This is a genomic window from Mycolicibacterium iranicum (genome assembly GCF_002101705.1).
GTDB classification, from domain to species: Bacteria; Actinomycetota; Actinomycetes; order Mycobacteriales; family Mycobacteriaceae; genus Mycobacterium; species Mycobacterium iranicum.
In genome coordinates this window covers 57,672-173,014 of sequence record NZ_LQPC01000054.1, presented here as the reverse complement: position 1 = coordinate 173,014, position 115,343 = coordinate 57,672, and the positions used below count along the sequence as shown (strand labels likewise).

The window sequence follows — 115,343 nt, the reverse complement described above, 5'->3', positions numbered from 1 at the left end:
CTCGTACCGCGAGAAGTCGATGAAATCGCCCTTGCCGCAGCGTAATTGATCGTAGTAGGCGACCAGAACCGCCCATGCGGCCTGAACGGCGGCCGTCGCCGATGCCACACCGTCGGGCGGCAGTACCGGGGTGCCGGATGTCGGGCCGGTACGTGAGAGCGCCGAGGACAGCGCGTACAGCACGGCGTCGGTGGCGCGCCACGATGCCCGCGGACCCGCGCTCCCGAAATCGGTGACCGACAGCACGACCACGTGGTCGAACATCGCCGCGAGCTCCTGGCAGGACGTGCCGAACAGCGCTGCGCCACCGGGGTTTCCGGAATCCACGACGACATCGCAGGTCGCCGCCAGCTCGATAAGCCGCGCTCGATCGCCGGCCACGGCCGGGTCCAACTGCGCGCAGCGTTTGTTCGCGTTGTCCAGGGCGAACGGGATGCTGATCCCGGCGACCGTCGGCTTGTTGGCGCGCGATGGGGAGCCACCGGGCGGTTCGATCTTCAGGACGTCGGCACCCAGGTCGGCCAGTATCCGGCTCACGGCATCGCCCTCACCGGGCGAGAGATCCAGTACACGCAGGGACGTCAGCAACGCTCCCTCGGCCATCACGGGAGAAAGATTAACGTGCCCGCCATCGGGTACGAGTTGACCGCACCCCGAAGCGGAGTTGGATGGAGAGATGACCAGCACGACCACAGCCGAGGCCCCACCGACCACCGCGTGGAAGACCGTCGACCGCCGTGAGCTGGACGAGGCGGGCATCGAGCAGCTCGATCGATGGTGGCGGGCAGCCAACTACCTTTCCGTGGGCCAGATCTATCTGCTCAACAATCCGTTGCTGCGTACTCCTTTGACGCCGGAAGACGTCAAGCCGCGCCTGCTCGGCCACTGGGGCACCACGCCGGGGTTGAACTTCCTCTACGCCCACCTCAACCGGGCGATCAAACAGCGCGAGCAGTCGACGATCTACCTGACCGGCCCCGGTCACGGCGGACCAGGGCTCGTCGCCAACGCCTACCTCGACGGCACCTACAGCGAGATCTACTCCGACATCACCCAGGACACCGAGGGCATCCGACGCCTGTTTCGGCAGTTCTCGTTCCCCGGCGGAATCCCGTCCCACGTGGCGCCGGAAACCCCCGGTTCCATTCACGAGGGCGGCGAGCTCGGCTACGCACTGTCGCACGCCTACGGTGCGGCATTCGACAATCCGGATCTGCTGGTCGCGGCCGTCGTCGGCGACGGCGAGGCCGAAACCGGGCCACTGGCGACCAGCTGGCACTCGAACAAGTTGGTCAGCCCTGCCAAGGACGGGGTGGTGTTGCCGATCCTGCACCTCAACGGCTACAAGATCGCCAACCCGACGCTGCTCGCCCGCATCCCGACTGAGGAACTGCACGCGCTGATGGTCGGGTACGGCCACAAGCCCTACTTTTTCGAGGTTCCCGACGACCCATCCGCTGACCAGGACTCGCGTGTTGACGCACACCGCCGGTTCGCGACGCTGCTCGACGACGTCCTCGATGAGATCGCCGACATCAAGACCCGGGCCGCCGCGGCCGACGATTCGCGGCCCGCGTGGCCGATGATCGTCTTCCGTACGCCGAAAGGCTGGACTGGGCCGGACTACATCGACGGGAAGAAGACGACCGGCTCCTGGCGCGCCCATCAGGTGCCGTTGGCGAGCGCGCGCGACACGAGCGAGCACCTCGGGGTCCTCGCCGACTGGCTGTCGTCCTACCGCCCCGGCGAACTGTTCGACGAGGACGGCAAGCTGTGCTCCGACATCGCCGACCTGGCACCCGACGGGCAGCTGAGGATGAGCGACAACCCCCACGCCAACGGTGGGCTGTTGCTCAGGGACCTACGCTTGCCCGACTTCCGTGACTTCGCCGTCGACGTGCCCGCCCCCGGCGCCACCGTCGCCGAAGCGACGCGCGTGCTCGGACAATGGCTCACCGAGGTGATCCGGCTGAACCCCGACAACTTCCGCATATTCGGGCCCGACGAGACCGCGTCGAATCGTCTACAAGCCGTCTACGACGCCACCGGCAAACAATGGAACGCCGAATTCGTCGGCCCCGAGGTCGACGAGCACCTCGAGCGGGTCGGCAGGGTGGTGGAGATGCTGTCGGAGCATCAGTGCCAGGGCTGGTTGGAGGGCTACCTGCTCACGGGCCGGCACGGGCTCTTCAACTGTTACGAAGCCTTCATCCACATCGTCGACTCGATGCTGAACCAGCATGCGAAGTGGCTCAAGGTGACCAACCACATCCCGTGGCGGCGGCCCATCGCGAGCCTCAATTATCTTCTGTCCAGCCATGTCTGGCGACAGGACCACAACGGATTCTCCCACCAGGATCCCGGCTTCATCGACCACGTCGTCAACAAGAGCGCGAAGGTGGTGCGTGTCTACCTGCCGCCGGATGCCAACACTCTGCTGTCGACCTACGACCACTGCCTGCGATCACGCCAGTACGTCAACGTGGTCGTCTCCGGCAAGCAGCCGTCGCCGAACTTCCTGACGATGGACCAGGCCGTCGCCCACTGCACCCGTGGGCTGGGCATCTGGGAGTGGGCGGGTTCGGAGGTGCTCGGCACAGATCCCGACGTGGTCCTGGCCTCCGCGGGCGACATCCCGACGCTGGAGGCGCTGGCGGCCGCCGACATCCTGCGCCAGCACCTGCCCGACCTCAAGGTGCGGTTCGTCAACGTCGTCGATCTGATGCGTCTCCAGGACGACACCGAGCATCCGCACGGGCTGCCCGACCGCGATTTCGACATGATCTTCACCACCGACAAACCGGTGATCTTCGCCTACCACGGCTACCCCTGGTTGATCCACCGGCTCACGTACCGGCGCGCCGGCCACGACAACCTCCATGTGCGCGGCTATAAGGAGGAGGGCACCACGACCACGCCCTTCGACATGGTGATGCTCAACGATCTCGACCGCTACCACCTGGTCATGGACGTCATCGACCGCGTTCCCTCGTTGGGCTCGACCTGTGCGACGCTGCGGCAGCAGATGTCCGACAAGCGCATCGCGGCGCGCGAGTACACCCGCGAATTCGGCGACGACATCCCCGAGGTCAAGGACTGGGTCTGGCCCGCGGCCAGGGAGTCCGGCTTCGGCACGTCGGCCGCGGACTCCACCTCGGCCACCGGCGGCGACAACGAATAACTGACCGCACCGAATCAGCCGGTACCCTGGTGCGGTTATGTCTGAAGCCATCGCCGCGCCAGAAGAGGCCCACCCCGTGGTCGCTCAGTTGGCGGCGCTGCACCACTTCCGGATCTACGTCGACATTGCGATCGTGGTCGTGGTGCTGGCGTTGTCGAATCTGGTCGCGCACTTCACGACACCGTGGGCCAATGTGGCCGTCGTTCCCGCGGCCGCGGTGGGTCTGCTGATGCTGGTCCGTTCCCGGGGCCTCGGGTGGTCCGAACTCGGCCTCGGCCGCGAGCACTGGCGATCCGGAGCCGGCTACGCGCTGGGTGCCGTCGCGGTCGTCGGCACCGTCGTCGCGATCGGCGCCCTGCTGCCGTGGACGCGGCCCATGTTCCTCAACGACAACTATGCGACGCTGTCGGGCGCGCTACTCGCATCGATGATCATCATCCCGCTGCAGACCGTGATCCCCGAAGAGCTGGCGTTCCGCGGCGTGCTGCACGGAGCGCTGGACCGAGCCTGGGGCTGGCGTGGCGTGGCCGCCGCGGGCTCGCTGCTGTTCGGGCTGTGGCACATCGCGACGTCCCTGGGGCTGACGGCGAGCAACGTCGGGTTCACCGAGATCCTCGGCGGCGGGGTGTTCGGCATGGTCGCCGGGGTCGTCGGGGCCGTCATCGCCACGGCCGCGGCGGGTTTCGTCTTCACCTGGCTGCGCCGCCGCAGTGGCAGTCTGATCGCGCCCATCGCCCTGCACTGGTCGCTCAACGGGCTCGGCGCCCTGGCGGCCGCGCTGGTGTGGCATCTGAGCTGACTCGCTGGGCCGCGCTCTAGGACGGCTGGACGATCAAGACGGCCGCTCCCGAGATCCGGCCTGCACTCAGATCAGCAAGGGCGACATCGGCACGGTCGAGGGGGTACTGGGGGCTGGTGACCTCCAGGCGGTGACGGCTCGCGAAGTCGAGGAACGCGTGCGCGTCGGCGCGGGTGTTCGACGTCACCGAGCGCACCTGCCGCTCTTGGAAGAGATGGCGCTGGTAGTTCAGAGCGGGGATGTCACTGAGGTGGATCCCGGCGATCGATAGCGTGCCGCCGCGATCGAGGGCCTCCAGCGCAGGCAGGACGAGCTCGCCAACCGGAGCGAACAGGATCGCGGCATCGAGCGCAACCGGCGGCATATCCGTCGCGCCCTGCGCCGACGCGGCACCGAGGTCCAGCGCCAGTTCTCGAGCCTGCCGTCCGCGCGTCATGACATGTACTTCGGCCCCCTGGGCGATGGCCACCTGAGCGGTCAGGTGCGCGCTGCCGCCGAAGCCGTAAATGCCCAGTCGCCCCTTCTCGGGCAGGTCGGCGCGCAGCAGCGCGCGGTATCCGATGATGCCGGCGCACAGCAGCGGCGCGAGCGCTTCGTCGGCGTATCCCGTCGGCAGTGGCAGCGCGAAAGCGGCTGGCACCGTAGTGAATTCAGCGTAGCCGCCATCGGCATCCCAACCTGTGTAGAGGGATGCCGGGCACAGGTTCTCCTGGCCGCGCAAACAGAACCGGCACGACCCGCAGGTGTGGCGTAGCCATGCCACACCGACCCGTTCCCCCGGCGCGAACGCAGTGACGCCGTCTCCGATCCCGACGACCTCGCCGACCACCTCGTGCCCCGGCGTGACATTGGGCCGGTGTACGGGGAGGTCGCCTTCGGTGACGTGCAGGTCGGTACGACACACCCCGCAGGCGCGCACCGCCACCAACAGTTCGCCGGGGCCGGGTTCCGGAACCGGCACGGTGGCGAGGGTCAGCGGGGACGTCGACATCGCGCCTGGCCTGCGCACCTGCCACGCCCGCATCGCGGAAGCGGTCAGACGCGCGACCGGCCCTGCACTTTGCCGACGATCCACAGCAGGATCACGGATCCCAGGATGGCCGTGAACAGCGTGAACCACCACCCGCCGCCCGCGGTGTCCAGGAAGAAGCTCAGCAAGAAGCCGCCGATCAGCGCGCCGACGATCCCGATGACGATATTCATCAGGATGCCGGACCCCGATCCTTTGACGATCTTGCCCGCGATCCATCCCGCAATCGCGCCGATGATGATGTAACCGATCCAACCCACGCTGGTCAGCGTCGTCGAACGGGCCAAAATTTCTGTTGCAGCGAGCACGTCCATGGGGGTCTCCTGTCGCCAGCCGGCCCCGGTGCGGCCGCACCCGGGCCATCACCCAGGTATACCGATCCTAGGTAACGAAATGGCTGCACAAACGGGCGACGAAATCATCACGATCGCCCTGCCTCGCCGGCCTGGGGTCAGGCAGGCGGCAGCATTCCTGGCGCGGTGTTGGGATCGACCGGCACGGGGACGCCGACGGCGGGCCGCGGCGGCGGAGCGTTCGGGTCGGGCGGGGGCGCGTTGGGGTCCGGCGGCGGCGGAGGCGCGTTCGGGTCCGGCGGCGGCGGAGGCGGTGGTGGACTCCACGGCCTAATCGAGTTCGCCAGCGTGACGGCCTCGGCCTGCGGCACCGGGTTTGTCGCCGTGCCCAGCCACACCACGAACCACCGTTCCGGCGTGCGCTGGCCGCGTGGCGTACCAGGCGCGGTAGGCGCACCCACCACACCGGCCCAAATCTGGCCGTTCGGCTTGTTCGTATCGGTGAACTTCACCTCGTAGTACGACGCGACGCCCGTCATTCCGTTGGCGTCCAGCGGGACAGTCTGCTGGTTGATCCGCGTGCCCGGGAACGGCATGAAGAACTCACCCATGTCCGACGCGAGCCGCTGAGCCGCCTTCGTATTGTCGGTCTCCGCGCCGGCGAACAGCTTCAGGTCCAGCCGGCCCAGCAGCACGCTGGTGTCGTTCGGCGGCTGCGCATCAGGCGGCGAGCCCTCGGGCGGCAGTTTGGTCAGCAGCGCCTGACCGTACGAGATCTGGGTCGCATCCGAGATCTTCCATCCCGCGGGGACCACATAGCTGAATCCTCCGGCGGCGTTGTCGACGCGGCCGGGCTCGGGTGGCGGAGGCGCCGGAGCGTTGGGGTCAGCAGGCGGTGCCGGCGCGTTCGGGTCCACCGCCGGAGGTGGCGGCGCGTTCGGATCGGCCGGCGGCGGTGGCGGAGCGTTCGGATCGGCCGGCGGCGGCGGAGCCTGCGGAGCGTCGACTGCGGGCGGCGGTGGGGCTTGCGGTGCCTCGACCGCGGGCGGCGGCGGGGTCGGCGACGGGGGTGGCGCAGGCTGGGCGTATGCCACAGCAGGCAGCGTCAACACAGCCGCTAATGCGGCGGCGGCGCCTGTCAGTGCCGAGCGGCGAAACGGCGTCGGCGCGCCCGTGATGCGGTCAGGATGCACATCCGGCTGATCCATGGAGAAGAAACTACCGTGTTGCAGCCGTGACGCAAGTGTGGGGTGGTCAAAATGTGCTCAATTGTTATATTGCTGCAAGCGAAATAACAGCAGATCAGCAGATTTCCTAGTGTTAGCTGACGCACATCACCACCCACACGGGGTGCGGGTGGTGTCGAATATGCGGTTGGCTGATCGCGAAGTCCTAACCCTCTCATCGAACCGATGCGGTGCGCCGTTACGGGGGCGGGTGTCCCCATGAGACGTGGTTCGAGCTCAGTGTCGTCCTGGCAGCTCGTCTGGCTCGGCTGTCCGGCAGGCGGCTCGGACGCGCGGCGCGCCGGGTTTCTGATCTAGCTACTGTCCAGTAACATGGGCGGCGCTCGCTGGGTTCAGCGTCGAACACATGAGGAGGGTCGTCGATGGATGTGCTGATCACGGGATCTGACACCGATCTGGGACGCACGATCGCCGAGAGCTTCTGCGAAGCCGGACACAAGGTGTTCATCGGGGGCCGCCGCCGCGACGATCTCGAGGTTCTCGCCAAAGAGTTGGACGTGGACGCCCTGGTGTTCGACAACACCGACCCGGCTTCTGTCGCCGCGCTGCACGGCCAGGTGCCCGCCCATCTCGACACGATCATCAACGTCCCCGCGCCTTCGTGGCACGGCGGCGATCCGCGTACCTACACGCTCGACGACCACGCCGCCGAGTGGCGTGGCCTCTTCGACGCGAACCTGGTTGCGGCAATGCTGACCGTGCAGGTCCTCGGCGACCACATGCGCTCCGGCGGATCCATCATCACCGTGATTCCCGATCCTCCGCGCGAAGGCAGCGCCGCGAGCGCGATCAAGGCCGCAGTGTCTGACTGGACCGCCGGCCAGGCCAACCACTTCGGGATCCGGGGCATCACCGTCAACGCCGTCGCGGTCGGCCGCGGTAGCGAGCCGGGCTATGACGGCTTGGCCGCCACCCCGCCGTCGGTGAGCGCCGAGATCTCGCGGCTGTCGCTGTTCCTCACCACCCCGGCAGCTCGACACATCACCGGCCAGACGCTGCATGTCACTCACGGTGCGCTCGCTAACTTCGCGTAGCGCAACCTCGAGAAAACCTCCCAGTACGCCATTTTGTTCCGCGCTTCGCGTCGAGTGAAATAGCCGACGCGGCCACATCGCCCGTGCGTAGGGTCAACCCGTGACCATTCAACTCGGGCTTCAGATCAACAACTTCTCTTACGGGACGGGCGTTTCCGACCTCTTCCCCACCGTCGTCGCGCAGGCGAAAGAGGCTGACACGTCGGGCTTCGACTCCGTCTTCGTGATGGATCACTTCTATCAACTGCCCGGGATCGGAACTCCGGATCAGCCCATGCTGGAGGCCTACACGGCATTGGGCGCACTGGCCGCCTCGACCGAGAACGTTCAGCTGGGCACGCTCGTCACCGGAAACACCTACCGCAACCCGACGCTGCTGGCGAAAGCGATCACCACCCTGGACGTCATCAGTCAGGGCCGTTCCATTCTTGGTATCGGTACCGGCTGGTTCGAGCTCGAACACGATCAGCTCGGCTACGAATTCGGGACGTTCACCGACCGGTTCGAAAAACTCGGCGAGGCGCTGCAGATCATTCTGCCGATGCTCAAAGGCGAGCACCCGACATTCACCGGTAAGCACTACCGAGTGCAAGACGCCATGGCCAATCCTCGCTTCCGTGAGCACATTCCGCTGATGATCGGCGGCAGCGGCGAGAAGAAGACGATCCCGTTGGCGGCCCGGCACTTCGACCACCTCAACGTCATCGCCGGCTTCGACGAACTGGCGCGAAAGATCGACGTCGTCAAGCAGAAGTGCGAGGAAATCGATCGCGACCCGGCAACGCTGGAGACCAGCATGCTGATCGGCGCCCTCGTCGGCGAGGGTCTCAGCCTCGACATGGTCCCGGACGACTTCAAACAGCGGATGGTCGTCGGCAGCCCCGAACAGATCGCCGAGCAGATCAAGGCGAAGGTGCTCGACGCGGGTGTGGACGGTGTGATCCTGTTCGTGCCCACGCAGACCGTCGGCTATCAGCCCGGGCAGATCACGGCGCTCGGCGAAGCACTCAGGCCACTGGTCGCGGGCTGACGCCGCCGTCGAGGCGCCGCAGGATCCGCGGCTCGCCGCGGGTGGCGCATCTCACCGCGCCGCCCGGAAGGGCAGCGACTAAGGTTTTCGTTGTTCTGAATGGGTAAAGAAGGTATCCGAGGCAATTCAGCCACGGACTTCGACAAGGAGCAGCCATGAGCCATCCCGGAGCCAATCCGTCCGACCGCCACAAAGTGGTCATCATCGGATCGGGTTTCGGTGGGTTGACCGCAGCCAAGGCCCTCAAGAAGGCCGACGTCGACATCAAGATGATCGCCCGGACCACCCACCACCTGTTCCAGCCGCTTCTATACCAGGTCGCCACCGGCATCATCTCCGAGGGAGAGATCGCTCCCGCGACCCGCGTGATCCTGCGCAACCAGAAGAACGCGCAGGTGCTACTCGGGGACGTCACGCACATCGACCTGGCCACCAAAACCGTCCGGTCCGAACTGCTCGGTCACACCTACGTGACCCCGTTCGACAGCTTGATCGTGGCGGCCGGCGCGGGCCAGTCGTACTTCGGTAATGACCACTTCGCCGAGTGGGCGCCCGGCATGAAGTCGATCGACGATGCGCTTGAGTTGCGCGGTCGTATTCTCGGCGCCTTCGAACAAGCCGAACGTTCCAGCGACCCCGCCCGCCGGGAGAAGCTGCTGACCTTCGTCGTCGTCGGTGCAGGACCGACCGGTGTCGAAATGGCAGGGCAGATTGCGGAATTGGCCGACCACACCCTCAAAGGCGCCTTCCGCCACATCGATTCGACCAAGGCGCGGGTCATCCTGCTCGACGCGGCACCCGCCGTGCTGCCGCCGATGGGCGAGAAGCTTGGCAAGAAAGCCCAGGACCGCCTCGAGAAAATGGGCGTCGAGATCCAGCTCAACGCGATGGTCACCGACGTCGACCGCAACGGCATCACCGTCAAGGATCCCGACGGCACGATGCGCCGCATTGAAGCAGCGTGCAAGGTCTGGTCGGCCGGCGTATCAGCCAGCCCGCTGGGACGCGACCTGGCCAACCAGTCCGGTGTCGAACTCGATCGCGCAGGCCGCGTGAAAGTTCTTCCTGACCTGTCGATTCCAGGCCATCCGAACGTGTTCGTCGTCGGTGACATGGCCGCCGTCGAGAATGTTCCCGGCATGGCGCAGGGCGCGATCCAGGGCGGCAAGTACGCGGCCAAGACCATCGCCGCCGAACTCAAGGGCGCCGACCCCAGCCAACGGGAGCCGTTCAGCTACTTCGACAAAGGCTCGATGGCCACGGTGTCGCGCTTCAACGCTGTCGCCAAGATCGGCAAGCTCGAATTCGGTGGCTTCATCGCGTGGCTGGCATGGTTGCTCCTGCACCTCGTGTACCTGGTGGGGTTCAAGACCAAGATCGCCACGCTACTGTCGTGGACGGTCACATTCCTCGGGCGCAACCGCGGCCAGCTGACGATCACCGAACAGCAGGCCTACGCGCGAATACGCATCGAGGAACTCGAGGAGATCGCGGCGTCGGTGCAAGAGACGGAGAAAGCCGCAAGCTAGAGGCGGTCACCCTGCCAGGTGGCCAAACAGCCGCCTGCGGCAAGTGCAAGCGTCACCCCTGCGGCGTCGACATCGCCTCGGGGATAGTGCAATTCGCTGACGCACGCCCGAGGCGCGGAGATCTCGTCATTAGCCACCGAGCCGTTGCCCAACTCGACGCGATGACGCAGCAGCGGTTTCGAATCGACATCGGCGCACAGCGAGCCCGACCAGAAGCCCTGCCGCTCACCGGTTCTGCCGATCTGAACCCGCTCTCGCAGCCGCAGCGATCCGGCCTCGTGCAATGTCACTGTGGTCGCGCTGAAGTGACGGGACGTCGCCGCGACGATCGTCGGTTCCGGGTCCAGGTCGAGTTCCCCCGCAATCTCGAGGCACCAGGTCGCATGGGACTCCGTGGTGGTCGCGCCGGGGAGCGCGACCGTCGCTGCGACGGTGCGTACCGTCAGACGCGCACCTGCCTCGACCACCACACGCATCGAAATCGCGTCGCCGCCCAGCGGCGTCGCGACCGAAGACACCAGATGGACGGTGTCGATGTCGGTGAGACGCGCCGCGATCCCTCCGCTGCACTCGATGTGAGGTGAGCGCTTCGGTCGGGCGACGATGACGACGTCGGAACGCACCTAGACGGCCTGCGCAATCCGCAGTTGATCGCGGACCCAGCGCAGCACCGGGGTGGCCGCCGGGTCGGCGGTCAGCGAGATCAACTCGAACGGGCGGTCGCCGCGGACCGCAGCGGCGTCGCGGCGCATGACATCCAGGTCCGCCCCCACCAGAGGAGCCAGGTCGGTCTTGTTGATCACCAGGAGGTCCGAGAACGTGACACCAGGCCCACCCTTGCGGGGTACCTTGTCGCCGCCTGCGACGTCGATCACGAAGATCTGGACGTCCACCAGGCCCGAGGAGAACGTTGCCGTGAGGTTGTCCCCGCCGGATTCGACCAGGATCAGCTCCAGATTGTCGTGTCCGGCGAGCAGGTCGTCGATGGCGTCGAGGTTGGCGGTGATGTCGTCGCGGATCGCGGTGTGCGGACACCCACCGGTCTGCACCGCGGCGATGCGGTCGTCGGGAAGGACGGCGTTGCGGCGCAGGAAGTCCGCGTCCTCGGTGGTGTAGATGTCGTTGGTCAGCACTGCCAGCGACAGCTCGTCGCGCAGTTGTCTGCACAAAGCGGCAACTAGTGCCGTCTTCCCCGACCCGACAGGGCCGCCGACGCCGATCCGCAACGGCTCCCCCGGCTGACGGGTGCGGCGGGGTCGGTCGATGTGGCCGTGGGGCTGACCGTCGAGCAAGTGCGGAGGCATACCTGACCATTCTGTGAGACGGGGCGTAAAACTGATCGTCCCACAGCAATACTGGGCTGCTCTGGGCACGAAGCAGACACCTAGGACGCGAACAACGGACGGTCCCGCTCGACGTGACGCTGCGCGAGCAGGTCCAGCAGTGGATCGGACAGGTCGGCGACATCCTTGGCTGCATCGGCCGCGGCCTGTTCACACAACTCGGACAGCTCGAACGTCAGCGCCGCGACGTCACCGGGATCGAGGGCCAGCAGTCGCTGCGCCGCGGTGGCCGACCCGGTCATCGTGGTGTAAACGATCGACAACGCGGTGTGCTGATCGGTGAGGCGGCCCGCCCGTCCGACGGCTCCGGCAGCAACTGCTAGGTGCGGAGTCGGACCCAGCGCGTCCCACGTCTCGTCCGGCCACACCCGCCGGGCGAGCCGCACCAGGCCGCGACCCTGCGCCCGGGAAGCCTGCCGGGCAGCGGGAGACGGTGTGCGCGCATCAGTTTCGAGATCTCCGGACCCGCCCGCCACAGCGGAGAACGTACCGCGGTGTACCGCGGCAGCCAGGGATGCGGTGACGAGTCCCGTGGTCCGGATACGCCGCGTCAGATACGCGCGCAGCGACGCCAGGTCGACGACCAGACCGCTTGTCACCGCTTCCTCGATGCCGCCCGAATGGACATGCCCGCCTGTCGGCAGCCGAGAATCAGACAGCGCGAGCAACGTGACGAGGTTCGACATCGTGACCGGAAAATCGCCTAGAAGAGGAAGTATCGCTGCGCCATGGGCAGTTCCGCGGCGGGTTGTTCCTGCCACACCTCACCGTCGATGCGGACGGTGAACGTGTCCGGGTCGACCTGGATGTCCGGGGTGGCGTCGTTGAGCGGCATCTGCGCCTTCCCGACACCGCGAACGCTCGCGACGGGAACAAGCCGGCGATTGACGGCAATCCGCTCCGACAGATGTGCCTCGATTGCCTGTGGCGCAACGAAATGCAGCGACGTCTGGGCGGCCGCGGCAGGCGACGCGCCGAACATGGGCCGCGGCAGCACCGGCTGCGGAGTCGGGATGGACGCATTGGCGTCACCCATCGCGGCCCACGCGATCATCCCACCCTTGACCACTGCGTGCGGACGCACACCAAAGAACGCCGGCTCCCACAGCACCAGGTCCGCCAGCTTGCCCACCTCAACCGACCCGATCTCCCGGTCCATGCCGTGCGCCACTGCAGGACAGATCGTGTACTTCGCGACATAGCGGCGCGCCCGTATGTTGTCGGCGCCCACGTCGCCGGGCAGAAATCCGCGGCGGCGCTTCATCACGTGCGCGGTCTGCCAGGTCCGCATCACCACCTCGCCTATACGACCCATCGCCTGGGCGTCACTGCCGATCATCGAGATCGCGCCGATATCGTGCAGCAAGTCCTCGGCCGCAATCGTCGACGGGCGGATGCGGCTCTCGGCGAACGCAAGATCCTCGGGGACGCTGGGATTGAGGTGATGGCACACCATCAGCATGTCGAGGTGCTCATCGAGGGTGTTGACGGTGTGCGGTCGCGTCGGGTTTGTCGAACTCGGTAGCACGTTCGGTTTCCCTGCAACGGTGATGATGTCGGGTGCGTGACCGCCGCCGGCCCCTTCGGTGTGGTAGGCGTGGATCGAGCGGCCCTTGATCGCGGCGAGCGTGTCCTCGACGAATCCCGCCTCGTTGAGGGTGTCGGTGTGGATGTTGGCCTGAACGCCCGCCTCTTCGCACACCGTCAGGCACGCGTCGATGGCCGCAGGCGTGGTCCCCCAGTCCTCGTGAAGCTTGAAACCCGCTGCACCGCCGCGCAACTGCTCCCACATGGCCTCGGCGCTGACGGTGTTGCCCTTGCCCAGCAGCGCCACGTTGAGCGGCCATGTGTCGAGCGCCTCCAGCATGCGCGCCAGATGCCAGGAGCCGGGCGTGACCGTGGTGGCCTTGCTGCCTTCGGCCGGTCCGGTACCGCCGGCGACGATCGTCGTGATTCCGCCGCCGAGTGCCTCCTCCATGATCTGCGGGCAGATCAGATGAACGTGGCAGTCGATCGCACCCGCGGTGACGATGCGGCCGTTGCCCGCGATGATCTCCGTCGACGGGCCGACCACCAGGTCCGGGTGCACGCCCGTCATGATGTCCGGATTGCCGGCCTTGCCGATCGCGACGATGCGGCCGTCCCGAATGCCGATGTCGGCCTTGATGATCCCCCAGTAGTCCAGGATCACCGCGCCGGTGATCACGGTGTCGGGAGCCCCGTCGGCGCGCGTGACACGGGACTGACCCATCGACTCACGCAGCACCTTGCCGCCGCCGAAGACGGCCTCGTCGCCCGCCAGTCCGGGCCCGCCGCTGCGGTCCTCGGTGATCTCGATGAACAGGTCGGTGTCGGCGAGCCGGATGCGGTCACCGGCGGTGGGGCCGAACAGAGCCGCATAGCGAGGCCGCGACAGTCGGGTCATCGGGTCCGTCTCCTCTTCGCGCAGGCGCACATTAGGGCTGATCCAATCTGCCGGGCGGATCGAGCGTCAGACCCCACACCTCCCGGGTGCCGGCCAACGGGACAAGGCTGACCCGTTGCGCGACGCCGGGTTCGAAGCGGATCGCGGTGCCCGCCGGGATGTCGAACCGGTGACCGTGCGCCGCCGCACGGTCGAACTCCAGCGCACTGTTGGCCTGCGTCACGTGGACGTGGCTGCCGACCTGCACCGGCCGGTCACCGGTATTGACGATGTCGAGTTCCAAACGTGGTGCGCCGGGATTGATCTCGATGTCCCCCTCGGCGAAGACGATCTCCCCGGGGGTGACATATGCAGGCTCCTCGCTCACGCGGCCCTCCTAGGGAATCGGGTGGTGGACGGTGACGAGTTTGGTGCCGTCGGGAAACGTGGCTTCCACCTGAACGTCGTGGAGCATCTCCGGTACGCCGTCCATGACGTCGGACCGCGCGAGAACCTCACGGCCACTGACCATCAGCTCCGCGACGGAGCGGCCGTCACGGGCGCCTTCGAGGATGTGGTCGGTGATGACCGCGACCGCCTCGGGGTGGTTGAGCTTGAGGCCGCGCGCCTGACGGCGGCGGGCGAGTTCGGCCGCGTACGACAGCAGCAGCCGTTCCTGTTCATGCGGCGTCAAACGCATGGCCGCGATCCTGCCATGACAGAGGGCAGTCAGCAGCGCTCACGCGCGTTTGCTACGCATCGGTGCTGGATTCGACGCTACGCATCGGTGCTGGATTCGACGCTACGCATCGGTGCTGGATTCGACGCTACGCATCGGTGATGTTCTGGAGGCGCACCTGCCCCCGCGCCACCACTCGATCCGTCTCGTCGGTGATGGTGATCAACCACAATTGCTGACGCCGTCCCCGGTGGATCGGTGTCGACGTCGCCGTCACCGTTCCCGATCGGATCGCCCGAAGGAAGTCGGTGTTGTTGTTGACGCCGACGACCGTCCCTCCGCCGTTCTCGCTCAGCCAGACGTGGCCGGACACGCTGGCCATGCTCTCGATCACAGCGCAGTACACCCCACCGTGCACGATTCCCCATGGCTGCAACAGCTTCTCGGTGATCGTGAGCTGCGCGCGGCCACCGTCGGGCGTCATCTCCAGATACGTCAGCCCGAGCTCCTTGTCGAAACCGGCACCGAGGCTTTCGCGAAAGTCAGTCGTCACGGCTCGTGTCTACACCGTCGGGTCACGGAACGGGAAAAGAGGAAGCACAGCAATGCGGAAGGGCCCCACGCACATGGCGTAGGGCCCTTCCTTCGGTTGGACCGGGGGTCTCTGCAGCCCTCAGGACTCCGGCGCGGTCCGTTCGTTCCGAACGTCGGTGTTCAACCGACCTCCAAAGGATAGGCAAGGCTGCCCTAATTAAGCAAGACCTTCCCGGTGTTCATTCGTGACGTTCCGCGTACCGGCAGACCGAACCCGACAAGTGCGTCGAGGACCGCCTGTCCGCGGCGCATGCTGACGACCTCGCTGGAGCCCGCCAACAGCGGAACCTGAGTTGCCGCACTGACGACCGCACCTCCGACGATGTGCCACATCGCCGCCACGGGCATGGCGCCATCGCTGACGGCGGCAAGCCTGTTGAAGAGTGGACCAAGTGCGCGGTGGCTGCGATGAGCGATCCAGGTGGTCAGCGCCGCCTCGCTGGGAAGGGCGACGATCCCGGTCTGGCCTGTGCGTCCGGCCTGTGTCCGGCGATGGCGGAAGAACGGGTCGTCCTGGAGCGCGCGCACGGTCGGATCAACCACGCCGACCCAGTCGATGGCACCCTCCGAGTCCACATGCACCCAGAGGTTTTCCAGGCCGGTGTCCCAGGCGCGTGCCTCAAGGACCAGTAGCGGGATCACCCGGCCGATCACCACGTGTGCGAACGTCGCCGCGAGCTGCTGAGCAACGGCGGCGCGGCTGTCGGTCTCGGCGACACCGTCATCGAACATGTTGTCCAGTCGATCGGTTGTCAGGATCTCTTCGAGTGGCCACCAGCGTCGTCGCGAGAGGTCGCCCATCACTGCCACGCCGTAAACCCGAGGGCATTCGCGGTACAGCGCCCGGAGTCGACGGCTCGATTCGTGGATGGGCAGCGCTCGCTTAATCGTCATGCTCGCGATCAGCGGATCCTCGACAAGGACCGTCATGGAACCTCCACTTCGAATGGCCAGTTAGGTTAGCCTAACTGACACTTAGGTTAGCCTTACCACACTCGCGAACACAATGCGATCACCAGCGAAGGGGGATCTATGACGGGACTCACATGCCAGGACGGGCGCACAGGAAGGCCCCATGACGTTCCCCTGAGGAAGAGAACCTCCGGGGCCGACGGACCTGCGCGCGCAGCTGATACGACGCGCGGTAGTAAACCCGTAGTACCCTTTGACCTACTGCCTGTAGGAGATGGACGGAAGATGGCCAAGCTGACTCGGCTCGGAGAGCTGGAACGCTCCGTCATGGACCATTTGTGGTCGGCGGGCGAGCCGCAGACCGTGCGGCAGGTGCATGAGGCGCTCTCGGCGCACCGCGATCTTGCCTATACGACGATCATGACGGTGTTGCAGCGGCTGGCGAAGAAGAACCTCGTCGTGCAGCACCGTGATGATCGCGCGCATCGATATGCGCCCACGCACGGCCGCGACGAACTGGTCGCGGGTCTGATGGTCGACGCACTGGATCAGGCTGCCGACTCCGGAAGTCGTGAAGCCGCTCTCGTTCATTTCGTCGAGCGCGTCGGCGCCGACGAGGCGGCGGCTTTGCGCCGGGCGCTCGCCGAGCTGGAGGACAAGCACCAGGCCGAAAGACCCGCTGGCGGTCCGGGCACCGCCTGAGTCACACTGACAGTGTGTCCGCGCTGGCCTTCACCATCGTCGCCCTGATCCTGTCAGGGCCCGTGCCGGCGTTACTGGCCCGCGCCACATGGCCCCTGCGTGCACCACGCGCCGCAATCGTGTTGTGGCAGTCGATCGCGCTGGCCGCCGTTCTCTCCGCATTCTCCGCGGGTATCGCCATCGCCATCCGGCTTTTCGAGCCGGGACCTGACGGCCGGCCGACCGCGACCATCACCAGCGAGATCGCCGTGCTGGGCTGGCCGCTGTGGACGGCCTATGTGACGGTCTTTGTCCTCACGCTGGTGATCGGTGCACGGCTGATCGTCTCGGTGATCAACGTCGCGATCGCGACGCGACGCCGGCGGGCCCACCACCGAATGGTCGTCGACCTCGTCGGCGCCCACCGCTCCAGCCCGAGGGCGCGCAATGGGCTGCGCATCCTCGGTGTGGACCAGCCACTCGCCTACTGCCTCCCCGGCGTCCGAAGTCGCGTCGTGGTGAGCGAAGGCGCGCTGAAAACCTTGTCGGACAACGAGGTCAGCGCAATTCTTGAGCACGAGCGCGCACATCTGCGGGCCCGCCACGATCTGGTCCTCGAGATGTTCACCGCTGTGCACGCGGCATTTCCGCGACTCGTGCGCAGCGCGCACGCACTCAACGCCGTTCGCCTCCTAATCGAGTTGCTCGCCGACGACGCTGCCGTGCGAGCCGAAGGTCCGACCCCGCTGGCGCGCGCCCTCGTCGCCTGCGCATCCGCGCGCGCACCGCGCGGGGCTCTCGCAGCGGGCGGTCCCACCACGGTCGTGCGCGTGCGCCGGCTGGGCGGCAAGCCCAACAGCAGGATGCTTGCGGCGGGCGCCTACGCCGCCGCGGCGGCAGTGCTCGTGGTACCGACCGTCGCCTTCGCGGTGCCGTGGTTGAACGAACTGCACCGCCTGTTCGTCGCGTAGCCGGGACGCGCCCGGTGCTCCTCTGCGTTTCAGCTGCCAGAAGCGTTTCACCTGCCAGAAGCTGTGCCGACATCGGAAATCGAAGGGATTTCGTCTATGAGTTCGACCACGGGTACCGCCCAGATCGGCGTGACAGGCCTTGCCGTCATGGGGTCCAACCTCGCGCGGAACTTCGCCAGCCACGGATACACGGTGGCCCTGCACAATCGGTCGATCGCCAAGACCGACGCGCTGCTCGCCGAGCACGGTTCCGAGGGAAAGTTCGTGCGCAGTGAGACGATCGCCGAATTCCTCGACGCGCTGGAGAAGCCGCGTCGCGTCATCATCATGGTCAAAGCCGGTGACCCGACGGATGCGGTGATCGACGAGCTCGCCGACGCCATGGAAGAGGGCGACATCATCATCGACGGCGGCAACGCGCTCTACACCGACACCATCCGCCGGGAGAAGGCGATCCGCGAACGCGGCCTGCATTTCGTCGGCGCCGGCATCTCCGGCGGCGAAGAAGGTGCACTCAAAGGCCCATCCATCATGCCGGGCGGCCCTGCCGAGTCCTACGAATCGCTCGGCCCGCTGCTTGAAGAGATTTCGGCGCACGTCGACGGCGTGCCCTGCTGCACCCATATCGGCCCGGACGGCGCCGGGCACTTCGTGAAGATGGTGCACAACGGCATCGAGTACTCGGACATGCAGCTCATCGGCGAGGCCTACCAGCTGCTGCGCGACGGCCTCGGCAAGACCGCGCCCGAGATTGCCGACGTCTTCGCCGAGTGGAACAAAGGCGACCTCGACAGCTTCCTCATCGAGATCACCGCCGAGGTGCTGCGCCAGACCGACGCCAAGACCGGCAAGCCGCTCGTCGACCTGATTCTCGACGAGGCCGAGCAGAAGGGCACCGGCCGCTGGACCGTCAAATCTGCTCTGGATCTGGGCGTGCCCGTCACCGGCATCGCCGAGGCCGTGTTCGCCCGTGCCCTGTCGGGCTCGGTGGCTCAGCGCAAGGCCACGACCGGCCTGGCATCCGGTGATCTCGGCGAAAAGCCAAGCGATGCAGCGCAATTCACCGAAGACATTCGGCAGGCGCTGTATGCGTCGAAGATTATCGCGTATGCGCAGGGCTTCAACCAGATCCAGGCCGGTTCGAACGAGTACAGCTGGGACATCAAGCCCGGCGACATGGCGAGGATCTGGCGCGGGGGCTGCATCATCCGGGCGAAGTTCCTCAACCGGATCACCGAGGCGTTCGACAACAATCCGGACCTGCCGACGCTGATCGTAGACCCGTACTTCCGCGACGCCATCGAAGCGGCGATCGACAGCTGGCGCCGAGTCGTGGTCACGGCCACCGAGTTGGGCATCCCGATCCCCGGATTCTCCTCGGCGCTGTCCTACTACGACGGTCTGCGCACCGAGCGCCTGCCCGCGGCTCTGACGCAGGGTCTTCGAGACTTCTTCGGTGCCCACACCTACGGGCGAATCGACAGTGACCCCGCCAAGCGTTTCCACACCCTCTGGAGCGGCGACCGCAGCGAGGTCGAAGCGTAGCGACGCAGCGCGCGACAAGACGCAAACTCGCACGATTGAGTGCACGGGCATGCGAGTTTGTGTCTGCTCGGCGAAATTTCGGCGCCACTAGACTCGAGGCCGTGAAGTTTCTGAATGGCCACCGGCCGCCCTTCGATCTGACCTACAACGATGTGTTCATCGTGCCGGGGCGCTCCGACCTGCCGTCACGCTTCGACGTGAACTTGTCCACCGTCGACGGGTCGGGCACCACCATTCCGGTGGTCGTCGCCAACATGACCGCGGTGGCAGGCCGCCGAATGGCCGAGACAGTAGCCCGCCGCGGCGGAATCGTCGTTCTGCCGCAAGACCTTCCGCTGTCCGCAGTCCAGCACACGGTGGACTTCGTCAAGAGCCGCGACACCGTCGTCGACACCCCCGTCACCCTCTCCCCCGACGACTCGGTCTCCGACGCCACTGCGCTGATCCACAAACGCGCTCACGGTGCCGCGGTCGTCCTGTCTGACAATCGGCCCGTCGGCCTGGTCACCGAGGAGTCCTGCCGCGGAGTGGACCGCTTCACCAGGGTCCGTGACGTGGCGATCGCCGATTTCGTCACCGCGCCGGTCGGGACCGAACCCCGCAAGGTCTTCGATCTACTCGACCACGCCCCTAAAGACGGCGGTGCCATCGCCGTGCTCACCGAGGCCGACGGATCGCTAGCCGGGGTTCTGACGCGCACCGGCACCATCCGAGCGGGCATCTACACCCCGGCGGTCGACGCGAACGGGCGGCTGAGGATCGCGACGGCGGTCGGCATCAACGGCGACGTGGCGGCCAAGGCCCGCGACCTCGCCGAGGCAGGTGCCGACCTGCTCGTCATCGACACCGCGCACGGACATCAGCAGAAGATGCTCGACGCCATCGAGGCGGTTGCAGCGCTCGATCTCGGCCTTCCGCTGGCCGCGGGCAATGTGGTCTCGGCGCAAGGCACGCGCGATCTGATCAATGCCGGCGCCACCATCGTGAAGGTCGGCGTCGGCCCCGGCGCCATGTGTACCACGAGGATGATGACCGGAGTCGGCCGTCCGCAGTTCTCCGCCGTGGTCGAATGTTCAGCTGCGGCAAAGGAAGTCGGAGGGCATGTCTGGGCGGACGGCGGTGTCCGTCATCCGCGCGACGTGGCGTTGGCGCTCGCTGCGGGCGCGTCGAACGTGATGATCGGCTCGTGGTTTGCGGGCACCTACGAGTCCCCCGGTGATCTGATGCACGATCGGGACGGCCAGCCCTATAAGGAGAGCTACGGCATGGCGTCCAAACGCGCAGTCGCTGCGCGTACCGCCTCCGACAGCGCCTTCGACCGGGCCCGCAAGGGGCTTTTCGAGGAGGGCATCTCGACCTCGCGGATGGGGCTCGACCCCGTGCGTGGCGGTGTCGAGGATCTGATCGACCACATCACCTCCGGCGTCCGCAGCACATGCACCTACGTCGGCGCAGCCACATTGCCCGAACTGCACGAGAAGGTGGTGCTCGGGGTGCAGTCAGCCGCTGGCTTCGCCGAGGGGCACCCGCTGCCCACCGGTTGGTGACGGGTAGACCAGAACGCCCTCGTCGTCGCGGTCGTAGACCTCGACGGTGACCGACTGGCCCGCCACCAGATCCGTTCGGCCCGGGCTGCGCAGCTGCAGGGCCGTCCCGTCCTCCACTCGCACGTGCACGACCGTGTCGGCGCCGTAGAACCGGCAGGCCGTCACCAGCGCGGGCACCCCCGCTGATCCGAGCCGCAACTGCTCCGGTCGCAGCACCGCCACAGCGGGCCCGTCGGCGACCGGCAACCGGGCGCGAAGCGCTCCGAGCGCGGTGTGCACGATCCCGGATCTGGCGATTCCACCGAGCTCCACTGTGCTGCCGATGAATCGGGCATTGGTCAGGGTGGACGGGCAGTTGAAAAGATCTGCGGGAGCGGCATGCTGGGCGATGACGCCGCCGATCAGCAACGCCACAGAATCGGCAAGCGACAGCGCCTCGGACTGATCATGGGTGACCAGGATCGCGGTGGTGCCCGCCTCGCGCAAAATCGTGGCGATGTCCTCGCGGACGCGGGTGCGCAGCCCGGCATCGAGCGCGGCGAACGGCTCGTCGAGCAGGAGCACTCGCGGTCGGGCCGCGAGAGCGCGCGCCAGGGCGACCCGCTGTTGCTGGCCACCCGAGATCTCGTGCGGGCGCGCGTCGGCCAGACCGTCGAGTCCGACGACCTCCAGCCACTGCTTGACCTCGCCGTTGGGACTTCTCCGCGTGGTTCGATTCAGCCCGAAAGCCACGTTCTCCCCGACGCTCAGGTGCGGGAACAACGCCCCCTCCTGTGGCATCAACCCGACTCGGCGGCGATGCACCGGAACGGTGAGGCCGGATCCGGCCACCGTGTCACCGGCGATGGACACCGTTCCGGTGTCGGGGTCCTCGAATCCTGCCAGGATTCGCAGCAGCGTGGTCTTGCCACAGCCTGACGGCCCTAGCACCGCGGTGATCGACCCCGCAGGCACATCGAGGTCGATTCCGGAAAGGACCCGGCGCTCGCCGAATGACTTGCCGACACCGCGCGCGGCGACAGAGGCTGCGGGAAGCTCAATCACTGCGCACCTCAACAGAACTCGTGCTCCATATGCCGAGTACGGCGGTGGGCACCGCCGCGAACAACAGGAGTGCCACCGCGTATGGCGCTGATGCCGCATAGTCGCTGATCGAGCTGTACCCCCAGAGCCGGGTGGCGAGCGTGTCGGTGCCGGTGGGATGCAACAGCAGCGTCACCGGCAGCTCCTTCATGCACGTCAGCAGCACCAGCGCCGCGCCTGCCGCGATACCGGGAAGTGCCACGCGAGCGGTGACCGTCGCAAATGCGCGCACCGGAGCCCGCCCGAGAGACCGGGCCACCTCCTCGAGTCGGATGGGGGCGGATTCCACCGCGGCGCGGATCGAACCGATGGCCATGGGCACGAACAGCACCGTATAGGCCAGGATCAGCAGCGGCTCACGCTGGTAGATCGGCCGGAGCAGGAGCACTCCGAGAGACACCATGGAGATGGCGATGACGATGGCGGGCAGGCCGTGCGCCACATAGCTCGCCCCTTCCAAAGCCTTGGTGGCGCGATCGCGATGCCGGGCTGCCAGAACTCCCAGCGGCAGCGCCGCAGTTGTGGACGCCACCGCCGCAGCCGCCGACAACCAGAACGTGTTGCCCAGTGCGGCAAGCCATTCTGCGATATCCCAGCGCGGGCCGGCGGCAAGGAGCCAATCTGTGAGCTCGATGCCCGGCACAACCAGTGCGGCACCCAGCACAGTCGCCGGAGCCAGCAGCGCGGCCCAGCTCCACCGGCCGAGACGGTTGAGCGGTGCCGGCCGTGGCGAACCCGACCCGATTCGGGACGCGGCGGCCAGCCCACGGGCTCGATGCTCGGCCACCACCAACGCGACCGCGAACACCATCAGCACCAGCGACAGGACCGCGGCTCGCGACGGGTTGAATCCTGACCGGTACGCACCGTAGATCACCCACGTGAACGCCTCGTACCGCATGGCTGCCACCGCGCCGAAGTCACTGAGCACATACAGGGCAACCAGCAGCGCGCCGGCCGCGATCGCCGCGCGCGCCTGTCGCAGCGTCACCCGGAACAGCACAGCCCAGCCGCCGAGCCCCAGAGACCGGGCCACCTCTTCTTGGGCGGGATCCACGCGCGCCAGCGCCGCCATCGTCGTGAGCAGCACCAAGGGGTAGCTGACCAGTGTCAGGACCAGTGTGGCGCCCCAGAAGCCGGCGACCGCGGGGAAGGCCGAAACCCACAGGTAGGCCAGCAGATAGCTAGGCATGGCCAGCGGAAGCGTCAGTGCCACGGCGAGTCCGCGCCTACCTCTGAGCGTGGTGCGCGTACACAGGATCGCCAGCCCGACGCCCAGGACGACACAGGCGGCCGTGACGGTGGTGACGAGCACCAGCGAACGACCCACCAGCGCTGCGGTGCGCGGCTGAAAGATCTCGTCGACCACAAACGACCAGCCGCGTTCCAGTGCCCGTTCGGCCAGGTAGACCAGCGGCACCAGGGTGCACGCGGCGACCAGCACAGCCGGGAGCACAAGCAGTGCGGGCGGGCGTCGACGGGCCAGCCGGACGGCGCCGGTCACCGGGGTCAGTTGGTCAGCAGGCCGGTTTTGACCAGCAGTTCCTGGGTGGCCTCGATGTCGTCGAGCTGCGAGAGATCCACAGCAGGTGGCTGCAGGTCGGCCAGCGGCGGCATCTCCGCCGACGGCGCAACCCCCGCCGCGAGCGGATACTCGGCGGTCTCGGTCGCGAAGTACTTCTGTGCCGACTCTCCGACCAGGTACGCGGCGAACTGCTGAGCCTTCTCCGGGTCCGGCGCGGCCTTCAGTACGCCGACGCCGGCGACGTTGACCAGCCCGCCGGGATCCCCGGGCGCCATGAACTGGTTTCTTGCCACGACGGCGTCCGGCCCCTTCGAGTTGATCAATTCGTAGAGGTAGTAGTGGTTGACCAGGCCGAGCGGGATCTGGCCGGAGTCCACGGCGTCGCGAACCGCGACATTGTTCTCGAACGCCTTCGGATCCTGCGCCTTGAACGCGCGCAGCCATTGCTCGGCCCCGTCCTCCCCGCGCACCACCCGCAGACCGGTGACGAAGGATTGCCACGACGCGTTGCTGGGGGCGAAGCCGATCTTGCCCCTCCATTCCGGGGCCAGCAGGCCGTCGATCGTGTCGGGCGGGGTGGGCGCCAGCGTCGGGTTGTAGACGATGACGCGTGCCCGTCCGGACACGCCGACCCACGTGCCGTCGGCGGCCGAGTACTGCTCGGGAACCGCCGCGATGGTTTCGGCATCGATGGGTGCGAGCAGGCCCGCTTTCGAGACCGCGCCCAGCGCACCGGCGTCCTGCGACAGAAACACGTCCGCCGGAGACTTGTCACCTTCGGTCAGCAACTGGGCGGCCAGTTCACCCGACCCCGCATAGCGGGTCTCGACCTCGATGCCGGTCTCGGCGCTGAACTGCTCGATCAGCGGCTTGACCAGTTCCTCGCTGCGGCCCGAGTACACGACGAGCTTGTCCTCGCTGTCCGTCTGATTTTCCGACCCGCACGAGGTGAGGGCCAGCGCCGCGGCCACCGTCGCGAACGCTCCCGCCCACCGGGTGAACGACACCTTCATTAGGGCCCCCTTTCTTTGCCTGTGTTGCGCACGAAAGTACCACTCCGGCGAATTTGGTTAGGCTAAGCATTCGATTGGCGATCGAATGTTCGAATTCCGCTAGCATGTGTTGACAATCAAGAGGTTCCGCGCAGGGAAAACTGCGCGTGACGCCACTGTCGACGAAAGGGACCAGGTGCCTCAGGCACAGGATGGAGACCCATCCGAACCGGCCATCGCCGGTGAGCGGTCTGACCCCCAACCCTGCGAGGCAGAGCCGTCCCCTAGGTGGCCGGGCCCCCGACCCGGCTCCACCACGCGAGACGTCCTCCGGGTGGCAAACCCATGAGCGTCGGAATGTCATTGCTGTCGCTGCTGGCGATCGTCCTGCTCACCGCGGGCACCGCGGTGTTCGTCGCCGCCGAGTTCTCGCTGACCGCGCTGGAACGCAGCACGGTCGAATCCAACGTCCGCAACGGAGACCGCCGCGACGTCATGGTGCGGCGCGCCCATCGCACACTGTCGACACAGCTCTCCGGCGCGCAGGTCGGCATCTCGATCACGACGCTGGCCACCGGTTTCCTCGCCGAACCCGTCGTCGCACGTCTGATCCATCCCGGCCTGACGGCCCTGAAGATCCCCGAGCGTTTCGCCGGCGGTCTCTCGCTGGCCCTGGCGATACTGATCGCCACCTCCCTGTCCATGGTGTTCGGCGAGCTCGTACCGAAGAACTTGGCGGTCGCGCGGCCCGTGCCGACGGCGCGGTGGTCTGCCCCGCTGCAGCTGATGTTCTCGTTCGCGTTCAACCCGCTGATCAAATTCACCAACGGCACCGCCAACTGGATCCTGCGCAGGCTCGGCATCGAACCCGCGGAGGAACTGCGCTCGGCCCGGTCACCGCAGGAACTCGTGTCGCTCGTGCGCTCATCGGCAGAGAGCGGCTCGCTGGACCCCGTCACCGCCGTCCTGGTGGACAGGTCGCTGCAATTCGGTGACCGCACTGCCGAAGAATTGATGACGCCCCGCTCCAAGATCGACACCCTCGAAGCCGACGACACCGTCGTCGATCTCAGTGAAGCCGCGATCAGCACCGGCCACTCCCGGTTCCCCGTCATCCGCGGCGATCTCGATGAGACGATCGGAATGGTGCACGTCAAACAGGTTTTCGAGGTGCCCGCCGCCGCACGGGCGACGACCAGACTCGGGGACCTGGTGCAACCGGTGACGAAGGTGCCCTCGACGCTCGACGGCGACGCCGTGATGACCGAGGTGCGCGCCAACGGTCTGCAGACGGCGCTGGTCGTCGACGAATACGGCGGCACCGCGGGCATGGTCACCGTGGAAGACCTGATCGAGGAGATCGTCGGCGACGTGCGTGATGAGCACGACGTCGAACCGCCCGACGTCGTCGCGGCAGGTCAGGGCTGGCAGGTGTCCGGACTGCTGCGCATCGACGAAGTCGCCGAAGGCACCGAATTCCGGGCGCCCGAAGGCGATTACGAGACGATCGGGGGCCTAGTCCTGGAGAAGCTCGGACACATCCCCGAAGAAGGCGAGACGGTGGAGCTGACCGCGTTCGATCCCGACGGACCGATCGAGGACCCGGTGCGCTGGCTGGCGACCGTCGTCAAGATGGACGGCCGTCGCATCGATCAGCTGCGACTGACCGAACTGGGCCGCAAGGGTGACGAACCTCATGGGTGACATCTTCGGTTTTCTCCTCACGTTCGTCCTACTCGGGGCCAACGCGTTCTTCGTCGCCTCCGAGTTCGCGCTGATCTCCGCGCGCCGTGACCGCCTCGAAGCGCTGGCCGAACAGGGCAAGTCCAGCGCGGTCACCGTCATCCAGGCGGGCGAGAACCTGTCGCTGATGCTGGCCGGCTCCCAACTGGGCATCACGGTGTGCTCGATCCTGCTCGGACGTGTCGCCGAACCTGCGGTGGCGCATCTCCTCGAGAAGCCCTTCGACCTCGTCGGGATCCCCGACGCGCTCCTGCACACGGTGTCGTTCCTGGTGGCGCTGACCATCGTCGTGACGCTGCACGTGCTGCTCGGCGAGATGGTTCCCAAGAACATCGCCATCGCAGGGCCGGAATCGACGGCGATGCTGCTGATCCCCGTCTACCTGGTCTACATCCGGATCGCGCGCCCCTTCATCGCCTTCTACAACTGGTGCGCGAACGCGACGCTGCGGACGTTCGGCGTCCAACCCAAGGACGAACTCGATGTCACCGTGTCGACTGTCGAGTTGTCCGAGATGATCGCCGAATCGCTGTCAGAAGGCCTGCTCGACCCCGAAGAGCACACCCGGCTGACGCGGGCGCTGCAGATCCGCAACCGGGTCGTCGCCGACGTCGCGATGCCCCTGCGCCAGATCCGCGCCGTTCCGGTCGTCCACGACGGCGCCGGACCGACCGTCGCCGCGCTCGAAGAAGCGCTGCGGGAGACGGGTTACTCGCGTTTCCCGGTCGCGGACCAAAGTGGGACGTACATCGGTTACCTGCACATCAAGGATGTACTGCCGCTGGTCAACCGCGATTCCGGTAGCGACGCCGTCATCGAAACCTCCATGGTGCGGCCCCTGCCGCGGGTCCCGGCCTCACTGCCGCTGCCCGATGCCCTGACCCGGCTACGCCGCACCAACAGTCACCTTGCCCTGGTGACCGACGCAGACGGCACCGCGACCGCGATGGTCGCGCTCGAAGACCTCGTCGAGGACCTCGTGGGCACCGTCCGCGACAGCACGCACCGTGTGTGATTCGCGGCCCGCCGCGGTGTCTGATTCGCGGCCCGCCGCGGTGTCTGATTCGCGGCCCGCCGCGGTGCCCAATTCGCGGCCCGCCGCGGTGCCCAATTCGCGGCCCGCCGCGGTGTCTGAGCGGTGGGAGGCCCTCGCCCAAGCCCACCGCCGGCGCGCCGACGAACTCCTCGCGCCCCACGTCCAGCGCCGGCGGACAGGCGAACCCCACCCCGTCTTCGACTTCCTGTTCACCTACTACAGCCTGCGGCCGCGCCAGCTCCGCGTCTGGCACCCGGGGTGGGGCGTCACGCTCGGAGGGCCGGGCGCCGACGCCTACCTGCAGCGCACGGGATACGTACGAACCGCCGACGGCGTCACCGTGGGTGCGCAATATCTCGCCGCGCGGCTGGGCACTGTGATCTTCATCGCCGACCTGCTGAGCGCGACGGCGTCGAGACCGGCCCGCTACAACTGCTTCGGGCTGCACGAATGGGCGATGGTCTACCGCGCTCCCAGCGTGCGCCACACCCAGGTTCCCCTGCGCCTCGGACCTTCGGGCACCGACGCCGTGGTCGAGTCGATGCCGTTGCGCTGCAGCCACTTCGACGCCTACCGCTTCTTCACCCCCCCGGCCGCCGAGCGCAACTCGCAGTCGCTGACCCGGCAGACGCAGCAGAGCTCCGAACAACCCGGTTGCGTCCACGCCGGCATGGATCTCTACAAGTGGGCGTTCAAGCTGGGCCCGCTGATCGAATCGGGGTTGGTGCTGGACTGTCTCGAGCTGGCCGCTGACGCGCGCGTGCTCGACATGAGGGCCAGCCCGTACGATCTCAGCGACTACGGATTCAGTCCGATAGCTGTCGAAACGCCCGGTGGGAGGCGTGAATACGCACACGCCCAGGAAGTGATCAGCCGGCGCGCGGCTCCGCTTCGAGCCCGGCTCCTGGAACGGTGCGCAACGCTGCGGGACGCCGCCACCGGCGAATAGCAGCTGTTACCGGTGGGTAAGCTGAACCGTTGACAAGCAAGATCACGGCAACAGCATGGCGCGGGCGCGCGTGCGAGCGAGGGAGGAATCATGACTGATCGCGTGACGGTGGGTAACCTGCGCGTCGCCCCCGTGCTGTACGACTTCATCAACAACGAGGCGCTGCCCGGCACCGACATCGACCCCGACACCTTCTGGTCCGGCGTCGACAAGGTCGTCGCGGACCTGACCCCGAAGAACCAGGATCTGCTCCGCCGCCGCGACGACCTGCAGGCCCAGATCGACAAGTGGCATCGGGCCCGGGTGATCGGCGGGTTCGAACCGGCCGACTACAAGCAGTTCCTGGAAGACATCGGCTACCTCGAGCCCGAGCCCGGCGAATTCAGCGTCACCACCGCAGGTGTCGACGACGAGATCACCAGCACCGCCGGACCGCAGCTGGTCGTGCCCATCCTCAACGCGCGGTTCGCGCTCAACGCCGCCAACGCCCGCTGGGGTTCGCTCTACGACGCGCTCTACGGCACCGACGTCATCTCCGACGAAGGAGGCGCCGAGGCGGGCTCCTCGTACAACAAGGTTCGCGGCGACAAAGTCATCGCCTACGCCCGCGATTTCCTCGACGGTGCTGTCCCGCTGGCCGACGGTTCGTGGGCCGACATCGACGGAGTGAAAGTCGAAGACGGTGCGCTGGCGCCCGCACTGGCCGACCCCGCTCAGTTCGTGGGATACCTCGGTGAGCCCGACGCACCGACAGCGGTGCTGCTGGCCAACAACGGCCTGCACATCGAGATCCTGATCGACGCCGACTCCCCCATCGGTTCCACCGACAAGGCCGGCATCAAGGACGTCGTGCTCGAATCGGCGATCACCACGATCATGGATTTCGAGGATTCGGTCGCCGCGGTCGACGCCGACGACAAGGTGCTCGGTTACCGCAACTGGCTGGGTCTCAACCGCGGCGACCTGGCCGAAGAGGTCAGCAAGGGCGGCAAGACGTTCACCCGGGTGCTCTCGCAGGACCGCACCTACACCGGGCCCGACGGCGAGGCCGAGGTGACGCTGCCGGGCCGCAGCCTGCTGTTCGTCCGCAACGTCGGACACCTGATGACCAATGACGCGATCGTGTTCGACGCCGACGGCGAGGACGGCCCAGAAGTTCCCGAGGGCATCCAGGACGCACTGTTCACCAGCCTGATCGGCATCCACGGGCTGAAGTCCGACGGCGACGGTGACACCAAGAACGGTCCGCTGGTCAACAGCCGAACCGGCTCGATCTACATCGTGAAGCCCAAGATGCATGGCCCCGACGAGGTCGCATTCACCTGTGAGCTGTTCAGTCGGGTCGAGGACGTGCTGGGATTGCCGCAGAACACGATCAAGGTCGGCATCATGGACGAGGAGCGGCGCACCACGCTCAACCTCAAGGCCTGCATCAAGGCCGCCGCCGACCGCGTCGTGTTCATCAACACCGGCTTCCTCGACCGCACCGGCGACGAGATCCACACCTCGATCGAAGCCGGCCCGATGATCCGCAAGGGTGCGATGAAGTCCACCGACTGGATCACTGCCTACGAGAATCAGAACGTCGACATCGGTCTGGAGACCGGGCTGTCCGGTAAGGCGCAGATCGGCAAGGGCATGTGGGCGATGACCGACCTCATGGCCGACATGGTCGAGCAGAAGATCGGGCAGCCCAAGGCCGGCGCCACCACGGCGTGGGTGCCGTCGCCGACGGCTGCGACGCTGCATGCGATGCACTACCACCAGGTCGACGTCTTCGAGGTGCAGAAAGAACTCGCGGGCAAGCGTCGCTCCTCGGTGGACGACCTGCTCCACATCCCGCTGGCCAAGGAGCTGGCGTGGGCGCCGGAAGAGATCCGTGAGGAGGTCGACAACAACTGCCAGTCGATCCTCGGGTACGTGGTGCGCTGGATCGATGCCGGCGTGGGCTGTTCGAAGGTGCCCGACATCCACAACGTCGCCCTCATGGAAGACCGGGCGACGCTGCGGATCTCCAGCCAGCTGCTCGCCAACTGGCTGCGTCACGGTGTGATCACCGAAGAGGACGTGAAAGCCAGCCTGCGCCGGATGGCCGCGGTGGTCGACGAGCAGAACGCCAAGGACCCCGACTTCAGGCCGATGGCGCCGGACCCCGAGGGCAGCATCGCTTTCCAGGCGGCCCAGGAACTGATCCTCGACGGCGGTGCACAGCCCAACGGCTACACCGAGCCGATCCTGCACCGCCAGCGCCGGGAGTTCAAAGCGGCTAGTACCGTTGGCTGACGCACGAACAGCACTGACCGGTCAATCGAGCGAGGCTTAGAACGGCATGGGCAGACATAGCCTCCCGGATCCCGACGAGTCCAGCGAACGCAGGCCAGACGAACCACAAACCGAACGCATCGGGTTCGGCACGGATTCGGGCGATCAATTCGACGCGTCGACAAGTGATTTCGGCGATGACGAGAGCACAACCAAATTCTCGGTTGGCGGCCCCGGGCCGCGCACCGGCCCCCAACGCAGCTGGGACAACGGCGAGTGGACGGGCACTCACCGGGCGGTGACGCCGGGACGCCGCGGCGTCAGCGTGAGCATTGTCGTCGCGTTGGTGGCCGTCGTCGTCGTGGTCGCCGTCGTCATCCTGTGGCGGTTCATCGGCGACTCGTTGTCCAACCGGTCCGACGCAGCGGCCGCGCGTTGTGTCGACGGGGAGCTCGCCGTCGCCATCGTCGCCGATCCAGCCATCGCCGAGCCCATTTCCGCGCTCGCCGAGCAGTACAACCAGACCGCGGATCCCGTCGGCGACCGCTGCGTGAAGGTCGGTGTCAAACCTGCCGATTCCGACCGGGTGGTCAACGGCTTGAAAGACTCCTGGCCCACCGATCTCGGCGAACGACCCGCGCTGTGGATCCCGGCCAGTTCGGTGTCGGAAGCCCGCCTCGAAGCCGCCAAGGGTCCTGAATCCGTCAGCGACAGCCGATCCCTGGTTACCTCCCCTGTGGTACTCGCCGTGGCGCCCCAGCTCAAAGATGCTCTCGGCGAGCAGAATTGGGGCACTCTGCCCGAGTTGCAGACCGATCAGGCATCTCTGGACAATCTCGGACTGCAGGGCTGGGGCGGGCTGCGGCTGGCGCTGCCGCTCGACGGTGACAGCGACGCGTCCTACCTGGCCGCCGAAGCCGTCGCATCGGCGTCGGCTCCGCAGGGACAACCGGCGAATGCGGGACTGGGCGCAGTGAGCACGCTGATGTCCGGGATTCCGGAACTGCCCGACGCCGACGCGAACACCGCCCTCGACGCGCTCGTCGACGCCGCCAACCCCGCCGAAGCGCCCGTCCACGCCGTCGTCACGACCGAGCAGCGGGTCTTCCAGCGCGCCGCGTCGTCGCCCGACGTGAACGGCAAGCTGGCGGCGTGGCTGCCACCCGGGCCGACCGCGATGGCCGACTTCCCGACGGTGCTTCTGTCCGGCGACTGGCTCTCGCAGGAACAGGTCACCGCCGCAAGCGAATTCGCGCGAATCCTGCGCAAACCCGAGCATCTCGGCGAGCTCGCGAAGGCGGGCTTCCGGGTCGAGGGCGTCGAGCCGCCCGCCAGCGACGTGGTCGACTTCGCTCCCGTATCCGCCCCCCTCAATGTCGGCGACAACCGGGTCCGGACCACCATTGCCGATACGCTGACTGCCCCCGCCGAGAGCCCGACGGTGACCGTCATGCTCGACCAGTCGATGCCGGCAGACGAGGGTGGTGCCACCCGGCTGGCCAACGTCACCGATGCGCTCAAGGCGCGCATCCAGGTGTTGCCACCCGACGCCGGGGTGGGGCTGTGGACATTCGACGGCGTCGCGGGACGGTCAGAGGTGGCGGGCGGGCCGCTGTCCGAACCGGTCAACGGCACGCCGCGCAAAGACGCGCTGATCGCCGAACTCGACGGGCAGACAGCATCGAACGGAGGCGCCGTGTCCTTCACCACACTGCGGCTGGTCTACGGCGACGCCACGTCGAAATTCCGTGAGGGACAGAAGAACTCGGTGCTGGTGATCACCACGGGACCGCACACCGACCAGTCGCTGGGCGCAGCGGGTCTCCAGGACTACATCAGGGGCGCGTTCACAGCCGATCGGCCGGTGGCCGTCAACATCATCGACTTCGGTGACGATTCCGACCGCGCCACCTGGGAGTCCGTCGCGCAGATCACCGGCGGCAACTACCAGAACCTCGGAAGTTCCGCCTCGCCGGAACTCGCGGCGGCGATCGCGAAGATGTTGTCCTAAGAAAGTACGCTTCACCAGCGACAACAGTTCCTTGGGCGACGTATATTGACGCTCATGTACGGGGGGTATTGGCGGAAGAACGGCTTCAAGCGGGGCGTCCGGGTGCTGCTGACCACGCATGGCTCGTGGATCTGGCTTCTCCTGCGGCGGATACCGAAGGTGAACTCACGGGTCAACCGGTTCCTGATCAACACTTCGATCTACACGATGGAAACCCGTCCGCCCGCGCTGAGCACGAAAGCCTCATACACGAGCTGGGACACCCTCAACGATCGCACGTTCAGCGCCCGGCATCTCAGAGGCGACAACGACTTCGCGCCAGACACCAAGCCCGACATGGCCTGCGTCGAGGCGCTGTTCGGGAGACCGGAAGGTGCGCGGACGCTGTCCGACAGGTCGACACTGCTGTTTCCGTTCTTCGCCCAGTGGTTCGTGGACGGATTCCTGCGAACCGACCCCCGGGACCCGCGCAAGAACACCTCCACCCACGACATCGACCTCAGCCAGCTCTACGGTCAGAAGGACGTCGAGACGCAGGCGCTGCGAGCGGAATTCGGTCTGCTGAAGACGTCGATCGATGCCGACGGCCGCGAATTCCCGCCGCTGTACTACGACGACGACGGCAACGTCAAACAATGCTTCCGAGATCTGCCGATGGTTCTCGAGAGTCTCGACGACTCCAAGGCGAGGACCACGACGACGCTCCCCGACGCCACCAAACGCCGCCTCTTCGCGCTCGGACTCCCGCGCGGCAACATGCATTACGGCCTCGCCATGATGAGCACCGTCTTCATTCGTGAGCACAACCGCATCGCCAGGGAGATCCGCAGGCACAACAAGTGGGACAGCAATCGCATCTTCGAGACGACACGCAACACGATGATCGCGCTGCTCATCAAGATCGTGATCGAGGACTACATCAACCACATCACGCCCATCAAGTTCCCGCTGTACATGGAACCGGGGATCGGTGCGAGCGAGCGCTGGTACCGGCAGAACTGGATGTCGGTCGAGTTCAACCTGCTCTACCGCTGGCACAGCCTGGTGCCCTCGGTCGTCACGGTCGGCGGTGAAGCCAAACAGTTCGCCGGCCTGACATGGGACACCAGCCCGCTGACCACCCACGATGTGGCCTTCCTTTTCGACGAGGCCTCTACACAGCCTTGTGGCACCATCGATCTGCTCAACACCGACCCGTCGATGCTCGACATCGAGCAGACGTCGATGTACGTGGCTCGACGGACCCAGCTCGCGTCGTTCAACGCTTATCGCGAGAGATGCGGGCTACCGCGGCTCCGCAGCATCGACGACCTGACGTCGAAGCAACCGGTCCGTGACGCGCTCAAGGCCTGCTACGGCGACATCGACAACGTCGAGTTCTTCCCGGGACTCTTCGCCGAGGACGTCCGCACCGGCAGCACGCTGCCGCCGCTGATGACGACAATGGTCGCCGTGGATGCGTTCTCCCAGGCCCTCACCAACCCACTCCTGGCGACGGGCATCTACGGTCCTGCCACGTTCTCGCCTCAGGGGATGAAAGCGATCGACGAGACGAGATCTCTGGAAGACATCGTGCGGCGCAACACGACCGGCGAATCGGTGGTTCCCCGGGTCAGCCTGGCGTCCCGCTGATACGAAATCCGCACTTTGCTGCAGACTGGGCAACCGCAACGCCGTCTGAGGACGCCCTAATCGGGTCTGAGCAGCCGCCCAGCGCTGCTTGGCCGATCTTGAACTGGTCTGTCACGATTCGCGAGAAGTTCGCTCACACGATTGCCCGCGCCGTGCCTCAATGGTATGACGGCGTTACCATAAAGTCGCTTACGACTGCGATGATCGGGGGATCGTCGGGCCGAGAGGGGGAGACGTCGATTGATGCCGACTCTGCAGCGTGCCTTGAGGGGTGGCGGCCAGTCGCCTGAGGTCTCTCGGCCCTGGCGAGACAGAAAGCGCTACGTCTGGCTGCTCGGCCTGGTGGTGCCGACGCTGGTGCCCATGTCCGCCCTCTCGGCGGGGCTCACCGGCTGGAGCGTGTTCTGGTGGTCGGGTCCGGTGCTGATGTTCCTGGTGATCCCGGCGCTGGACTACCTCGTCGGCCCTGATTCGGATAACCCGCCCGACAGTGCACTCGCCTGGCTGGAGAACGATCGCTACTACCGTTGGGCGACCTACATCTACCTGCCCGCGCAGTATCTGTCGCTGGTGTTGGCCTGCTGGCTGTGGAGCGGCCGTAGCGGCATTCCGATGAGCGAACCCGACAAGCTCGGGCTCATGCTCACCGTCGGCGGCATCGCCGGCGTCGCCATCAACACCGCCCACGAACTGGGACATCAGCGCGCCCAGTCGGAGCGGTGGCTGAGCAAGGTCGCGCTCGCGCAAACCGGGTACGGGCATTTCTACGTCGAACACAATCGCGGCCACCACGCCCGCGTCGCCACCCCGGAGGACCCCGCGAGTTCACGGCTCGGGGAGAGCCTCTACGCCTTCCAGTTCCGTTCGTTTCTCGGAAGCCTCCGGTCGGCATGGCGAATCGAACGGCGGCGCCTGAGCTGCCATCACAAGCGGGTGTGGAGCCTGCACAACGACATCCTGAACTCCTGGTCGATGACCGCCGTTCTGTTCGCGGTGTTGCTGACGGCGTTCGGATGGGACATTCTGCCGTGGCTCATCGGGCAGGCCGTCGTCGGCATCTGCCTTCTGGAGTCCATCAATTACCTTGAGCACTACGGACTTCGGCGACAACGACGAGCCGACGGCAACTACGAACAGGTGCGTGCCTCGCACAGCTGGAACAGCAACTCCGTCATCTCCAACGTGTTCCTCTTCCACCTGCAGCGGCATTCGGATCACCACGCCAACCCGCAGCGGCGCTATCAGGCGCTGTGCCATGCAGACGAAGCCCCGCAACTTCCGTCCGGCTACGCCACGATGGTGCTTCTGGCGCTGTTTCCTCCGCTGTGGCGTCGAGTGATGGACCCGCGGGTCCTCGCTCACTACGACGGCGATGTGCGCTTGGCGGCAATGAGTCCACGCAAGGAGCGCAAACTATTGAAGCGGTACGGCTGACTGGACTTCCCGGGTGCGCTTCAGTGCGATGCCCGCGGTGCGCATCGACAGGGCCGGTGACAGCCGCTCGAGGTACCACAGGGCTTTCCACCACCGCGGGATGACGATGATGGCCTCGTTGCGCAGAACGCCGCGCAAGGCTTTCTCCGCGAACACGTCGGCATCCATGGGGCGTAGCGCCTCCCCCAGCTTGAGCTGATTCTCCCGGCTGACGCTCTTGTTCCTGCCGTATTCGCCTCCGGTGAGGATGGGCGTGCGCACGACCCCGGGACACAGCACGGAGACCCGGACGCCGTGGGTGGCGGCCTCCACCCGCATCGCCTTCGACAGCGCGACGACGGCATGCTTGGTCGCGGTGTAACCCGCCTGCGCGGTAGTGGTGATCAGGCCTGCCATCGAGGCGGTGTTGACGATGTGGCCGCTGCCCTGCCGGATCATCACCGGGTAGGCCGACTGCACGCCGTGGATGACACCTCGAAGGTTGACGTCGATGATGTCGGTCCAGTCGTCGAGGGTGAGGCTGTCGACTTCACCGCCGATCCCGATACCGGCATTGTTGAACAGATAGTCGATCCGGCCCGTTGACCGCACGGTCTCCCCGACGGCCCGTTCGAACGCCTCGGGATCGCGGACGTCGAGCTCCACCGCATGCGTGGTGGCGCCCTTGGCGCGCAATCGTTGTGCCAGCTCGTCGGCGACGTGGATTTGGCGGTCGGCGATCCACACCTGCGCCCCGGCCCCGGTCAGCTTGCCCGACAACGCCGCACCGATCCCCGAGGCTCCGCCGGTGATGAAAGCGACTTTCCCGGTGAGTCCAGCTGCGTTGGATGCCATTCGGGAAGGATATCGGCCGGTCGCCCGACCCCGATGCGGGCATGCGGCCGGGGGTGCTGAGGCGTTTGCCCTTGACGCCCGTCAATCTTACCGGCGAGTCAGTTCTGAGGCGCGGGCCCACCGATCACGTTGTAGCCGACGGGCGGTCTCGCGCTTCCAAAGTTCACTCCCCGGATCCCCACCGTAAAGGGTGTGCTGCTAGGGATGGTACAGACCAACAAAAATTATTAGCGCCACCGCTGCTGGCAACAGCAATGAACAGGTCGAGGGCTAAACGCGAGGCCCAGAGTTACAAATTTGTTATTACGGTGAAAAGCAAGCCCCAGCGATGAGCAATTCAATAGACCCTTAGCAATCTAACTGGGATAACTGTCGCGATAGACGGTCATTAGTTAGCTTTGACGTCTCTCAATATTACCGTTCTCTACCCCTGTAGAGATTACATAAACGAGCAATAACAGCAATATAACTACCTTTTGCTAACTTTGCGTTGATTGGAAATACGTCTATTTTGCTGCGCAAAGTTTGACACTGGCGCAATATGCTTCTGTCACGCCAAGTTGGCGAGTCGCTTCACTGCTACTAATCGGGGAGATTTGAGATGCGCAGAAGCATTCGAAAAGCCGGGGTCGCGTGTGGTGCGGCCTTTGCTTCGGCGGCGTTGGCCATGACGACGTCGACGGGAGCATCGGCCGTGACAACGGCCGTCGCAGTCGGTGGTCTGGGAACGCCTGACATGCACGAGGTGGTCATTGCGCCGCTGCTCGGCGGAAAGCTGGCACGCGAAAACGACATTCTGGACGGAGTCGAGTGGCCCGCCCAGGCCAAGCGCCCAGGAACGGGTAACACGCTGGGGCAGTCGATCACTCAGGGCATTGCCAGCCTTAGTGACCACTTCGACGATGCCCTCGCACGCCTAGAGGCCGGTGAACAGTTCACTGTTGTCGGGTTCTCGGCCGGATCGCTGGTGGTCAACGACTTCATGCGGGAATTGGCCAGCGATCCCAACGCGCCTACCAAGAGCCAGGTCAAGTTCATCTTGGTCGCCGACTCCAGCCGCCAGAAGCTGCTCAGCGGTTCCAGCAAGTACAACCCGCAGTACGACTACACGTACCGGCCGGCTCCTGCCACAGCCTATGACATCGACGTCGTCACCGGTGAATACGACGGCGCGGCTGACTTGCCGGACAGGTGGTGGAACTTCCTCGCGGTCGCGAACGCCATCGCAGGCGGCATCTTCGTCCACGTGCCGATGATGTTCGCCAATTACGAGGACCCAAATGTGGCGAGGGTGCTGTCCACCGAGACCAACGACTTGGGTGGGGTTACGACGACCTACCTGGTCAAAGCCAAGACGCTGCCGTTAGTCCAGTTACTTCCGTTCCTGAAGTCTCAGGAAGCCAGCTTGAAGGCGAAGATCGACGCGGGCTATAGCCGCAATGACACCGTCGCCACGGCCACCTTCGCCGCCCGTTCGGCCGCCGTACCGGAGGCCGCGGTCGCCAACGCCGCCGCTCCTGAGGCTGACGACGCGGCCGTCGCTCCTGAGGCCGCCGACGCGGTCTCGACGGAGGTCGAGGACGATGCGGATGTCAAGGGCACCAAGGATGCCGCCGAATCCGACAGCGACGCCGGCGATTCGCACAGCCGGACGACCAAGGCGAGCAAGAACGAGGAAGACGCCGACGAGGACGCCGAGGCATCCAAGTCGGACGAGGATGAAGCTGAGGCCGCCGAGGACGCCGACAAAGCGGACTCGGTCGCGGCCAAGGACGACGAGGACGACAAGGATGCCGATAGCACGGATCCCGGCTCGTCAGTGGGCTCGTCGTCTGGGGAAACTGGGTCGTCCGACCCCGGCTCCTCGCAGTAGCCTCCCCGAACTCGAGGCTGCCGACGTAGGACGCCCGCCCGAAGCCCCGGCATCCGGCCGGGGTTTCGTGGTGTGCACGGTTGCCACTGCTTTTTAACCTGATGATCTATTTGCTGTGGGGTACCGTTGTCGACCATGGATGAACCGCAGTACGACGTCATCGTCGTCGGTGCTGGCTTCGGCGGTATGGGGGCTGCCATCCAGTTGAAGAAGATGGGCTACGAGAACATCCTCATCGTCGACCGTGAGGATGATCTGGGTGGAACGTGGCACGTCAACCACTATCCGGGTCTGGCGGTCGATATCCCGTCGCCGACCTATTCCTATTGGTTCGAGCCGAATCCGTACTGGTCCCGGCTGTACGCACCGGGAACCGAACTCAAGAAGTACGCCGAACACGTCGCCGACAAGTACGACGTCCGCAGGCACATGAGGTTCAACAGCCCGGTCGACGGCGCCGCCTGGGACGACGACGCGAAGCTCTGGCATGTGGCGCTGTCCGGTGGCGAGACCCTGACCTCGCGATTTCTGATCACGGCGACGGGCTATCTGTCCCAGCCTCGTAAGCCCGACATCCCGGGCATCGAGGATTTCGCCGGACGCATCCTGCACAGCATGGACTGGGACGACAGCTACTCCCCTGCCGGAGAACGCATCGGTCTCATCGGAACCGGCGCCACCGCGGTGCAGCTGATCCCGCAGTTGACCAAGCAGGCGGCGGAGCTGACCGTCTATCAACGCACGCCTATCCACGTCGTCCCGAAGGTCGACTTCCCGATTCCGCCATTCCTCCGGCAATTGTTTGCCCGGCTACCGATGCTCCAGCGGGCCTTCCGGTGGACCAGCGACGTGAACCTCGAAGCGATGATGATTCTGTCGGTGCTGAACTTCAAGTACTTCCGGCAGCTCAACACCATCGCCAACCTGACGTCCACTGCGTTGCGGTTCGTTTCCATTCGGGACAAGGCGTTGCGGGCCAAGCTCACGCCGGAATACGAGTTCGGCTGCAAGCGCCCCACGTACTCGAACTCCTACTATCGGATGTTCACCAAGCCGCATGTGCACCTGCAGGCGGCAGGGATCGAGCGCGTCGAAGAAGACGGGATCGTCGCCTGCGACGGGACGAAGACCACCATCGACACCCTGGTCCTGTGCACCGGCTTCGACCTGTGGGAGGCGAACATCCCCGCGATCGAGATCATCGGCCGCGACGCACGGAACCTCGGTAAGTGGTGGCGCGACAACGGCTTCCAGGCTTATCAGGGTGTCTCGATCCCCGCTTTCCCCAACTTCTTGAGCCTTGCCGGCCCCTACGCGTCCAGCGGACTGTCGTTCTTCAACACCGTGGAATACCAGATGCGCCATATGGACCGTCTGTTCGGTGAGGTGCAACGCCGCAACGCGACGACCTTCGAAGTGACGCCGCAAGCCAACGCCGCGTTCCGCGATCGGATGTCGAAACTCCTGGGCAAAACGGTGTTCGGGCTCGGAGACTGTTCGAAGTCGCGGTCCTACTACTTCAGTCCGAGCGGCGAGACGCTCGTGCGGCCGGCATCGACCAACCAGACCAACCGGGAGAACGACAACTTCCCGCTCACCGATTATTCATTCGACTGAAAAGGCCAGTTCAACGGCGCTGTTCAGAGAGCACTCCCAGTGATGTGACAGCATGTACTCATGCGGGTGCGGCGGATGTGGAGTGCTCTCGGCGCGACGGCGATGGCGTTGGCCGCAACCATCCCCACGGCAGTCGGAATTCCGTCGGCGAGCGCGCAGCCGTGTCCCGACGTCGAGGTGATCTTCGCGCGCGGAACCGGCGCCCCGGCCGGTCTCGGTTGGCTCGGTACGGCTTTCGTCGACTCACTTCGAGCCAAGATGGGCGACAAGTCGGTCGCCGCCTACGGAGTGAACTACCCCGCGAGCTTCGACTTCGACGTGTCGGCTCCGATGGGCGCAGCCGATGCAACCGGCCGAGTGCAGTGGATGGCCGACAACTGCCCCGACACCAAACTTGTACTCGGCGGCAATTCGCAGGGTGCAGGCGTCATCGATCTGATCACCGTCGACCCCAAACCGCTCGGCCGGTTCACGCCGACCCCGTTGCCACCGCACCTGGCCGACCACGTGGCCGCCGTCGCTGTCTTCGGAAATCCGTTGCGCGACATCCCGGGTGGCGGGGCGCTGCCCCAACTCAGCGGTACCTACGGGCCGAGGACCATTGACCTGTGCGGGCTCGACGACCCGTTCTGTTCGTCGGGCTTGAATTTCCCTGCGCATTTCTCCTATATCAAGAACGGGATGGTCGAGGAGTCGGCGAACTTCGTCGCCGGCCGGCTGCGGTGACCAGCAGGGTCTGAGTCACTAGCAAACCTATACATCCTATTAACGTCTGGGCGTTTAAATTGCCCACGAAGAGGGAAAGGGTGCAAAACCGGATCTTACGATCGCGAAATCGCCCGCGGAAATTCGCGTGATCCGTCGCCACCGCACTGTACGCTGAGGCAGTCAGCAAACGGTGCAACTGGGGGGCGCTCATGATAAGGGGAGACATGGCTAAGGCCACGCGTAACCGTCGGCGCAAAGCAATGGCCGTGGCGGCGGCGGCAGCCGTACCGCTGATGGCGTTTTCAGTTGTGGCGCCGATCGGCCCGGTCGCGGGGGCCGCCGATTTCAACTATTTCCCCGACGAACCCACTCGGGTGTTAACCCTCAGCCTGTTGCCCGGCGGCAATGACGACGACCTGAGCGGCGTCATGTGCGAGTCGCCGCGAACGTGCAAGAACGTGCTGTATTCGCGGGCCAATTCGACGGCAGCCGTTGCGACCCTCGACAAGGTGCTGCGCGACGGAACCACCGGCAAGCAGATCGTGTTCGCCTACAGCCAGGGCGCGCGGGTGACGGGCCGGTGGCTGACCGACAACGGGGGGACCGACGGCGCCCCGTCGGCGCAGGACCTGAGCTTCGTGTTGATGGGCAATCCCAGCCGCAAATATGGTGGTTCGGACCGTGATTGGCAAACCACCTTCCCCAGCACCGACTATCGCGTGATCGACGTGTCCCAGCAGTACGACATGGCTTCGGACTTTCCCGACGATCCCTTCAACCTGCTGGCCCTGCTCAACGCGAACGCCGGCTTCTTCTTCACCCACCAGGACTACGAGACCGTCAACATCTACGACGAGAAGAACTACGTATGGGTTGAGGGAAACACGACCTACGTCTTTGTGCCGACCGAAAAACTCCCGCTGCTCAAGCCGCTGCGTTGGGTGGGGTTGGGCTTTCTGGCCGATGCGTTGAACGGACCGCTGAAAGAGATCGTCGAGCGCGCCTACGACCGTTCCTACCTGCCCGCGAAACCGGGCCTTCCGCCGGTTCCGCCGCCCGAACCCGAACTGCTGCAGGCGAATACGCGCGGCGACGTGCAATCGGTGTCCCGCTCGTCGGTACTACCGTCGGAGCCCGCAGCACAGGACGTAGAGCTGTTCACCGAGGAGGTCGATGAGATGGACGAAGTCGACCTGCGCGAGGAATCGTCAGTGGACACCGTCAACTACGACAACTCAGCCGCCGATGAGACCGAGTCGACCGACGACGAGGTCGCGGACTCCGACGGCGTGGCCGGCTCTGACAACAGCACCGACACGTCGGATTCCGCGGCGTCGCATCGTCGCACCCGCAAAAGCGACACCGACGCCCCCTCCCAGCGAGAATCCTCGGACCGGGAGTCATCGGGCAGCGAGGCGTCCGGGGACAGCGAATAGGGGTCCGCGCGCCTGGACTTTTTCGTCAGGTTGTTTCATGTGCTTGGCTGGCGGTATGGACGTCAGCGGCTTAGCGCCGATCGAACAGACCGCGCTCCTCACCGAGTATTGCCGCGCCCTCGACTCGCGATCGGACACCCCTATTCTGGGTGACACCGGTGCGGACGACACGGTGCGACACATCAACCACGACTTCGCCGGCCTGGGCGCGAGTCCGAGCGTGGTGGCACTGGTGGCGCTGCGGGCGAAGATGCTCGACGAACGCATCCGGGCCTACGTGGCCGCCAATCCTGCTGCGGTAGTGGTCGATATCGGCGCCGGGCTCAGCAGGGCGGTGTGGCGGGTGGATCCGCCCGAGACCGTCGACTGGTTCAGTGTCGACCTGCCCGCGGTCATCTCTGTGCGCGATTCCTTGGTGCCGGCGCATCCGTGTGCACACTCAGTGGGAGGCAGCGTGCTGGACCCGCAGTGGACAGCCGGTGTTCCTGCCGACAGGCCTGCGATGGTGTTCGCCGACGGCTTGTTCGCCTTCCTCGACGAGGACGCGGTGATCGGGATTCTGCGGCGGATCACCGGGAATTTCGCCTCGGGCGTGATCGCGTTCAACGACTACGGAAAGGTCAGCAAGGCCAACCAGATATTGGGCCGGCTGGCGACCTCGAGCAAGTCGAATTCGCCTCACCGGCAATGGAGTTTTCCGGGATTCAAGGATGCCCGCACACCGGAAGCGTGGAATGCGCAGCTGCGCCTCGTCGAGGAGGCAAGCGCGATGCACCGGCCCGAGAGTGCACTTTTCCCTGCGGGTCTGCGGATGGCGAGCCGCCTGTCGCGCCAAGTGCCCTCGATCGCCAGGAAGGCGCGAATTCTGCAGTACCGGTTCTAGCCGCTGCCCTCGGCGACCGACGCCGAATCGGCACTGCGCTGTTGCGGCGTGCGTCGCCGACGCACCACCGCTCGGCCGCCTCGGCCCGGCGTCACTGTGACGCCCCGGCTGTGCGGCTTTTCGTCGGGCTCGTCGGTGGGTTCCAGCCGGAACTCCCGCAGCATGGTGCGCAGCGTGACATCCATCTCCATCGTCGCGAACGACGCGCCGATACACCGCATCATGCCGCCGCCGAACGGAATCCACGCGAACGGGTTCGGTGGATTGCCGATGAACCGGTCCGGATTGAACTTGTCGGCATCCGGGAAACTCTCCTCGGCCGCCATGGCGAGCTGGGTGCTCGCCATGATCGTGTCGCCTTCGGGAATCACCCACTCCCCCAGCCGAATTCGAGTCCTGGCGCGACGCAGGGCAGCGGTCAGTACGGGACGAGTGCGCTGAGATTCGGCGATCGTCGCCGCCATGAGTTCGGAACCTCCCGCATCGACCTCGTCCGAGAGGCGCTGCAGCAGATCCGGGTGACGGCGAATACGTTCGATCGTCCACGCGAGCTGTGTGGACGTCGTTTCGTGCCCGGCGACGAGCATGGTCAACAGCTCATCGACGATGTAGGAGTCGGGGATCGGCTCGCCGTTGTCGTAGCGGGCCTGCAGCAGCAATGACAGCACATCTCCGCGTTCGGTGAAGTTCGGGTCCGAGCGGGCGTCGGCGATCAACGATGTGCAGATCTCGTCCATCCGTCGCCGGTAGCGGGCGAACTTGCCGCCGGGGCTCCACGGGCCGACGTCGCGGCGCACCACGGACGGCAACAGCGCAATCTTGGAACCGAATTCGACCGCGGCGGGGATGACGACCCGCAGCTCGTCGAGCTCGTCGCCCTTGGCCCCGAACACGGCGCGCAGGATGGTGTTCAACGTGATCCGCATCATCGGCTCAAGCGTTTCGAACTCGACACCCTCGGGCCAGGAAGCCATCTCGCGCATCACCTCTTGTTCGGTGATGTCCTCGTAGGCGCGCATGTTCTTTCCGTTGAAGGGCGGCAGCAGCAGTCTGCGGCGCGCCAGCAGCTCGTCGCCTTCCAAATTGAAGATCGAACCGGGTCCCAGCACGTCGCCGCCGAGGTTGTTCTGCGGCCTTCCGACGAGGTCGCGGCTGGTGCTGAACAGATCCTTGACGAGCACCGGGTCGCTGATCACCACGGTCTCTCCGAATACCGGCAGCTGCAAGGTGAACGTGGAACCGTACCGACGGCCCAGCGCGGCGACCGAACCGTAGCGGGCGGCCAGCACCACAGCGCCCTGGATCAGTTTCGGGATCCGTGGGCCGGGCGGCAGCCGCACGGGATCGGTAGTGGCCGTTGCCATGTCGTCACCCCTTGGTGTCGGGTCGAGATCTGCTTGTCAGCGATGGCCCAAGGGCCGGGGTGGCCTGTCAGGCCATCTGGTAGTGGCTCAGCGGGAAGGTGTCCTGCTCCTTGACGGCCTGACGGATCGACGTGGGGCGGAACAGCGGTGCCTCGCCTGAACTGTTGAACCAGTACGAGCGTGAATTCGCGCAATTACCCAGGGTGAACACCGAGTCGTCCAGCAGGGTCAGCATTCGATCGAGGAATTCGGCGTTGGCCTCTTCGGTGACCTCGAACGTACTGGCGCCGCGACGCTGCAGCTCGCCGAACAACCGGTTCATGTGGCGCATCTGATACTCGACGGTGTCGAACCACGACATCCCGACCCACGCATACGGGCTCGCCTGGGTGAGCAGGTTGGGAAACAGCGGCACAGAAAGGCCCTCGTAGGCTTGGAACTTGTTTTCCCGCCACCACTTTCCGAGATCTCGACCCTCGCGACCGATCACCGGAATGGCCGGCAGATTCGATTCCCAGACGTCGAAGCCGGTAGCGAGGACCAAGGTGTCGACATTCTGCTTGACTCCGTCCTTGCTGACGATGCCGTCGGATTCGATCCGCTCGATGCCTGCCGTCTCCAGGTGTACGTGGGGTTTGTTGAACGTGCGGTAGTAGACGTTGGACAGCGTCGGTCGTTTACAGCCGAAGTCATAGGACGGGGTGAGCTGACGGCGAAGGTTCTTATCCCTAATGGCCAGGAACCGATGCAGCCGCCCGATCGCGGCTGCCGCCCGGTTCACCGGACGGAACTGGCGGAACTTCCACATCGCGATCGTGACCATGACGTCCATGAACATGTCACTGGACAGCCGCAGGAACCGCTGTGTGGCAGGCACTTTCGCGAACAGCCGCTGGGCGCGCGGACCGAACGAAAAGTCCAGTTTCGGCATCACCCAAATCGGAGTGCGCTGATAGACCGTCAGCTCGGCGACGTCCTCGGCCAGCTTGGGGATCAGCTGCACACCGGTCGAACCCGTACCGATGATCGCCGCCCTCTTTCCCTTCAACGAGTAGTCGTCGTCCCACTCTTGGGCGTGCAGCACCGTACCGGCGAAGTCGTCGATCCCGGGGATGTCGGGCTTCTTGGGCTGACAGAGGTAGCCCGTCGCCAGGATCAGGAACTGCGTCCGCAGCGTCTCCCCGCCGACCAGCGACACCAGCCAGGTCTGGCTGTCCTCATCCCACTGCGCACCCTCGACAGTAGTGCCGAACCGCATGTACCGGCGCAGGCCGTATTTGTCGGCGACATGGTCTGCGTAGGTCTTCAGCTCGTTACCGGGAGCGTAGAGCCGAGACCAGTACGGATTTGGCTCGAACCAATAGGAGTACGTGGTGGAGGGGACGTCGACCGTCAGCCCGGGGTAACGGTTGACGTGCCAGGTACCTCCGAGGTCGTCCTCGCGGTCAAGGATGGCGATCTTGCGGTACCCCAGCCGATTGAGCTGGATGGCGGCACCCATTCCGCCAAAACCCGCACCGACGATAACGGCCTCAAACTGCTCCGTGCTCACGGGGCGATACTACGGTCCTTTGCGCGACCGTTCCCGACGCCCTTGTCAGTCATCGCCTGCGCCACCGCTGCCGCCGCTGCCCGCGCTCCCGGTGCCGCTGCCACCGCCGCTGCCGTTTCCGCCGCTACCGGAATCACCGGAGTCGTTGGAATCGGTCGTGTTCGACTCCGCTGCCGCGGTGGCTTCGGCCTGAGCTGCGGACCTCTCGGCCTTGGTGGTCTTGCGCTCGTCGTTGTCGGTGTCGGCCCCGTCCTCGTCAGCCGGCGAGGTCGTGGACTCTTCGGGCGTCTCGACCTCGGCCTCGGGCTCGGGCTCGGGCTCGGGCTGAGGTGTCTCAGCCTCCGGCTCGGGCCCGGTCTCGGGGGTTGGGGTTTCCTCTCCCTCAACGGGCGCGTTCTGAAACTTGTCGACCAAGTCCTGGACGGCGGTCGTGACGACATCCGGAGTCCCCGCGGAGGGTGCCGTGTCGTCTGTGGACGTCTCGGTGTTGTTGCTCGCCGTCTCGCCGGTGCCCTCGTCAGTGGTCTCCTCGGTGTCGGAGACGGAGAGCATGCGCAGTGTCGATTGCTGGTCGCCCGATGGCGCGGGGTCGATGCCGGACTTCACGCGCCACGCCGCGATTTCCTCGGCGGTCAAGCCCTCCACGGGGTCACCGATGTATTCGCCGGTCTTGGGGTCGTACAGGTTCTTGACCGACGGCGGAATGTAGGCGCCGGGGTAGATGTCCAGGCCGACCTTCCATCCCGTCGGCATGAACGGGTCGGTCTTGTTGCACTTCGGGCACAGCAGCTTGGCGAACGGACGCGCGAGGTAGGCGAACGGCGTCATCTTCGGGTTCCACACGTAGCTCATCGGCACGAACGGGTTCCACGTCGTGTTCAGCGCGTCGAGCAGATTCCCGAACGACTTGAACTGGTCCTGCAGCGTCGGAGTCTTGATGCCTTCGGGCCTCGACATCAGATGATCCCAGAACGACGTCGTCTCCTGGAACGGCGTCAGATAGACCGTTTCGTCGTGCCATTTGACCTCGTCACCTGTGAGGCCAAGCTCTTGGCCCCAGAAACCCTCGACCGAGCTGACGGGGTTGTACTCCGGGGTGATCGGGCTCGTGAACTTGTATCCGTTGGGGCTGAACAGATCCCACAGCATCACCTTGAACATCTGATCGGTGATCCCGGCGGGGTTGTCGCACGGGGGGAAGCCCGTGCAGCCGGCGTTCATCGGCAGGTTCGCGCGCGCCCAATAGTCGGCGATTTCGCCCAGCGGTTCGGAGATCGACGGGATCGCGATCAGGAAGTCGACGAAGGCCCGTGTCATCTCCGGGTTGGCCGGATCCCAGCCCAGCACGTTGACCGGGGTGTAGACCCACCAGCTGCCGCTGGCGCGCATCGCCTCAGCGAAACGGTTGGTGCCCGCGACGGCGTAGTACGGGATGTTGGCGATCGTCTCGGCCAGGTTGATCGGGATGTACGACCAGCTCTTGTCGGGGGCAGTGATCGTCGTGTTGGTGATGCGGTCGTCGCGGTCGTAACCCTGCTCGATCAGGTACTGCAGGCCCGGCGTCAGGTCGTCGGCGAGCTGGTTGAGACCGATCCAGCGCAGCGGCTCGACGATCGGCAGCGTCTTCGACGGGACGAAGACGTACTCGATGTTGCCCTCGGTCCACTTGCTGTTCGCCGGGTCGTCGAGGTCGACATCCGAATAACCCTTGCCGAGGTGGTTGGTGAAGAAACCCATCGCGGCGTTGAGAACCGCGAGTGAATTCAGCGTGTTTTTGGGCTGGTCGACCGTCGGGTCGTACTGCATGGCCACATCAATGACCTTGTACGGGCTTTCAGGCCATGGCGTGAGGAACAGCGAGCCGCCGTACTTGCGAGTCGGATTGCCGATGACTACGAACGTCAGCTTCTCGGGTGCGGGATACGCCCCGGGATTCTCCAGATGCTTCTTCAGCCACTGAGACGCGACGGTCGCGCCCTCGCTGAAGGCGAAGATGGTGGTGTCTTCGCCAAGATTTTCAGTGAGGTTTTCTTGGAGGGCCTTTACGCCAAAGCCGAAGTATCCGGCCGCGTTCGTGAATATGGGTACGTAATCGAGCTCATAGCAGGGAGTGCCGTTTCCGCCACAGACAGTGCCGTTGAGCTGCTCGCCCATTTCCAGCTCTTGGGGAGACGGATTGATCGTGATCACCCGCGCGGAGAGCGTGACGTCTTGCGTGACCTGCTTGGTGGTGGTGGCCGCACCGACCGCAGGCGCGGGCGGAGCGATCGGAGCGAGCGCAATGACGCTCGAACCCACGATGGCAAGACCCGTCGTCATATACGGGCGGAGCGCTGAATGCATGTCGCAACCTTCCAGGTCGTTGCAATGTGATGACGATCCGATCACGGCAGAGGTGAGCGGAGATTATCACAGATTCACACCGCAAGGAATTGCTGGCTGAAATTGCGAACATCCCCGCAACCCCTCAGAGAAAACCGCTTGGGATGCTGTGGCAGGCCAGTTTCCCGAGTGGGTCCGTCCTGCGAGAGTACCCGCAAAGCTGAGGTGCGCAGGGCCAAAAGCTTCCTGAAGCAATTGCTGAAGGGCTTATGACCAAGCTTGTGAACTGCAGAATACGTTCGACGACTATTGTGCAGCGAATACGCACTGTGGCAACGTGGATAGCTGGTTACGGAACCGTAGCCACCGCGGGCGCGGCTCGGCGGGCGGGGCGGCGCACCCACCTTCCAGCAACATCGGATGTGAACTGGAATGTGTTACAGAGGCTTTTGCTGGCCACGTCAATTAGCCGAGGGCTGGCGGAACCCATCCGTTACATCCGTCGCAGGAGCAACAACTGCGGGGTCATAAACCGCGAGATACGAGCCACGAATCGATTCGCTCGGCCACTGATCTCCACCCCGGTTCGATCATCATGTTGTGCCCCATGCCGGGGAAGAATTCGGGTTGGGTCCCGTAGGCCGCCGCGGTCGCCTTGACCTCGTCTGGAGTGACGGCCAGGGAGTCCTCGAGCGCGCCGAGAACCAGCATCGGTGCTCGCACCCGCGCGGGCCGGGGCAGCACGGTGACGCCGTCGCGACCGGAGCGGGCGCTTTCCTCCTGGAGACGGGCGGCGCAGGCGACGACGACCGACTCCGGGGTGTTGCGTGAGAAAAACCGCTCCCTGGCCAGTTCCGGTGAGCTGACGTAGGGCAGCGATGTGCCCGTGGCGGACAGCTTCAGGAAGTCTCTGGGGTGCCTTCGTAGCCATCGGATGCCCGACGCGAAATAGCCCCTGGGCGGCGCCGAGGCCATCAGCACACCCGCCGGGATGTCCCGGGACTCCAGGAACTTCTGGACGACGAAGCCACCCATCGAGTGTCCGATCACCACCGGCGGCGTCGGGAGAGTCGCGGCGACGCTCGCGACGTCGTCGACGTAGTCGGTGATCGACAGGGCGCGAAGTGGCTTGTCCGAAAGGCTGTTGCCGTGCCCGCGCAGACTCAGGGCCAGTGCTCGATACCCCTTGCCGGCGAAGAAGTCCAGAAAATGTTCATCCCAGCACCAGGCCGCATGCCACGCGCCGTGCACGAAAAGAAGCGGAACAGGATGAGCCGGGCCCGCACTCCCCTTGCCGATCACCTCGAGCGGTGCCATGACAGGTCCACAACCTTTTCGATCGAGGGGCGGATCTCCGAGCGGAGACGAGCATGTGCAACCTACCACTGACCACCTCGCGACGATCATCTGGCGAACGGGCGTCCGCACGGCGGGAGTACGGTCGCTGACTATGACGTTCCGAGCGCGATCCGCCGTCTCCCCTTTCCGTTTCGGATTGCTCGACGGAATCGTCAACACCCGGATCTCGCCGACGCTTCTCCCGTCGGCCAGCATGCTCACGGCGTCGGCGACCGGCGCCGACTCGTTCTGGGTCGGCGACCACATCAACTCGCTGGTGCCCCGCTCGGTGGCCACCCCGGAACATCTCGGCCTCGCGGCGAAACTGGTGCCCAAGGTCGACGCCATCCTCGAACCGTGGACCATGCTCGGGCACCTGGCGGCACGCAATCGCCTGCGCCGGCTGCGATTCGGTGTCTGCGTGACTGATGCCAGCCGCAGGCACCCGGTGGTCACCGCGCAGGCGGCCGCCACGTTGCATCTGCTGACCCGCGGCCGCGCGATCCTCGGGATCGGTGTCGGGGAACGTGAAGGCAACGAACCCTACGGAGTCGAGTGGAGCAAGCCGGTGGCCCGGCTGGTCGAGGCGCTGGCCACCATTCGGGCGCTGTGGGATTCGGGCGGCGAGCCGGTGACCCGTGAATCGGAATGGTTCCCGCTTCGGCACGCAGTCTTCGACTTACCCCCGCACAAGGGCCGCTGGCCCGAGATCTGGGTCGCAGCGCACGGCCCCCGGATGTTGCGCGCGACGGGGCGCTACGCGGACGGCTGGGTGCCGTTCGTCATCTCGCGGCCCGACGACTATTCGCGAGCGCTCGACGCGGTGCGCACTGCCGCTTCGGACAACGGCCGCGACCCCATGGCGATCACACCGGCGGTGAACCGGACAGTGGTGGCCGGGCGCACCCGCGACGACGTCGACGAGGCACTCGATTCGGTGATCGTGAAGTCGGTGGCGCTGGCCGCGCCGGCCGAGGCCTGGGCCAGGCACGGAGTGGAGCATCCGCTCGGATCCGACTTTTCCGGCGTGCAGGATCTCGTTCCGCAGACGATCGATCAGGAGACGGCCCTCGCATACACCGCTCGCGTTCCGGCGTCGCTGATGAAGGAGATCTGTTTCCACGGGACCGCCGACGAGATTCTCGATCAGGTCGCCGAGTGGCGCGACCACGGCCTGAGGTACCTGCTGGTGATCAACGGTAGCCAGCTGAACCCCAAGCTGCGCAAAGGCATCGCGGCGACGGCGCCCTACACCTCGGTTCTGCGGGGGCTCAAGAAGCTCTGAGGTGTTTGCCGTGAGTAGATGTCACAGGCACGCCGGTGCGGCTCGGACCGCATTCGGCGGTGTTCGTCAGTTCCCGAGGGCAACGGCGCCCGGCAACTCATCCCGAAGGCACGCGGGCGTGCGCGTGCGCATATCGTGCCGAAATCCCGCTGCACACTCGTTATTTCGCACAGGCGTCAATTATTATTCGTCCAAGGGCGTCAATACTCGCCGCTGCGCGTCCGCGAATCGGCAGGGACAAACATGTGCTGCAGCGGGAACGCGCAAGCTCGCAACGACCGAGGGTGGCCACTTGCAATTGTTTGCGGAAGGGTGGGAGGTCCCGGCGGGCACAGGGTATGGTCATCCGGTCGACCGATGTAAACGTCGGGGGGAAAGTTGGGTGTCATGCGAGTAGCAGTCAAGCCAGTCATCACCACCAGCGTGGCTCTGGTTGGTGCCAGCGTCATTGCCGTAACCCCGATCCAGGCGCCTGCGCCGACCGTCCGCGCCATCGAATCCGATGTCAGCCTGTCCGCGTCCTCCGTGGCGTACGTGCCCGTCAACATGATCCAGCAAGCGCTCAGTGCTCCGGCCAACATGGTGGCCTCGCTCGACCGGCTCGCCGCTGCGATGGTGATCAGCGGAGACTGGAACGTAAACCAACCCAACAATCAGTGGGGCTGGGACGAGGCCAACCCGGCGATGTTGATGGAACTGGTCAACACGGTGATCCCGTTCCCGCACTTCTCGGAGCCGTTCGGCAGGCACCTGAACTGGTGGGCCACCGCGAATCTGCCGATGTATGAGGGCTGCAACTTCGAGTGTCCTGACCTGCCCGGGATGTTGACCAGAATGTTCAGGGTTCCGATGAGCGAGTTCTACGACGAGGACGGATACACCTTCCCCGTAGTTCGCACGCCCTACAACGGCATTGAAACCACGTGGTCGAGAACTCCCGTTAAGCTGGATCCCGCCGAACCCATTCGCTCCCTATGGGATTCCCTGACATCCGAGCCCGAAGGTGTCAAATCCACCACCCTGTGGGAATTTGTCAGCGCTGTTGCAAACTTCAGCGCGGCGATGCAGGTCACCGGTCACCTGCCGGACTGGATCGCGGTGCGCGAGATCGAGACATTCGTCAAGCTCTTCCTGCGCCCGCCGGCCGAAGCGGCTGACGACGTCGATACCCCTTCCGATGCAACAGATCTGGAACTTGTCGCGAATACCGTCGCGCCGGCTGACGAAGCACTAGACGGGCAATCACCCGCACTTGCACTGCGCAGCTTCAGTTTTGACGCCGCTGGCGGCACCGACGGTGCCGATATCGAACAGCCCATCGAGAAGCCGGGCGACGACGGGACCCTGGAGTCGGAGACGACGTCGATCGTCGACACCGCGACCAGCTTCCTGAAGGGCAAGTTCGCAAGCGTCCAAGAGGACGAAGCTCACGACGGCGAGGCTGTGGCGGACGAGGCGGAAGACACTGCCACCACTGAGGACACCACCGCAAAAGACACCCACACCGTGCGATCGCGCGGTAAGCGCGACCTCGTGCGCGACTCAAGCGCCGCGGCCGACTCCGAGGGCGGCGGCTCGACGTCCGGCGACGACTCGGGCTCGGGCTCGGGCGGTTCTGCTAACGCGGGCTCGGGCGGATCCGGCGGTGGCGATACCGGAGGCGAAAGCTAGCCGGTACCCATCCAGGGGCGGTTGCCGTAGGTGTTGAGGTGCATCACCTCGGCGACCGGCCTGCGGGTCGTCGGCCCGTAGCGGCCCCGCGGCCATCCCAGCGGCACAACGCAGCACGGTGTCACCGACACGGGTAGCCCGAGGGTCTTGCGCGTCGAGGTCACGCTCCACAGCGGAAGCGTGATCAACGAAGCGCCCAGGCCCATCGCGCGGGCCGCCAGGAGCAGGTTCTGCACGCTCGGGTAGATGGAGCCGAAAAATCCCGACAGCGCCGCGTGCGGCATCGGCACGAACGGGATGCGGCCGTCTTTGGCGCCGAGTCGCAGGCACGCCACGATCAAGACTGGCACCTCGGTGAAGTGGTCCACCTGCCACTGCACCGCGCGCGCGGTCTTGGCCATCGACGGATCGCGCTTGGACACCCGCCGGATCACCGCGTGGTAGTACAGGTTCCATGCCTGCCGGTACCGCTTGGCGAGCTTCTTCTTCGTCGCGTAATCCTTGACGACGATGAATTCCCAGTTCTGTCCGTTGGCGCCCGTGGGCGCATGCAGCGCGACCTCGATGCACTTCATCAGAATCTCGTCATCGATCGGGTCGGGGTAGACGCGGCGTACCGCGCGTTGGGTCATCATCACATCGATCAGCGACATATCCAGCCGCGCAAGGGCTTCCGGAGTCGACGGGGTGGGTTCAGCCATTCTGTGCAATCCAATCGGAGGTGAAGCGCTGAAGTTGCGGGATCTCGGTGACGATCTGACCGCAGATGGCTTTCTCGACCCGGCTTCCGACGATCGGGATCTTCACCTCCACGGTTCCGGTGAAGCTGAATCGCGAACCGTGCGAGACCTGAGCGACTGTGGCGCTTCCCACACCCGAGCCTGGAACGCCGGAGGCAGAGATCGTGACCGCGCCGGCTACCGCATCGGCACCTGTGCGGTGCCACGTCTCGGTGCGCACGATCGAGAGGTTGCCTCTGAACACCTTGGTCAGCGGTCCGGGCAGCAGGTCGTTGCGCAGGTCCTGGGTGGTCGCGACCGAGACCGCGCCGTCGGCATCGACGTCGAGCCTGTCCAGCGTGGTTGCACCACCGCCGAACTCGGCGATCCGGTCACGCCAGTATTCCTCGTCGCCGAAGGCGGCGAGGATCTGCTCGACCCCGGCCGGTGAATCCGTCTGGACGTCAAAGGGTGTCGGCATGACGCGGCCTACTCACCGTCCGCCGAACAACCGGTCCGCCAGCCTGCCCGCGAACGCCCGAGCTTGATCCACCTGAGCGGCACTGATATTCGTCGGCGGTATCTTGACGCCCAGATAGCGGTCCTTGTACTCGCCCGACCCCAGATAGCTCGTCAGCGACAGCATGGATTGCAGCTGACCACCCGGATATTCGAAATGGATGCTGTCGACGAAGCGGCCGCCCCGCTTGTCGGCGAGCTCGCGGACCGCCTCCAGGTTCTCCCGCCAGTAGCGTCGGCACACCGTGAACACCGCGTAGGGCGTGCCGTCGAGCACCGCGGCCTCGCTGGATTCGAGGAAGGACCGCAGCGGCATGCTCACCGTCCGCCACCAGGTCGGCGACCCCAAGACGACGAGGTCGTACTCCCCCGCCCGCACCGCCTCGGGTGTGCGGATCTTGCCCGTCTCCCCCTTGCCCTGAGCCTTGAACACACTGAACATGTCCGGCCACACGCTGCGCATGGGGAAGCGGGTGAACGGTTCGGAGTACTGCGGGTCGACGAATTCGATCGGCGCCATCTGCACCTCGCACCCGCGGTCGCGCAGGACGTCGGCGGCAGCGTCGAGGACCTTCTGGGTCTGGCCGGTGTAGGAGTAGTAGACGAACAACACTCGGCTCATGGGGCGCACCTTGAGTTTTCCGATACTGCATGCATCTCTGCTCCTTCCGGTGTGGGGCTGATTGTTCCCCGGCGGCGTTTGCGCATAGCCTCTCCTGCATGACGGACAAGGTTTCCATCGATCTGACCGGGCCGGCCCAGACGATGCTGACGACCCTCTATCTGAAAGCCCTCGACGCCGACTTCGAACGTCCCGTTCTCGGCGACAGGTTCGCCAAAGAGGCGATCGAGCGCATCGACTACGACTGGAATGATCTCGGCGTCGACGGCAAGTGGGCGCCCATCGTCACCGTCCGCACCGCGCAGTACGACATCTGGGCCAAGCAGTTCATCGCCGCGCACGGCCCCTGCACCGTCGTGCACCTCGGGTGCGGGCTCGACAGCCGCGTGTTCCGCGTCGACCCCGGACCCGACGTGCAGTGGTACGACGTCGATTTCCCCGGCGTCATCGAGCTGCGCGAACAGGTCTACCCGTCGCGGCCGAACTACCACCTGCTCCCGACTCCCGCCACGGAACTGTCCTGGCTCGACCAGATCCCGGCCGACAAGCCGGTGCTGTTCCTGGCCGAGGGCATCAGCATGTACCTCACGGAGCAGGACGGCATCGCCCTGCTGCGCCGCGTCGTCGACCGCTTCCCGTCCGGAGAGCTGCAGATCGATTTCTACAACTGGGTCGGTATCCGGTCGCAGAAGACCCAGACCCTGGTGCGCAAGACCGGATCCACGCTGCACTGGGCGGTCAACAGTCCCGACGACATCCTCTCCAACGTCGCCGGGACCCGGCTGCTGGCGTCGGTGACGATCTTCAGCGCCAGTACCGCACCTCGCGCGTCGAAACTCTTCAAGGCCCTGGGGCGCGCCATTCGTGTTGTGCCGCCGGTGCGTAACGCCCTGCAGTATCACCGCTACGCATTCGGGCCCGTCAGCTGACACTGACTCAGCCGACCCGAACAGTGGCCTGACGCGCGGCGATGCCGCGCAACAGCGACTCGATCGCCTGCACGGACTTCTCCGGTTGCGGTCCGTGTGAGTGGTATTCGATCATCAGACGGCCGGCGAAGATCTTGCTGGTGTAGATCTCGATGCCCGCGCCGACGGCGAAGTACAGCTCGCCGTGGCTGGCTGCGAGCTCCATCTCGGGCGGCATCCGCATCGGGGGGACGATGCCGTTGTCGGTGAACATCACGACGTCGGGCAGCCCGGGCGGGTTGCCGACGTACTGCGGGCTGAAATGCAGGAAGCTCTGCTGGATCACGCCCTCGGCGATGTCTTTCTTGAACGTGTCGTTGATGTCGCGAGCCAGGTCGACGACGTCGGTGCCGGGATTGATCTCGGCGAGGTAGGTGGCGATACCGACGGGGTTGGTGCACTCGGTGGCCGAGACCGGCGGGGACAGCAGATAGCGCAGATCGACCGGATACACGTAGGGCACAGGGATGTTCGGCGTCTCGCGCAGCTGCCACTCGGCCAACAGGATCGCAGCGGACAGCAGGCTGTTCAGGCCGAGCTCGTTGGCTCGACAGAACGCGATGATGTTGTCGGTCTCGGCCTCGGAGAGCTTGCAGAACTCCATCGGGACACGCTGCGGCAGAGCCGGATTGGTGTCCGAAGGCGCCCTCCGAGACGGCGGCACGTCGTAGGCGAACATCGCGGCGAGCAACCGCTCCAGGCCCGACCGTAGCTTCTTCTCCACGCCGCGGTCAGACAGCACCGACTCCAGCGACGTCGGCACCGGTGCCACAGGTGCCTGCCGTGTCGTGCCGGTGGTCACGAGGTCGGTGTAGGTCGAGAAGAGCTCCTCGACAAGGCTGAACTGGTGATGGCCGTCGGCGAGGCTGTGATGGATGTACAGCGTCAGATGCGTCTCGTCGTCGCGCCGGGTGAGACGAAGGTGAGTCAGTGCGGCGGTCTGGTCGAACAGCAGCGGCGGCGGTTCGGCGTCGCCGGTGAGCTCGACGACCTCCAGCCCCTCGTGCATCAGGTCGTCGAGGACGATCTCCCACTTGCCGTCGGGCAGCTGCTCGAGGTGGCCGTTGAGAACCGGATGTGCCTGCAGCAGCGCGTCAAAAGCCTCCGACAGTGCGTCGACGTCGACGGTGCCGCGCACATGGGCGGCGAGGCCGACGAAGTTCTGCGTCTCGGCGAACATCTCCTCGCTGCGTGCCAGCTTCCTGATGCCCGATGACGGAAACATGAGTACCCAACTCCCAGATGGTCAGTGTGTCGTGGTCAATTCGGCGTTCATTTCGGCGCGTGTGTCAGCCGCGCTTGCTGGCCTTGCGATAGCCGATCGCCAGCGGCACCGCGCAGACTGCGCCGATACCCGCCGCCCACAACACCGAGAACAGGACCGGTTGCGCGATCGGACCTTCCAGCGACAGGCCCTTCATCGCCTCGATCGTAGTGCTGACCGGCTGGTTCTCGACGAACGGCTGCAGCCACTCCGGGTACTGGTCGAGCGGCACGAAACCGATCGAGAAGAACATCAGGATCGCGATGACGATCTCGGTGGCCTGCGGGGCGATGGTGCTCGAGGAGAACAGTGCCAGCGTCAGCACCGCGGCCGACAGGGCGACCCCGAACAGGGCGGGCATGAACACCCACAGGATCGCGGCCGGGACGCCCTGCTCGAACCGGAACCCGAGCAACAACCCCACCGACATGACGACGAGGGTGATCACCACGATGCGCACGAAGTCGGCCGTGAGCCGGGCCAGCAGCCCGGCGGCGCGGTGCACCGGAACCACCCAGAAGCGAGACAGCAGGCCGACTTCGCGTTCCCGCATGATGCCGACGGCTCCGATGATCGATCCGGTCATCCCGCCGACCAGGGCCACCAGCGGCACCTGGCCGTACAGTCCGCTGTGGCCGGTGACCTGTTCGATGACATCTCCGAGCACGATGTCGAGCGCCACCAAGAACACCGCGGGCATGACCATCGACTGCACCAGGGTCGCCGGATCGCGGCTCCAGCGCCGCAGGATCCGCGCCGTCAACACCATCACCTGCGGCAGCAGGCGTTTCGGCGAGTTCTCCCAGATCTTCTCGCGGCGGTGCCTGCCGCCGGGGCGGTAGGGCGCCGTGGAGGACTGAAGGCTCATGAGCGCCGCCTCTTCCCGCTCACCCAGGTGTGCAACGCCAGGGCGACCACGATGCAGCCGACGGCCCACAGAATGCCGGGGCCCAGCACCGACAACGTCGGCTCGGGCGCCGCTGCGGTGCTGTCACCGGCCAGCGCCTGCAGCCCGTAAACCCATTGCGACAGAGGCTGATTGCGTACGAAACCCTGGATCCAGTCGGGGAACCGCTCAACCGGCTGAAGGCCGACCGACGCCAAACCGAGCGTCAGCTGGGGAATCAGCATCATAGGGGCGGTCGCCTCGGGGTTCTGCGTGGCGATGCCGATCAGGTCGCCGATGATCGCGAGCGCCGCGCCGATCAGCAGGACGAGACCGACGAAGCCGAGTGCGTGCAGGACACCGTTGTCGAACCGGAACCCGATGACGTACCCGCAGGCCACCGACACCACCAGCGCGATGCAGCAGCGGTACATACTCGCCGTCATCCGCGACGCCAGCGGGGTGATCGACGGAATCGGCATCGCGCGGAACCGACGGTTGATGCCCTGCACGGAGTCCGTCGCCGACCGGGACGCCGCGGAGATCGCGGCGAACCAGATCGCCTGCAGGATGATCAGCGGTGTCAGGTACTGCGCGTAGCTGCTCAGCGGCTGCACCGCGCCCATCATCTGTTTGAGCGGCAGGTAGTAGCCGATCGTGAACACGATCGACCCGACGATCTGGGTGCCGAGCTCGCCGTTGCGCAGCGTCGGGATGATCATCCGGATGGTCAGCACCCACCACTGCTGGATCGCCGACACCGGCGGCCGAACGCCGCGCGGAATGGCCGCCGAGCGTTGGGGTATCGCGGTCTGCTCGATCACGCGTAGGCGCCCGCGTCCGCCGCAGAGAGCTCTTCGTCGTCCTCGATGGCCTTCGGGTGGTCCCCGGTCAGCGCGAGGAACACCTCGTCCAGAGACGGACGGCGCAGTGCGATGTCAGTGAGGTCGATGTTGGCCTCGCTGAGCAGATGCAGTGCCTGCATCAGGGTGCCCGGCCCGTCGGGCGCCGGCATCGAGATGCGGTCCGAGGTGTCGCTCAGAGCGGCCCGGTGCGCGTCGGGCAGCAACGGGCCGAGGATTCTGGCGACCTCCGGGATGTCGCTGAGCTGACGCGGCACGATCTCGCAGTAGGTGCCGCCGGTGCGCTCCTTGAGCTGATCCGCGGTTCCCTCGGCGATGACGGTGCCCTTGTCGATCACGATGATGCGGTCGCTGAGCAGGTCGGCCTCTTCGAGGTACTGGGTGGTCAGCAACGTCGCGATCCCGGCTTCCTTGAAATCGGTGACCAGTTCCCAAATGGCTTGGCGGCTGCGGGGATCCAGCCCAGTGGTGGGTTCGTCGAGGAACACCACCTCGGGTCGCACGACCAGCCCGCACGCGATGTCGATGCGGCGCTTCATGCCGCCGGAGTAGTTGCCCACCGCGCGGTCGCCGGCATGCACCAGATCGAACTGCTCCAACAGCTCCTGGGCGCGCTGTTTGGCGACCTTCTTCTTCAGGCCCTGCAGACGCCCGAACATCAGCAGGTTCTCGCGGCCGGTCAACAAGTCGTCCAGCGCGGCGTGCTGACCGGTGAGCATCAGAGCCCGGCGGACCCCCGCCGGATCGCTGACCACGTCGTGACCGGCGATCAACGCGCGCCCGCTGTCGGGCTTGATCAGCGTGGACAGGATGTTTACCGTGGTCGTCTTACCCGCACCGTTGGGCCCGAGCAGACCGAGCACCTCTCCGCGCTCCACCTCGAAGCTGACGTCGCGCAGCGCGGCCACCGAGCCGAACGACTTCTTGATGCCGGCGACGACGACGGCCTTCTCTGAGCTGGACATGCCCGCTCCCCTCTACCCGCTCACGACAGATCGACCAGCGCCAGCTCTTCGCCGGCTGTGTCGCTGTCCGCCTCGGCCAGCGCTTCCCTGGTGATCTCCAGGATGGCGGCCGAGTACTGCCGGGCAAAGGATTCCACATCGGTGGGCCCGAGACGGCGATTGTCGTACCACCAGTCGATATGGAGAACGCCGGCCGCGCGGTACACCCGCAGTTCGATCGCGTGGCCCAGACCCGGGAGCGCGTCCCGGATCGGCATTGCCGTGTCCGCGTCGAACCGCACCGGGGCGTCATCGGGCTGGTCGGACGGCACCTCGGGAATGGTCCCGACGTGGGAGAACAGGATGTCGGCGGGCCGGGTCGCCGACAGCGCCCGCGCGGTCGGCGCGAACAGGTAGCGGAGCAGCCCATATCCGATCCCGTAATGCGGTACCGCGTCCAGCGTCTCGTGCACCTGCGCGAGCGACTTCCCCGCGCTGTCGCCGCTGCGTGCGTGCAGCACCACCGGGTGCAGCGTCGTGAACCATCCGACCGTGCGCTGCAGGTCCACATCGGGCTTGAGCACCGAACGGCCTCTGCCGCCCAGATCGATGGCCACCGCACCCTCACCGACCGTCGCTGCCGCGGTGCGGGCCAGCGCAGCCAGCAGGATGTCCTCCAGCGGGAGCCGCAGACGCCTGCGGGCGTCGTCGATCTCGCCGGTCTCGGCGGCCGACAGCGCCGATGAGACGCGCGCGACGTCGGCTGCGCCCGGGCGTCCCGAGGGTTCGGCGCCGGCGATGTGCAGCGTCCGCTTCTCCGCCACGTCCAGCCAGTAGTCCCGGCTCTCCAGCACCGCCGGGTGGCTGGCCAGCCCCGCGCATCGTTGAGACCACTCACGCCACGAGGCGCCGACGGGTGCGAGTTTGATCTCCTCACCGGCCATCTGCTGGTTGAACGCGGTGAAGATGTCGGTGAGCAGAATGTCTCGGGACGCGCCGTCGTCCCCGGAGCCGCCCGCGGTGCCGTGCAGGCTCAGCGCCAGATACGACGCACCGCCCGAGACGCCCTGGACGAAGGTCGCCGTCAGCGGCACCACGACCTGGTGCTCACGGACTTGCTCGTCGAGGAAGCCCAGCACCGCTTCGCGCTCCTGCGGACTGCCTGCGCTCACTCCGTCCGGCAATCGCCGGGTCACCAGCTCGGTGAACTCGCCGGGCTCGGCGATCGTCTGATCCCACGTGCCGGACCGCTCCACCAGATGCACACGCAGCGCGTCGTGTGCTGCGGTGACAGCGGTCAGCACCGCGCGCACGTCGGCCTCGCCCACATCGGAGCGAAGCCCGAGGATCACCGGGATGCGCCACCGGCCGACATCGCTGAGCCCGTTCTCCAGGAAGTACGCGACATTCGGCGGGACCGGCGGGTTCACCGTGTCGTCGGGCACCTGACGCGCCAGGCCCCCCTCGGCGTACCGCGCCGTCAGCACCTTGGCCAACGCGGCCACCGTCTGGTTCTCGTACAGATCCTGGGGGGTCAGATCGAGACCTTCATGGCCCGCGGTCATCGCGACACTGATCGCGATCAGCGAGTCACCGCCGATCTCGAAGAAGTTCGCGTTGCGCTCGACGGTGGCCACGCCGAGGCACTGCGCCCAAATCCGCTGCAGCGACGCCTCCACCGTGGAGGTGCCGCCGGCAGTCGCGGGCGCCGCGCCCGCCGCCGTGCCCGGGGCGCCCACCCCGGTGGCGCCCGAGCCGTTGGCGACCCACGCCGAACCGGCGTTGTACTCGACCCAGTGGCGCTGCTTGGCGAACGGATAACCGGGAAGAGTGATCAGCTCGTGCGTCACGTCCGCACCCTGGTCCCAGTCGACCTCTACGTCTGCGGCCCACAACTGACCCAGCGCCAGCAGGAACGTCTCGTGGTCGCCGCGATTCTGGGCCTGATGCCGCATCAACCGCACCGCGCGGTGGCGTTCGGACCAGCGCGGGTGGCGTCCCGCCGACGACGTCAGCGTGCCGCCGGGACCGACCTCGATGAGCACCCGGTCCGGCAGGGCCAGCAGCGCGTCGAGTTCATCGGCGAAACGCACGGTGGCCCGGATCTGGCGGGCCCACGTGGCGGGATCGGTCGCTTCGGCTGCGGTCATCGTCGTGCCAGTGACATTGGACAGCAACGGGATTCGCGGTTCGTGCAGCGTCACCCGTGACAGGAACGCGCTGAACTCGGCGACCACCGAATCCATCAGGCGGGAATGGAACGCATGCGAGGTACGTACTCGGCGCGCCGCGATGCCCTTCTCGGCCAGCGCCGCCTGGAACGCTCGGATCGCCTCTTCGCTGCCCGCGACGACGCAGCTGCCGGGATCGTTGACCGTTGCGATGTCGACATCGGGGGTCAGGTGCTCGGCGACTGCCTCGGGACTCAGCGGCACCGCCACCATCACGCCGCGCGGCGCGGCGTGCATCAGCTTGGCCCGCATCGAGACCACCTTGACGGCGGTTTCCAGGTCGAAGACACCGGCGATCGTCGCGGCCGGGTACTCGCCGATGCTGTGCCCGGCCATGATCGAGGGCTGAACGCCGTAGGACTGGATCAGCTTCGCCAGCGCATACTCGACGGTGAACAGTGCGGGCTGGGCGCGGTCGGTGTGCTCGAGGTTGCGTCCGGCACCGTCGAAGATTTCGGCCTTGAGGTCGTAACCCATCTCGGCGCTGAACAGGGCCGCGGACTCGTCGAAGTGCCGCGCGAACACGGGTTCGCTGTCGTAAAGGCCGCGCGCCATGCCGATGTGCTGTGCGCCCTGACCGGGGAACAGGAATGCGACCCTGTCGGCCGACCGTTCCCCGTCCGGGAGACCCGCGCCGACGAACACATTGTCGGTTTCGGTGGCCGACAGCACGGCGGCGGCGTTCTGCTGATCCTGCACGACGGCAGCAAGCCGGACCGGCTCCGTGCGGCGCCGCGTCAGCGTGTACGCCGCGTCGGCGAGGCTGACCTCGTCGGCCTGCTCCAGCTCCTCGGCCAGCGTCGCACGCGACTGATCAAGAGCCTCTTGGGTTTTCGCCGACAACACGAGGACCTGCGGGCGCGCCGGGGCGGGTGCCTGCGCCGGCTGGGCGGGCGCCTCTTCCAGGATCACGTGGGCGTTGGTGCCGCCGACGCCGAACGAGCTGACACCCGCGCGGCGGATGCCCTCGGACTCCCACGGCCCGAACTGGCTGCGGATCCGGAACGGGCCGCGGTCGATGTGCAGTTCCGGATTGGGGCTGGTGTAGTGCAGGGTGGCGGGAATCGCCTTGTTCTGCAGGCACAGGATGGCCTTGATGATGCCCGCGATGCCCGCGGCCGTCTCCAGGTGGCCGATATTCGACTTCACCGACCCGAGATAGCAAGGCGCGCTTCGGGTTTCCTCGGACAGCTCGAATGCTTGGCGCAGACCCTCGATCTCGATCGGGTCGCCCAGCGGAGTGCCGGTGCCATGGGTCTCGACGTAGGTGATCGACGACGCGTCCACCCCCGCGATGGCGTGCGCCTCGGCGATGACCTCGGCCTGGCCCAGCGCATTCGGCGCGGCGTACGTCATCTTCGTCGCGCCGTCGTTGTTGAGCGCCGAACCGCGAATCACCGCGTGAATGCGGTCGCCGTCGTCGACCGCATCCTGCAGCGCCTTGAGCACCAGGACACCGACACCGCTGCCGAACACCGTTCCATCCGAGCGGACGTCGAACGGCCGGCACTGCCCCGTCGGCGACACCATCGAACCCTGGGCATACCAGTAGCCGACCTTGTTGGGGATGCGCAGCGACGAACCGCCGGCCAGCGCGATGTCGCACTCGCCGTTGAGAATCGACTGGCACGCCAAATGCACCGCGACGAGCGAGGACGAGCAGGCGGTGGCAACCGACAGCGCGGGCCCCCGCAGGTCGTAGTGGTGGGCCACCCGCGTCGCGAGATGGTCCTTGTCGTTGGACAGCGACAGCGCAACCATGTCGAAGCTGGCGCCCTGTCCGATCACCATCATCGGGTCGTAGTTCGACATCAGGTTGTGCAGCAGGTAGCCGCTGGTCGAGCTGGTGCCGAACACGCCGACGGTGGCCTCGAGGCCCTTCGGGTCCAGGCCGGCGTCCTCGAAGGCGTGGAATGCCGTCTGCAGAAACAGCCGATGCTGAGGATCGAGTGCCCGGGCGTCGTAGGGGGTGAACCCGAAGAAGTCGGCGTCGAACTCCTCGATGCCCGACATCAGCGCCGCCCGGCGGATGTAGGAACGGTTGGCCAGCGTCTTCTCGGTGACGCCCTCGGCGAGCAGATCCCCCTCCGACAGGTCGACAATGGACTCGACCCCGTCGCGCAGGTTGCGCCAGAACTCCGACACCGACGCCGCACCGGGGAACCGTCCGGCCATGCCGATGACCGCTACAGCATTGTCGGGTAGCTCTTCTCCGATACCACTGGTCACGATCGTGGTCCTACCTTTCGCCGCGATGCGGCCCGTTGGCGCGCGGCGGCACGTTGCTGTGCCCGGTCGCGCAGAGCATTGGGACGCTCGGAGCCGTCCTCCTCGGCGAGACCGAGCTGGCGGATCAGGTCCAACGCCACATCGCCCAGTGTGGCCCCCTGCAGCAACAGCGCCACCGGCGGCTCCACCCCGAAGTCGCCGCGGATGGTGTTGCGCATCCGCACCGCCATCAGCGAGTCCAGGCCCATCTCGGTGAGCGGCTTGGCCGTGTCGACCGCCCCGTCGTCCGAATAGCCCATGACACCGGCGATGCGACGGCGCAGGCGCGCCACCACCACACGGTTGATCTCGGCGGCGTCGAGATTCTTGAGGGCGTCGGCGCCCTCCCAGTCGTCGTCGGCGTCGTCGACGTCCAATTCCCCGACCACATCGGCGAAGAAGCCGATCTGGCGGATCTCCGGGAACGCCGCCGCGGCGCGATCGAGCCGCAACCGCGCGATGCCGACCTGTGAGAAGCCCGCGGCGAGCACACCGCCCAGCGCCTCGACACCTTCGTCGGGACTGATCGGGTCCAGCACCGAGAAGCGTAGGGAGCTCGCGAGGCCGACATCGGCCCACTGCCCCCAGTTCACCGTCGTCGCGGGCAGGCCCGCGGCGTTGCGCCAGCTCACCAGAGCGTCGAGCCAGGCGTTGGCGGCCGCGTACGCCGACTGCCCCGGCGAGCCGAGCAGGGAGGCCACCGAGGAGAACCCGACCCAGAAGTCGAGGTCCTTGCCGGCCGCCGCCTCATGTAGACGCCACGCGCCCAAAGCCTTCGGCGCCCAGATCCGCTCCATGCTTTCCCGGGTCAGGCCGACGACGAGCTCGTCGTCGAGCACAGCTGCCGAATGAATCACGCCGCGCAGCGGCTTGCCGGTCTCTTCGGCGGCCGTCACGAGTCGGTCAGCGGTATCCGGCTGCGCGACATCGCCGGTGACGACGGAGATCTCGGCGCGGCTGGACAATTCGTCGAGGACGGCCTGCGCGTCCGGCGACGGGGCGCTGCGGCCGTTGAGCACCAGCCGTCCCGCGCCGTTGTCCACCAGCCAGCGGACGACCGCCAGGCCGACACCACCGAGGGCGCCGGTGACGACATACGAGCCGTCCCCGCGCACGATGAGCCGACCCGGCGCGGCGGGCAGTGTGGCCCGCGAAAGCCGTTCCACCTGACGGGTTCCCCCGCGCCAGGCGATGACGTCGTCGGTTTCGGCAGCGCCGGCCGATGCCTCGATCTCAGCGGCCAGGATCTCGCCGGCATCGCCGTCACCGACGTCGAGCAGCGTCGCGCGCAGGTCGGGGTGCTCGTAGGCGAGCACCCGGATCAGCGCCTTCAGGCTCCCGACGCCCGGGTTGCCTCCGCCGTCGGCATCGGTGAGCGCCAAGCCACCGCGGGTCACCACCCACAACCGGGGCGGCTTGCCGTGCCAGCTGCCGACGATGGTGCGCACCGTCGCGGCGATCTCCCACAGCGCGTCCTGCGCCGCCGTGACGCTGGCCGCGGCGTCGCTTGCATCGAAGGCGGGAAGGTCCACCAGGACGACCACGCCGGCCGGTGGCAGCGCGGCGTCGGACGTCGCCGCGGCGAAGGCGTCACGTACGGCGGTCTCGTCGCCGAGGTCGGCGGTGACCACCTTTCGTTGCGCATCGCCGAATCGCTCCGCGAAACCGACCGCGACCGCCTGGGCGTCCGCCCCGGCCGAGAGCATCAGCCAGCTTCCGGTGGCCGAGCCGGCGGCGGGGGTGGGCTTTTGGACCCAGTGTGAGTCGAAGATCTTCTGCGACAACGGAAGTGGCACGGTGCGGCGCTGAATGCGCTTTAGGGCCACGTCGTTGACCTGGGCCAGCACGGTGCCGCTGTCGTCGGTCAGCGTGACACGGCCGACGGCGTCTCCGCTCTGGTCGGCCACGCTGATCAGTTCCGCGCGGCACTTGGCGCGGCGGCCGATCTCGCCGAACACCCGGATCGACCCGAAGCCGACGGGAAGGTAGGTGACGTCGTTGGCGTCGCTGAGGGACTCGTCGCCGAGCGCGGCGGCCAGCCCCTGCAGAGCGGCATCGAGCATCACCGGGTGCAGCACGATCCCGCGGTGCGGGGTGGCCTCGTCGGGCAGCACGATCTCGGTGTCGGCCCTGCCGCTGGAGCGCACGATGCGGGTCAGGGCCGCGAAGGCGTGCGCGTGGTGGGCGCCGGTGCGGCGCAGGGCCGTGTAGAAGTCGCTCGGTGACACCGGGGTGCCCTTACCGGACGGTGTCTGCTTGACCGGCGTGGTCGGCTCGGCCGCCTTCACCGTGCCCGCGGCATGCCGGGTCCAGGTGCCCGCATCCGAGCGGGAGTGGATCTCCACCCGCAGGGCGCCGTCGTCGCCAGTGAACACCTGTGTGGTCAGCTTCGTGTGCTCGTCGAGCGGCAGCATCTGCTCGACCTCGACCGCAACCTCGACGCCGGTCGCGGGCAGGCCCAGTGCCTCCTGCGCGGCGGCCAGCGCGATCTCGGCGAAACCGGCGCCCGGCATCACGGGCAGGCCGTGCACGATGTGGTCGGCCAGCCACGGATGGGCCTCGAGGCCGACATCGGACTGCCAGACATGGCTGGTACCGGACGGCAACTCGACATGCAGGCCGAGCAGCGGATGCGCACCCGCGAACTGCTGGCTGCCCGAGCGGTCCGCCATCCAGTACGCCGTGTGCTGCCACGCCGTCGCGGGGACATCGACAAGACGTCCCGTGCTGCCCTCCGGAGCTGTGACCGCCGGCGGCCTAACCGCCGACAGTTGCGCGTGGAAGGCCACCGTCTCGGGATGGTCGCGGTTCACGGTGCCACCGACATGGAACTTGCGGTTCGTCGACTGCGCCGCGAGCGTGTCCGAGATCGCGTGCGAGAGAAGAGGGTGCGGGCTGATCTCGATGAAGTTGCTGTTCTCCGCGCTGGCCTCGTGCACCGCCTGGCTGAAACGCACCGGGTTACGCAGGTTGGCGGCCCAATAGTCGGCCGTGTACATCGGCGAGGAGCCGGTGTAGGCGACCGTCGACACCAGCGGGATCTTCGGCGCGGCCGGGCTCAGGTAGGCCAGCGCCTCGCGCAGTTCGGGCAGCACCGGGTCGATCGTCGGATGGTGCGACGCGACGTCCACCTCGACGCGGCGGGCCAGCTTGCCCTGCCCGTCGACGATCGCGATGAGCTCGTCGACCTGGTCCGGCGGACCCGCGACGACCGACTGCTTCGGCGAGGCGTACACGGCGATCGTCACGTCGGGCCGGTCGGCGATCAGCTTCTCGGCCGCCTGCGCGTCGAGTTCCAGCAGCGCCATCGCGCCCTGCCCGGACAGCCGCTTCATCAGCCGGGTACGAGTGGCAATGACGTCGAAACCCTCTGCCGGAGTGAGCACTCCGGCCACCACCGCGGCAGTGGCCTCGCCCATCGAGTGGCCGATCACCGCGTCGGGCTCGACGCCGTAGGAGCGCCACAGCGCCGTCAGCGCCAGCTGCATACCGACCAGCACCGGCTGGATGCGGTCGATACCGGTGACCGGCTCGCCGGCTTCCAGCGTCTGGCGCAGCGAGAAACCCACCTTGTCGACGAACGCGGGCTCCAGCTGGTCGATCGCCGCGGCGAACGCGGGCTCCTCGGCGAGCAGCGCCTTGCCCATGCCTGCCCACTGCGCGCCCTGGCCGGAGTACAGGAACACCGTTCCCTTGCCCGTCTTGGCGTCATGCGCGCCGATCACACCGGGCGCCGCAGTGCCGGCGGCCAGCGCGCGCAGCCCCGTCACGGCCTCCTCGTGGGTGCGGGCACAGACTGTGGCGATGGTGTTGTAGCGGCTGCGGTGGTGGTTGACCGTGTAGGCGACATCGGTCAGCGGCACCGCCGCGCCGTCGCCGTCGAGCCAGTCCGCGAGCGACTTCGCCGCCGCCGCGAGGCGGCCGGGTGTCTTGCCGGACACGACGAGGGTGGCCACCTTCGGCGCCGGATCGACGGGTGCGGGGGCCGGTTCGGGTCCCTGCTCGAGCACGATGTGGGCATTGGTGCCGCCCATGCCGAACGAGGACACGGCCGCGCGACGGGGGTGCTCGGTCTTGGGCCAGTCAGCCTTGGCCGTCGGCACGAACAACCGGGTGCCCGACGGGTCGATCGTCGGGTTCCACTTCTCGAAGTGCAGGTTGGGGGCGATCGCGCCGTGCTGCAGGGTCAGCACGGTCTTGATGAATCCGGCGATCCCCGCCGCGGCCTCGAGATGACCCATATTGGTCTTGACGGCGCCGAGCGCGCACGGGGTGTCGCCCTTGCCGTAGACGGCGGCGAGTGCGTCGAACTCGATGGGATCGCCCAACGAGGTTCCGGTGCCGTGGGTTTCGACGTAGTTGACGGTGCCCGCGGCGACGTCGGCCGAGCGCAGAGCACGCGCGATGACGTCCTTCTGCGACGGGGCGTTGGGCGCGGTAAGGCCGTTGGAGCGGCCGTCCTGGTTGACGGCGGAGCCGCGGACGACGCCCAGGACTCGGTCGCCATCGCGGACGGCGTCGGTCAGCCGCTTGAGGACGACGATGCCCGCACCTTCACCACGCACGAAGCCGTTGGCGCGCGAGTCGAACGCATAGCACCGGCCGTGCGGGGACAGCATCCCCCACTTGCCCAGCGCCAGTTGGGTTTCCGGTCGCAGGCTGAGGCTGACCCCGCCGGCCAGCGCCAGATCGCTCTCGCGCATGCGCAGGCTCTGGCAGGCCAGGTGAATCGAGACCAGCGACGACGAGCACGCGGTGTCGACCGCGACCGCGGGCCCCTTGAGGCCCAGCAGGTAGGCGATACGGCCGACGGTGACGCTGTGCGCGTTGCCGGTGGCCGAGTAAGCGTCGATGGTGTCGGGGTTGCCCGCCGAGGCGCTCTGATACTCGTTGTAGTACACGCCGAGCATGACGGCGCCGCGGATCTCGCCGAGAGTGTCGGGGGCCATGCCGGCGTTCTCGAGCGCCTCGTAGGCAACCTCGAGGACGACACGCTGCTGGGGGTCCATCGCGGCGGCCTCGCGAGGGGTGATGCCGAAGAATTCGGCATCGAAGCCCTGCATGTCGTCGATGTAGGCACCCCACTTCGACGGCATCCGGCCCGGGGCCGTCACGTCGGGGTCGTAATAGGCGTCGCCGTCCCAACGGTCGGCGGGTACCTCGGTGACCGCGTTGGTGCCGGATTCGAGCAACTTCCAATAGTTCTCGGGGCTCGTGGCACCGCCGGGGAAGCGGCATCCGATTCCCACGACCGCGATCGGCTCGGCGCCGGCGACACGAGAGGCCTTCTCGAACTGCTCGGTGAGCTTTTCGCGCTGCTCGGCCGACATGGCCGAGATCCTGTCGAAGGTGGTCTTCATCAGTTTGAGCCCTCACTGCCGGCACGGGCCGACTCGACGGAATCAGATTCGATGCTGTCGAACAGCTCGTCGAGCAGGCCGAACGAATCGTCATCGGCTGCGGAGTCGCCTTCGGCGACGTCGGGCTCGACGTCCTCGGCAGGCTGCTGCATCGGCGCTAGGAGGTCGGCGACGAAATCCGACATCTGCGCGATCGACGGGTGGTTCCACAGCATCGTGGCGGAGAGGTCGACGCGGACCAGCTGCTTGGCATCGCGCAGCAGGTTCATCGCCATCATCGAGTCCAGACCCAGCTCCGGGAACGGCATGTCGACATCCACGGCGTTGTCCGGCATGCCGAGCTCGCGGGCCAGGATCGCACGCAGCCGGGTCCGCAGCTCCGCGACGGTCTGATTGCGGTCCATGGCCGACCAGTCGATGAACTCACTTGCGGCCGAATCACTTTCGACAACGGGAGCGGGTGCGGATTCCACGGGCGCGTAGGTGAGCCCGCGGACATCGACCCACGTCGCCCCGTCGGAACCGGTGACGAGGACGTCGACGACGAGCGCACCGGCGCTGCCGTCGCGCCGGAACACCTCGATGACACCGCGGCTACCTGCCGTCGCGGCGACCGCGAGGGCGTCGGCGCCCGCCGGCAGCAACAGCTGGGCGTTGTCGGCATCGGCCAGCCGGGCGACGTGCACCGCCGCGTCGACCAGGGCCGCAGCAGCGGTTTCGGCGTTCTCGGGCACCTCGACGTCGGCGCGGGCTCCTGCGACTGTGGCCGCACAGTCGGTCACCGTCCACTCGAACGGCTGCCCCTCCACGCCCCACGCGCGCTGCATGTCCGAGATCGCGTTGAGGTCGAACGTCTTGCCGCTCACGGTCTGATCACCCGTCGCGGCGCCCTGCGGGGCCGCGGACAGCTTCGCGCTCGCGTGCCGTGTCCACCGCTTTTCGGGGCTGTCCGGCGCCGCACTCGACCACACGGTCAACGCACCGTCGTCGGCCACCACGTGGATGACGCGCGGCTGCTCGGCGACGACCGGGTACTCGAACCTCACGTCTCCCACAGCCGCTCCGTCGAGCTGCCCGGCAGCCATCGAAAGTGTCTGAAGCAGAACCGAAACCGGAACCACCTCGACGCCGCGCACCCGGTGCGCCACCGGATAGGAACGCTCGCCGGGCAGCAGACGCGCCCGCCACAGGTGGTCGTGCGACGTTCCGGACACCGGTTCGCCCAACACGGTGCCCCATGCCGGCGGTGCGACCGCGTCGAGATCGGCGATCTCGCCGAGTGGGGTCACCAGGTGGTCGAGCACTCTGACCGCGGCCCGCATCCGATAGGCGTCGGCCAGTCGACCCCAGTCGGCGCCGGCCACCACGGTGTGCACCGCGGCGTCGGGGCTCAGGACGGCGGGCAGCATCTTGATCGCCACGTCGTTGGGCATCGGCTCCAAGCCGGCCGCCTTCATCTGTGGCTGGGCATCCGCCCACGACTTCCACAGCCCCCAGTCGATCACCGTCGCGGGCAGGCCCAGCGCGCGCCGCGCGTAGGCGAAGGCGTCGGCGAACGCGTTGGCCGCTGTGTAGTGCGCCACCGCGCGCGAGCCGAGCAGGCCGGTGATCGAGGAGAACAGCACGAAACGGCGCACCGAGGTGCGCAGCGAGAGTTTGTGCAGCACCGTCGCGGCATCGATCTTGGACCGGAACATCGGCGTCACGTCGTCGTCGGTCATGTCGGCCAGCAACGCCTCCCCGCCGGCGAGCGACGCGAGGTAGATCCCGTCCAGCGGGGGCAGATCGGCGCCGAAGCGCGCGAACACCGCAGCCATCGACGTCTCGTCCGCGGCATCGGCCGCCACCTCGACCAGTGTGGTGCCGCCGGCGGCCAGTTCCTCGGCCAGCTCGGTCAGCTGCCCGCCGCCGCGCCGCGACGCCGCGACGATCGTCGATGCGCCCATCTCGGCGAGCTGGCGGATCAGATACGGGCCGACGTTGCCGGTCGCCCCGATGACGAGGTGACTGGTGCCACTCTCCAGACGCGTCAGCGACACCGCAGGCAGCGGGCAGGCCTCGAGCCGGGGCACCCGTCGCTCACCGCCGCGGTAGACCGCCTGATCGTCACGGCGGTGAACCGCCTGATCGTCGCGGTTGGTGACATCCACCACGGATGCCTCGGTACGCAGGTACAGCGCCAGCAGCTCCGGCGGGAGTGTCTCGTCGACGTCGATCAGGCCGCCCCAGAATTCGGGGTGCTCCAGCGCGAGGGTGCGGCCCTGCCCCCACAGCACGGCGTGTGCGGGGTTGGCGCGGTCGCCCTCGGTGACGGGTTGCGCGTTGCGCGTCACGATGAACAGCTTCGGCGCGTCGGTGGTGGCTGCGAGAGCGACGACGAGACGCCTCAGTTGGTGGAACGCGTCGTAGCTCGGCGCGGCCTCGAAGCGCGCCGGCGAGGTCGGGGGCGCATACACGACGTGCTGCACACCGGGCAGAGCCGCCCGTAGTGCGTCTGCGTCGTCGAGCACCGACAGCGGCAGCGCCTGCGAGCCGGGGCCGAGCAGCGCTGGCAAGCCGTCGTCGTCGCCGAGGACCAGCCAGCGCACATCGGTGTCACCCGGAGCCAGTTCACGCACCGGCCAGACCAGCTGGTGGAACCATTCGTGCGTCTCGCCGGCGGCCGGTGCCACGTCAGTTCGCTTGTGCGGCAAGGATTCCTGTGCGGCGATATGGATCCAGTGGTGGGCGTGGTGCCACGGGGTGGTCGGAAGCTGCACGCGCGGGCCACCCCGCTGCGGCGTCTTCGGCGGCCGCACCGTGTGGGCGGCGTTGAGGTTCGTGTGGAAGGTGACGGTGTCGTTGGCATCGCGCTGCAGCGTGGCGATGCTGCGGTGCGGCTGATTCGCGAGGGTGTCCTTGACCGCGTACGCCAACAGCGGGTGCGGGCTGACCTCGACGAAGATCGACGTGTCGGCGCCTGCGGTCGCCACGGCGCGCGCGAAGCGCACCGGGTTGCGCAGGTTGGCCACCCAGTGGTCGGCGTCGAAGACGTTGGTGCCGTCGGTCGGGCGCTGATCGGTGGTGACGATCACCGGGATGGTCGGCTTCTGCGGCTTGAGGCCGGCGAGCTCGGCGCGTAGATCGTCGAGAATCGGATCGATGATCGGGTGGTGCGAGGCCACGTCCACGTCGACGCGGCGGGCCAGCTTGTCCTGCGCGTCGACCACGGCGATCGCTGCGTCCACCTGCTCGGGCGGGCCCGCGATCACCGTCTGGTGCGGGGATGCGTACACGGCCACGGTCAGGCCGTCGTAGCCGGTGATCAGCGTTTCGGCGGCCTCGGCGTCGAGCTCGAGCAGCGCCATCGCGCCCTGGCCGGACAGCCGCTTCATCAGCCGCGACCGGGTGGCGATCACCTTGAGGCCGTCGGCGGGGCTCAGCGCGCCCGAAACGACCGCGGCCGTCACCTCACCCATCGAGTGACCGATGACGGCGTCGGGGGTGACGCCGTAGGAGCGCCACAGCGCGGTCAGCGCGAGCTGGACGCCGACGAGGACCGGCTGGATCCGGTCGATGCCGACGACGGTCTCGCCGGAGGCGAGCACGTCGCGCAGCGAGAACCCGGCTTGGGCGACGAAGTCGGGTTCGAGCTCGTCGACGGCGGCGGCGAACGCGGGTTCCTCGGCCAGCAGCCGCCTGCCCATGCCCGCCCACTGAGAGCCCTGACCGGAGTAGAGGAAGACGGTGCCCGTCCCCAGCGCCGGGTCGTTGGGGCCGACGACACCGGGTGCGGGGTACTCCCCCGCCAGGGCGCGCAGGCCGGCGACGGCCTGCGCGCGGTCGGCAGCGGCGACGGTCGCGAAGCGCGGGTACTGGGCGCGCCGGTGGTTCAGGGTCTCCGCCACGTCGGCGAGGCTGTGCCCGGCCGCCTCCGGTGACTGCAGCCAGTCGGCCAGCATGCCGGCCAGCGACGCGATGCGGGCCGGCGTCTTGGCCGATACCACAAGCGTGCTCACCGGCGGTTCCGGTTGCGCCGCAACGGGTTCGGTGACAGGTGCTTGCTCGACGACGATGTGGGCATTGGTGCCGCTGACGCCGAAAGACGACACCGCGGCGCGCCGGATCTCGGTTTCCGGCCAGTCGAGACGCTCCGACGCGATGCGGAACTTCTGCGCTCCTTCGCCCGCCTGGGGCGTCAGCTTCTTGAAGTGAAGCTGCTTCGGGATGGCACCGTGGTACACGCTGAGCACCGTCTTGATGAAGCCGGTGACCCCCGCCGCCGACTCGAGGTGGCCGAGGTTGGTCTTGACCGAGCCGAGGATCAGCGGCGCCGAGTCCCCGCGCTCGCCATAGACCGCCGACAGCGCGTCGAGCTCGATCGGGTCGCCCAGCGATGTGCCGGTGCCGTGCGCCTCGATGTAGTCGATGTCCGAGGGCTCCAGCCGCGCGTTCTGCAGCGCCTTGCGCATCAGCTCCTGCTGGGCCGGACCGTTCGGGACGGTCTGTCCGCTGCTGGCGCCGTCCTGGTTCACGGCCGAGCCCCGCACGATGGCCAGCACACGGTCACCGTCACGCACGGCATCGGAGAGCCGCTTGAGGACCACCACTCCCGCGCCCTCGCTGCGCACGTACCCGTTGGCGTCGGCGTCGAACGTCTTGCACAGGCCGTCCGGTGCGAGCATGCCCCAGCGGGAGCAGGCGATGTTGTTCTCCGGTGACAGGATCAGGTTCACCCCGGCGGCCAGCGCATGGTCGGACTCTCCGCGGCGCAGACTCTGGCAGGCCAGATGAATCGACACCAGCGACGACGAGCACGCGGTGTCGCTGACCACGGCGGGGCCGCGAACACCCAGGAAGTAGGACAGTCGGCCCGCCGCGAAGTTCGGCGCGTTGCCGAACGGGATGTACGGGTCGATGTCCTCGGGCGCGAGCCTGCCGACGACCGAGTGGTAGTAGTCGTTGGTCGTCATGCCGATGAACACGCCGGTTGCCGACCCGCGCAGCGTGCGCGGGTTGATGCCTGCGTTCTCCAGCGCCTCCCAAGCCACCTCGAGCAGCAGGCGCTGTTGCGGGTCCATCGCCGCGGCTTCGCGCGGGGCGATCGAGAAGAATTCGGCGTCGAACTCGTCGGGCTGCCACGACGTCAGGAAACCGCCCTCGCGGTTACAGATGGTGCCGGGGACGGTGTGGTCGGGCGAGTAGAACTGGTCGGCGTCCCACCGGTCGGCGGGCACGCGAATGACGCCGTTCTCACCGTCGGACAGGAACTGCCAGAACCGGTCGGCGTCGTCGACGCCGCCGGGCAGCCGGCAGCCGATCCCGACGACGGCGATCGGCTCGGTCTCGGCTTTCTCGGCGTCCGCCAGGCGTGCCGTCAGGTCATCGATCTTGCGCAGGGCTTCGGTGATGATCGCCCGGCGATCCGGCGATGCAGGCGAACCTGACGCAGCAGTCATCTCAGTCAACTCAATCTTTCCGACAGTCTCGCCAGCAGCTCTTCCTCGGCGAGGTCGTCGTACGTGTCGTCAGCCTCGTCGCTGACGACCGCCTCACCCCCGGTACCGGCGGTCTCGATTATCTCAGGAAGTAGCGACGCCAAGTAATCGGTGAGGGCTTCGACGGTCGGGTAGTCGAACACCACGGATGCGGGCAGGGCTTCTCCAAGGTTTTCGCTCAGCGAGCGCTGCAACGTTACCGACATCAGCGAATCCATTCCGAACTGAAAAAAGCCGACGGTCGGATCCAGAGTGTGCGCCGAAGCGAGCCCCATCACGGCTGCGACCTGCGAGATCACGAAGTCTGTCAGGAGGTCGATGCGTCGATCGGGGTCGCAGGTTTTCAGCTCCTGGCGAAACTTCGTGTCGCCGGTCAGCGGCTGCGCCGCTGTCGCCTCGCCGGCGAGCAGGTCGTCGAGGATGTGCAGCTGCGCACGGGTGTGGTAGGCGGCGGCCAGGCGGGGCCAGTCCGCCGCGACGACGGTCGCCCGTGCCCGTGCCTGCGGTCCGACGAACGACCGCAGCGCGGTGATCGCGACGGCGTCGTCCATCGGTTCCAGTCCGGACTCCTGCGTCGCCTGCGCCTCGAACCCGGTCTGTACGTCGGCCAGCGACTTCCACAGACCCCAGTTGATGGCGCACGCGGGCAGACCGGCGGCGCGGCGGGCGAAGGCGAACGTGTCGAGGAACGTCGTCGTCGCCGCGTAGTGCGCGAGCCAGCGCGAGCCGAGCACACCCGAGATGGACGAGAACAGGACGAACTGCTCGACGGGATGGCCGAGCGACAGTGTGTGGGCGGCCACAGCCGCGTCCATCTTGGGACGGAACATCGCGACGACGTCGTCGGGGGTCATGTCGTCCAGCGTCACCGGGCCACCGCTCATCGCCGCCAGATAGATGCCCTTAAGCGGCGGGAGATCCGCGCCGAAGCGGTCGAACACCGGGCGCAGCGACGCTTCGTCGGCGGCGTCGGCCGCGACCGTGACGACGGTGGTGCCAGTCGCCGCAAGCCGTGCGGTGAGCTCGTCGAGACGCGAGCCCGGGTTGCGTGAGACGGCCACAATTGTTCTCGCGCCCATTGCGGCGAGCTGTTCGATGAGGCCGGGGCCGATGTTTCCGGTGGCACCGACGACCAGGTGCGCGCCGTCGGCGTCGAGTGTCTCGGCGCCCACCGGTGCGGGCGGAAGGGCGTGGACGAGACGCGCGACGAGACGGTTGCCGCCGCGGTAGACGATCTGGTCCTCGCCGTCGCCGTGGTGGGCCTCGCCGAGGAGCCAGCGGGCCGCGACCACGGGGGGCACGGATTCGTCGGCGTCGATGACGGCACCCCAGATCTCGGGATGCTCCAGCGCGAGCGTGCGGCCCAGGCCCCAGAGCACCGCCTGCGCCGGGTTGGCCCGATCCCCCACACTGACTGGCTGCGCGTTGCGGGTCAGCAGGTACAGCGTGGGCGGCTCTGCGGCAGCGGCGGCACCCAGAGCGAGGCCGCGACCGGTCTCGAACAGGTCGTAGCCCAGCTCGTCGGCTGCCGTCGGCGCATACAGCACGTGGGTCGCCGAGCCGATGTCGTCGACGCCGCCGGTGGCCACGGTCGCGCCGAGGCGCGACATCTCAGCGGCCAGCGCGTCGTCGCCGACGACCAGCCAGGACGCCGTCTCGTTCGGATCCGACTGTCCGGCAAGCGGTTTCGCGGGCCACGTCAGTTCGCAGAACCACTCGGGAGGTACCGCGCTGCCTGCGGGCAGCCCACCCGAGCGGGCCACCCCGCCGCGGCGCGGCCGCACGTCCACCCAGTGCCGGGTGCGGTGCCACGGCGTGGTGGGCAGCGCGATGTGCGGTTCGGCGCCGTGCGCGGTATGCGGCGGACGCGACGTGTGCGTGGTGTTGACGTTCGCGTGGAAGACGACGGTGTCATCGGCATCACGGGCCAGGGTGCCCACCAGAAGGTGATCGGGACTGTCGGCCAGCGTCTCGGCAATCGCCTGCGACAGCGTCGAGTGCGGGCTGATCTCGATGAACGTGCCGTGGTCGGCGGCGGCTGCGCCGATGGCCTGGCTGAACCTGACGGGCCTGCGGACGTTGGCCACCCAGTAGTCGGCGTCCAACACCGGCGAATCCGCGGGGTCGGTAACCGTCGACAGGAACGGCAGCGTCGGGATGCTGGGGTCCACGTCGGCCAGCGCCGACCGGATATCGGAAAGCACCGGCTCCATCAAGGCGGTGTGCGACGCGACGACCATGTTGACTCGCCGGGCGAACGTATTCAGCGACGTGACGGTCGCGATGACGGCGTCGACCTCGTCGGGCAGCCCTGCCACCACCGTCTGGCGCGGTGACAGATAGCCGGCGATCTCCACGCTGGGGTGAGCCTCGATCAGCGCCTCGCACTCGTCGGCCTCGACGTTGAGCAGCGCGACCGCGCCCTGCCCTGCCAGCCTCGACATGATCGACGAGCGCGCCGCGATCACCTTGAGTCCGTCGGCGACGCTGAGCGCCCCAGCGACGACGGCTGCGGTGACCTCACCCATCGAGTGGCCGATGACGGCGTCCGGATGCACGCCGTGGGAGCGCCACAGCTCCGTCAGCGCGAGCTGCAAACCCATCAGCACCGGCTGCACCTGCGCGTCGCCGCTGACCGGTTCACCGCCGGCGAGGATGTCGCGCAGTGAGAAGCCGACCTGTTCGACGAAGACGGGCTCGATGTCGGCGATGGCCTGCGCGAAGGCAGGTTCGTCGTCGAGCAGCCGGCGGGCCATCCCCGGCCACTGCGAGCCCTGGCCCGAGTAGACGAACACCGTGCCCGGTTTCGGCGTGACCTGCGCAGGGCCGACGACGCCCGGCGCGGACTGTCCGGCGGCCAGCGCCTGCAGGCCCGCGATCGCCTGCCCCGTATCGCGGGCGACCACGGTGGCGAACCGGGCGTGCTGCGAGCGGTGATGGTTGAGCGTGTGGGCAACCTGAGACAACGATGCGACAGGCACATCGGCCGTGGCCATCCACTCGGCCAGTACGGCGGCCTGCGATGCGATCCGCTCGGGCGTCTTGCCGGACACGACCAGCGTCGTGACGGCCGCCTCGGGCTCGTCGGCCGCGGCGGTCACCGTGACCGGCGCCTGCTCGATGACGACGTGGGCGTTGGTGCCACCGAACCCGAACGACGAGATGCCCGCGCGACGGGGCCGGCCCGCGGGCGCCCAGTCGGTGTGCTGGTCGACGACCTTGAGCCGGAGCTTGTCGAACGGAATGTGTGAGTTGGGCTTCTCGTATCCGCGGTTACCCGGAATTGTGTTGTGCTGCAACGCCAGAACCGCCTTGGCGAACCCGGCGATACCGGCAGCCGCCTCGAGGTGGCCCAGATTGGACTTGACCGCGCCGATCAGAAGGGGAGCCTCCGCGGGACGCCCCTTGCCGAGCACCGTGCCCAGCGCGCGCGCCTCGATCGGGTCACCCAGCAATGTGCCGGTGCCGTGCGCCTCGACGTAGTCGACCTCGCGGGGATTGACGCCCGCCGATGAGTAGGCGGCCCGCAGGACCGCCATCTGAGCCGACGGGTTCGGCGCCATCAGGCCGTTGGAGCGGCCGTCCTGATTGACCGCCGACCCGCGAATGACCGCGAGCACCCGGTCACCGTCACGCTGGGCGTCGGACAGGCGCTTGAGTACCGCAACACCGCAGCCCTCGCCGCGCACGAAGCCGTCGGCGCTCGCGTCGAACGCGTGGCACTGACCCGTCGGCGACATCGCCTCGGCCTGGTCGAGGCTGCGCGTGCCGGCGGGCGAGAGCAAAAGATTCACTCCCGCGGCCAGCGCCAGATCGCAGTCCCCGGTGCGCAGGCTCTGCACAGCGAGATGGATGGATACGAGCGAGGACGAGCAGGCGGTGTCGATGGTGACCGACGGGCCGCGCAGATCGAAGACGTACGACACCCGGTTGGCGATGATGCTGATCGAACCGCCGGTCCCGAACCACGCGTCGACGCCGCTGAGGTCCGCCGAGCCCATCTGTGCGTAGTCGCCGGCGCTGGCCCCGGCGAACACACCGGTGCGGGTCTCGGCCAGCGAATCCGCCGCGATGCCCGCATGCTCGAGCGCCTCGTGGGTGACCTCGAGCAGCAGTCGCTGCTGCGGGTCCATGCGGGTCGCTTCGCGCGGGATGATCTCGAAGAACTCGGCGTCGAACGCGTCGATGTCGCGCAGGAACGAGCCCCACTTGGTGGTGCCCGCGAGCGCCGCCGCGCCCTCGGGGGTGCCGTCGTCGAACCAGGACCAGCGATCCCCGGGCACCTCACGCACCGACGAGTGCCCCTCGGTCAAGAAGTCCCAGTACGCGTCGGGGCCCTCGATGTTGCCGTCGACGTCCTGCCCGCCGGGCAGGCGCAGACCCAGACCGATGACGGCGATGGGCTCGTCCAGCCCGGCCGCACGGGTCACCTCCCCGTCGGAGACGGGCTCGACCTCACCGCCGGTCAGGAATTTCGCCAGCCCATCCACGGTCGGGTACTGCCAAAAGTCCACCGGCGAAACGGTGCGGCCCAGGAACTCCGAGAGCACGCCGGTGAGTACGACGGCGTCGCGGGACCCCACGCCGAGGTCGTGCATCGAGGCGCCGCGTTCGATGTGCTCCGGACTGCAACCGTTGTTCGTGACCAGGTAGTCGATCAACCACCGACGAACAGCAGCCTCGTCGAAAGCAGAGGTCATGTAGTGGCGTCCAACCGACTGAATTTGTCCTCGCGATAGAGCTGCACGCTGGACGCGCGGCGCACCTTGCCGCTGGTCGTCAGCGGCAGCGATCCGGGTCCGACCAGCACGAAGTCGGACAGCCGCACGCTGTGCGTCATCGACACGGCCGAGGTGACCTGCTGCTTGACCGAGTCCAGCACGGACTCATCCAGCTGCTTCTTGAGCTCGGCGATCACCACGAGCCGTTCGCTCGCCTCGTCCGGAACCGACACCGCGGCGACGCGGCCGCCGGTGAACTCGGCGACGGTCGCCTCGATGTCGTCGGGATAGTGGTTGCGCCCGTCGACGATCAGCAGGTCCTTGATGCGACCGACGATGAACAGCTCGTCGTCGAACATCACGCCGAGGTCGCCGGTACGCAGCCACGGACCCTTCGGGGTTCCTGCGGTCGGCTCAGTGAGCTGCGCGGCGAACAGCTCGCTGAGCTTCGGGTTGTGCCAGTAGCCGCCGGCGACGTGCTCTCCGTGCAGCCAGACCTCGCCGATCTTGCCCGCCGGATTCTCGACCAGGGTGTCGGGATCGACCACCCGCGCTGTTGTCGACCGCACCGCGCCGCAGCCGATCAGTTCCGTGCCGTCCTGACCCTCGCACCGCTCGGCATGGCCTGCCGCCAGCTTCTCGACATCGAACCGCACCGCTGTCGGAGGGCGTCCGCCATGCGAGGCCGCAACGTAGACGGTGGCTTCGGCCAGGCCGTACGACGGCCGCATCGCCGAGTCGGGCAGCCCGAACGCCGCGAACCGCTCGTTGAAACGACGCACGGTCGAGCCGTGCACGCGCTCTGCACCGTTGATCATCACGACGACGCCGCTGAGGTCCTTGCCCGCCATATCCTCGTCGGTGGTGCGCTTGACGGCCAGCTCGAACGCGAAGTTGGGCGCCGCGGTGAACGCGCTGGTGTTCGAACCCAGCTGCTGCATCCAGCGGGCGGGCTTCTGCATGAACGCCACCGGGCTCATCAGCACCGCGGGTTTGCCCAGCATCATCGGGATGAACACGCCGACGATCAGGCCCATGTCGTGGTAGAAGGGCAGCCACGACACGATCGTGGTGTCCTCGGGCGCGCCGTCGGGATACGCCTCGTAGTAGTCGGTGAGCAACTCCTCGACGTTGACGACCACGTTCTTGTGGGACACCACCACGCCGGCCGGCGCACGGGTCGATCCCGAGGTGTACTGCAGGTAGGCCGTTTTCGGCAGCGACGCCAGCGGGGTGAACTTCGTCGGCGAGTCGAAATCGAGGGTGTCGACCTCGAGGAATTTCGGTGGCCGCTGCTTGGGGTCGGCCTGTCCGTACTTGCGGACGTCGTCGACCACCGACGACGTCGTCAGCACCACGACGGGTGTCGAATCCGCCATCGCGCCGGTCACACGTTCGTCGTGGTGCCGGGTCTGGGGCATCGACAGCGGGACGGCGATGAAGCCGGCCTGGATCGCGCCGAGGAACCCGACGATGTACTCCAGGCTCTGCGGCGCCAGGATGACCGCGCGGTCCCCCGGCGATCCGATCGCGGCGAGCTTCTCGGCGACGACCAGCGAGCGTTCGTAAACCTCCGACCAGGTCAGGCTGTCGGTGATGCCCGCCGGATCGGCTTCGTAGTCGACGAACGTGTAGGCGGTGTCATCCGGCTGCTTCTGTGCCCTGTCCGCGAGTACCGCCGGGATCGTGGCTTCAGAAAGTGCCATCACAGTCGCTCCTCACATCCGACCAAACCTACAAAATTCCACACTCAGACCCATCGGACCGCTTCCGACATGGTCTCCCCTGACGGGCCGATTTGAGAAATCAGTTCTCAACGCTGTCGAAGAGCGAGTCGAGCAGGCTGTCTCCTGCGTCGTCCTCATCCTCGTCACCGCTCTCGGCACCGGTCTGCGGGGCCACCTTCTCGGCCAGGTGGGCCGCCAGCGCGGCGATCGTCGGGTAGTTCCACAGCATCGTGGCGGACAGTTCGATCCCGGCGAGACGCTCGACCTCGCGGCGGATCGACATGGCCATCACCGAGTTGAGTCCCATCTCGGCCAACGGGCGATCCGTGTCGACCTCGTCCTCGGGGATCCTCAGCTCCGTCGCAAGGATTCCGCGCAGCCCGGTCTCCATCTCGGCGATCACCTCGTCGGCCGACATCTCCGACCAGGCCCGATCGGGGGCCCGGCTGACACCGGCCTCCTCGTCGACCTCCTCGTCGGTGAGCGTCGGAGCCATGACGACGTGGGGGACGTCGAACCGGCTCGCGTACTCCCACGCGGCGAACGCCTCAGCAGGCGTGACCGGCCGTGAGCCCTGACGTTCGAGTTCGTCGATGACGACCTGCGCATCGGAACCGAATCCGAGACCGCGCCAGGCGACCCAATCGAGGCTGGCCGTGATTCCGCCCAGCCGGTGCCTGGCACGGGCCAGCCCGTCGAGGTACGCATTGCCCGCCGCGTAGGCACCCTGGCCGGGGACGCCGAACACGGTGCCCGCCGATGCGGTCAGGTAGAGGAAATCGAGGCTGTCGACCGGGAAGGCTTCGTGGAGGGCCTGCGCCCCGGCCACCTTCGGCCACAGCGTCGTGCGCAGACGCTCGTCGTCGATGTCGGTCAGCAGCTGGCTGTCGGTCAGGCCCGCACCGTGGATGATGCCCCGAATCGGCGGCGACCCCTGCTCATCCCGCCGCGACAGCCACGCGGTCAGGTCGTCGCGCGACCCGATGTCCAGCGCGGCCGTCTCGACGGCGACCCCGCGAAGCTCCAGTGCGCGGATCGCGTCGATCTTCTCCCGCACATCCTTGCCGAGGTCGTCGGCGTCCCACCGGCTGCGCGGCGGCAGTGCCGTGCGGCCCGCGAGGATGACGCGGCGGGCACCCCGGTCGGCGAGCCAGTCGGCGGTCACGAGTCCGAGGGCGCCGAGGCCGCCGGTGATCAGGTAGGCGGCGTCGGGGCGGCACCGCAGCGGTTCGCGGACCGCCTCCGAGGCGATGGGCGCAAGTGCGGGTGCGAAGAAGCGCCCGTCGCGCAACGACAGGATCGACTTGGCGCCGATCGGAAGCACACCGGCCAGCGCCGACCCGACGTTGCCGAGGTCTGCGTCGGAGGCGATGTCGACGAGCCCACCCCACAGTTGCGGCTGCTCTGCGCCGATGACACCGGCAACGCCCCACAGGGTGCTCTGCCGCAGCGCCTGCGCCGTGTCGGCGTCGCGAACACCTTCGGTGACGATCCAGAGGCGGGGTTCTTCACGGTCGGTGCGCCGGGCCAGCGAGCTGACCAGGCCGGCGACGTCACCGGTGAGCCGGACGGCCGCCGAGACGTCGTCGGCGTCATCGGTGCCGGTGTCGGGCACGTAGAGCACGCACCGCGCGGTTTCCTCGTCGGCGAGGGTGTATCCCGCCCCGACGAGGCTGTCACGCAGTGCGACGGCGGTCGCGCTCCTTCCGATGACGGCAAGCGACGTCGGCGCCGGTGCCTGACCGGACGGACCGTCCCATGGCTGCCACGCGAGTTCGTGGGCCACGGTGCGCGGGTCGGCAGGTGCCGAGTCCGACGGTCCCGCCTGCACGTCGACGTAGCGCAGACCGCGGATGTCCACCCGGGAGCTGCCGTCGGGCACGGTCACCGAGATGTCCAGAACGAGCGCATCTCCGGATGCCGGCCTGCGGCGCACCGTCACGATGCCGGAAGTGTCCGCCAATTCACCTGTCGCGGAGAGGCTTTCGACACCGGCGGGAACAAGTAGCCTGCTGTCGTTGATATCGGCGAGGCGCGCGATCTGAACCGCGGCGTCGAGCAGCGCGACCGCGGACGCCTCCTGCCACGCCACTTCGGCGAGCACACCGTCGGTGGTCGCGCGGCACGAGGTGATCGACCACGGGAACGGCTGCCCCTCGACACCCCACTTCGCTTGCAGCTCTTCGACGGTCGACCTGTCGTAGTCCGTGGCGCCGGTTACGTCGACCGCGCCGACGGCATCCCCGGCCTGCGCCGAGGAGATCCGGGCCACGGCGTGGCGCACCCAGCGGTTGGCCGGCGCGTCCACCGACGGCGCCGACGCCATCGTGATGGCGTCTCCGTTGCTGACGACCTGGATCACCTGGGCCTGGTCGACCACGACCGGGCGGTCGAACGAGATGTCGGAGAGCGTCGTTGCTCCCGATTCGGCGGCGGCCACGGTCAGGGTCCGCAGCAGCACCGACATCGGGACGACCTCGACGCCCTGAATCCGGTGGAAACCGGGATAGGGCTTGGCCTCGCGTACCAGCCGCGCCTGCCACAGATGGGTGGGCGGGCTGGTTGCGACCGACGTGAGGTCCCCCAGCAGCGTGCCGAGGCGCGGTGCTGCGGGTCCTCGCCGGTTCGTGGTGGTCGCGGGCACCCAGTGCCTGGTGTGATGCCACGGCGTGGTGGGCAGCACCGGATGCGGTTCCGGAGCGTGGCGGGAGACCGGCGGCTGGCTGGTGTACGTGCTGTTGAGGTGGGTGTGGAACGTCAGGGTCTCATCGGCGGTGCCGTCGTCCTTGCCTTCGCGCAGCAGCGTGGGCACGGCGTGGTGGTGGGTGGTGCCGAGCGTGTCGCTGATGCCGAACGTCAACAGCGGATGCGGGCTCACCTCGATGAACGTGCCGAGCTCGGCACCCGCAGCCGCCACCGCCTGGTGGAACCGCACCGGGTTGCGCAGGTTGTCCACCCAGTAGTCGGCATCGAACACCGGCTCGGGGCCGTCGTGTTCGCGGGTGGTGATCACCATCGGGATGTTCGGCGAGGCAGGACGCAGATCGCGCAGCGCCTCCCGCAGCTCGGGAAGGATCGGATCGATGGTCGGGTGGTGCGATGCGACGTCGACCTCGACGCGGCGCGCCAGCCGGTCTTTGGCCGCGACCACGGCGATGACCGCGTCGACCTGATCCGGCGGGCCGGCGATGACGCTCTGGCGCGGTGACGCGTAGACGGCGAGCGTGACGTCGGGATAGTCGGCGATCAGCTCGGTGGCGGCGTCAGGGTCGAGTTCGATCAAGGCCATCGCGCCCTGGCCCGACAAGCGCGACATCAGCTTCGACCGGGTGGCGATCACCTTGAGCCCGTCGGCGACCGACAGCGCGCCGGAGACCACGGCCGCGGCGACCTCGCCCATCGAATGCCCGATGACGGCGTCGGGGTGCACACCGTAGGAGCGCCACAGCTCGGTCAGCGCCAGCTGCACACCGACCAGCACCGGCTGGATACGTTCGATTCCGGTGACGGTCTCGCCGCCGGCAATGATGTCGCGCAGCGAGAAGCCGACCTGTTCGACGAAGACCGGCTCCAGCTCGTCGACGGCCGCGGCGAATGCGGGTTCGTCGGCGAGCAGCCGCCGGCCCATGCCGGTCCACTGCGAACCCTGCCCGGAGTAGACGAATACCGTGCCCGGGCGGCACGCGCCCTGGTGCGACGACACGACGCCGGGCGCCGCCTGACCCGAGGCGAGCGCCTGCAGACCCGCCAGGGCTCCTGCCCGGTCGCGTGAGCACACCGTCGCGAACTTGTTGTGCTGCGCCCTGTGGTGGTTCAGCGAGTGCGCCACCTGCTCCAGTGGCACCTGCGCTCCGGCGCCGGCCATCCACTCGGCGAGGGCGCCCGCGGTGGTCGCGATCCGCTGCGCCGACTTACCGGACACCACGAGCGTGGTGATCGCCGAGTCGCCGGCCTCGTCGCGGTCCGGCCCGGCTCCGACGGTGCCGAGCGCCTGCTCGAGGACGACGTGGGCGTTGGTGCCGCCGAAGCCGAACGAGGACACCCCTGCGACGCGCGGGCGGCCCGCGGGCTCCCAGTCGGTGGCCTGGTCGACAACTTTGAGACGCAGGTTGTCGAACGCGATGTGCGGGTTGGGCGACTGATAGTCGAGATTGGGCGGGATGCGGCCGTGGTGCAGCGCCAGCACGGTCTTGGCGAAGCCGGCGATCCCCGCCGCGGCTTCGGTGTGCCCCAGGTTGGACTTGATCGCGCCGATCAGCAGCGGTGCGTCGACGGAGCGTCCGCGGCCGAGCACGGTGCCCATTGCGCGCGCCTCGATCGGATCGCCGAGCAGTGTTCCGGTGCCGTGCGCTTCCACGTAGTCGACCTCGCGGGGCTCGACGCCCGCGGCGGCATAGGCAGACCGCAGCACCGCCATCTGCGCGGCGGGGTTCGGGGCCATCAGGCCGTTGGACCGGCCGTCCTGGTTCACGGCGGAGCCGCGGACGACGGCGAGCACCCGGTCGCCGTCGCGGACGGCGTCGGACAGACGCTTGAGGACCGCGACACCGCAGCCCTCGCCGCGGACGAAGCCGTCGGCGCGCGCGTCGAACGCGTGGCAGCGCCCGGACTGCGACATGGCCTCGGCCTGGTCGAAGCTGCGGGTCACCGCGGGTGACAGGATCACGTTGACGCCGCCGGCGAGGGCGATGTCGGAGTCGCCGGTGCGCAGGCTCTGGCAGGCGAGGTGAATCGCGACCAGCGACGAGGAGCACGCCGTGTCGATCGTGACCGACGGGCCGCGCAGGTCGAAGTAGTACGACACCCGGTTGGCGATGATGCTCAGCGCGCCACCGGTGCCGGAGTATGCGTTGACCTCCGACAGTTCCTTGGAGGCCATCACGCCGTACTCGCCGAGGCACGCACCGACAAACACACCGGTCTGGGTGTGGCGAAGAGAGCTCGGCCGGATCCCCGCGTATTCGAGCGCTTCGTGAGTGACTTCCAGCAGCAACCTCTGCTGCGGGTCCATCTTGTCGGCCTCGCTGGGCGAGATCTCGAAGAAGTCGGCGTCGAATTCGTCGATGTCGGAAAGGTACGAGCCCCAGCGGGTGGTACCGGCGAGTGCGGCGGCACCCTCGGCGGATCCGTCGTCGTACCAGGACCAGCGCGTCGGCGGCACCTCGCTGACGGCGGAGCGTCCGTCCGACAGGAAGTCCCACAGCTCGTCGGGGCCGTGAATGTCGCCCGGGAAGCGGCAGCCGAGGCCGACCACCGCGATCGCGTCCTCGGCGATCCGGTGTGTCGGAGTGACCTCGACAGCCGTGTCGACCTCGCCGCCGGTCAGGAACTTCGCCAGCGCGTTGATCGTCGGGTACTGCCAGAACTCGACCGGAGACACCGTGCGGCCCAGCAACTCGGACAGCTCTCCGGTGAGCACGACGGCATCACTGGATCCGACGGCGAGATCGTTCAGTGGGGCATCAAGATCGATCTCATCAGGACTACATCCGATATTGGTGACCAGATAGTCGACCAGCCAGTGCCGGATTGAGTCCTCGTCGAACTCAGAGGTCATGTGGTGACGTCCAGGCGGCTGAACTCGTCCAGGCGGTAGCGATCCACACAGGCCGAGCGCCTAATCTTTCCGCTGGTGGTGATCGGGATGGAGCCCGGCGCGACGAGCACCAGGTCAGAGACGCGCACGCTGTGGGACTTCTTGATCGCCGAGGCGACCTCGCGCTTGACGGCGCGCAGCTTGTCGAGGGCCTCCGCTTCGGAGGTGCCCTTCTTCTTCATCTCGACCACCGCAACCAGCTGCTCGCTGGTGTCGTCGAGCACCGAGATGGCCGCGACGCGGCCACCGGTGATCTCCTGGATCGTGGCCTCGATGTCATCGGGGTAGTGGTTGCGGCCATCGACGATGAGCATGTCCTTGATGCGGCCGATGATGAACATCTCGCCCTCGCTCATCACGCCGAGATCGCCGGTGCGCAACCACGGGCCGACCGGGGTGCCGTCGGAGGGATCCACGATCTCGCCGCCGAACGTGCGCTCGGTCTTCTGCGGGTCGCGCCAGTAGCCCATTGCAACCTGCTCGCCGTGCACCCAGATCTCGCCGACCTTGCCGTCGGGATTCTCGGTGCAGCTCTCCGGATCGACGATGCGCACAGTCGATGAGCGGGGCGCGCCATAGCTGACCAGCTCGGTGCCGGCATCGGTTCCGCAGCGCTCGGCGTGGCCGGCGGCGAGCTTCTCGTAGTCGAAGCGCACCGTGGCCGGGGTGTGACCCATCGGGGCCGAGATCACGTACAGCGTCGCCTCGGCGAGGCCGTAGGACGGCAGCACCGTGGTCTCGGGCATGCCGAATTTGACGAAGCGCTCGTTGAAGCGGCGGATGGTCGCCACATGGATGCGCTCGCTGCCGCTGATGATGCCGAGCAGGCCGCCGAGATTCATGCCCTCGAGGTCGGCGTCGGTGGTCCGGCGTACCGACAGCTCGAACGCGAAGTTCGGCGCTGCTGACCAGGCACACGGATTCAACGCGAGCTGCTGGATCCAGCGGGCCGGCTTCTGCAGGAATGCCACGGGGCTCATCACGATCGCGGGCCGGCCGTGCAACTTGCCGCCCTCGTCTTCATTCGGGGTGAGCAGCGAGGCGAACACTCCCTGGATGAGGCCCATGTCGTGGTAGAAGGGCAGCCACGACACCATCGTGATGTCGCGCGGCGGAACGCCGTTGCGGTGCTCCATGTAGTCGTCGAAGACCTGCTTGACGTTCGCGATGACGTTGGTGTGGGTCATGATCACGCCGGCCGGCGCGCGGGTGGAGCCGGAGGTGTACTGCAGGTAGGCAGTCTTGGGCGGCGGGCCGACGTTGACCTCGGGCGTCTGTGGCGAGTCGAGGTCCAATGCGTCGACCTCGACGACGGCCGGGGGGTTCCCGCCGGGCAGGCTGCCAACGTAGTTCAGGATCTCGCCGACAACGGCGGAGGTGGTCAGCACGGCCACCGGCTGGCAGTCGCGTAGTGCGCCGCTGACACGCTCGTCGAGCTGGCCCATGGCCGGCACCGGCAGCGGCACCGCGATCATGCCGGCGGCCATCGCGCCGTAGAACGCGACAATGTATTCGAGTCCCTGCGGTGCGAGGATCGCGGCGCGATCGCCCTTGTTGCCGTGGCGCAGCAGCTCTGCGGCGACAACCTGCGCGCGATGGTGGACCTGGGACCATGTCAAAGATTCGGCGAAACCGGCCGGGTCCACGTCGAAGTCGAGGAAGGTGTAGGCGACATCGTCGGGCTGGGTCCGCGCGCGATCAGCGAGCAAGCCAGGAATCGTCAACTCCAGCAACGGCATGCGACGTCGTCCTTTCACTATCTTCCGCGCCCCGGCCACACTGCCGTGGATGGCAAACCAGTTCGCAGCTTTAGGCCGCGCATTCCCCCGCTCGCCGGAAGGCTAACACCGACCCGTAACCGATGTCGTGCAATCCAACGAAGGATTAGACCACGCGATGCTTGCCAGAGGGAAGCGGGCTGCTCACAACTGATTTCGCTGAGAGTGTATCGCCAGACGTGTCCCATTCGTTACTCACAGGGCACTCACAGTTTTGCCACAAATGGAAAGAGCCCACATAATTAGTCGGCCTCGCGTTGCTCGACCTCGTGGCTGCCGGATACGCGAATACGCCGTCGCGGCCACTGAACCTAGAGCTCCTCTCGTCTTGACGGGTCCGTAAGGCGTTTGCTTAACTTGCGCGCCTGCGTCAGTTTCGAATCTGACTTGCCGGTAAGTAGCAGGTGCGGCGACGTCTTCGGGGGCGACTCCTTACGCGACTCGGCGCGCACGGGGGTGTGCTCGCCGGCGTCCCCAGCGACGTGGCGATGTGGCGAATACCACATCGAACGGCATCACCCGCGCAGCGTCGCCCAGAGTTTCTGCTCGATATCGGGCACGAGATCGCCGAGGTGGTCATTCAGGTAGAAATGGTGTCCTTTGAAATCACGCGCAGTAAAACCGGCCGACGTTCTCTGCGCCCACGGCATCACTTTGTCGGCGGTGGCAATCTCGTCGTCATCCCCGTAATAGGCGTGAATGGGGCTCGACAATTTCGTGTCCGGAGGGCAGCGATAATCAGCGATCGACTTCAGCCCCCGCAGCGTCGGCAGGATCGCCGCGGCGAACTCCGGATTCTTCATGAACTCGGGGTCGGCCCCCGTGATCGTGCTGACCGCTGCCAGCAAGCCTTCGTCGGTATCGGGAATGTCGTCGTACCCGACCAGTCCCGGAGCCGCCACCGCCGAGACGAACAGCGCCGCGATCGGCCGTCCCGCCTCCTGGAAGCGCCGGGCCACCTCGAAGGCCAGCAGGCCGCCCATGCTGTGCCCGAAGAAGAAAATTGGGGAAGCCCCGCCTTGCTTGTCCGGCGACACCATTTTGGTCACCTCGTCGGCGAGCGCGGACAGGCTCGTGAACGACCCGAAGTCCTGCTTCCCGCCCTGTCGGGGGTACTGCACCGCAGTGCGTTTGACGTCCGTCGTGAACGCCTTCGCGAACGGCACGTAGTACTGCGGTGTCCCGCCGGCATGCGGGAAGATGAACAGCTTCGGCTGGCCCCCTTCGATACCGGTCATGCGGAGAACCCTATCTCCCGTCAGGCGAAGGCCTCGACGGGCGGGCACGAGCAGACCAGGTTCCGGTCGCCATAGGCGCCGTCGATCCGACGCACCGGCGGCCACACCTTGGGCCGGAACCCCTTGCCCAGCGGGTACGCCGCCTGCTCACGGGTGTACGGGTGCTCCCACTTGTCGACGAGCAGGCTCTCGGCCGTGTGCGGAGCGTTGCGCAGCGGATTGTCCTCGGCGGACCATTCCCCGGAACCGACCTTGTCGATCTCCCCGCGGATCGCGATCATCGCCTCACAGAACGCGTCGACCTCGGCCAGCGATTCGCTTTCCGTGGGCTCCACCATCAGCGTGCCCGCCACCGGGAAGCTCATCGTGGGTGCGTGGAAACCGTAGTCCGCCAACCGCTTTGCGACATCATCGACGGTCACGCCGGTGGCCTTGGTGATTCCGCGCAGGTCGAGGATGCACTCGTGGGCGACCATGCCGTTCTCGCCGGTGTACAGCACCGGGTAGTATTCGTCGAGCCGGCGGGCGATGTAGTTGGCCGAGGCGATCGCCACCAGCGACGCCGACCGCAGACCCTGCGCGCCCATCATGCGGATGTAGGCCCACGTGATCGGCAGGATCGATGCCGAACCGTACGGCGCCGCGGACACGGTGTGCTCGTCGGCGAGTTCCTCGGCACGCGGATGCCCCGGCAGGTAGGGCGCCAGATGTGAGCGCACCGCCACAGGACCCACCCCCGGGCCGCCGCCGCCGTGTGGGATGCAGAACGTCTTGTGAAGGTTCAGATGGCTGACGTCGCCACCGAACCGTCCGGGGCGGGCGAGACCGACGAGCGCGTTGAGGTTGGCGCCATCGACGTAGACCTGCCCACCTGCGTCGTGGACTGCGGCGCAGATGTCGGCGATGTCGTGCTCGTAGACGCCGTGGGTGGACGGATAGGTGATCATCAGCGCCGAGAGTCGGTCGGCGTGCTCGGCGACCTTCGCCCGCAGATCGTCGAGGTCAACGTCGCCGTTCGCGCGGCACGCGACGACGACGACCTTCATGCCCACCATCGCGGCCGATGCGGCGTTGGTTCCGTGGGCGCTCGACGGGATCAGGCAGACGGTGCGGTCCAGGTCGCCTCGGGCGCGGTGGTACGCCTGGATCGCGAGCAGGCCCGCGTACTCCCCCTGCGAGCCGGCGTTCGGCTGCAGAGAGATCTCGTCATAGCCGGTGATGCCGGTCAGCCAGGACTGCAGATCCGCGATGAGCCGCCGCAGGCCCGGTGTGTCCGACGCCGGACCGAACGGGTGCTGGCGGCCGAACTCGGGCCAGGTGATCGGCTCCATCTCGGCGGCGGCATTGAGCTTCATCGTGCACGAACCGAGCGGAATCATGCTGCGGTCCAGCGCAATATCCTTGTCCGCCAGAGAACGCAGGTACCGCATCATCTCTGTTTCGGTGCGGTATTTCGCGAAGGCGGGGTGGGTCAGGAACTCCGATGTCCGCGTCGCAATGGGCGAATCGGCCGGGCCGACCGCCACAGGCGATGCCGAGAACGCAGCGAGGACATCGGCGATGTGCGCATCGGTGGTGGCCTCATCGCAGGCGACCGAGATGTGGTCGTCGTCGACCAACCACACGTTGATGCCGCGTTCCTTGGCCGCGGCACGCACTTCCCCTGCGCGGCCGGGCACCCGGGCGAGCACGGTGTCGAAGAACGCGTCGTGCACGATCTCGATCGCCGCGCTCGACAATCCCGCCGCCAGCGCGCGGGCGTGTCCGTGCACGCGCGCGGCGATACCGCGCAAGCCGTCGGGACCGTGGTAGCTCGCGTACATCGCCGCCATCACGGCCAGCAGCACCTGCGCGGTGCAGATGTTGCTCGTGGCCTTGTCCCGGCGGATGTGCTGCTCGCGGGTCTGCAACGCCAACCGGTAGGCGGGTGAGCCGTCCGCGTCGACCGACACCCCGACCAGCCGGCCCGGCAGCTGGCGGGCCTGCTTGGAGTGCACCGCCAGGTAACCGGCGTGCGGGCCACCGAATCCCATTGGCACGCCGAAACGTTGGGTGCTGCCGAAGGCGACGTCGGCACCGATCTCTCCGGGCGGGCTGACCAGCGTCATTGCGAGCAGGTCTGCACCCACGGCGACCAGCGCGCCCCGCTCGTGGGCCTGCTCGACGAGCCGGCTCCAGTCGGTGACGCAACCGCTCGCGCCGGGCAACTGCACGATGACCCCGAAGAAGTCGCCGTCAGGCAGCCCGTCGCGCAGGTCGGCCGTCACGATCTCGATGCCCAGCGGCTCGGCGCGCGTCGCGAGGATGGCCGCCGTCTGCGCATACACGTCCGAGTCGACCGCCAGCTTGTTGGCCGGACCGCGCACGGCCCGGTGCATCAGGGTCATCGCCTCGGCAGCGGCGGTGCCTTCGTCGAGCATCGACGCGTTGGCGACTTCGAGGCCGGTGAGGTCGGTCACCATCGTCTGGAAGTTGAGCAGCGCTTCGAGCCTGCCCTGGCTGATCTCTGGCTGGTACGGGGTGTAGGCGGTGTACCAGGCGGGGTTTTCGAGGATGTTGCGGCGCAACACCGGTGGGGTGAGCGTGTCGTAGTAGCCCTGCCCGATCATCGACACCGCGACCGTGTTGGAGTCGGCGAGCGCCCGCAACTCGGCCAGCGCCTCGTGTTCGGTGGCGGCCGGTGGCAGATGTTCAAGACCGGGCGCGATGCAGTCGGCGGAAAGCCGGTCGAGGATCGCGGCCGGGAGCGCCTTGGTGGCGAGCTCATCCAGCGACGTGACGCCGATGGTGCTCAGCAGCGTCTCGACGGCTTCGGCGTCGGGTCCGATGTGCCGGTCGACGAAGCGGGGAACGGACGGGGAGAACGACTGATCGGACACGGGACTCCAGGGGGCGCAGACGAACGCGGCTCCTCCCCCTCTGTCGTCGACCCTGACCGGGCTGCCTGAGAGATTCGGCCCTGCCCGCATGGTGCGCAGGTGAGCCTTTCCCCATGGGCGGGTGCACGCACCGCTTTCCAGAGGCATCGGGGCCTTGCGCGGTCCTGGGTGCCTGAGAGGTTGACGGAGAGGTGTTGCTCCTTCGGCGTCCGCGACTGGCAGTCACGGAACTCTCCCGCACAAGGGCGATGCGGGGCTGAGTCTACCCGCCTGGCCGGATGAGCGCCTCAGGCGCGGTGACGGAAGACTCCGACGTTTCGCAGCGGTCTTCTCGCACTTTCGCTGCACAACGTTCGAGTGTCAGCCGACCCCGGCCGTCTGATCGGCTCAGCCGACCCCAGCCGTCTGATCGGCTCAGCCGACTCCAGCCGTCTGATCGGCTCAGCCGACTCCAGCCGTCTGATCGGCTCAGCCGACCCCAGCCGTCTGATCGGCTCAGCCGACCCCAGCCGTCTGATCGGCTCAGCCGATCTTGCGATCGCGGTGCTTGCGCCTCGACGCTAGTTCGTCCTCGGGCGCCGAGATCGACTCGCCGCCATCGGCGCGCTCCCCCGGGAAATCGGCGATCGCGCCGGTCAACTCGCGCATCGCACCGGAGACCGCGATACCGAACACACCCTGACCACCCTGCAACAGATCGACGACCTCTTCGGCCGACGTGCACTCGTACACCGTCGTGCCGTCCGAGAACAACGTGATGTTGGCGAGGTCCTGGACTCCGCGCTGCCGCAGGTGATCCACCGCGACGCGGATGTTGTGCAACGAGATACCGGTGTCGAGGAGACGCTTGACGATTTTGAGGACCAGGATGTCCTTGAACGAATAGAGGCGCTGGCTACCCGAGCCTGCTGCACCGCGGATCGACGGTACGACGAGCGAGGTGCGGGCCCAGTAGTCGAGCTGGCGGTAGGTGATGCCGGCGATCTGGCAGGCACTCGGACCGCGATAGCCGACCAGTTCGTCGGGCACGGAGTCGTCAGGAAACAGACCAGCCTGCACGGGCTCAGCGGTGACCCGGGGAAGCGCCTCCGCTTGCGGTGTGGTCAGGTCCAGCTGTTCCTGGCGTGGCGTGTCTCCCACTTGTCGAATCCTCTCGCCGATCGAACCGCGTCGTGACCTGCGTGGGCGCACCTAACCGCTGCTTACACCCTGCTCGAGCCTTGTTCGAGCATACGCTTGCGGGCGTTCTCTGACTGCCCGTCGGCACCAAGTATGGCTGCCCAATTCGATATGGGAGAAAACCCGCCCCGCGTGTCGAACTCGACGAGACGCATCCGTGACCAATCGAGTCACGCGGTGCTTACGCGGCAGCTCAGGTGGCCTTGAAATCGTCGGGCGAGACGCTGTCGAGGAATTCCTTGAACTTCTCGACCTCGTCCTCCCGGACGGCTCCGCCGGTCGACTCCTCGTCACCCTCGTCGGGGATCAGCAGACCCGCTTCGGCGAGCACGGCTTCTTCGACGTAGATCGGGACACCCACGCGCAGCGCGATGGCCACCGAATCCGACGGCCGCGCCGACACCTTGATGTCGCGGTCGAAGATGAGGTCGGCGTAGAAGGTGCCTTCCTGCAGATCGACGATGCGCACCTCTTTGAGCGAATGACCAAGCGCGGCAATGACATCGCGGAACAGATCGTGGGTCATCGGACGCAGAGGCTCGACCCCTTGCTGTTCGAGGGCGATCGCAGCGGCTTCGGACTGGCCAATCCAGATCGGCAGATAGCGGTCGCCGTTGGACTCCCTGAGCAGCAGGACAGGCTGGTTCTGGGGCGGCTCCACTCGAATGCCGATCACACGAACCTCACCCATATGTGCCTGCCCTCCGCACCGGTGTTGCTCTGTTTCACCAGGTATGACCAAAGTCGGCGCCGGTGAAATTCCGTCACCGCGAGTCTAGTCCTCAGCGATCGAGAACGTCGCGCACCGCCGACTTCATCAACGACGTGTGCAAGGTGATCGCCAGCGAAGCCACCTCGCGCGCCAGGTCGTCTGCGCGGTCCCGGGCCCCGGCCTTACCGCCCTTGACCACCGGTCCCGCGATCTGGGCGATCAGGTCGGACTGCCGGTCGGCCGCGGACCTGAACGCGCGCAGGTGGCGCGGCTCGACACCGTAGTCGGCCAACGCCCGTGCGCACTGGGCGATCACCACGGAGTGTTCGTCGAAGAACGCGGTTCCTGCGCCCTTGAAAATGGGCGTGATGACGCCGGCCTTGATCAACGACGTCAGCAGCTCGTCGTCGACACCGGAACGTTCGAGGAGATCACCGCGACTCAGCCGGACCTGGGTCGGCCCCGCCGGTGCCGCCGCGTGGTCGACGCTGCTTTCGGCCACCGACACCAGCCGCGGCGTGCCGTACGCCGAAACGCTCTGCGGTAGCTCGCCGTAAGGCTGCGCATCGAGCTGCGCCTTGATCACTTTCAGCGGCAGATAGTGGTCCCGCTGAGCGGTCAGGATGAACCGCAGCCGGGCGCAGTCGTAGGCGGTGAAGCGCCGGTACCCCGATGCGGTGCGCTCGGGGGTGACGAGTCCCTCGGCCTCCAGGAAGCGGATCTTGGAGATCGTGACGTCGGGGAACTCGCTCCGCAGCAGATCGAGCACAACCCCGATCGACATCCCGTTGAGTGCGGGTGTGTCGGGTTGTGTCATCTGTGCGTCCGGCGGGCTCGTGGTGTCGGTGAAGGGGTGCTGTGTCGGTTGAGGAGCAGCGACCTAGCCGGTGGCGTTGTCGTCATCCTTCGGTCCGGTCAGAAAGACCAGACGGAACTTGCCGATCTGCACCTCGTCGCCGTTGGCGAGGACGGCCGAATCGACCGGCTCGCGGTTGACGTATGTGCCGTTGAGGCTGCCCACGTCGACGACCTGGAACTCGCCGCTCTCGAGGCGGAACTCGGCGTGCCTGCGACTCACGGTGACGTCGTCGAGGAAGATGTCGCTGTCCGGATGCCGGCCTGCCGACGTCGTCGGCTGGTCGAGCAGGAACCGCGACCCGGCGTTGGGGCCGCGCTTGACGACCAGTAGCGCCGAACCGACCGGCAGTCCTTCCACACCCGAGACCGCGCTCTCGCCGCTGGCGGCGGGCGGAGCGTCGAGCTCGTTGAGGAAGTCGGCGCGGAATACCGATGTGGTCTCCACGGTGACTTCGTCAGAGTCGGCCCCAGAGTTGAAGTCCTTGTCCGTCACCCGCTGCTCCTCACTGGCTGCTGTGGCGATATGCGGTCGGGCTCCAGCCGTCACGCCGCTGGTGTCGACCGTACCGCGCAAACGACCGCGTTGTGTCCACCACTGCCGGATCCGCTCGGTGCGTCCCGGTCTTCTGTCGCAACGACCCTAACAACACCTCAGTCCGCGACGTGGGCGCGGTAGCCTTCCGCGTCGAGCAGGTCGGCCAGTCCGGCCTCCAACGTGCTCGCGTCCACCTGCAACTCGACGAGCCATCCCTCGCCGTACGGGTCGGAGTTGACCAGCTGCGGGTTGCTTTCCAAATCACCGTTCACCGCAATGACTTTCGCGGTCAACGGGGCGTAGAGGTCAGACACCGACTTCGTCGACTCGACCTCGCCGAACGACTCGCCCGATGCGATCTCGGAGTCGACATCGGGGAGCTGGACGAACACCACGTCGCCCAGCGCGGCCTGCGCGTAGTCGGTGATGCCGACCCGTACCGTGTCGTCACCGGTCCGCTGCACCCACTCGTGCTCGGTGGTGAAGGACAGGTCGGCGGGGATCTCGCTCACGGCGCTCCTTGATCGGTGTCGTTATTTGACGGGCTGAGCGTATTCACGCGGTTTCGGTTGCCGCAAGGCGGTGACGTCGACCCGGTCGGACTGTTCTATCACCATCGTGCCGCCCACGCGTTCGATGCTGTCCATCGCGCCGCCGGGGATGTTCATCGCCGCGGCCAGAGTGGGCGGATCCCCAATCGCGAGAACCGAATACACCGGACCCAACGTGGTGTTGTCGACGTCGAGCGCACCCGGGCTCCCCGTGACCCACGTGTCGACGCCGATCCGCACGGCGAGTTGCGTACCGCTTTGCTGTCCGCGGATCTCCATCGCCTCCGCGCCGGCCGCGCGCAGTTCGTTGATCACGTCGAGCATCGTTTCGGCCGCTACACCGTTGGCGGGATCCTCGACCGTCAGCGTCACGCCGGGCCCGGTCGCCCCCACGCTGCCGATCAGGATGGACAGGGCAGCCAGGCGGGCCCTCGCGTTCTCGATGGCGGCCTGGTCGCTGCTGCCCGATGCTTCCAGTTGGGTCAGGGTGCGCTGGAGGTCGGCCACTTCGGTGTTGAGCGCAGCCTCACGCTGTTGCAGCGAGTCCAGCAGCACGAGCAGGTCTGCGGGCCGCGCGGAATCCAAGGAGTCACCGCTGTCGGTCTGCCGGACCTGTGTAGCGATGGCGACCCCGAGAAGCAGACACAGCAGCACCGCGAGAACACCGAACACCGCCTGCGAACGTCCGCGCCGCGGCGCGGACTCGGGCGGCAGTTCGTGACGGCCGTGATGCTGCTCGGTCATCATCACGCCCCGAACAGTCTGCGCCGCAGCGCCGCGGCGTTTCCGAAAATACGGATGCCCAGCACGACGATGATCGCCGTCGACAGCTGCGTCCCGACTCCAAGCTGATCGCCCACGTACACGATCAACGCCGCTACGAGCACGTTGAAGACAAATGACACCACGAAAACCTTGGAATCGAAGATCTTCTCCAGATAGGCCCGCAGCCCGCCGAACACGGCATCCAGCGCCGCCACCACCGCGATGGGTAGATACGGCTGGACGAACTCGGGGACGCTGGGGTGGAACACCACACCAAGCACGATGCCGACGACGAGCGCGACTATCCCTATCAATCGAAGGTCCTGATCATTTGGGGCCAATCTGTCTGGCGAATCTGACTTCTCGAACCGACCCGGCGGGCAGTGCCAGGCCGTCGCCGACGGCGACGTTCACCCCGACGCCGTAGGACGCCTCCAGCAGCCGCAAGCGCTGCAGCCCCGCGCTGCGGTTGAAGTTGTCGCCCAATGCGTTGGGCGGCCCTACGGCGAGGATGACATACGGACTCGAAATCGGCTGGTTGTCGACCAGGATGCCGCCGCCCGCCTGCCGCATCGTCACGTTGGGCCCGACGCGCACTCCGCCCACCGAGATCGCCTCCGCGCCGCTGGCCCACAGCGAATTGACGACGAGCTGCAGATCGCGGTCGAGGATCACCTGCTGGCTGCCCTCGACGCGCTGCTTCGACACGTCCGTGAGATCAGGCGACATCCCCGGGTCGGTGATTGTGATCGTCAGCCCGGGCCCGATCACCGGTGTGGCGGCCGCAGCGTAGTTGGCGTCGTCGAGATCGGTCAGCAGCCGGCGTCCCGTCACATCGCCCTCAAGGCGGCTACGGCGTGCGGCGTCGACCTCGGCGGTGAGACTGTCTCGGCGCGCAGCGGCGGCATCGGTGGCCGCCTGCGCCGACCGCACGCTGCCGGCCAAAACCTGCTGGGATTCCCTGACGCCCGGCGCGGTCTCCTGCGCTTGCGCCCATGCCAGCGAGAACACCGCCGCCACGACGACCGCGGCGAGCAGTTGCCACACCACCGTCGATGTCCGGCTGCGGGGCCGGTTCGACTGTGCCGCAGCGGCATAGCCAGGGTCGAGATGGTCGGATAGGAGCGATCGCAGCAGCGACGGCACCGGGATCCGGGTCGGCGCGTCCGGCTGGTGCGCGTCGCGCCCGGAGTCGTAACCGCCCAGACTGCTCATACCCGAGCCCGCGCCCGCGGCATGGAGCGCATCACCATCGCGACCTGGATCAGATACAGCACGCCCGACCACAGGTACATCGCGATGCCCCAGATCAAGAATCCCCATCCGATCGCCAGCACGACCCGGCTCCACTGACCGTCGAACTGGCCGAGGAGCACCAGCGGCAGGCCGGACATCAGTGCGAAAGTGGCGGCCTTGCCGATGTAGGTGACGGGCAGCGCCGACAGCCCGCGGCTGCGCAGCAGCGGCAGAGTTCCCGCCAGCACGACGTCGCGGCCGAGCAACAGGGCGACGACCCACCACGGGATGACGTGCGCCAGAGCCAGGCTGACGGGGACGACCACCATGTAGATGCGGTCGACCGCGGGGTCGAGCAGCTCCCCCAGCCGCGACGACTGATTGTCGTAGAGCCGGGCGATCTTGCCGTCGGCCCAGTCGGAGGCGCCGCTGAACATCAGGATGGCGACGGCCCAAGCGGTCGCGTCGGCGACGAGCAGCAGGTATAGGAAGACAGGGACAAGGACCAGCCGGATCACCGACAGCACATTGGGAACCGTCAGCACGCGGTCGCCTGCCATGGCGTAAAACCTAGCGGAACACCCCGGGCAGGCTCAGCGCGGACAACGTGTCGTCGGCCAACGGATTGTCGTGGACCATGTACGTCCACGTCGAGGTCGGACGGGCCAGCTTGGACAGATCCACGCCGGGTTCGTCCTCGATCGACGGCGCCGTGTCGAACGTCTGCTGGGCGGCTTCGATGGCATCGGCGGCCAGCGAAGCGAACGCGTCGACGGCCATACGGTGGAACTCGTCGAGCGGGTTCTGCCTACCGAGGGCCCGCAGATGGATGCTCTCGCGGATGTCGGAAAGGAAGGCCAGGTGGTCGGCCCACCCGCGGTCGAGGTGGTACAGCATGATCAGCCGGCAGATCTTCTCCAGTTTCTCCTCTGCCTCATCTCCCAGCCGCTCGCTGACCTCCTCGTAGCGCTCCGGCGAGAGCTCACGCAGTTCGTCGCGGGCCGTGGTGGTGCGCAGCAGCTTGTCGCGGCGCTCGACGAGGATCGCGCGCTGCTGGGCGATGAGCTGGTTGTAGCGCCAGGTGTTGGCGTGCACGTCGAGCAGCCGGCCTTCGGCGACGCGCTGGGCGTGTTCGAGAAGGCTGGCCGCCTTCGGGCTGATGATCTTGCCGTTCTCGTCGCACTCCAGGGGCAGCTTGCTGTCCTCGAGATGGGAGACCACGACGTCGTCTTCCCAGCTGGAGAAGAAAACCGACGAGCCGGGGTCGCCCTGGCGACCTGCGCGGCCGCGCAGCTGGTTGTCGAGCCGCTCGGTGTTGTGCCGGCCGGTGCCGATGACGTGCAGGCCACCGAGTTCGGCGACGTCATCATGGCCCGCCTCATCCGAGCCGCCCAGCCGGATGTCGGTGCCGCGCCCGGCCATCTGCGTGGACACCGTGACCGCGCCGAGCTTGCCCGCCTCGGCGATGACGGCGGCTTCCTCCGCGTCGTTCTTGGCGTTCAGCACGACCGCCGGGACGCCCCTCTTGACCAGCTTCTCGTGCAGCTCTTCGGATTCGGCGACGTCTCGGGTGCCGACGAGCACGGGTTGTCCGGTTTCGTGGACCTCGGCGATGTGCTCGAGGATGGCCTCGGTCTTGGCGGCGATCGTCACGTAGACGCGATCGGTCTCGTCCTCGCGGATGTTGGGCTTGTTCGGTGGGATCGGCGACACCCCGAGCTTGTAGAACTGCCGCAGCTGCTCACCGGCAGCCAGCGCGGTACCTGTCATGCCGCAGACCTTCGGGTAGCGGTTGATCAGCGCCTGCACGGTGATGGTGTCGAGAACCTCGCCCGTCTCAGTGGTTTCGATGCCCTCCTTGGCCTCCACGGCGGCCTGCAGTCCGTCGGGCCAGCGCTGCAGCGTGGCGATGCGCCCGCGCGAGGCGTTGATGAGGTGCACCGCGTTGTCGCGCACGATGTAGTGGACGTCGCGCTGAAGCAGCACATGCGCGTGCAGCGCGACGTTGATCTCGGTCAACGTGGTGACGACGTGTTCCTCGGAGTAGAGGTCGATGCCCCCCAGCGCCGCCTCGACCTTGCGGGCGCCCGCCTCGGTCAGATGCACGTTGCGACTGTCATTGTCGATGTCGTAGTCGGTGCCCGCGATGAGGTCGCCGACGAGCCGGATCAGTTCCAGCCGTGGGGTTTCCCGGTGGCTGGTGCCTGCCAGCACCAGCGGCACGAGCGCTTCGTCGACGAGCACGGAGTCGGCTTCGTCGATCAGCGCGACGTCGGGATTCGGAGAGACGAGGTCGTCGACGTCGGTGACGAGCTGATCGCGTAGCACGTCGAAGCCGATCTCGTTGACCGAGGCGTAGGTGATGTCGCACTTGTAGGCCTCGCGCCGCTGGGCCGCAGTGGAGTCGGCGGTGATCCATCCGATGGTCAGCCCCATCGCCTCGATCAGCGGCCCCATCCACTCGGCGTCGCGGCGGGCCAGGTAGTCGTTGATCGTGATGACGTGCACGTTGCGCCCGGCCAGTGCATAGCCGGCCGCCGCGATCGCACCCGAAAGGGTCTTGCCCTCACCGGTGGCCATCTCGACGACGTCGCCGGCCAACATACGCAGCGCGCCCTGCAGCTGTACATCGAAAGGTCGCAGCCCCGTGGTTCTTTCCGCTGCTTCTCGGGCGATGGCCAGGAACTGCGGGGTGTCGGCCGAATCGGCGAGATCTTGGAGGTCGAGAAGTTTGGCGGCCTTGCTCAGCTGCTCGTCGTCGAGTTCGGCGGCCTTGGTATCGAATTCCGCCGCCTTGGTCACCTGATCCATCGACCGTGACTGGTCTTTGTCTGTGCTGGCGCCGAGCAGCTTCCAGAACCGCCCGGAGAGCCGGCCGGTTTTCGCCGCGGTTTTCGCCGCCGATTTCGAGGACGTCTTCGCAGAGGTTCGAGCCACATGATCACGGTACGCGGGCATGCGCGCAGCGCCGAGAGCGCCACCATCCCTCGAAGACCTCCGGCGCGCATACCGTCCGCCCGACATCCTATTGACGCTCTGGGCAGCACATTTGCGCGGCCAGAACGCCCCTGCGCGCAGCCGCGTGGGGTAACTTCGGATCTCGCGGAGGGGAGGTCGCCGGCTGTGGAGACGGTGAACGGTCAGACGTTCCAGCCGACGCTCGACTGGGGACGGGAGTTCCTCAATTCTCTGCAATGGGCGGCGACGACATTCGCACTGACGGCCCTGTGCCTGCTGGTGGTCCTCGTCGCGCTCGCCCGCTTCACCGAGTGGGGTCGCCAGTTCTGGCACGTCACCGGCGACTACTTCCGCGGCAGGAACAGCGCCGTCGTCTGGATCATGCTTGCGGTGCTGCTGCTGTTGGTCATCGTCTCGGTCCGTATCAACGTCCTGCTGACCTATTACGTCAACGACCTCTTCACCTCGCTGCAGGTCGCTTTTCAAGGCGGTATGGCCAGTGGCGTCGCCGGCTTCTGGTCGTCGATGCGCGTGTTCGCGGTCCTGGCGGTCTGCTTTGTCGTGCGCCTGCTTGGCGACATGTACCTCATGCAGCGCTTCGTGATGCGGTGGCGGGTCTGGCTGAGCAAGCGCTTCATCGACGACTGGCTCAGCGATCTCTCCTACTATCGCGCCCAGTTCTCGGGCAGACCCATCGACAACCCCGACCAGCGCATCCAGCAGGACGTCGACGTGTTCACGGCGGGCGTCGGCGCTCTCCCCAGCAACCCGATCTACAACTCGAGCAACACACTGCTGTTCGGCGCTGTCGAGGCGGTGCTGTCGGTGTTGTCGTTCGGTCCGATTCTGTGGCGCCTGTCCGAACCGATATCCATCGGCGGGCTCACGCTGCCGCGTGCGCTGTTCTGGATCGTGGTCGTCTACGTGCTTGTCGCGACGATCGTGGCCTTCGTCATCGGGCGGCCGCTGATCCGACTGAGCTATCTGAATGAGTTGCGCAACGCGGGTTTTCGCTATGCGTTGGTCCGGGTGCGCGACGCGGGCGCCGCGATCGGGCTCTACCGGGGCGAGTCCGCCGAACGCGGCGTGCTCAAGCGCCGCCTCGACTCGGTGATGGACAACTACCGCAGCTGGCTGCACCGCATGATGCTGTACTTCGGCTGGAACGTGTCGGTCAGTCAGACGATCAACCCGCTGCCATGGCTCGTGCAGGCTCAGGGCTTGTTCGCGCAGCGGATCACGTTCGGAGACGTCTGGCAGTCCTCGAATGCTTTCGGCGCGATCCACGATTCCCTGTCGTTTTTCCGCAACGCCTACGACCAGTTCGCGAGTTACCGCGCGGCGATCATCCGGCTCGACGGCCTCGTCGAGCAGAACACCCGCGCGGGTGCGTTCACCGCGGTGCAGACTCAGGACTCCGACGACGGCGCCTTCGTCGTCGACGGCGTCGAGGTGCGCAAGCCTGACGGCTCCCCGTTGGTGCAGGACCTGGATCTGCAGGTGGAAACCGGTGAGGGACTGGTGATCACGGGGCCGTCGGGAATCGGCAAGTCGGTGCTCGTGCAGAGCCTCGCCGGGATGTGGCCGTACGCGTCGGGGCAGGTGCGGATCCCAGACGGTCGTGACGAGGCGATGTTCGTCCCGCAGTTGCCGTACTTCCCCGTCGGCGACCTGCGCACCGTGGTGTCCTATCCGCAGCCGCCCGGGGCCGTCGAGGACACCGCGATCCAGCAGGCGCTGCTGGACGTGGCGCTGCCGCATCTGGTGATCCGTCTCAACGACGACCAGGACTGGGCGAAGGTGCTTTCCGTCGGCGAGCAGCAGCGCGTCGCTTTCGCGCGCGTCCTGGTGAGCAAGCCCACGATCGTTTTCCTCGACGAGTCGACCTCAGCCATGGACGAGGGCCTTGAGCACACGCTCTACGACGTGCTGCGCGCCCAGCTGCCCGACACCATCCTCGTCAGCGTGAGCCACCGCGAGTCCGTCCGGCCGTTCCACACCAGCAGGCTCGAGCTGGTCGGTGGCGGGCGATGGCGGCTGGAGCGACTCGCCTCGTCGGCGTAGCCCCTACGAGAAGCTACGGCCGGGCCGGCGCGGTACCTTGCCCGGGTGGATAACTTCACACCGACTCTGGACTGGGGCAATGAGCTCTGGATTTCGCTGTGGTGGATCGCCAAGGCCTGGCTGATCGCCGCGGTCGCCACCATGGTGGCTCTGGTACTGATCGCCAAGTTCACACTCTGGGGCAGGCAGTTTTGGCGCGTCACGCGCGGCTACTTCGTCGGTCGCGACAGCGTCATCGTGTGGCTGTGGCTGGCCGGTCTGCTGCTGTCGGTGATGATCGGTGTCCGGCTCTCGGTGCTGTTCACCTATCAGGGCAGCGATATGTCGACGAGCTTCCAGGTGGTGGCAGGCGGACTCCTCAGCGGCGACGACACCGTCCGCCAATCCGGCGGCGACGGCTTCTGGATGTCGCTGGGAATCTTCGGCATCCTCGCCGTGGTCAACGTCGCGCAGGTCATGCTCGACCTCTATCTGGCGCAGCGGTTCATGCTGCGGTGGCGTGCCTGGCTCACCGAGGAACTCACCGGCAACTGGCTGGACGGCAAGGCGTTCTACCGCGCGCGTTTCATCGACGACACGATCGACAATCCCGACCAGCGCATCCAGGCCGACATCGACATCTTCACCGCGGGTGTCAGCTCGCTGCCGAATACCCCGGCCAACACCTCGACGTCGACGTTGCTCTTCGGCGCGGTGTCCTCGATCGCCGCGATGGTGTCGTTCACCCAGATTCTGTGGGATCTGTCCGGACCGGTGACCTTGCCGCTCGTGGGTTACACGTTGCCCAAAGCGATGTTCATCATCGGCGTCGTCTACGTCGTCTTCGCCACGGTCGTCGCGTTCTGGATCGGCCGCCCGATCATCCGGCTCTCCTTCAACAACGAGAGGTTCAACGCCGCGTTCCGATACGCGCTGGTGCGGTTGCGCGACGCGTCTGAGGCTGTGGCCTTCTATCGCGGCGAAGCCGCCGAGCGGTCAGGACTGAGGCGCCGCTTCGCGCCGGTGGTCACCAACTACAAGAAGTACGTCAATCGGATGACCGGGTTCTTCGGCTGGAACCTCTCGATCACCCAGGCCCAGGAACTCATTCCCTATGTGGTTCAGTTCAGCCGGTTCTACAGCGGCGAGATCACCCTCGGTCAGCTGTCGCAGACTGCGGCGGCGTTCCGCGAGATTCTGGGTGGCCTTTCGTTCTTCCGTAACGCATACGACAACTTCGCCGGGTACCGCGCGGCGATCATCCGTCTGCACGGCCTGGTGGTCGCCAACGACGAGGGCCGCGAGCTCCCGACGCTGACGGTGCAGCCCAGCGCGGGCGGGGCCATCGAATTCGACGATGTCGAGGTCCGCAAACCCGACGGTAGCAGGCTGATCAATCCGATCGATCTGCGTCTGCAAGCCGGGGACACGCTGGCCGTCACGGGTGTCTCGGGCACCGGCAAGACCACGCTCCTGCGCAGCCTGGCGCAGCTGTGGCCCTACACCACAGGGACGCTTCGGTGCCCCGCCGGCCCGAACGAGACCATGTTCCTGTCGCAGATGCCGTACGTGCCACTGGGCGACCTGCGGACGGTGTTGTCCTATCCGCGCCATTCCGGCGAGATCCCCGACGCCGAACTGGTGGCCATGCTGAACAAGGTCGCCCTCCCCCATCTGGCGGATCGTCTCGACGAGGAGCAGGACTGGGCGAAAGTCCTGTCACCGGGAGAGCAGCAGCGTGTGGCATTCGCCCGGATCCTGTTGACGAAGCCCAAGGCCGCGTTCCTCGATGAGGCCACATCGGCTCTCGATGTGGGCCTGGAGACGATGCTCTATCGGATGGTTCGCGAGGACCTGCCCGAGGCCATCCTGGTCAGCGTCGCCCACCGCGGCACCGTGATCAGTCATTGCGATCAGGAGCTGGCGCTGCTCGGTGGAGGTGAATGGCGATTCGGCCTGCGCGGGGCGGATTCGCCCTAGCAGCGGGCACTGCTTTGCCATTTTGACGCGCTGTGGAACTGGCGTAACGGAAACGGCGCGTTCACGCGTCGTCCGACATGGTCACGCCCGATGGATGCCGACGTTGCCCTAAGTTGGTCGCGTGGTGGGTTTCGGTTCGTCAGACATCGGCGCGGCGTCGACGCTGCCTCAACTGTTCCGCGGCGCGCACATTCGCTGCGTCGAGATCGCGGAACGATTGGTGTTGCTCGACGTGTTGGCCGGCACCTACGACGTGGTCGACGAGGTCGGCACACAGATGTGGCAGCAACTGCTGCGCGACCCCGCTGAGCGTGACATCGCCAAGATGGCGGCCGATTACGGAGTACCCGAGTCGGTGTTCGCCGCAGACCTGGCGGAGTTCGCTGCGGCGCAGCGGGCCGCGGGGCGCCTTGACGCCGCAGCGCCGGGCACCGGATCGCCGGCGGTCCCGATGCCGCGACGCCGCCCGTCGGTCTGGCGTGCGCTGCGTGAACGGGTCGGGGCCGAGCAGGACCTGAAGGCGAGTTTCGCGGACGCTTACGTCAAGTACACCGGCCCCCTGGCCGATTGCGGTCCACCTCGTCACGCGGTGGAGCGTGTGGTGCGGCAATTCCGGAAGGCCGATGGTCTCTATCCCGCTCGTGAGGCTCCGCTGGACTGCCTTCCGCGCTCGCTGGCGTTGACCAGGTTCCTGCGGATGGCGGGATGGCCGGTGCGGCACGTGATCGGGGTCGCCCTCGATCCCTTCGAGGCGCACGCATGGGTGGAGCTCGACGGCGTTCCGCTCGACGAGAGCCCCGGATCGCTGCTGCGCTACGCCACGATCGCAACCGCCTGATGACCCCGAAATCGTCGCCGCTGCAGGGCTTTCTGGTGGCCCTCTCTGATAACGCCGTTTGTCAAGGGTGGCCTGCGGCCGAGGTCGCGGACGGCGCTTCCGTGTGGTTCCACGGCTATCTCGCCGAACCGGCCCGCTTATGTGCGGAATTGGGTCTCGACCGTCGCGCCTCGGCGGGCCGAATCGTGTCGGCCGCCTGGCGTCGCTGGCGCACAGCGGTGACCGAGCGTGTGATCGGCGAGTACGCGGCGCTGAGGGTGGCCGACTCCGACGCCGTGCTCATGGGCGATCAGATGGGTCTGCGCCCGCTGTACATCGCAACTCGACCGTCCGGCATCGTGGTGTCGACCGACCTCGGCGCCCTTGCGCGCGAAACAGGCGCGTGGCGTGAACTCGACGAGGAGTATTTAGCCGATCTTCTGGCCGCAGGCATCCACCTTGGCACTCGGACGCCCTACCGCACCATCCGGCGCCTCGGCATGGGTGAATTCGCCGCGTGGCGCAGTGGCCGCCTGACAGTGACAGGGGGTTGGCGTCCGACGGTCGCACCTATCCCCGGCACCGCGCGCGAGCACGAAGAGCGTTTACGCACAACCGTCGAGGGTGCTGTCGCCGGAGCGATGCCCACCCACGGTGTCGCTGCGGTCGAGCTGTCGGGGGGATTGGACACCTCCACCGTGCTGGCCGTCGCCGCCCGTCAGGCGCCGGTGGAGGCGGTGAGCTTCGTCCACCCCGGCTCGCCGGGCAGCGACGAGTCGGCGTGGATTCAGGAGGCGCTTCAAGCGACGCCGGTTCGGTGGCATCCGATCGACGCCACCAAGCACGGGATCTTCGCTGCGGGACCGGATTTCGGCACCTTCCTCGCCGCTCCCTCACGCCGGATCCTCAACTGGGCGTCGACTGAGGCCGAGGACGACATCACGGCTCGACTCGGCGCATCGACGATCTTGACCGGAGAGGGCGGCGACGCGGTGTTCCTGGCGGGACTTCTGCCGTGGTATCTCGCCGACCTGCTGCGCACCGGCCGGTGGGCGCGTCTGCACAAGGAGATGAAGGCCTGGGATGCGCAGTCCGACGTGAGGCGGTCCGCGACATTCTGGTTGCGCCGCAGTGCGATCGACGGGCTGCGTCGCTGGCGGGAGGGGCGGACGCTGACGCTGCACCCGCCGAGACCCCTGTCTGCGATGGCGCCATGGCTTGCTCGGGCCTATGTCGACGCGTACCGCCTGCAGGACAGAACCGACCGCACGACATCCCTACGGGCATCGTCGGTACACGCGCAGGCCGCCGTGGAAAACGTGGTGAGGTGTGCCGAGTTCGCGCGAAGCCGTCAAATAATTCCCTCGCGAACTGCGGACACAAGGCATCCGCTGCTGGCTCCTGCTCTGGTGGAGCTGGCGATCCGTACGCCGTGGGAGGTGGGTGTGGACCCCCGCATCGACCGGGCTGTGCAGCGATATGCGTTCGCCGGGGTGGTCAGTGACAGCGTTCTGCGCCGGCGTTCGAAGACGATCGCGGATGAGGCCGTCGTGAACGGCTTTCGGCGCCATCCCCGCTGGCAGGAGTACCTACGCGACAACCCGCTGATTGTCCAACGCGGGTATGTCGAGGCGGACACGTGGAGTCGGGCGTTGCACTCCGTCGGGCGCAGTGGATCAGTGGCCCAGCTCTATTCGGCGGTCCAGATCGAGGTGTGGCTGCGCCACCTGAGCGCCGCGGGAAACCCGGTGCTGATCGGGTCTGCTGACGGGCCACCGCGGAACAGCCGGCATTATTAGCTGCAGAATTTCCTGCGAATGCGTGTAAAGTCGATTACCCTGTTGTCAATTCACGAACTCACTGGGGGATTTACAATGTCATCTATGCCTTACTCGTCGCCGCAGGTGTCTCACGTCGGCGATGCCCGCGAAGTCACACAGGGCAGCGGAACTATCTGTCGGACAGCAGTACCGGCTACGGCTACATGGGGTGGTATGCGCGGCACCTCGACACGCCTGACACGGTGGCTGCCCTGCCGCCTCGGGACTGATCTCCGAAATCGGATGTCAGAAAACATGTTTCGGGTCACATTCGGTGCACTCGCGGTGTCAGCGGGTGTGATCGCCGCCGGTGCACAGGGGCCGATCGCCGGGGCGTCGCCGCACGGGATCCCGACACAGACGCCGCCGAAGCTCGTCACCGAGTTGACCGGCTTCCAGTCGCCGAGCGGCAATGTGGGCTGCTACATCGACCCGACGACGGTGCGGTGCGACATCGCCGAACGCGACTGGCCGCTGCCGCCGCGGCCCGCCGACTGCTATTCCGAAATCGATTTCGGGCAGGGGCTCATCCTCTCCGACGGGCAGGCCCGGTTCGTCTGCGCCGGAGACACCGCGCTTGGCTACGGTGAGGCCCTAGCGTACGGCGACGCCATCGCCTCCGGAAGCATTCAGTGCGACAGCGCTGAATCCGGAATCACGTGTCGAGACAACGCAACTGGGCATGGCTTTGCGATCAGTCGGCAGGCTTACCAGATTTTCTAGTGCGCGGAGTGGCCAGAGCGATGACTCCGCCTTGGGCGAATCGGATAAGCGCGCAGTGGCGTGCGTCGATGTCGCGGGCGCGCATCCGGCCCGAGGTCAGGCTGTCGAGGCGCAGATTGTTGGAGTAGGTGTGCATGGTGGCTGCGACGAGGTGTAGGTAGGCGTCGTGGATGGCCGCCTCGTCCGCGTCGGGGAACAGGTCCCGCAGGGCGGTGATGAAGTCGGCGGCAATGGTGTTGTAGTCCTCCGCGATCAACCGCCTGATGCGGTGCCCGGAGTTGGCGAGTTGTGCAATGAAGCGAAAGTAGTTGTCCCACGCCGGATCACCAGCTCGTTGATGCATCGGTTCGGTGAACGCATCGATCAGCGCTCGCAGCCGCCGTGCTCGGCTCCCGCGAGCGGGTAGGCCGGCCAGGCGGATGCGACGGTCTTCATTGAGCGGCTGGATGCGGCGCAGCAGGACGGCGCGAAAGAGGCCTTCCTTGCCGCCGAATTGTTCACTGACCGAAGCGAGGCGGGTGCCGGCATGGTCGGTGATGTCACGCACGCCGACGCCGAAGTAGCCGCGATCGGCGAAAAGCTCCTCGGCACTATTGAGCAGCCGGTCCCGCAGATCTTCGCGGTTGGTTTCGCGTAGCGTGCGTGGGGCCTGTCCGGCTGATGCAGGGCTGGTCATGAGTCGACAGTGTGGCCCGAAAGTGGGAACGTCGTCGCATTGAACATGGCGGCGCGTACACGTCTGAGCCTCACCGAGAATCGATCCTCACGTCGGGCGGAACAGTCGTTCCACTGTATCGCGCGACGATGCTACTGTCGGAACAATCGTTCCGCCTTTGGTGAGGAGATTCGCAAACGCAGGCACCCGCACCACACTCGGAAAGGACGTCCTGATGGCAAAAGCCGCCCTGCTGCACAAGCTCGCCGTCTCGATGTGTGCGGCCACTCGCAGCACGGATCTGCTTGCCCGTTGGACCGGGGCGGCGCCGTTTCTGCCGGCCCTGTTCGTGCTGCGCTATGCGAACATGGGTGGGCTCGACACCGCCGTGTTCGCGCGGCAGGTCCGCGGGGCACGGTCCTTCCGCGACGACCGGTGGTGCAGTTACTGGAACCCCATCGCCAGCGGCTACGCCCGGCGAGCCACCGATCTGCTGAGCAGCCTGGCCGGAACCGACTCCGCCACCGTGCCCGACCTCACGAAGCCGAACGCTGCAACCGCTGCCGACAACATTGATGGGCTGACCGCGTGGATCGCTCCCGCCGCCGTTCTGTTCGCCGATCACGGCCCACAGCCGGACACGGGCGCGCTCGCCGCAATCGTCGAGGCGCACGCACCTGCCGATGATCGTGAACGAATCACGTTGGCGTTGAGTGCGATTGATGCGTGGGTGAAGGCGATCACGTATTACCAGGTCAGCGCATTTCCCGGCCACGGCCCTCACCGGATCCAGGCTTACTGGCGTTCGCGGCACCTCTTCGATGCACTGGCCGCGGCGTTGGTGCCTGCGCTGGGACTCACCGTCCAACGCGTCGAGGTCCCGCTCGCCGGCGGTGAAGCCGTCCGCGGCTATCTCATCGTGCCGCCCGGTTCGGGTCCTCATCCGGTGGTGTTGACCACCAACGGGCTTGAGGGCACCGTCCAGGAACTGGCGATTCCGCAACTGCGCTATCGCGATTCGGGCATGGCGATGTTCCTGATGGAGATGCCCGGAAGTTACGCCTACACCGATCCGATGAGCCCGAAATCCGAGGAGGTCGATCACCAGGTAGTCGGTCATCTCGCCGCCGATCAACGGCTCGACGCCAACCGGATCGCGATGGTGGGCGTCAGCTTTGGCGGATATTGGACTGCGCGCCTGGCCGCCACCAGTGACCGATTGGCCTGTGCGATCGCCTGCGGCGCGCCGACACACCGATCTTTCCATGGCAGCGCTTTGGGCACGCCTCAGGTCATCCTGCACGCCTTGGCCAAGACCGTCGGCGCCGCTCATCCAATCGACCTGGTGGGCAAGCTCAGAGCGTTGTCCATCCGGAATTTGTACCCGCAAATCACGATTCCGCTCCTGGTGATCAATGGTGACCACGACACCCTGATGAGCACCCAGGACAGCTGCGACCTGGCCCACGCCGCCACCAACGCCACCCTGCTGCTCTATCCCGACGACGATCACTGCGCAATGGGTCACTACCGCCAATGGCTGGACTACTCCCAGCGTTGGCTTCTAAAGCACCTCACGATGGCCAGGGCCTAGAGAAGACGCGTCATTGGGAGGGTTCCCTTTGGCCCGCTTTACGGCCATCCCGCGGTTCTCCACGACGAGGATCTGGTCGCAGTGGGCAAGCGTGGCACGGTGGTGCGCGACAATGATCAGGCTGCGGTGTTCGCGTTGACGTATCAACGTGTCGATCATCGCCGACAGGTTGTCACGGTCGAGGTGGGCGGTGGGCTCATCGAGAAGAATGAGTTCGGCCGGGGACAAGAGGGCCCGCGCGATCGCCACCCGTTGACGCTGCCCGCCCGACAGTGCGCGGCCCCGGTCGAGCACATTGGTGTCCAGACCGCTGGGCAGAGCGTCCACGAACCCGTCGAGATTGACTTTTCGAAGTGCGCCGTAGATGTCCTCGTCTGAGGCGTCGGGGCACGCCATTGCCAGATTGTCGCGCAGCGACCCGTGCAGCACTGGATTGTCCTGCTCTACCAACGCGATTCGACGCCGCAGTTCAGGCAGGGCCAGCTGCGGGTAGGGCCGACCGTCAAAGACGAGCCGACCTTCGTCGGGCTCGTAGAAGCGGCACAGCAACGCCAGCAGAGTGGACTTCCCGCTGCCCGACGGCCCTATCAGCGCTGTCACCTGGTTTCGATGCACCGTGAACGAAACGCCGTCGAGCACCCGGTGACTGCCGTGCGCGAAACCAAGTCCTTCTGCCTCGACCAGAGCGGGCACTGCGGTCGCCGCCGGAAGGTCGGTCAACGGGCCGGGGCTCGGTTCGAGGGTCTCGGTGGGCAGTGTGAGGATCTGCTGGATCCGTGCGTCGGCCGCCGCCGCGGTATGCATCGACGTCAACCCTTGGTAGACATCCTGGAGCGGCGCCAGCGAGTACAGCGACAACAGGAACAAGGTCACCAGCTCGCCGACCGATATCGCGCCGGCGGACACGCGGGTTGCTCCGACCACCAGGACCACGACGAGCGAGCCTGTCGCCGTCATCCGCATCACCGGCGCCGAGAGGGCCGCCAGGCCGGCCAGTCGCATTCCCCCGCGTCGGGCTTCGGCGGCGGCTGAACCGATCACCTCACTGTGACGTCGTTGCGCGCCAGACATTTTCACGGTGCGGATCGCGCCGAGCGTTCGCTCGAGTCGCGCTCCGTACTCGCCCACAGCCCGCTGGCGGGTTGCGGCGGCAGCACCGGCCTTGGCCAGCAGGAGGCTACCGCCGAGAAACGTGGTCACCACGACGGTCAACACCGCGGCGGCAAGCAGCGCATCGATGCGGATCATCAATGTGCCTGCCACCGCCAGCGTGCATGTTCCGATCACCACGCGACTGATCTTGCGCGGAAACTCTTGCATCTCGGTGGTGTCGGCGATGGCGCGGGCCACCAGGTCTCCCGCTCGCAGGCGGTCCAGCTCGCTCACGGGCAGGGCGATCAGGTGGGCTGCGTAGTCGCGTCGCCGGTCGAACACCACGGCCTCGCCCAGCCGATAGAACAGGTACGTGTCGGATGCCTCGGCGACGATGGCGACCGCGAACGTGACCGCAAGCAGGATGGCGGATCGCGACGAAACTGCACCCGCAGACGCTTCGTCGACCGCACGACCGGCGATCAGCGGTTGCGCCAATGCTGCAGCGCTGGCCAGCGCCGCAGCAGTCATCGCCACCGTCATGGCCCGCCAATGCCCGTGCAACAGGCGCCGCGCCACCCCGATGACGCCGACGTTGCGTTCCGGAGACGGCGGGGTCACCAAGGGATTATCGGCTAGTCACGGCTTCAGTGCCCGGTCTGCGCCCCGGCCCGTTCGCGCACGCGGCGTGCGGCGTGTTCTCCCGCCCGCCTGCCGAAGAAGGAACCCTCGCCGAGCTGGGTGCCGCTGGCGTAGCCCTTGCCGTCCTGGGCGATGTTGCACGCGCATGCCCCGGCCGCGTACAGGCCGGGCACCGGATTGCCGTCCTGCCGCAGCACCTCACCGTCGATCGACACGGTGAGCCCGCCCATCGTGAAGCCGGAGTACATCGCCCGGCCCAACGAGAGGTCGAACACTGCCCACGGACCGTTGTCCTGCGGTGCAACGTATTCCGGCTGCTTGTGGAAATCGGGATCCGAACCTTGAGCGGCGTTGGCGTTGTAGCGTTCCAGCGTCGCCGCGAAATTACCTGCCGGGATGCCGAGTTCGGTCTCGAGTTCCTCGATCGTCTCGAAACCGTCGAGGAACTTGATCAGCGGCATCTCCGGCATCTCGGTATGCGCCTCGTCGACGATCAGATAGGCCGTCTGCTCCGGTTGTTCGAGGACGAAGGCCGACGTGCGCGCATGGTAGGAGTCCTCTGCCACGAATCGCTTGCCGTCCTTGTTCACGATCAGGCCGGTGAGCAGGATCTCCGGCGGGTAGGCCGCGGCGGTGATGAACAACTGGTCCATGTTGGCGGCGACACCTCCTGCCGAGACTCCGAGGCCGATTCCCAATCCGTCGTCGTTCGGGTTGCCCAGGATGTAGGGGGCCACCGTGCCGTGATGCTTGGTCTTGCGTTCCTGCCCGAGTGCCGGGGTGTACTCGGCGACCATCTCGGAGTTCATGGCAAAGCCGCCGGCGGCGATGATCACCGACTTCGCCTTGACATCACCGGTTTCGGTGAAGTGTTTCCACCGCACACCCGCGACCGCTCCGTCGTCGTCGAGGACGAGCGCTGTGGCTCCCGTCTCGTAGCGGATCTGCACACCCAGGTCGGCGGCGCGCTTGACCAGCAGGTCGATCACCATGGCGGCGCCGCCGAGTTCACCGGGAACCGGCACGGAATGACCGCGCGGCGCCGGCTTGGCCTGATCGCAGAACGGCCAGACCTTCTCGTTGCCGGTATAGGACAGGCCCTCGGTGCCCGGCGGCACCACGACCTTGCCCGGGTAGTAACTGCGCTCGAATTCAAAGCCAAGCGCCTCAAGCCAATTGAAATGTTCGACGCTGCCCTCGCAATAGGCGCGGATCTTGTCGTGCTCGGGGTGTCGGGACTGGGTGACGAGGTACTTGTACATTTCCTCGGCCGAGTCTTCGTGGCCCGTGGCCTGCTGCACCGCGGTGCCGCCGCCAAGGTAGAAGTGGCCGCCCGCCATGGACGTCGTCCCGCCCGCGGCGGCGGCCTTTTCCAGCACGAGGACGCGCGCGCCCGCTGCGGCCGCGCTGACAGCGGCGCAACCGCCCGCGATGCCGAACCCGAGAACCACGACATCGGCCTCGTCCGACCACGAGGTGACGTCGGCGGCGCGCACGGTATCCGGGATGTTGATGGTCAATTCTGCTCCTCTTTGATGTGGCTGAAGAACGCGTGGATCTCCGGTGGTATGTAGGCGAATTCGACGAAGGGCACGCCTGACTGCTCGGCGCCGACGTAGGCGAACCGCATTCCGCCTGGCATGGCGCCGGCCATGACGACCGGAGTGCCCTGGCGTTCGGCAGCGGCGACGGCAGCCTCGAAGCTCTCGGGGTCGGGAGCCGCCATGCACACGTGGTGCAGCCCGGCGCCACACCGGTCGAGAAACTCGGTGTAGATGCTGGGCCCCTGCACCGGGGCGATCACCTCGAGCTGGGTGTCACCGGCGTAGCTCAGCGAGATGTCGGCGACGAAGTCAGCCGGCTTGCCGCGATAGGTGCACGCATCGGGGCCGAAGTGCACTCCGGGCATGCGGACCCACTTCTTGACCCCCAGCAGCGCCGTCAGCGTCGCCTCGGTGGCGGCGAGGTCGCCGGTCACCCAGGCAATCTGGACAGGTGTCTGGTCAAGCATCGAGTCGAGAATATCGCCCCGGGGCGACACAAGCTAGAACGTGTTCTAGTTCACCCCGGCCGGGAGGGCGGCGGGATCCTGCACCCGGGCTCATCGGCACAACATGTCCGTCAGGATTCTCACCTGGGCGTCGAGCACCGGTGCCGGATCTGCGAACGTGTCCGGCCCGTACTGGCCGAAGACCTCGAGGCTGATTGCGCCGACGAGGGCCGCCCACAGGGTCAGGCACCTGGCGAGCGCGCCGTCGCCGCCCGGGAAACCGAATTCGGCGCGCAGACCGTCAAAGTCGTTGGAGAGCTGTTGCGGCACTGCAATTTCCGAAGTGGTGACCTCGCCTGCGGCGATTCCTTCAGCAAAGACGCCGAACAGCGCGCCGACGACCCGGGTCCCCGGTTCTACGGTCCTGTCCCTCGGCGCGTGATATCCGGGGACGGGGCTGCCGTACAGCAGTGCCCAGCTCGCCGGGGACTGCACCGCCCATGATCGGGCCGCGTGCGCCATCGCAGCCAGCCTGTCGCGCCAGCTCCCCGAACGTGTGTCGCGGGCAGCTTCGACGGACTCGGCCAACTCGGTGTACGCGTCGACGAGGAGAAGAGTCAGCAGTTCGTCGCGGCTGCCGACGTACCGGTAGACCGCCGAGGACACCATTCCCAGATCGCGGGCGATGGCGCGCAGCGACAAGCCGGCAGCCCCTTCGGTGACGAGTTGCCTGCGGCCGAGATCGACGATCTCGCGTTCGATCC

General features: G+C 66.9%; 81 protein-coding genes and 1 riboswitch (2 of these 82 cut by a window edge). Of the genes, 30 read left to right on the top strand and 51 right to left on the bottom strand.

What is annotated here, in order from left to right; genetic code table 11:
• Positions 1-603: the 5' end (the start) of a CoA transferase gene (locus AWC12_RS26715; RefSeq protein WP_085178016.1), read on the bottom strand. The gene continues 1,746 nt to the left of window position 1, outside the view; 603 of the gene's 2,349 nt are visible here — the first part of the coding sequence; it begins with the start codon at positions 601-603; the stop codon falls past the left edge of the window.
• 73 nt (positions 604-676) lie between these two features.
• Here AWC12_RS26715 and AWC12_RS26710 point away from each other — a divergent pair, with 73 nt between their 5' ends.
• Both AWC12_RS26710 and AWC12_RS26705 read left to right on the top strand, forming a co-directional pair.
• Positions 677-3,181, top strand: a complete 2,505-nt coding sequence (locus AWC12_RS26710; RefSeq protein WP_085178015.1) for a phosphoketolase family protein — start codon at positions 677-679, stop codon at positions 3,179-3,181.
• 37 nt (positions 3,182-3,218) lie between these two features.
• The gene (locus AWC12_RS26705; RefSeq protein WP_085178014.1) at positions 3,219-3,980 is read left to right on the top strand and encodes a CPBP family intramembrane glutamic endopeptidase; all 762 of its coding nucleotides are present in this window, start codon (positions 3,219-3,221) and stop codon (positions 3,978-3,980) included.
• 16 nt (positions 3,981-3,996) lie between these two features.
• On the opposite strand, the gene AWC12_RS26700 is transcribed toward AWC12_RS26705, so the two are convergent.
• The 3 genes from AWC12_RS26700 to AWC12_RS26690 form a co-directional block, all read right to left on the bottom strand.
• On the bottom strand, positions 3,997-5,004 hold the full coding sequence (locus tag AWC12_RS26700) for a zinc-binding alcohol dehydrogenase family protein (RefSeq protein WP_036464100.1): 1,008 nt from the start codon (positions 5,002-5,004) through the stop codon (positions 3,997-3,999).
• Positions 5,005-5,015: 11 nt separating this feature from the next.
• On the bottom strand, positions 5,016-5,324 hold the full coding sequence (locus AWC12_RS26695) for a GlsB/YeaQ/YmgE family stress response membrane protein (protein WP_024444840.1): 309 nt from the start codon (positions 5,322-5,324) through the stop codon (positions 5,016-5,018).
• A 137-nt stretch (positions 5,325-5,461) separates the two neighbouring features.
• Complete coding sequence (locus AWC12_RS26690) at positions 5,462-6,511, bottom strand: APA family fibronectin-binding glycoprotein (RefSeq protein ID WP_085178013.1); 1,050 nt, start codon at positions 6,509-6,511, stop codon at positions 5,462-5,464.
• Positions 6,512-6,912: 401 nt separating this feature from the next.
• On the opposite strand from AWC12_RS26690, the gene AWC12_RS26685 reads away from it, so the two are divergent.
• The 3 genes from AWC12_RS26685 to AWC12_RS26675 all read left to right on the top strand — a co-directional run bounded on the left by AWC12_RS26685 (position 6,913) and on the right by AWC12_RS26675 (position 10,143).
• Positions 6,913-7,584, top strand: a complete 672-nt coding sequence (locus AWC12_RS26685; protein ID WP_085178012.1) for an SDR family oxidoreductase — start codon at positions 6,913-6,915, stop codon at positions 7,582-7,584.
• Between the two features lie 100 nt (positions 7,585-7,684).
• A complete protein-coding gene (locus tag AWC12_RS26680) occupies positions 7,685-8,614 on the top strand; it encodes an LLM class F420-dependent oxidoreductase (RefSeq protein WP_085178011.1) in 930 nt (309 codons plus the stop codon).
• 155 nt (positions 8,615-8,769) lie between these two features.
• Entirely contained in the window at positions 8,770-10,143 is a 1,374-nt protein-coding gene (locus tag AWC12_RS26675; protein WP_024444836.1) for a type II NADH:quinone oxidoreductase Ndh, read from the top strand.
• Here AWC12_RS26675 and AWC12_RS26670 read toward each other — a convergent pair.
• The 8 genes from AWC12_RS26670 to AWC12_RS26635 all read right to left on the bottom strand — a co-directional run bounded on the left by AWC12_RS26670 (position 10,140) and on the right by AWC12_RS26635 (position 16,093).
• Positions 10,140-10,766, bottom strand: a complete 627-nt coding sequence (locus tag AWC12_RS26670) for an urease accessory protein UreD (RefSeq protein WP_024444835.1) — start codon at positions 10,764-10,766, stop codon at positions 10,140-10,142. The two genes, AWC12_RS26675 and AWC12_RS26670, sit on opposite strands and share 4 nt — an antisense overlap.
• Positions 10,767-11,447 (bottom strand): urease accessory protein UreG, encoded by a 681-nt coding sequence (ureG, locus tag AWC12_RS26665; protein WP_085178010.1) that lies wholly within the window; start codon positions 11,445-11,447, stop codon positions 10,767-10,769.
• Positions 11,448-11,527: 80 nt separating this feature from the next.
• On the bottom strand, positions 11,528-12,172 hold the full coding sequence (locus AWC12_RS26660) for an urease accessory protein UreF (RefSeq protein WP_024444833.1): 645 nt from the start codon (positions 12,170-12,172) through the stop codon (positions 11,528-11,530).
• 17 nt (positions 12,173-12,189) lie between these two features.
• Positions 12,190-13,911, bottom strand: coding sequence for an urease subunit alpha (locus AWC12_RS26655; protein ID WP_085178054.1), 1,722 nt, complete (start codon positions 13,909-13,911; stop codon positions 12,190-12,192).
• A 31-nt stretch (positions 13,912-13,942) separates the two neighbouring features.
• Entirely contained in the window at positions 13,943-14,278 is a 336-nt protein-coding gene (locus AWC12_RS26650; RefSeq protein WP_024444831.1) for an urease subunit beta, read from the bottom strand.
• Between the two features lie 9 nt (positions 14,279-14,287).
• Entirely contained in the window at positions 14,288-14,590 is a 303-nt protein-coding gene (locus tag AWC12_RS26645) for an urease subunit gamma (protein ID WP_024444830.1), read from the bottom strand.
• 127 nt (positions 14,591-14,717) lie between these two features.
• Positions 14,718-15,122, bottom strand: coding sequence for a PaaI family thioesterase (locus AWC12_RS26640; protein ID WP_024447967.1), 405 nt, complete (start codon positions 15,120-15,122; stop codon positions 14,718-14,720).
• Positions 15,123-15,316: 194 nt separating this feature from the next.
• Positions 15,317-16,093 (bottom strand): hypothetical protein, encoded by a 777-nt coding sequence (locus AWC12_RS26635; protein WP_024447966.1) that lies wholly within the window; start codon positions 16,091-16,093, stop codon positions 15,317-15,319.
• 267 nt (positions 16,094-16,360) lie between these two features.
• Here AWC12_RS26635 and AWC12_RS26630 point away from each other — a divergent pair, with 267 nt between their 5' ends.
• The 4 genes from AWC12_RS26630 to AWC12_RS26615 all read left to right on the top strand — a co-directional run bounded on the left by AWC12_RS26630 (position 16,361) and on the right by AWC12_RS26615 (position 20,819).
• Positions 16,361-16,777: a BlaI/MecI/CopY family transcriptional regulator gene (locus AWC12_RS26630; RefSeq protein ID WP_024447965.1), complete on the top strand. Its 417-nt coding sequence runs from the start codon at positions 16,361-16,363 to the stop codon at positions 16,775-16,777.
• A gap of 14 nt (positions 16,778-16,791) precedes the next feature.
• Positions 16,792-17,727 (top strand): M56 family metallopeptidase, encoded by a 936-nt coding sequence (locus tag AWC12_RS26625; protein WP_024447964.1) that lies wholly within the window; start codon positions 16,792-16,794, stop codon positions 17,725-17,727.
• Positions 17,728-17,823: 96 nt separating this feature from the next.
• Positions 17,824-19,272, top strand: coding sequence for an NADP-dependent phosphogluconate dehydrogenase (gene gndA, locus AWC12_RS26620; protein ID WP_085178009.1), 1,449 nt, complete (start codon positions 17,824-17,826; stop codon positions 19,270-19,272).
• A 101-nt stretch (positions 19,273-19,373) separates the two neighbouring features.
• The gene (locus AWC12_RS26615) at positions 19,374-20,819 is read left to right on the top strand and encodes a GuaB1 family IMP dehydrogenase-related protein (RefSeq protein ID WP_085178008.1); all 1,446 of its coding nucleotides are present in this window, start codon (positions 19,374-19,376) and stop codon (positions 20,817-20,819) included.
• Here the strand turns inward: AWC12_RS26615 and AWC12_RS26610 are convergent.
• Genes AWC12_RS26610 through AWC12_RS26600 form a run of 3 tightly spaced genes read right to left on the bottom strand, consistent with a single transcriptional unit; the run spans position 20,772 to position 24,440 of the window.
• Complete coding sequence (locus AWC12_RS26610; protein ID WP_234814168.1) at positions 20,772-21,863, bottom strand: ABC transporter ATP-binding protein; 1,092 nt, start codon at positions 21,861-21,863, stop codon at positions 20,772-20,774. The two genes, AWC12_RS26615 and AWC12_RS26610, sit on opposite strands and share 48 nt — an antisense overlap.
• A complete protein-coding gene (locus AWC12_RS26605) occupies positions 21,856-23,406 on the bottom strand; it encodes an ABC transporter permease (protein WP_412098618.1) in 1,551 nt (516 codons plus the stop codon). The genes AWC12_RS26610 and AWC12_RS26605 overlap by 8 nt, the downstream gene beginning before the upstream one ends.
• 5 nt (positions 23,407-23,411) lie before the next feature.
• Positions 23,412-24,440 carry an iron ABC transporter substrate-binding protein gene (locus tag AWC12_RS26600; RefSeq protein ID WP_085178007.1) on the bottom strand — a complete coding sequence of 343 codons (1,029 nt, stop codon included), beginning with the start codon at positions 24,438-24,440 and terminating at the stop codon, positions 23,412-23,414.
• 324 nt (positions 24,441-24,764) lie between these two features.
• On the opposite strand from AWC12_RS26600, the gene AWC12_RS26595 reads away from it, so the two are divergent.
• From AWC12_RS26595 to AWC12_RS26565, 7 genes are all read left to right on the top strand, one after another.
• Complete coding sequence (locus tag AWC12_RS26595) at positions 24,765-26,123, top strand: hemolysin family protein (protein WP_085178006.1); 1,359 nt, start codon at positions 24,765-24,767, stop codon at positions 26,121-26,123.
• A complete protein-coding gene (locus AWC12_RS26590; RefSeq protein WP_085178051.1) occupies positions 26,116-27,177 on the top strand; it encodes a hemolysin family protein in 1,062 nt (353 codons plus the stop codon). Before AWC12_RS26595 ends, AWC12_RS26590 begins: the two co-directional genes overlap by 8 nt.
• A gap of 88 nt (positions 27,178-27,265) precedes the next feature.
• A complete protein-coding gene (locus tag AWC12_RS26585) occupies positions 27,266-28,147 on the top strand; it encodes a 3-methyladenine DNA glycosylase (protein ID WP_085178005.1) in 882 nt (293 codons plus the stop codon).
• Positions 28,148-28,237: 90 nt separating this feature from the next.
• Positions 28,238-30,430, top strand: a complete 2,193-nt coding sequence (locus AWC12_RS26580) for a malate synthase G (RefSeq protein WP_085178004.1) — start codon at positions 28,238-28,240, stop codon at positions 30,428-30,430.
• Between the two features lie 46 nt (positions 30,431-30,476).
• Positions 30,477-32,420, top strand: a complete 1,944-nt coding sequence (locus tag AWC12_RS26575) for a vWA domain-containing protein (protein WP_085178003.1) — start codon at positions 30,477-30,479, stop codon at positions 32,418-32,420.
• Between the two features lie 54 nt (positions 32,421-32,474).
• The gene (locus AWC12_RS26570) at positions 32,475-34,052 is read left to right on the top strand and encodes a peroxidase family protein (protein ID WP_085178002.1); all 1,578 of its coding nucleotides are present in this window, start codon (positions 32,475-32,477) and stop codon (positions 34,050-34,052) included.
• 243 nt (positions 34,053-34,295) lie between these two features.
• Positions 34,296-35,486: an alkane 1-monooxygenase gene (locus AWC12_RS26565; RefSeq protein ID WP_085178001.1), complete on the top strand. Its 1,191-nt coding sequence runs from the start codon at positions 34,296-34,298 to the stop codon at positions 35,484-35,486.
• On the opposite strand, the gene AWC12_RS26560 is transcribed toward AWC12_RS26565, so the two are convergent.
• The gene (locus AWC12_RS26560; RefSeq protein WP_085178000.1) at positions 35,466-36,320 is read right to left on the bottom strand and encodes an SDR family NAD(P)-dependent oxidoreductase; all 855 of its coding nucleotides are present in this window, start codon (positions 36,318-36,320) and stop codon (positions 35,466-35,468) included. The genes AWC12_RS26565 and AWC12_RS26560 overlap by 21 nt on opposite strands.
• Positions 36,321-36,921: 601 nt before the next feature.
• Between AWC12_RS26560 and AWC12_RS26555 the strand changes: the two genes are divergently transcribed.
• The 5 genes from AWC12_RS26555 to AWC12_RS26535 all read left to right on the top strand — a co-directional run bounded on the left by AWC12_RS26555 (position 36,922) and on the right by AWC12_RS26535 (position 42,837).
• Positions 36,922-38,193, top strand: a complete 1,272-nt coding sequence (locus AWC12_RS26555) for a PE-PPE domain-containing protein (RefSeq protein ID WP_085177999.1) — start codon at positions 36,922-36,924, stop codon at positions 38,191-38,193.
• Between the two features lie 135 nt (positions 38,194-38,328).
• Entirely contained in the window at positions 38,329-39,810 is a 1,482-nt protein-coding gene (locus tag AWC12_RS26550) for a flavin-containing monooxygenase (RefSeq protein ID WP_085177998.1), read from the top strand.
• Positions 39,811-39,870: 60 nt separating this feature from the next.
• A complete protein-coding gene (locus AWC12_RS26545; protein ID WP_085177997.1) occupies positions 39,871-40,536 on the top strand; it encodes a cutinase family protein in 666 nt (221 codons plus the stop codon).
• Between the two features lie 206 nt (positions 40,537-40,742).
• On the top strand, positions 40,743-41,954 hold the full coding sequence (locus tag AWC12_RS26540; protein ID WP_234814167.1) for a PE-PPE domain-containing protein: 1,212 nt from the start codon (positions 40,743-40,745) through the stop codon (positions 41,952-41,954).
• Between the two features lie 37 nt (positions 41,955-41,991).
• Positions 41,992-42,837, top strand: a complete 846-nt coding sequence (locus AWC12_RS26535; protein WP_085177995.1) for a class I SAM-dependent methyltransferase — start codon at positions 41,992-41,994, stop codon at positions 42,835-42,837.
• Here the strand turns inward: AWC12_RS26535 and AWC12_RS26530 are convergent.
• The 4 genes from AWC12_RS26530 to AWC12_RS26515 all read right to left on the bottom strand — a co-directional run bounded on the left by AWC12_RS26530 (position 42,834) and on the right by AWC12_RS26515 (position 49,392).
• Positions 42,834-44,201: a cytochrome P450 gene (locus AWC12_RS26530; protein WP_085177994.1), complete on the bottom strand. Its 1,368-nt coding sequence runs from the start codon at positions 44,199-44,201 to the stop codon at positions 42,834-42,836. The genes AWC12_RS26535 and AWC12_RS26530 overlap by 4 nt on opposite strands.
• Positions 44,202-44,268: 67 nt before the next feature.
• Entirely contained in the window at positions 44,269-45,753 is a 1,485-nt protein-coding gene (locus tag AWC12_RS26525) for a flavin-containing monooxygenase (protein WP_085177993.1), read from the bottom strand.
• 45 nt (positions 45,754-45,798) lie between these two features.
• Positions 45,799-48,096: a PE-PPE domain-containing protein gene (locus AWC12_RS26520; protein WP_085177992.1), complete on the bottom strand. Its 2,298-nt coding sequence runs from the start codon at positions 48,094-48,096 to the stop codon at positions 45,799-45,801.
• Between the two features lie 504 nt (positions 48,097-48,600).
• On the bottom strand, positions 48,601-49,392 hold the full coding sequence (locus AWC12_RS26515; RefSeq protein ID WP_085177991.1) for an alpha/beta hydrolase: 792 nt from the start codon (positions 49,390-49,392) through the stop codon (positions 48,601-48,603).
• Between the two features lie 235 nt (positions 49,393-49,627).
• On the opposite strand from AWC12_RS26515, the gene AWC12_RS26510 reads away from it, so the two are divergent.
• Positions 49,628-50,698, top strand: a complete 1,071-nt coding sequence (locus AWC12_RS26510; protein ID WP_420087741.1) for an LLM class flavin-dependent oxidoreductase — start codon at positions 49,628-49,630, stop codon at positions 50,696-50,698.
• 387 nt (positions 50,699-51,085) lie between these two features.
• Positions 51,086-52,369: a hypothetical protein gene (locus AWC12_RS26505; RefSeq protein WP_085177990.1), complete on the top strand. Its 1,284-nt coding sequence runs from the start codon at positions 51,086-51,088 to the stop codon at positions 52,367-52,369.
• Here the strand turns inward: AWC12_RS26505 and AWC12_RS26500 are convergent.
• From AWC12_RS26500 to AWC12_RS26490, 3 genes are read right to left on the bottom strand one after another with little or no spacing between them, the layout of a single operon-like run.
• Complete coding sequence (locus AWC12_RS26500) at positions 52,366-53,070, bottom strand: nitroreductase family protein (protein WP_085177989.1); 705 nt, start codon at positions 53,068-53,070, stop codon at positions 52,366-52,368. The two genes, AWC12_RS26505 and AWC12_RS26500, sit on opposite strands and share 4 nt — an antisense overlap.
• A complete protein-coding gene (locus AWC12_RS26495; protein WP_085177988.1) occupies positions 53,063-53,569 on the bottom strand; it encodes a DUF2505 domain-containing protein in 507 nt (168 codons plus the stop codon). The genes AWC12_RS26500 and AWC12_RS26495 overlap by 8 nt, the downstream gene beginning before the upstream one ends.
• A gap of 12 nt (positions 53,570-53,581) precedes the next feature.
• The gene (locus AWC12_RS26490; RefSeq protein ID WP_085177987.1) at positions 53,582-54,229 is read right to left on the bottom strand and encodes a flavodoxin family protein; all 648 of its coding nucleotides are present in this window, start codon (positions 54,227-54,229) and stop codon (positions 53,582-53,584) included.
• A 98-nt stretch (positions 54,230-54,327) separates the two neighbouring features.
• Between AWC12_RS26490 and AWC12_RS26485 the strand changes: the two genes are divergently transcribed.
• Entirely contained in the window at positions 54,328-55,158 is an 831-nt protein-coding gene (locus tag AWC12_RS26485) for a class I SAM-dependent methyltransferase (protein ID WP_085177986.1), read from the top strand.
• A gap of 7 nt (positions 55,159-55,165) precedes the next feature.
• Here the strand turns inward: AWC12_RS26485 and AWC12_RS26480 are convergent, their stop codons facing one another.
• From AWC12_RS26480 to secA2, 23 genes are all read right to left on the bottom strand, one after another.
• Positions 55,166-56,422: a phthiocerol/phthiodiolone dimycocerosyl transferase gene (locus tag AWC12_RS26480; RefSeq protein WP_085177985.1), complete on the bottom strand. Its 1,257-nt coding sequence runs from the start codon at positions 56,420-56,422 to the stop codon at positions 55,166-55,168.
• 64 nt (positions 56,423-56,486) lie between these two features.
• Positions 56,487-57,329 (bottom strand): ABC transporter permease, encoded by an 843-nt coding sequence (locus tag AWC12_RS26475; RefSeq protein WP_085177984.1) that lies wholly within the window; start codon positions 57,327-57,329, stop codon positions 56,487-56,489.
• Positions 57,326-58,171, bottom strand: coding sequence for an ABC transporter permease (locus AWC12_RS26470; RefSeq protein ID WP_085177983.1), 846 nt, complete (start codon positions 58,169-58,171; stop codon positions 57,326-57,328). The genes AWC12_RS26475 and AWC12_RS26470 overlap by 4 nt, the downstream gene beginning before the upstream one ends.
• Positions 58,168-59,175: an efflux ABC transporter ATPase subunit, DrrA-related gene (locus AWC12_RS26465; RefSeq protein ID WP_085177982.1), complete on the bottom strand. Its 1,008-nt coding sequence runs from the start codon at positions 59,173-59,175 to the stop codon at positions 58,168-58,170. The genes AWC12_RS26470 and AWC12_RS26465 overlap by 4 nt, the downstream gene beginning before the upstream one ends.
• 20 nt (positions 59,176-59,195) lie before the next feature.
• Positions 59,196-63,614 (bottom strand): type I polyketide synthase, encoded by a 4,419-nt coding sequence (locus tag AWC12_RS26460; protein ID WP_085177981.1) that lies wholly within the window; start codon positions 63,612-63,614, stop codon positions 59,196-59,198.
• Positions 63,611-69,013: a type I polyketide synthase gene (locus tag AWC12_RS26455; RefSeq protein ID WP_085177980.1), complete on the bottom strand. Its 5,403-nt coding sequence runs from the start codon at positions 69,011-69,013 to the stop codon at positions 63,611-63,613. The genes AWC12_RS26460 and AWC12_RS26455 overlap by 4 nt, the downstream gene beginning before the upstream one ends.
• Positions 69,013-74,451, bottom strand: a complete 5,439-nt coding sequence (locus AWC12_RS26450) for an SDR family NAD(P)-dependent oxidoreductase (RefSeq protein WP_085177979.1) — start codon at positions 74,449-74,451, stop codon at positions 69,013-69,015. Before AWC12_RS26450 ends, AWC12_RS26455 begins: the two co-directional genes overlap by 1 nt.
• Positions 74,452-74,456: 5 nt before the next feature.
• Positions 74,457-79,190, bottom strand: a complete 4,734-nt coding sequence (locus AWC12_RS26445) for a type I polyketide synthase (RefSeq protein WP_085177978.1) — start codon at positions 79,188-79,190, stop codon at positions 74,457-74,459.
• Positions 79,187-80,917, bottom strand: coding sequence for an AMP-binding protein (locus tag AWC12_RS26440; RefSeq protein WP_165762858.1), 1,731 nt, complete (start codon positions 80,915-80,917; stop codon positions 79,187-79,189). Before AWC12_RS26440 ends, AWC12_RS26445 begins: the two co-directional genes overlap by 4 nt.
• Positions 80,918-81,017: 100 nt before the next feature.
• Entirely contained in the window at positions 81,018-86,495 is a 5,478-nt protein-coding gene (locus tag AWC12_RS26435; RefSeq protein WP_085177976.1) for a type I polyketide synthase, read from the bottom strand.
• Positions 86,492-88,273, bottom strand: a complete 1,782-nt coding sequence (locus AWC12_RS26430; RefSeq protein WP_085177975.1) for an AMP-binding protein — start codon at positions 88,271-88,273, stop codon at positions 86,492-86,494. The genes AWC12_RS26435 and AWC12_RS26430 overlap by 4 nt, the downstream gene beginning before the upstream one ends.
• Before the next feature lie 554 nt (positions 88,274-88,827).
• Positions 88,828-89,550: a thioesterase II family protein gene (locus tag AWC12_RS26425; protein WP_024447004.1), complete on the bottom strand. Its 723-nt coding sequence runs from the start codon at positions 89,548-89,550 to the stop codon at positions 88,828-88,830.
• Positions 89,551-89,570: 20 nt separating this feature from the next.
• Positions 89,571-92,429: an aminomethyl-transferring glycine dehydrogenase gene (gene gcvP / locus AWC12_RS26420; protein ID WP_024447003.1), complete on the bottom strand. Its 2,859-nt coding sequence runs from the start codon at positions 92,427-92,429 to the stop codon at positions 89,571-89,573.
• 149 nt (positions 92,430-92,578) lie between these two features.
• Positions 92,579-92,677: riboswitch (glycine riboswitch) on the bottom strand.
• A 274-nt stretch (positions 92,678-92,951) separates the two neighbouring features.
• On the bottom strand, positions 92,952-93,569 hold the full coding sequence (locus tag AWC12_RS26410) for a MerR family transcriptional regulator (protein ID WP_085177973.1): 618 nt from the start codon (positions 93,567-93,569) through the stop codon (positions 92,952-92,954).
• A 232-nt stretch (positions 93,570-93,801) separates the two neighbouring features.
• Positions 93,802-94,299 (bottom strand): bifunctional nuclease family protein, encoded by a 498-nt coding sequence (locus AWC12_RS26405; protein ID WP_024447757.1) that lies wholly within the window; start codon positions 94,297-94,299, stop codon positions 93,802-93,804.
• A 91-nt stretch (positions 94,300-94,390) separates the two neighbouring features.
• A complete protein-coding gene (gene ftsR / locus AWC12_RS26400; RefSeq protein WP_085177972.1) occupies positions 94,391-95,137 on the bottom strand; it encodes a transcriptional regulator FtsR in 747 nt (248 codons plus the stop codon).
• A 63-nt stretch (positions 95,138-95,200) separates the two neighbouring features.
• Positions 95,201-95,671 carry a glycogen accumulation regulator GarA gene (gene garA, locus AWC12_RS26395; protein ID WP_085177971.1) on the bottom strand — a complete coding sequence of 157 codons (471 nt, stop codon included), beginning with the start codon at positions 95,669-95,671 and terminating at the stop codon, positions 95,201-95,203.
• Positions 95,672-95,829: 158 nt separating this feature from the next.
• Positions 95,830-96,225: a glycine cleavage system protein GcvH gene (gene gcvH / locus AWC12_RS26390; RefSeq protein ID WP_024447760.1), complete on the bottom strand. Its 396-nt coding sequence runs from the start codon at positions 96,223-96,225 to the stop codon at positions 95,830-95,832.
• Between the two features lie 21 nt (positions 96,226-96,246).
• Positions 96,247-97,008, bottom strand: coding sequence for a DUF881 domain-containing protein (locus AWC12_RS26385; RefSeq protein WP_024447761.1), 762 nt, complete (start codon positions 97,006-97,008; stop codon positions 96,247-96,249).
• Positions 97,009-97,010: 2 nt separating this feature from the next.
• Positions 97,011-97,343, bottom strand: a complete 333-nt coding sequence (locus tag AWC12_RS26380; RefSeq protein ID WP_024447762.1) for a small basic family protein — start codon at positions 97,341-97,343, stop codon at positions 97,011-97,013.
• Between the two features lie 13 nt (positions 97,344-97,356).
• Positions 97,357-98,244, bottom strand: coding sequence for a DUF881 domain-containing protein (locus tag AWC12_RS26375; RefSeq protein WP_024447763.1), 888 nt, complete (start codon positions 98,242-98,244; stop codon positions 97,357-97,359).
• Positions 98,241-98,825, bottom strand: a complete 585-nt coding sequence (locus AWC12_RS26370) for a CDP-alcohol phosphatidyltransferase family protein (protein ID WP_024447764.1) — start codon at positions 98,823-98,825, stop codon at positions 98,241-98,243. The genes AWC12_RS26375 and AWC12_RS26370 overlap by 4 nt, the downstream gene beginning before the upstream one ends.
• Before the next feature lie 10 nt (positions 98,826-98,835).
• Positions 98,836-101,202 (bottom strand): accessory Sec system translocase SecA2, encoded by a 2,367-nt coding sequence (gene secA2, locus AWC12_RS26365; protein ID WP_024447765.1) that lies wholly within the window; start codon positions 101,200-101,202, stop codon positions 98,836-98,838.
• Positions 101,203-101,397: 195 nt separating this feature from the next.
• Here secA2 and AWC12_RS26360 point away from each other — a divergent pair, with 195 nt between their 5' ends.
• From AWC12_RS26360 to AWC12_RS26340, 5 genes are all read left to right on the top strand, one after another.
• Positions 101,398-103,287: an ABC transporter ATP-binding protein/permease gene (locus tag AWC12_RS26360; protein ID WP_024447766.1), complete on the top strand. Its 1,890-nt coding sequence runs from the start codon at positions 101,398-101,400 to the stop codon at positions 103,285-103,287.
• Positions 103,288-103,332: 45 nt separating this feature from the next.
• Entirely contained in the window at positions 103,333-105,246 is a 1,914-nt protein-coding gene (locus tag AWC12_RS26355; RefSeq protein WP_024447767.1) for an ABC transporter ATP-binding protein/permease, read from the top strand.
• 121 nt (positions 105,247-105,367) lie between these two features.
• Complete coding sequence (locus AWC12_RS26350; protein ID WP_024447768.1) at positions 105,368-106,084, top strand: lasso peptide biosynthesis B2 protein; 717 nt, start codon at positions 105,368-105,370, stop codon at positions 106,082-106,084.
• A complete protein-coding gene (locus AWC12_RS26345; RefSeq protein ID WP_024447769.1) occupies positions 106,084-107,862 on the top strand; it encodes an asparagine synthase-related protein in 1,779 nt (592 codons plus the stop codon). The genes AWC12_RS26350 and AWC12_RS26345 overlap by 1 nt, the downstream gene beginning before the upstream one ends.
• A gap of 276 nt (positions 107,863-108,138) precedes the next feature.
• Positions 108,139-108,606 carry a DUF6636 domain-containing protein gene (locus tag AWC12_RS26340; protein ID WP_081660072.1) on the top strand — a complete coding sequence of 156 codons (468 nt, stop codon included), beginning with the start codon at positions 108,139-108,141 and terminating at the stop codon, positions 108,604-108,606.
• Here AWC12_RS26340 and AWC12_RS26335 read toward each other — a convergent pair.
• A complete protein-coding gene (locus AWC12_RS26335) occupies positions 108,578-109,282 on the bottom strand; it encodes a TetR/AcrR family transcriptional regulator (protein ID WP_024447771.1) in 705 nt (234 codons plus the stop codon). The genes AWC12_RS26340 and AWC12_RS26335 overlap by 29 nt on opposite strands.
• 214 nt (positions 109,283-109,496) lie before the next feature.
• On the opposite strand from AWC12_RS26335, the gene AWC12_RS26330 reads away from it, so the two are divergent.
• Positions 109,497-110,855 (top strand): alpha/beta hydrolase family protein, encoded by a 1,359-nt coding sequence (locus AWC12_RS26330; RefSeq protein WP_133057383.1) that lies wholly within the window; start codon positions 109,497-109,499, stop codon positions 110,853-110,855.
• Here the strand turns inward: AWC12_RS26330 and AWC12_RS26325 are convergent.
• The 4 genes from AWC12_RS26325 to AWC12_RS26310 form a co-directional block, all read right to left on the bottom strand.
• On the bottom strand, positions 110,826-112,568 hold the full coding sequence (locus AWC12_RS26325) for an ABC transporter ATP-binding protein (RefSeq protein ID WP_024447773.1): 1,743 nt from the start codon (positions 112,566-112,568) through the stop codon (positions 110,826-110,828). The two genes, AWC12_RS26330 and AWC12_RS26325, sit on opposite strands and share 30 nt — an antisense overlap.
• A gap of 26 nt (positions 112,569-112,594) precedes the next feature.
• Positions 112,595-114,109: an FAD-binding protein gene (locus tag AWC12_RS26320; protein WP_024447774.1), complete on the bottom strand. Its 1,515-nt coding sequence runs from the start codon at positions 114,107-114,109 to the stop codon at positions 112,595-112,597.
• The gene (locus tag AWC12_RS26315; protein WP_024447775.1) at positions 114,106-114,600 is read right to left on the bottom strand and encodes a VOC family protein; all 495 of its coding nucleotides are present in this window, start codon (positions 114,598-114,600) and stop codon (positions 114,106-114,108) included. The genes AWC12_RS26320 and AWC12_RS26315 overlap by 4 nt, the downstream gene beginning before the upstream one ends.
• A gap of 90 nt (positions 114,601-114,690) precedes the next feature.
• Positions 114,691-115,343, bottom strand: the 3' portion of a protein-coding gene (locus AWC12_RS26310; RefSeq protein ID WP_024447776.1) for a TetR/AcrR family transcriptional regulator. It continues 28 nt past the right edge of the window; 653 of the gene's 681 nt are visible here — the last part of the coding sequence; the start codon falls outside the window, past its right edge — the gene reads right to left on this strand; the stop codon is at positions 114,691-114,693.

Excerpts from the sequence above, each read along its gene's own strand:
- AWC12_RS26445 (WP_085177978.1), bottom strand. The coding sequence starts at position 79,190 with ATGACCTCTGCTTTCGACGAGGCTGCTGTTCGTCGGTGGTTGATCGAC.
- AWC12_RS26430 (WP_085177975.1), bottom strand. The coding sequence starts at position 88,273 with ATGCCGTTGCTGGAGTTGACGATTCCTGGCTTGCTCGCTGATCGCGCG.
- AWC12_RS26515 (WP_085177991.1), bottom strand. The coding sequence starts at position 49,392 with ATGGCACCGCTCGAGGTGATCGGCAAGGGGAGTGCGGGCCCGGCTCAT.
- AWC12_RS26685 (WP_085178012.1), top strand. The coding sequence starts at position 6,913 with ATGGATGTGCTGATCACGGGATCTGACACCGATCTGGGACGCACGATC.
- AWC12_RS26555 (WP_085177999.1), top strand. The coding sequence starts at position 36,922 with ATGCGCAGAAGCATTCGAAAAGCCGGGGTCGCGTGTGGTGCGGCCTTT.
- AWC12_RS26535 (WP_085177995.1), top strand. The coding sequence starts at position 41,992 with ATGTGCTTGGCTGGCGGTATGGACGTCAGCGGCTTAGCGCCGATCGAA.
- AWC12_RS26435 (WP_085177976.1), bottom strand. The coding sequence starts at position 86,495 with ATGACCTCTGAGTTCGACGAGGACTCAATCCGGCACTGGCTGGTCGAC.
- AWC12_RS26700 (WP_036464100.1), bottom strand. The coding sequence starts at position 5,004 with ATGCGGGCGTGGCAGGTGCGCAGGCCAGGCGCGATGTCGACGTCCCCG.
- ftsR (WP_085177972.1), bottom strand. The coding sequence starts at position 95,137 with ATGACACAACCCGACACACCCGCACTCAACGGGATGTCGATCGGGGTT.
- AWC12_RS26560 (WP_085178000.1), bottom strand. The coding sequence starts at position 36,320 with ATGGCATCCAACGCAGCTGGACTCACCGGGAAAGTCGCTTTCATCACC.
- AWC12_RS26710 (WP_085178015.1), top strand. The coding sequence starts at position 677 with ATGACCAGCACGACCACAGCCGAGGCCCCACCGACCACCGCGTGGAAG.
- AWC12_RS26340 (WP_081660072.1), top strand. The coding sequence starts at position 108,139 with ATGTTTCGGGTCACATTCGGTGCACTCGCGGTGTCAGCGGGTGTGATC.
- AWC12_RS26385 (WP_024447761.1), bottom strand. The coding sequence starts at position 97,008 with ATGACCGAGCAGCATCACGGCCGTCACGAACTGCCGCCCGAGTCCGCG.
- AWC12_RS26480 (WP_085177985.1), bottom strand. The coding sequence starts at position 56,422 with ATGTTTCCGTCATCGGGCATCAGGAAGCTGGCACGCAGCGAGGAGATG.
- AWC12_RS26465 (WP_085177982.1), bottom strand. The coding sequence starts at position 59,175 with ATGTCCAGCTCAGAGAAGGCCGTCGTCGTCGCCGGCATCAAGAAGTCG.
- AWC12_RS26635 (WP_024447966.1), bottom strand. The coding sequence starts at position 16,093 with ATGACGGTCCTTGTCGAGGATCCGCTGATCGCGAGCATGACGATTAAG.
- AWC12_RS26495 (WP_085177988.1), bottom strand. The coding sequence starts at position 53,569 with ATGCCGACACCCTTTGACGTCCAGACGGATTCACCGGCCGGGGTCGAG.
- AWC12_RS26690 (WP_085178013.1), bottom strand. The coding sequence starts at position 6,511 with ATGGATCAGCCGGATGTGCATCCTGACCGCATCACGGGCGCGCCGACG.
- AWC12_RS26530 (WP_085177994.1), bottom strand. The coding sequence starts at position 44,201 with ATGGCAACGGCCACTACCGATCCCGTGCGGCTGCCGCCCGGCCCACGG.
- AWC12_RS26570 (WP_085178002.1), top strand. The coding sequence starts at position 32,475 with ATGTACGGGGGGTATTGGCGGAAGAACGGCTTCAAGCGGGGCGTCCGG.
- AWC12_RS26645 (WP_024444830.1), bottom strand. The coding sequence starts at position 14,590 with ATGCGTTTGACGCCGCATGAACAGGAACGGCTGCTGCTGTCGTACGCG.
- AWC12_RS26440 (WP_165762858.1), bottom strand. The coding sequence starts at position 80,917 with ATGGCACTTTCTGAAGCCACGATCCCGGCGGTACTCGCGGACAGGGCA.
- AWC12_RS26370 (WP_024447764.1), bottom strand. The coding sequence starts at position 98,825 with ATGGCAGGCGACCGCGTGCTGACGGTTCCCAATGTGCTGTCGGTGATC.
- AWC12_RS26675 (WP_024444836.1), top strand. The coding sequence starts at position 8,770 with ATGAGCCATCCCGGAGCCAATCCGTCCGACCGCCACAAAGTGGTCATC.
- AWC12_RS26660 (WP_024444833.1), bottom strand. The coding sequence starts at position 12,172 with ATGTCGAACCTCGTCACGTTGCTCGCGCTGTCTGATTCTCGGCTGCCG.
- AWC12_RS26600 (WP_085178007.1), bottom strand. The coding sequence starts at position 24,440 with ATGAAGGTGTCGTTCACCCGGTGGGCGGGAGCGTTCGCGACGGTGGCC.
- AWC12_RS26335 (WP_024447771.1), bottom strand. The coding sequence starts at position 109,282 with ATGACCAGCCCTGCATCAGCCGGACAGGCCCCACGCACGCTACGCGAA.
- AWC12_RS26575 (WP_085178003.1), top strand. The coding sequence starts at position 30,477 with ATGGGCAGACATAGCCTCCCGGATCCCGACGAGTCCAGCGAACGCAGG.
- AWC12_RS26500 (WP_085177989.1), bottom strand. The coding sequence starts at position 53,070 with ATGGCTGAACCCACCCCGTCGACTCCGGAAGCCCTTGCGCGGCTGGAT.
- ureG (WP_085178010.1), bottom strand. The coding sequence starts at position 11,447 with ATGCCTCCGCACTTGCTCGACGGTCAGCCCCACGGCCACATCGACCGA.
- AWC12_RS26540 (WP_234814167.1), top strand. The coding sequence starts at position 40,743 with ATGGCTAAGGCCACGCGTAACCGTCGGCGCAAAGCAATGGCCGTGGCG.
- AWC12_RS26455 (WP_085177980.1), bottom strand. The coding sequence starts at position 69,013 with ATGAAGACCACCTTCGACAGGATCTCGGCCATGTCGGCCGAGCAGCGC.
- AWC12_RS26490 (WP_085177987.1), bottom strand. The coding sequence starts at position 54,229 with ATGAGCCGAGTGTTGTTCGTCTACTACTCCTACACCGGCCAGACCCAG.
- AWC12_RS26580 (WP_085178004.1), top strand. The coding sequence starts at position 28,238 with ATGACTGATCGCGTGACGGTGGGTAACCTGCGCGTCGCCCCCGTGCTG.
- AWC12_RS26505 (WP_085177990.1), top strand. The coding sequence starts at position 51,086 with ATGCGAGTAGCAGTCAAGCCAGTCATCACCACCAGCGTGGCTCTGGTT.
- AWC12_RS26315 (WP_024447775.1), bottom strand. The coding sequence starts at position 114,600 with ATGCTTGACCAGACACCTGTCCAGATTGCCTGGGTGACCGGCGACCTC.
- AWC12_RS26425 (WP_024447004.1), bottom strand. The coding sequence starts at position 89,550 with ATGACCGGTATCGAAGGGGGCCAGCCGAAGCTGTTCATCTTCCCGCAT.
- AWC12_RS26375 (WP_024447763.1), bottom strand. The coding sequence starts at position 98,244 with ATGAGCAGTCTGGGCGGTTACGACTCCGGGCGCGACGCGCACCAGCCG.
- AWC12_RS26345 (WP_024447769.1), top strand. The coding sequence starts at position 106,084 with ATGACCCCGAAATCGTCGCCGCTGCAGGGCTTTCTGGTGGCCCTCTCT.
- AWC12_RS26520 (WP_085177992.1), bottom strand. The coding sequence starts at position 48,096 with ATGCATTCAGCGCTCCGCCCGTATATGACGACGGGTCTTGCCATCGTG.
- AWC12_RS26595 (WP_085178006.1), top strand. The coding sequence starts at position 24,765 with ATGAGCGTCGGAATGTCATTGCTGTCGCTGCTGGCGATCGTCCTGCTC.
- AWC12_RS26485 (WP_085177986.1), top strand. The coding sequence starts at position 54,328 with ATGACGGACAAGGTTTCCATCGATCTGACCGGGCCGGCCCAGACGATG.
- AWC12_RS26550 (WP_085177998.1), top strand. The coding sequence starts at position 38,329 with ATGGATGAACCGCAGTACGACGTCATCGTCGTCGGTGCTGGCTTCGGC.
- AWC12_RS26590 (WP_085178051.1), top strand. The coding sequence starts at position 26,116 with ATGGGTGACATCTTCGGTTTTCTCCTCACGTTCGTCCTACTCGGGGCC.
- AWC12_RS26330 (WP_133057383.1), top strand. The coding sequence starts at position 109,497 with ATGGCAAAAGCCGCCCTGCTGCACAAGCTCGCCGTCTCGATGTGTGCG.
- AWC12_RS26545 (WP_085177997.1), top strand. The coding sequence starts at position 39,871 with ATGCGGGTGCGGCGGATGTGGAGTGCTCTCGGCGCGACGGCGATGGCG.
- AWC12_RS26705 (WP_085178014.1), top strand. The coding sequence starts at position 3,219 with ATGTCTGAAGCCATCGCCGCGCCAGAAGAGGCCCACCCCGTGGTCGCT.
- AWC12_RS26630 (WP_024447965.1), top strand. The coding sequence starts at position 16,361 with ATGGCCAAGCTGACTCGGCTCGGAGAGCTGGAACGCTCCGTCATGGAC.
- AWC12_RS26510 (WP_420087741.1), top strand. The coding sequence starts at position 49,628 with ATGCTCACGGCGTCGGCGACCGGCGCCGACTCGTTCTGGGTCGGCGAC.
- AWC12_RS26695 (WP_024444840.1), bottom strand. The coding sequence starts at position 5,324 with ATGGACGTGCTCGCTGCAACAGAAATTTTGGCCCGTTCGACGACGCTG.
- gndA (WP_085178009.1), top strand. The coding sequence starts at position 17,824 with ATGAGTTCGACCACGGGTACCGCCCAGATCGGCGTGACAGGCCTTGCC.
- AWC12_RS26655 (WP_085178054.1), bottom strand. The coding sequence starts at position 13,911 with ATGACCCGACTGTCGCGGCCTCGCTATGCGGCTCTGTTCGGCCCCACC.
- AWC12_RS26450 (WP_085177979.1), bottom strand. The coding sequence starts at position 74,451 with ATGACTGCTGCGTCAGGTTCGCCTGCATCGCCGGATCGCCGGGCGATC.
- AWC12_RS26405 (WP_024447757.1), bottom strand. The coding sequence starts at position 94,299 with ATGGGTGAGGTTCGTGTGATCGGCATTCGAGTGGAGCCGCCCCAGAAC.
- AWC12_RS26565 (WP_085178001.1), top strand. The coding sequence starts at position 34,296 with ATGCCGACTCTGCAGCGTGCCTTGAGGGGTGGCGGCCAGTCGCCTGAG.
- AWC12_RS26475 (WP_085177984.1), bottom strand. The coding sequence starts at position 57,329 with ATGAGCCTTCAGTCCTCCACGGCGCCCTACCGCCCCGGCGGCAGGCAC.